Origin of the sequence: Embleya sp. NPDC127516, assembly GCF_044765325.1 — a bacterium.
Lineage (GTDB): Bacteria > Actinomycetota > Actinomycetes > Streptomycetales > Streptomycetaceae > Embleya.
Window position 1 is genome coordinate 1 of record NZ_JBIWJT010000032.1, and the last position, 112,225, is coordinate 112,225.

At 71.2% G+C, this 112,225-nt stretch carries 104 protein-coding genes, 3 tRNA genes and 1 pseudogene; 48 read left to right on the forward strand and 60 right to left on the reverse strand.

Features of this window, described 5'->3' with window-relative positions:
* The coding region (locus tag ACIRL2_RS40620) for a hypothetical protein (RefSeq protein ID WP_402237517.1) at window positions 1–108 on the forward strand (108 nt) is incomplete at its 5' end.
* A gap of 218 nt (window positions 109–326) precedes the next feature.
* A complete protein-coding gene (locus ACIRL2_RS40625) occupies window positions 327–929 on the forward strand; it encodes a hypothetical protein (RefSeq protein WP_395864138.1) in 603 nt (200 codons plus the stop codon).
* 66 nt (window positions 930–995) lie between these two features.
* Here the strand turns inward: ACIRL2_RS40625 and ACIRL2_RS40630 are convergent, their stop codons facing one another.
* Window positions 996–1,367: a hypothetical protein gene (locus ACIRL2_RS40630; protein WP_395864140.1), complete on the reverse strand. Its 372-nt coding sequence runs from the start codon at window positions 1,365–1,367 to the stop codon at window positions 996–998.
* 169 nt (window positions 1,368–1,536) lie between these two features.
* On the opposite strand from ACIRL2_RS40630, the gene ACIRL2_RS40635 reads away from it, so the two are divergent.
* Window positions 1,537–1,770, forward strand: coding sequence for a DUF4287 domain-containing protein (locus ACIRL2_RS40635; RefSeq protein WP_395864142.1), 234 nt, complete (start codon window positions 1,537–1,539; stop codon window positions 1,768–1,770).
* Window positions 1,771–1,971: 201 nt separating this feature from the next.
* On the opposite strand, the gene ACIRL2_RS40640 is transcribed toward ACIRL2_RS40635, so the two are convergent.
* Both ACIRL2_RS40640 and ACIRL2_RS40645 read right to left on the reverse strand, forming a co-directional pair.
* Complete coding sequence (locus tag ACIRL2_RS40640; RefSeq protein ID WP_395864144.1) at window positions 1,972–2,826, reverse strand: Bax inhibitor-1/YccA family protein; 855 nt, start codon at window positions 2,824–2,826, stop codon at window positions 1,972–1,974.
* 323 nt (window positions 2,827–3,149) lie between these two features.
* Window positions 3,150–3,231: transfer RNA gene (locus ACIRL2_RS40645), tRNA-Leu, on the reverse strand.
* Between the two features lie 262 nt (window positions 3,232–3,493).
* On the opposite strand from ACIRL2_RS40645, the gene ACIRL2_RS40650 reads away from it, so the two are divergent.
* Window positions 3,494–4,270, forward strand: a complete 777-nt coding sequence (locus ACIRL2_RS40650; protein WP_395864146.1) for an ABC transporter ATP-binding protein — start codon at window positions 3,494–3,496, stop codon at window positions 4,268–4,270.
* A 270-nt stretch (window positions 4,271–4,540) separates the two neighbouring features.
* Here the strand turns inward: ACIRL2_RS40650 and ACIRL2_RS40655 are convergent, their stop codons facing one another.
* Window positions 4,541–5,887 carry an NAD(P)/FAD-dependent oxidoreductase gene (locus tag ACIRL2_RS40655; protein ID WP_395864147.1) on the reverse strand — a complete coding sequence of 449 codons (1,347 nt, stop codon included), beginning with the start codon at window positions 5,885–5,887 and terminating at the stop codon, window positions 4,541–4,543.
* A 366-nt stretch (window positions 5,888–6,253) separates the two neighbouring features.
* On the opposite strand from ACIRL2_RS40655, the gene ACIRL2_RS40660 reads away from it, so the two are divergent.
* Complete coding sequence (locus tag ACIRL2_RS40660; protein ID WP_402239204.1) at window positions 6,254–6,538, forward strand: type II toxin-antitoxin system prevent-host-death family antitoxin; 285 nt, start codon at window positions 6,254–6,256, stop codon at window positions 6,536–6,538.
* On the forward strand, window positions 6,535–6,804 hold the full coding sequence (locus ACIRL2_RS40665) for a type II toxin-antitoxin system RelE/ParE family toxin (RefSeq protein WP_402239207.1): 270 nt from the start codon (window positions 6,535–6,537) through the stop codon (window positions 6,802–6,804). The genes ACIRL2_RS40660 and ACIRL2_RS40665 overlap by 4 nt, the downstream gene beginning before the upstream one ends.
* Window position 6,805: 1 nt before the next feature.
* Here the strand turns inward: ACIRL2_RS40665 and ACIRL2_RS40670 are convergent, their stop codons facing one another.
* The 4 genes from ACIRL2_RS40670 to eno all read right to left on the reverse strand — a co-directional run bounded on the left by ACIRL2_RS40670 (window position 6,806) and on the right by eno (window position 10,384).
* Entirely contained in the window at window positions 6,806–7,750 is a 945-nt protein-coding gene (locus ACIRL2_RS40670) for an exopolyphosphatase (RefSeq protein ID WP_395864151.1), read from the reverse strand.
* On the reverse strand, window positions 7,747–8,289 hold the full coding sequence (locus ACIRL2_RS40675) for a DUF501 domain-containing protein (RefSeq protein ID WP_395864152.1): 543 nt from the start codon (window positions 8,287–8,289) through the stop codon (window positions 7,747–7,749). Before ACIRL2_RS40675 ends, ACIRL2_RS40670 begins: the two co-directional genes overlap by 4 nt.
* Before the next feature lie 140 nt (window positions 8,290–8,429).
* Entirely contained in the window at window positions 8,430–9,047 is a 618-nt protein-coding gene (locus ACIRL2_RS40680) for a septum formation initiator family protein (protein WP_395864154.1), read from the reverse strand.
* 56 nt (window positions 9,048–9,103) lie between these two features.
* Window positions 9,104–10,384 (reverse strand): phosphopyruvate hydratase, encoded by a 1,281-nt coding sequence (gene eno, locus ACIRL2_RS40685; protein ID WP_395864156.1) that lies wholly within the window; start codon window positions 10,382–10,384, stop codon window positions 9,104–9,106.
* A gap of 434 nt (window positions 10,385–10,818) precedes the next feature.
* Between eno and ACIRL2_RS40690 the strand changes: the two genes are divergently transcribed.
* Window positions 10,819–11,085, forward strand: a complete 267-nt coding sequence (locus ACIRL2_RS40690) for a hypothetical protein (protein WP_402239210.1) — start codon at window positions 10,819–10,821, stop codon at window positions 11,083–11,085.
* Window positions 11,086–11,124: 39 nt separating this feature from the next.
* Here ACIRL2_RS40690 and ACIRL2_RS40695 read toward each other — a convergent pair whose 3' ends face one another.
* From ACIRL2_RS40695 to rsmI, 10 genes are all read right to left on the reverse strand, one after another.
* Window positions 11,125–11,553 (reverse strand): pyridoxamine 5'-phosphate oxidase family protein, encoded by a 429-nt coding sequence (locus tag ACIRL2_RS40695; RefSeq protein WP_395864160.1) that lies wholly within the window; start codon window positions 11,551–11,553, stop codon window positions 11,125–11,127.
* Window positions 11,554–11,707: 154 nt separating this feature from the next.
* Window positions 11,708–13,267 (reverse strand): polysaccharide biosynthesis protein, encoded by a 1,560-nt coding sequence (locus ACIRL2_RS40700; protein ID WP_395864162.1) that lies wholly within the window; start codon window positions 13,265–13,267, stop codon window positions 11,708–11,710.
* A 398-nt stretch (window positions 13,268–13,665) separates the two neighbouring features.
* Window positions 13,666–15,447, reverse strand: a complete 1,782-nt coding sequence (locus ACIRL2_RS40705) for an ABC-F family ATP-binding cassette domain-containing protein (RefSeq protein WP_395864713.1) — start codon at window positions 15,445–15,447, stop codon at window positions 13,666–13,668.
* Window positions 15,448–15,499: 52 nt separating this feature from the next.
* On the reverse strand, window positions 15,500–16,441 hold the full coding sequence (locus tag ACIRL2_RS40710) for a 4-(cytidine 5'-diphospho)-2-C-methyl-D-erythritol kinase (RefSeq protein ID WP_395864164.1): 942 nt from the start codon (window positions 16,439–16,441) through the stop codon (window positions 15,500–15,502).
* Window positions 16,442–16,543: 102 nt separating this feature from the next.
* Window positions 16,544–17,485, reverse strand: a complete 942-nt coding sequence (rsmA, locus tag ACIRL2_RS40715; protein ID WP_395864166.1) for a 16S rRNA (adenine(1518)-N(6)/adenine(1519)-N(6))-dimethyltransferase RsmA — start codon at window positions 17,483–17,485, stop codon at window positions 16,544–16,546.
* Window positions 17,482–18,642, reverse strand: a complete 1,161-nt coding sequence (locus tag ACIRL2_RS40720) for a ubiquitin-like domain-containing protein (protein ID WP_395864168.1) — start codon at window positions 18,640–18,642, stop codon at window positions 17,482–17,484. Before ACIRL2_RS40720 ends, rsmA begins: the two co-directional genes overlap by 4 nt.
* 195 nt (window positions 18,643–18,837) lie before the next feature.
* Complete coding sequence (locus ACIRL2_RS40725; protein ID WP_395864170.1) at window positions 18,838–19,734, reverse strand: TatD family hydrolase; 897 nt, start codon at window positions 19,732–19,734, stop codon at window positions 18,838–18,840.
* Between the two features lie 3 nt (window positions 19,735–19,737).
* Window positions 19,738–21,354: a methionine--tRNA ligase gene (gene metG, locus ACIRL2_RS40730; RefSeq protein ID WP_402239214.1), complete on the reverse strand. Its 1,617-nt coding sequence runs from the start codon at window positions 21,352–21,354 to the stop codon at window positions 19,738–19,740.
* 87 nt (window positions 21,355–21,441) lie between these two features.
* Window positions 21,442–21,810 carry a hypothetical protein gene (locus ACIRL2_RS40735; RefSeq protein ID WP_402239216.1) on the reverse strand — a complete coding sequence of 123 codons (369 nt, stop codon included), beginning with the start codon at window positions 21,808–21,810 and terminating at the stop codon, window positions 21,442–21,444.
* Between the two features lie 335 nt (window positions 21,811–22,145).
* Window positions 22,146–23,012 (reverse strand): 16S rRNA (cytidine(1402)-2'-O)-methyltransferase, encoded by an 867-nt coding sequence (gene rsmI / locus ACIRL2_RS40740; RefSeq protein WP_395864176.1) that lies wholly within the window; start codon window positions 23,010–23,012, stop codon window positions 22,146–22,148.
* Window positions 23,013–23,070: 58 nt separating this feature from the next.
* Between rsmI and ACIRL2_RS40745 the strand changes: the two genes are divergently transcribed.
* Window positions 23,071–24,807 (forward strand): dolichyl-phosphate-mannose--protein mannosyltransferase, encoded by a 1,737-nt coding sequence (locus tag ACIRL2_RS40745; protein WP_395864178.1) that lies wholly within the window; start codon window positions 23,071–23,073, stop codon window positions 24,805–24,807.
* An 85-nt stretch (window positions 24,808–24,892) separates the two neighbouring features.
* Window positions 24,893–25,468: a TetR/AcrR family transcriptional regulator gene (locus ACIRL2_RS40750; RefSeq protein ID WP_395864180.1), complete on the forward strand. Its 576-nt coding sequence runs from the start codon at window positions 24,893–24,895 to the stop codon at window positions 25,466–25,468.
* Window positions 25,469–25,623: 155 nt separating this feature from the next.
* Here ACIRL2_RS40750 and ACIRL2_RS40755 read toward each other — a convergent pair whose 3' ends face one another.
* From ACIRL2_RS40755 to ACIRL2_RS40795, 9 genes are all read right to left on the reverse strand, one after another.
* On the reverse strand, window positions 25,624–26,469 hold the full coding sequence (locus ACIRL2_RS40755; protein WP_395864181.1) for an SGNH/GDSL hydrolase family protein: 846 nt from the start codon (window positions 26,467–26,469) through the stop codon (window positions 25,624–25,626).
* A 296-nt stretch (window positions 26,470–26,765) separates the two neighbouring features.
* Window positions 26,766–26,839, reverse strand: a tRNA-Ala gene (locus tag ACIRL2_RS40760).
* A gap of 49 nt (window positions 26,840–26,888) precedes the next feature.
* Window positions 26,889–28,049, reverse strand: coding sequence for a hypothetical protein (locus ACIRL2_RS40765; RefSeq protein ID WP_402239221.1), 1,161 nt, complete (start codon window positions 28,047–28,049; stop codon window positions 26,889–26,891).
* 496 nt (window positions 28,050–28,545) lie between these two features.
* Window positions 28,546–29,175, reverse strand: a complete 630-nt coding sequence (locus ACIRL2_RS40770; protein ID WP_402239223.1) for a GNAT family N-acetyltransferase — start codon at window positions 29,173–29,175, stop codon at window positions 28,546–28,548.
* Window positions 29,160–29,831 (reverse strand): MogA/MoaB family molybdenum cofactor biosynthesis protein, encoded by a 672-nt coding sequence (locus ACIRL2_RS40775; RefSeq protein WP_402239226.1) that lies wholly within the window; start codon window positions 29,829–29,831, stop codon window positions 29,160–29,162. Before ACIRL2_RS40775 ends, ACIRL2_RS40770 begins: the two co-directional genes overlap by 16 nt.
* A gap of 8 nt (window positions 29,832–29,839) precedes the next feature.
* On the reverse strand, window positions 29,840–30,307 hold the full coding sequence (gene moaC / locus ACIRL2_RS40780; protein WP_395864715.1) for a cyclic pyranopterin monophosphate synthase MoaC: 468 nt from the start codon (window positions 30,305–30,307) through the stop codon (window positions 29,840–29,842).
* A 278-nt stretch (window positions 30,308–30,585) separates the two neighbouring features.
* Window positions 30,586–31,806 (reverse strand): gephyrin-like molybdotransferase Glp, encoded by a 1,221-nt coding sequence (gene glp / locus ACIRL2_RS40785; RefSeq protein WP_402239228.1) that lies wholly within the window; start codon window positions 31,804–31,806, stop codon window positions 30,586–30,588.
* Complete coding sequence (locus tag ACIRL2_RS40790; protein WP_395864191.1) at window positions 31,803–32,729, reverse strand: UTP--glucose-1-phosphate uridylyltransferase; 927 nt, start codon at window positions 32,727–32,729, stop codon at window positions 31,803–31,805. Before ACIRL2_RS40790 ends, glp begins: the two co-directional genes overlap by 4 nt.
* A 10-nt stretch (window positions 32,730–32,739) precedes the next feature.
* Window positions 32,740–33,483 carry a GGDEF domain-containing protein gene (locus ACIRL2_RS40795; protein ID WP_402239231.1) on the reverse strand — a complete coding sequence of 248 codons (744 nt, stop codon included), beginning with the start codon at window positions 33,481–33,483 and terminating at the stop codon, window positions 32,740–32,742.
* A gap of 91 nt (window positions 33,484–33,574) precedes the next feature.
* Here ACIRL2_RS40795 and ACIRL2_RS40800 point away from each other — a divergent pair, with 91 nt between their 5' ends.
* Window positions 33,575–34,159, forward strand: coding sequence for a 5-formyltetrahydrofolate cyclo-ligase (locus ACIRL2_RS40800; RefSeq protein WP_402239233.1), 585 nt, complete (start codon window positions 33,575–33,577; stop codon window positions 34,157–34,159).
* An 18-nt stretch (window positions 34,160–34,177) separates the two neighbouring features.
* Here ACIRL2_RS40800 and ACIRL2_RS40805 read toward each other — a convergent pair whose 3' ends face one another.
* Window positions 34,178–37,408 (reverse strand): penicillin acylase family protein, encoded by a 3,231-nt coding sequence (locus ACIRL2_RS40805; protein WP_402239235.1) that lies wholly within the window; start codon window positions 37,406–37,408, stop codon window positions 34,178–34,180.
* Between the two features lie 297 nt (window positions 37,409–37,705).
* On the opposite strand from ACIRL2_RS40805, the gene ACIRL2_RS40810 reads away from it, so the two are divergent.
* From ACIRL2_RS40810 to mscL, 6 genes are all read left to right on the forward strand, one after another.
* Window positions 37,706–39,208 (forward strand): potassium/proton antiporter, encoded by a 1,503-nt coding sequence (locus ACIRL2_RS40810; protein WP_395864198.1) that lies wholly within the window; start codon window positions 37,706–37,708, stop codon window positions 39,206–39,208.
* Window positions 39,209–39,479: 271 nt separating this feature from the next.
* Window positions 39,480–40,751, forward strand: a complete 1,272-nt coding sequence (locus tag ACIRL2_RS40815; RefSeq protein ID WP_395864200.1) for an MFS transporter — start codon at window positions 39,480–39,482, stop codon at window positions 40,749–40,751.
* 46 nt (window positions 40,752–40,797) lie between these two features.
* A complete protein-coding gene (locus ACIRL2_RS40820) occupies window positions 40,798–41,145 on the forward strand; it encodes an FmdB family zinc ribbon protein (RefSeq protein WP_402239238.1) in 348 nt (115 codons plus the stop codon).
* A 3-nt stretch (window positions 41,146–41,148) separates the two neighbouring features.
* A complete protein-coding gene (locus tag ACIRL2_RS40825) occupies window positions 41,149–41,988 on the forward strand; it encodes an S-methyl-5'-thioadenosine phosphorylase (RefSeq protein ID WP_395864203.1) in 840 nt (279 codons plus the stop codon).
* Window positions 41,989–42,353: 365 nt separating this feature from the next.
* Window positions 42,354–43,064 carry an SAF domain-containing protein gene (locus ACIRL2_RS40830; protein ID WP_395864205.1) on the forward strand — a complete coding sequence of 237 codons (711 nt, stop codon included), beginning with the start codon at window positions 42,354–42,356 and terminating at the stop codon, window positions 43,062–43,064.
* 126 nt (window positions 43,065–43,190) lie between these two features.
* Window positions 43,191–43,673 (forward strand): large conductance mechanosensitive channel protein MscL, encoded by a 483-nt coding sequence (mscL, locus tag ACIRL2_RS40835; RefSeq protein WP_395864207.1) that lies wholly within the window; start codon window positions 43,191–43,193, stop codon window positions 43,671–43,673.
* A 177-nt stretch (window positions 43,674–43,850) separates the two neighbouring features.
* Here the strand turns inward: mscL and ACIRL2_RS40840 are convergent, their stop codons facing one another.
* From ACIRL2_RS40840 to ACIRL2_RS40855, 4 genes are all read right to left on the reverse strand, one after another.
* On the reverse strand, window positions 43,851–44,048 hold the full coding sequence (locus ACIRL2_RS40840) for a hypothetical protein (protein ID WP_395864209.1): 198 nt from the start codon (window positions 44,046–44,048) through the stop codon (window positions 43,851–43,853).
* A 35-nt stretch (window positions 44,049–44,083) separates the two neighbouring features.
* Window positions 44,084–45,061, reverse strand: a complete 978-nt coding sequence (locus tag ACIRL2_RS40845) for an RNA polymerase sigma factor RpoD/SigA (RefSeq protein ID WP_395864211.1) — start codon at window positions 45,059–45,061, stop codon at window positions 44,084–44,086.
* A 354-nt stretch (window positions 45,062–45,415) separates the two neighbouring features.
* The gene (locus tag ACIRL2_RS40850) at window positions 45,416–46,945 is read right to left on the reverse strand and encodes an MFS transporter (RefSeq protein WP_402239242.1); all 1,530 of its coding nucleotides are present in this window, start codon (window positions 46,943–46,945) and stop codon (window positions 45,416–45,418) included.
* Between the two features lie 54 nt (window positions 46,946–46,999).
* Complete coding sequence (locus ACIRL2_RS40855; protein ID WP_395864215.1) at window positions 47,000–47,752, reverse strand: GNAT family N-acetyltransferase; 753 nt, start codon at window positions 47,750–47,752, stop codon at window positions 47,000–47,002.
* Window positions 47,753–47,970: 218 nt separating this feature from the next.
* Between ACIRL2_RS40855 and ACIRL2_RS40860 the strand changes: the two genes are divergently transcribed.
* The gene (locus ACIRL2_RS40860) at window positions 47,971–48,300 is read left to right on the forward strand and encodes a cupin domain-containing protein (protein WP_395864216.1); all 330 of its coding nucleotides are present in this window, start codon (window positions 47,971–47,973) and stop codon (window positions 48,298–48,300) included.
* Between the two features lie 72 nt (window positions 48,301–48,372).
* A tRNA-Arg gene (locus tag ACIRL2_RS40865) sits at window positions 48,373–48,445 on the forward strand.
* A 60-nt stretch (window positions 48,446–48,505) separates the two neighbouring features.
* On the opposite strand, the gene ACIRL2_RS40870 is transcribed toward ACIRL2_RS40865, so the two are convergent.
* On the reverse strand, window positions 48,506–49,492 hold the full coding sequence (locus ACIRL2_RS40870; protein ID WP_402239244.1) for a trypsin-like serine peptidase: 987 nt from the start codon (window positions 49,490–49,492) through the stop codon (window positions 48,506–48,508).
* A 507-nt stretch (window positions 49,493–49,999) separates the two neighbouring features.
* Between ACIRL2_RS40870 and ACIRL2_RS40875 the strand changes: the two genes are divergently transcribed.
* The 4 genes from ACIRL2_RS40875 to ACIRL2_RS40890 all read left to right on the forward strand — a co-directional run bounded on the left by ACIRL2_RS40875 (window position 50,000) and on the right by ACIRL2_RS40890 (window position 54,017).
* A complete protein-coding gene (locus ACIRL2_RS40875; protein WP_402239246.1) occupies window positions 50,000–51,547 on the forward strand; it encodes an ATP-binding protein in 1,548 nt (515 codons plus the stop codon).
* The gene (locus tag ACIRL2_RS40880) at window positions 51,480–51,968 is read left to right on the forward strand and encodes a Rieske (2Fe-2S) protein (protein WP_402239247.1); all 489 of its coding nucleotides are present in this window, start codon (window positions 51,480–51,482) and stop codon (window positions 51,966–51,968) included. Before ACIRL2_RS40875 ends, ACIRL2_RS40880 begins: the two co-directional genes overlap by 68 nt.
* 132 nt (window positions 51,969–52,100) lie before the next feature.
* On the forward strand, window positions 52,101–53,294 hold the full coding sequence (locus ACIRL2_RS40885; protein ID WP_395864224.1) for a cytochrome P450: 1,194 nt from the start codon (window positions 52,101–52,103) through the stop codon (window positions 53,292–53,294).
* 147 nt (window positions 53,295–53,441) lie between these two features.
* Entirely contained in the window at window positions 53,442–54,017 is a 576-nt protein-coding gene (locus tag ACIRL2_RS40890; RefSeq protein ID WP_395864226.1) for a DUF4383 domain-containing protein, read from the forward strand.
* Between the two features lie 75 nt (window positions 54,018–54,092).
* Here the strand turns inward: ACIRL2_RS40890 and ACIRL2_RS40895 are convergent, their stop codons facing one another.
* The gene (locus ACIRL2_RS40895; protein ID WP_402239250.1) at window positions 54,093–55,613 is read right to left on the reverse strand and encodes an MFS transporter; all 1,521 of its coding nucleotides are present in this window, start codon (window positions 55,611–55,613) and stop codon (window positions 54,093–54,095) included.
* A 171-nt stretch (window positions 55,614–55,784) separates the two neighbouring features.
* On the opposite strand from ACIRL2_RS40895, the pseudogene ACIRL2_RS40900 reads away from it, so the two are divergent.
* Window positions 55,785–56,399, forward strand: a pseudogene (locus ACIRL2_RS40900) (TetR/AcrR family transcriptional regulator); the annotation flags it as partial.
* Here the strand turns inward: ACIRL2_RS40900 and ACIRL2_RS40905 are convergent.
* Complete coding sequence (locus ACIRL2_RS40905; protein ID WP_395864230.1) at window positions 56,336–57,631, reverse strand: MFS transporter; 1,296 nt, start codon at window positions 57,629–57,631, stop codon at window positions 56,336–56,338. The pseudogene ACIRL2_RS40900 and the gene ACIRL2_RS40905 sit on opposite strands and share 64 nt — an antisense overlap.
* 141 nt (window positions 57,632–57,772) lie before the next feature.
* Between ACIRL2_RS40905 and ACIRL2_RS40910 the strand changes: the two genes are divergently transcribed.
* Window positions 57,773–58,870 carry a P1 family peptidase gene (locus tag ACIRL2_RS40910; RefSeq protein ID WP_395864231.1) on the forward strand — a complete coding sequence of 366 codons (1,098 nt, stop codon included), beginning with the start codon at window positions 57,773–57,775 and terminating at the stop codon, window positions 58,868–58,870.
* Between the two features lie 133 nt (window positions 58,871–59,003).
* On the forward strand, window positions 59,004–59,882 hold the full coding sequence (locus tag ACIRL2_RS40915; RefSeq protein ID WP_395864233.1) for an MHYT domain-containing protein: 879 nt from the start codon (window positions 59,004–59,006) through the stop codon (window positions 59,880–59,882).
* A 281-nt stretch (window positions 59,883–60,163) separates the two neighbouring features.
* Here ACIRL2_RS40915 and ACIRL2_RS40920 read toward each other — a convergent pair whose 3' ends face one another.
* Entirely contained in the window at window positions 60,164–61,228 is a 1,065-nt protein-coding gene (locus ACIRL2_RS40920) for a tetratricopeptide repeat protein (RefSeq protein ID WP_402239253.1), read from the reverse strand.
* A 505-nt stretch (window positions 61,229–61,733) separates the two neighbouring features.
* Here ACIRL2_RS40920 and ACIRL2_RS40925 point away from each other — a divergent pair.
* Entirely contained in the window at window positions 61,734–62,864 is a 1,131-nt protein-coding gene (locus ACIRL2_RS40925; protein WP_402239256.1) for a hypothetical protein, read from the forward strand.
* A gap of 273 nt (window positions 62,865–63,137) precedes the next feature.
* Here the strand turns inward: ACIRL2_RS40925 and ACIRL2_RS40930 are convergent, their stop codons facing one another.
* From ACIRL2_RS40930 to ACIRL2_RS40945, 4 genes are all read right to left on the reverse strand, one after another.
* On the reverse strand, window positions 63,138–64,262 hold the full coding sequence (locus ACIRL2_RS40930; protein WP_395864238.1) for an NAD(P)H-dependent flavin oxidoreductase: 1,125 nt from the start codon (window positions 64,260–64,262) through the stop codon (window positions 63,138–63,140).
* 153 nt (window positions 64,263–64,415) lie between these two features.
* Window positions 64,416–65,573: a thiolase domain-containing protein gene (locus ACIRL2_RS40935; RefSeq protein WP_395864239.1), complete on the reverse strand. Its 1,158-nt coding sequence runs from the start codon at window positions 65,571–65,573 to the stop codon at window positions 64,416–64,418.
* Window positions 65,570–66,709 (reverse strand): lipid-transfer protein, encoded by a 1,140-nt coding sequence (locus ACIRL2_RS40940; RefSeq protein WP_395864240.1) that lies wholly within the window; start codon window positions 66,707–66,709, stop codon window positions 65,570–65,572. The genes ACIRL2_RS40935 and ACIRL2_RS40940 overlap by 4 nt, the downstream gene beginning before the upstream one ends.
* On the reverse strand, window positions 66,709–67,638 hold the full coding sequence (locus tag ACIRL2_RS40945; RefSeq protein WP_402239259.1) for a Zn-ribbon domain-containing OB-fold protein: 930 nt from the start codon (window positions 67,636–67,638) through the stop codon (window positions 66,709–66,711). The genes ACIRL2_RS40940 and ACIRL2_RS40945 overlap by 1 nt, the downstream gene beginning before the upstream one ends.
* Window positions 67,639–67,869: 231 nt before the next feature.
* On the opposite strand from ACIRL2_RS40945, the gene ACIRL2_RS40950 reads away from it, so the two are divergent.
* On the forward strand, window positions 67,870–69,468 hold the full coding sequence (locus tag ACIRL2_RS40950) for an AMP-binding protein (RefSeq protein WP_395864242.1): 1,599 nt from the start codon (window positions 67,870–67,872) through the stop codon (window positions 69,466–69,468).
* Window positions 69,469–69,606: 138 nt separating this feature from the next.
* Here the strand turns inward: ACIRL2_RS40950 and ACIRL2_RS40955 are convergent, their stop codons facing one another.
* Entirely contained in the window at window positions 69,607–70,383 is a 777-nt protein-coding gene (locus ACIRL2_RS40955) for an SDR family oxidoreductase (RefSeq protein ID WP_395864243.1), read from the reverse strand.
* Window positions 70,384–70,654: 271 nt separating this feature from the next.
* On the opposite strand from ACIRL2_RS40955, the gene ACIRL2_RS40960 reads away from it, so the two are divergent.
* The gene (locus ACIRL2_RS40960) at window positions 70,655–70,915 is read left to right on the forward strand and encodes a hypothetical protein (RefSeq protein WP_395864245.1); all 261 of its coding nucleotides are present in this window, start codon (window positions 70,655–70,657) and stop codon (window positions 70,913–70,915) included.
* A gap of 441 nt (window positions 70,916–71,356) precedes the next feature.
* Here ACIRL2_RS40960 and ACIRL2_RS40965 read toward each other — a convergent pair whose 3' ends face one another.
* Window positions 71,357–72,226, reverse strand: coding sequence for a BTAD domain-containing putative transcriptional regulator (locus ACIRL2_RS40965; RefSeq protein WP_395864246.1), 870 nt, complete (start codon window positions 72,224–72,226; stop codon window positions 71,357–71,359).
* A gap of 454 nt (window positions 72,227–72,680) precedes the next feature.
* Here ACIRL2_RS40965 and ACIRL2_RS40970 point away from each other — a divergent pair, with 454 nt between their 5' ends.
* Window positions 72,681–74,948, forward strand: a complete 2,268-nt coding sequence (locus ACIRL2_RS40970; RefSeq protein WP_402239264.1) for an ATP-binding cassette domain-containing protein — start codon at window positions 72,681–72,683, stop codon at window positions 74,946–74,948.
* Between the two features lie 49 nt (window positions 74,949–74,997).
* On the opposite strand, the gene ACIRL2_RS40975 is transcribed toward ACIRL2_RS40970, so the two are convergent.
* Window positions 74,998–76,053: a cupin gene (locus ACIRL2_RS40975; protein ID WP_402239266.1), complete on the reverse strand. Its 1,056-nt coding sequence runs from the start codon at window positions 76,051–76,053 to the stop codon at window positions 74,998–75,000.
* Between the two features lie 54 nt (window positions 76,054–76,107).
* Here ACIRL2_RS40975 and ACIRL2_RS40980 point away from each other — a divergent pair, with 54 nt between their 5' ends.
* The 5 genes from ACIRL2_RS40980 to ACIRL2_RS41000 all read left to right on the forward strand — a co-directional run bounded on the left by ACIRL2_RS40980 (window position 76,108) and on the right by ACIRL2_RS41000 (window position 80,130).
* Window positions 76,108–76,464: a hypothetical protein gene (locus tag ACIRL2_RS40980; protein WP_402239269.1), complete on the forward strand. Its 357-nt coding sequence runs from the start codon at window positions 76,108–76,110 to the stop codon at window positions 76,462–76,464.
* Window positions 76,465–76,584: 120 nt separating this feature from the next.
* A complete protein-coding gene (locus tag ACIRL2_RS40985; protein WP_402239270.1) occupies window positions 76,585–77,460 on the forward strand; it encodes an ABC transporter ATP-binding protein in 876 nt (291 codons plus the stop codon).
* Between the two features lie 5 nt (window positions 77,461–77,465).
* The gene (locus ACIRL2_RS40990; protein ID WP_395864256.1) at window positions 77,466–78,248 is read left to right on the forward strand and encodes an ABC transporter permease; all 783 of its coding nucleotides are present in this window, start codon (window positions 77,466–77,468) and stop codon (window positions 78,246–78,248) included.
* A gap of 5 nt (window positions 78,249–78,253) precedes the next feature.
* Complete coding sequence (locus ACIRL2_RS40995) at window positions 78,254–79,501, forward strand: sensor histidine kinase (protein ID WP_395864258.1); 1,248 nt, start codon at window positions 78,254–78,256, stop codon at window positions 79,499–79,501.
* Window positions 79,498–80,130 (forward strand): response regulator, encoded by a 633-nt coding sequence (locus ACIRL2_RS41000; protein WP_395864260.1) that lies wholly within the window; start codon window positions 79,498–79,500, stop codon window positions 80,128–80,130. Before ACIRL2_RS40995 ends, ACIRL2_RS41000 begins: the two co-directional genes overlap by 4 nt.
* A 39-nt stretch (window positions 80,131–80,169) precedes the next feature.
* Here the strand turns inward: ACIRL2_RS41000 and ACIRL2_RS41005 are convergent, their stop codons facing one another.
* A complete protein-coding gene (locus ACIRL2_RS41005) occupies window positions 80,170–80,673 on the reverse strand; it encodes a flavin reductase family protein (protein WP_395864262.1) in 504 nt (167 codons plus the stop codon).
* Window positions 80,674–80,913: 240 nt separating this feature from the next.
* Between ACIRL2_RS41005 and ACIRL2_RS41010 the strand changes: the two genes are divergently transcribed.
* Entirely contained in the window at window positions 80,914–81,489 is a 576-nt protein-coding gene (locus tag ACIRL2_RS41010) for a TerD family protein (protein WP_395864264.1), read from the forward strand.
* Window positions 81,490–81,958: 469 nt separating this feature from the next.
* Here ACIRL2_RS41010 and ACIRL2_RS41015 read toward each other — a convergent pair whose 3' ends face one another.
* Window positions 81,959–83,134: a 4-hydroxybenzoate 3-monooxygenase gene (locus ACIRL2_RS41015; RefSeq protein WP_395864266.1), complete on the reverse strand. Its 1,176-nt coding sequence runs from the start codon at window positions 83,132–83,134 to the stop codon at window positions 81,959–81,961.
* Between the two features lie 231 nt (window positions 83,135–83,365).
* Between ACIRL2_RS41015 and ACIRL2_RS41020 the strand changes: the two genes are divergently transcribed.
* Together ACIRL2_RS41020 and ACIRL2_RS41025 are read left to right on the forward strand one after the other, a co-directional pair.
* Window positions 83,366–84,052 carry a hypothetical protein gene (locus tag ACIRL2_RS41020; RefSeq protein WP_395864268.1) on the forward strand — a complete coding sequence of 229 codons (687 nt, stop codon included), beginning with the start codon at window positions 83,366–83,368 and terminating at the stop codon, window positions 84,050–84,052.
* Window positions 84,053–84,183: 131 nt separating this feature from the next.
* On the forward strand, window positions 84,184–84,795 hold the full coding sequence (locus tag ACIRL2_RS41025; protein ID WP_395864269.1) for a hypothetical protein: 612 nt from the start codon (window positions 84,184–84,186) through the stop codon (window positions 84,793–84,795).
* A gap of 47 nt (window positions 84,796–84,842) precedes the next feature.
* Here ACIRL2_RS41025 and ACIRL2_RS41030 read toward each other — a convergent pair whose 3' ends face one another.
* The 7 genes from ACIRL2_RS41030 to ACIRL2_RS41060 form a co-directional block, all read right to left on the reverse strand.
* Entirely contained in the window at window positions 84,843–85,652 is an 810-nt protein-coding gene (locus tag ACIRL2_RS41030) for an IclR family transcriptional regulator (protein ID WP_402239277.1), read from the reverse strand.
* Between the two features lie 158 nt (window positions 85,653–85,810).
* Window positions 85,811–86,179: a 4-carboxymuconolactone decarboxylase gene (gene pcaC, locus ACIRL2_RS41035; protein WP_395864273.1), complete on the reverse strand. Its 369-nt coding sequence runs from the start codon at window positions 86,177–86,179 to the stop codon at window positions 85,811–85,813.
* Window positions 86,176–86,952, reverse strand: a complete 777-nt coding sequence (gene pcaD / locus ACIRL2_RS41040) for a 3-oxoadipate enol-lactonase (protein WP_395864275.1) — start codon at window positions 86,950–86,952, stop codon at window positions 86,176–86,178. The genes pcaC and pcaD overlap by 4 nt, the downstream gene beginning before the upstream one ends.
* Complete coding sequence (gene pcaB / locus ACIRL2_RS41045) at window positions 86,949–88,310, reverse strand: 3-carboxy-cis,cis-muconate cycloisomerase (protein ID WP_395864277.1); 1,362 nt, start codon at window positions 88,308–88,310, stop codon at window positions 86,949–86,951. Before pcaB ends, pcaD begins: the two co-directional genes overlap by 4 nt.
* Entirely contained in the window at window positions 88,300–88,884 is a 585-nt protein-coding gene (gene pcaG / locus ACIRL2_RS41050; protein WP_395864279.1) for a protocatechuate 3,4-dioxygenase subunit alpha, read from the reverse strand. The genes pcaB and pcaG overlap by 11 nt, the downstream gene beginning before the upstream one ends.
* Window positions 88,881–89,627: a protocatechuate 3,4-dioxygenase subunit beta gene (gene pcaH, locus ACIRL2_RS41055; protein WP_402239280.1), complete on the reverse strand. Its 747-nt coding sequence runs from the start codon at window positions 89,625–89,627 to the stop codon at window positions 88,881–88,883. The genes pcaG and pcaH overlap by 4 nt, the downstream gene beginning before the upstream one ends.
* Before the next feature lie 10 nt (window positions 89,628–89,637).
* On the reverse strand, window positions 89,638–90,825 hold the full coding sequence (locus ACIRL2_RS41060) for a thiolase family protein (RefSeq protein WP_402239282.1): 1,188 nt from the start codon (window positions 90,823–90,825) through the stop codon (window positions 89,638–89,640).
* A 279-nt stretch (window positions 90,826–91,104) separates the two neighbouring features.
* On the opposite strand from ACIRL2_RS41060, the gene ACIRL2_RS41065 reads away from it, so the two are divergent.
* A complete protein-coding gene (locus ACIRL2_RS41065; RefSeq protein WP_402239283.1) occupies window positions 91,105–91,734 on the forward strand; it encodes a hypothetical protein in 630 nt (209 codons plus the stop codon).
* A 52-nt stretch (window positions 91,735–91,786) separates the two neighbouring features.
* On the opposite strand, the gene ACIRL2_RS41070 is transcribed toward ACIRL2_RS41065, so the two are convergent.
* The 3 genes from ACIRL2_RS41070 to ACIRL2_RS41080 form a co-directional block, all read right to left on the reverse strand.
* The gene (locus ACIRL2_RS41070; protein WP_395864287.1) at window positions 91,787–92,365 is read right to left on the reverse strand and encodes a pyridoxamine 5'-phosphate oxidase family protein; all 579 of its coding nucleotides are present in this window, start codon (window positions 92,363–92,365) and stop codon (window positions 91,787–91,789) included.
* Between the two features lie 138 nt (window positions 92,366–92,503).
* The gene (locus ACIRL2_RS41075; protein WP_402239285.1) at window positions 92,504–94,033 is read right to left on the reverse strand and encodes a putative PEP-binding protein; all 1,530 of its coding nucleotides are present in this window, start codon (window positions 94,031–94,033) and stop codon (window positions 92,504–92,506) included.
* Between the two features lie 367 nt (window positions 94,034–94,400).
* Entirely contained in the window at window positions 94,401–94,907 is a 507-nt protein-coding gene (locus tag ACIRL2_RS41080) for a MarR family winged helix-turn-helix transcriptional regulator (RefSeq protein WP_395864291.1), read from the reverse strand.
* Between the two features lie 214 nt (window positions 94,908–95,121).
* On the opposite strand from ACIRL2_RS41080, the gene ACIRL2_RS41085 reads away from it, so the two are divergent.
* Together ACIRL2_RS41085 and ACIRL2_RS41090 are read left to right on the forward strand one after the other, a co-directional pair.
* Window positions 95,122–95,883 (forward strand): SDR family NAD(P)-dependent oxidoreductase, encoded by a 762-nt coding sequence (locus ACIRL2_RS41085; RefSeq protein ID WP_395864293.1) that lies wholly within the window; start codon window positions 95,122–95,124, stop codon window positions 95,881–95,883.
* A gap of 79 nt (window positions 95,884–95,962) precedes the next feature.
* Complete coding sequence (locus ACIRL2_RS41090; RefSeq protein ID WP_402239288.1) at window positions 95,963–97,264, forward strand: cytochrome P450; 1,302 nt, start codon at window positions 95,963–95,965, stop codon at window positions 97,262–97,264.
* Here ACIRL2_RS41090 and ACIRL2_RS41095 read toward each other — a convergent pair.
* Both ACIRL2_RS41095 and ACIRL2_RS41100 read right to left on the reverse strand, forming a co-directional pair.
* Window positions 97,242–98,018, reverse strand: coding sequence for a YidB family protein (locus ACIRL2_RS41095; protein ID WP_395864297.1), 777 nt, complete (start codon window positions 98,016–98,018; stop codon window positions 97,242–97,244). The two genes, ACIRL2_RS41090 and ACIRL2_RS41095, sit on opposite strands and share 23 nt — an antisense overlap.
* 167 nt (window positions 98,019–98,185) lie before the next feature.
* Window positions 98,186–99,229: an alcohol dehydrogenase catalytic domain-containing protein gene (locus ACIRL2_RS41100; protein ID WP_395864299.1), complete on the reverse strand. Its 1,044-nt coding sequence runs from the start codon at window positions 99,227–99,229 to the stop codon at window positions 98,186–98,188.
* A gap of 195 nt (window positions 99,230–99,424) precedes the next feature.
* Between ACIRL2_RS41100 and ACIRL2_RS41105 the strand changes: the two genes are divergently transcribed.
* Window positions 99,425–100,156, forward strand: a complete 732-nt coding sequence (locus tag ACIRL2_RS41105) for an acyltransferase (protein ID WP_395864301.1) — start codon at window positions 99,425–99,427, stop codon at window positions 100,154–100,156.
* A 104-nt stretch (window positions 100,157–100,260) separates the two neighbouring features.
* Here ACIRL2_RS41105 and surE read toward each other — a convergent pair whose 3' ends face one another.
* Window positions 100,261–101,214 (reverse strand): 5'/3'-nucleotidase SurE, encoded by a 954-nt coding sequence (gene surE / locus ACIRL2_RS41110; protein WP_402239292.1) that lies wholly within the window; start codon window positions 101,212–101,214, stop codon window positions 100,261–100,263.
* A gap of 414 nt (window positions 101,215–101,628) precedes the next feature.
* On the opposite strand from surE, the gene ACIRL2_RS41115 reads away from it, so the two are divergent.
* The 6 genes from ACIRL2_RS41115 (at window position 101,629) to ACIRL2_RS41140 (ending at window position 107,472) form a co-directional block, all read left to right on the forward strand.
* Window positions 101,629–102,411, forward strand: a complete 783-nt coding sequence (locus ACIRL2_RS41115; RefSeq protein WP_395864305.1) for an SDR family oxidoreductase — start codon at window positions 101,629–101,631, stop codon at window positions 102,409–102,411.
* Between the two features lie 149 nt (window positions 102,412–102,560).
* A complete protein-coding gene (locus tag ACIRL2_RS41120) occupies window positions 102,561–103,340 on the forward strand; it encodes an HAD family hydrolase (protein WP_402239295.1) in 780 nt (259 codons plus the stop codon).
* The gene (locus tag ACIRL2_RS41125; RefSeq protein WP_395864309.1) at window positions 103,337–105,721 is read left to right on the forward strand and encodes a glycoside hydrolase family 65 protein; all 2,385 of its coding nucleotides are present in this window, start codon (window positions 103,337–103,339) and stop codon (window positions 105,719–105,721) included. The genes ACIRL2_RS41120 and ACIRL2_RS41125 overlap by 4 nt, the downstream gene beginning before the upstream one ends.
* A 120-nt stretch (window positions 105,722–105,841) precedes the next feature.
* Complete coding sequence (locus ACIRL2_RS41130) at window positions 105,842–106,345, forward strand: MerR family transcriptional regulator (RefSeq protein ID WP_395864311.1); 504 nt, start codon at window positions 105,842–105,844, stop codon at window positions 106,343–106,345.
* A complete protein-coding gene (gene trxA, locus ACIRL2_RS41135; RefSeq protein ID WP_395864313.1) occupies window positions 106,345–106,692 on the forward strand; it encodes a thioredoxin in 348 nt (115 codons plus the stop codon). The genes ACIRL2_RS41130 and trxA overlap by 1 nt, the downstream gene beginning before the upstream one ends.
* Before the next feature lie 9 nt (window positions 106,693–106,701).
* Window positions 106,702–107,472, forward strand: coding sequence for an S-adenosyl-l-methionine hydroxide adenosyltransferase family protein (locus ACIRL2_RS41140; protein ID WP_395864315.1), 771 nt, complete (start codon window positions 106,702–106,704; stop codon window positions 107,470–107,472).
* On the opposite strand, the gene ACIRL2_RS41145 is transcribed toward ACIRL2_RS41140, so the two are convergent.
* Window positions 107,465–108,214, reverse strand: coding sequence for a CBM35 domain-containing protein (locus ACIRL2_RS41145; protein ID WP_395864317.1), 750 nt, complete (start codon window positions 108,212–108,214; stop codon window positions 107,465–107,467). The two genes, ACIRL2_RS41140 and ACIRL2_RS41145, sit on opposite strands and share 8 nt — an antisense overlap.
* Before the next feature lie 457 nt (window positions 108,215–108,671).
* Window positions 108,672–110,318, reverse strand: a complete 1,647-nt coding sequence (locus tag ACIRL2_RS41150) for a diguanylate cyclase domain-containing protein (protein ID WP_395864319.1) — start codon at window positions 110,316–110,318, stop codon at window positions 108,672–108,674.
* Between the two features lie 468 nt (window positions 110,319–110,786).
* Between ACIRL2_RS41150 and ACIRL2_RS41155 the strand changes: the two genes are divergently transcribed.
* Window positions 110,787–112,181, forward strand: coding sequence for a class I adenylate-forming enzyme family protein (locus ACIRL2_RS41155; protein ID WP_402239299.1), 1,395 nt, complete (start codon window positions 110,787–110,789; stop codon window positions 112,179–112,181).
* The last annotated feature ends 44 nt before the right edge of the window (window positions 112,182–112,225 follow it).

Sequence of the window (112,225 nt, forward strand, 5' to 3'; positions counted from 1 at the left end):
AGCACGTTGATCAACTCGCTGCAGTGGCACGACAAGCAGTGGGGCCTGGAGACCATGTGCGTCGGCGGCGGCATGGGCATGGCGATGGTGCTCGAGCGCCTGAGCTGACCCGGCACGCCGGTCGCGGCCGTCGCGCCCGGCACGTCCGACGCATGCCGTGCGGCCCGTCCGGGACACCCCGGGCGGGCCATGCGGCGCCGTCACCCACTCGGAGCAGCCCAAGGTCCCCTCGGGTAGGGATGTCACGCTCTGGCGACAACCGGCCGGCAGCGCGACCCTGGAAGGGAAGCTGTTCCTCGGGCCGGCCAAGGGTTGCGGATCTTGTCATGTCGAACGCCTACATCGTCCCCGTCCTGATCACCGCCGCGTGCGCCGTCGCGGTGACCACCCTCGTGCGCCGACTGTGCCGGCGACACCGCGCCCGCGCGGCCGCGGAGATCTGGGACCAGGCGTTCGTCGACCATCTCTTCCGCAGCCGGGACGCCGAACGACCACCGCTGACCGTCCCCGGGCCCGGGCGCGACGAGTTCGCGGACGAGAGCGCGTACCGCGACCCACCGGCCGACGACACGAGCGGTCGGCGCCCGCATCCGTCGGAAAACCTGACCCCGCTGCTGCCCACCCACCTCACCGGCGGCTACCTGACCGGCCTGATCGCCGGCGCCACCCCGATCACCCGCGTGCGCACCGGCTCGCCCGGCGGCTCCGGCGGCTTGGACGTGCTCGACTTCGCCGACGGCAGTTCGCTGGTGGTGATGCCCGGCGACCCGGAGGCGGCCTCGCTGATCGACGTCGCGCTCTCGCTCGGTCTACCGGTACGCCTGCTCGGCACCTGCGAGGTCGGCGGCGGCTGGGCACTGACCTTCGGCCTGGACGAGGACACCACGTACGCACTGGCCGACCGCCTGTACGTACGGCCGCCGGCGTAACGGGACCGCCCCCGCCGCGCACGGCCCGCACATCGCACCAACCGCACCCGCGCCCGCCCCGCCCGCTCAGATCGCCGCCGACAACTCCCGAACCATCTCCCGCGCCCGACGCACCACGTCGGCGGCCGTCGTGGCCTCACCGTCCTGCAGGACCAGCGTGTGCTCCTCGGCCAACAGCCCCAGCGCCGAGGCCAGATCGCCGGAGGTGACCGCCACCTGGTCGCCGACCGCGAACACCCCCAGATCCGGAACCTCGCGCAGCGGCTCGCCCTCGACCGCGGCCGCCAGGTCGGCCAGGCACTGGGCCAAGGCGAGCGCCGCGCCGGCTCGGGTCGGCGAGGTCTCCTGACGGGCGGTCAGCGGCGCCTTCAACCGGGCCTCGGACAGGTGCCGCAGCCGGTCGGCGACCGCACCGGACTCCTTCACGAACGGGGCCACGTCAACCGTGAGGGAAGCGGACGGTTTCCCGACCGGCGGGATGGGGATGCGGGACGACATAACCGGAGCGTACCCAGTGCGCACACCGCGTGCGGGTCGGCTTCGACCGCTTGCCAACCGTTCGCCCGTCATGCACGCTCGGGTAACGGAACGCTCACCGGAGGCGCTTATGTCCTTGCACTTCTCCGAAGAGACCCACCGGAACCTCGTGGCCCGGGTGCCCGCCTGCACCGGCCGCGAACTCCCCGACTGGTTCCGGGAAATCGAGGCCGGTCCGGCCTTCTCCCGGTTCGAGGACCGGGTCTCCTGGCTCCAGGGCGAACACAACCTCGGACACGGGCACGCCCTCGCCATCGTCCGCGAGCACGACCGTCGCCGGCACGCGCCGGGCGGGGTCAGCTGATCCCCCGCCCCGAAGCCGCCCCAACGCCGATCCGCCGTCGAAGACCCCTGCCACGCTGACCGCTTCCACCTCCGCACACACGCATTCGCACACGCGAAAGTGGCGGTGCCCCCCGTCGGGGCACCGCCACTGCGCACTTCGGGATCACTCCGCACGTCGGTCCGTCATGAGGGCGTCACGGGACCGTCATGCGACGCCGCGTCAGTCCCGCAGGATCGACAACAGGCGCAGGACCTCCAGGTAGATCCACACGAGGGTCACGGTCAGGCCGAACGCGGCCCGCCAGGCCTCCTTCTCCGGAACGCCCTGAGCGGCCAACTGCTCGATCTCGTTGAAGTCGAGCGAGAGGAAGAAGGCGCCGATGAGGATGCCGAGGATGCCCATCACGATGCCGAGCGGACCGCTGCGCAGGCCGAGGCCGTCGCCGCCGGCGATCAACATCGCGAACAGGTTGACGAAGGTGAGGAGTACGAAGCCGATCGCGATCGCCATGCCGATCCGCGCGTAGCGGCTCGTCACCTTGATCCAACCGGACTTGTACGCGACCAGCACACCGACGAACACCGAGGCCGTGCCGAGCACCGCCTGGATCACGATGCCGCTGTACTGCTCCTCGAACGCGTGGCTGATCGCACCCAGGAACACACCTTCGAGCGCGGCGTAGGCCAGCACCAGGGCCGGGCTGATCTCCCGCTTGAAGGTCACGACCATCGCGACGACGAACGCCGCGAGCGCGGCGCCGACCGCCCAGCCGAAGTTCTCGAACGGCAGGAAGGCCCACGACAGCGCACCGGTGACGACGACCGTCAGCAACGTCATCGCGGTACGCGCGACCACGTCGTCGATGGTCATCCGGCCGGTCTGGAGCGGACCGGCGGACTGCGCCCGGTACATCTCCTGAAGCTGCTCGGGGGTCATCGGCTGTACCGGCGGCTGCTGCGGCCCACCGTACGGGGCGCCCTGCGGCCCGGGCTGCGGCGCTCCGTAACCGGCCTGCTCCTGCCGGCCGGTCTCGAACGCCCCCCGCCGCGTGAGCACCGGGTTGCTGCTCCTCATGTCATCTCCTCCATGCCCCCGGGGTGGGGGTCCTGGCTTTAGAGAGTAATCCCCGAGTAAAGCGCTCGGGGCTTCCATCCTTCCCTTTCAACGTCCCCGGACACGCGATTTGTGCCCGTGGTCACTGTCCGGTCATAAAAAGTCGGATGGAATCCATCGCGAAGCCGATCGCTGTCACCACGGGAACACCCTGCGCTGTTCGCGAGTGAGGGTGGCCCGCGGGCCCGGAAATATGCCCGGTCGGTGGTCCAGACCACCGAGGCCCGCCGCCGCCGATCCGCGGCCGTACGGCATTCTTGCAGGTCAGCGGCATTTTCGAGTTGTCCCCGGAGCGGGACTCGAACCCGCACGGCCTTGCGGCCAAGGAGGTTTAAGCTCCTCGTGTCTGCGTTCCACCATCCGGGGGCGATGCTGAGCGTAGCGGCCCCGGCGCACCGGGTTGGCCTCTTGGATTCGGAGCCCCCTCGGACCCGTTCCGCGGGCCTGTTCGATCGCGGAGAGCGACCGGGGGCGACCCGTCCGGATGCCGTACGGATGGTGCCGAATGAGCGGTTTGGGGCGGCTGAGCAGGGGAGTTCCGCATTCGCCCGGTGCACCTGGGTAGGACCACGGGGTCGAGGGCCGGCCGATGCGGGCCCGATCAGGACCGCAACGAAAGAGGCCCGATGTGACCGCCACCGAACCCATCGCGGGAGTCGGGGCCCACGGCGAACTCGCCGCCGTCGCCACCGGCATCAGCAAGATCTACGGCACGGGCGAGACACGAGTGCTCGCGCTCGACGACGTCTCGGTCGGGTTCCGGCGCGCGGAGTACACCGCGATCATGGGCCCCTCCGGGTCGGGCAAGTCCACGCTGATGCACTGCATGGCGGGCCTGGACTCGATCTCGACCGGCTCGGTCCGGCTGGGCGACGTGGAGTTGTCCTCACTCGACGACAAGAAGCTGACCCGGCTGCGGCGGGAGAAGGTCGGCTTCGTCTTCCAGGCGTTCAACCTGCTCCCGACGCTGACCGCGTTGGAGAACATCACGCTGCCCATGGACATCGCGGGTGTGAAACCGGACCAGGAGTGGTTGGACCATGTGATCGAGACGGTCGACCTGCGCGACCGGCTGAAGCACCGTCCGAGCGAACTGTCCGGCGGTCAGCAGCAACGTGTCGCGTGTGCGCGGGCCCTGGCGAGCAGACCGGAGATCATCTTCGCCGACGAACCGACGGGCAACCTGGACTCCCGCTCGGGCGCCGAGGTCCTGGGCTTCCTGCGCGCCTCGGTACGCGAGAGCGGCCAAACCATCGTCATGGTCACCCACGACCCGAACGCCGCCTCCTACGCGGACCGAGTCCTCTTCCTGGCCGACGGCCGAATCGTCGACGAAATGCTCGATCCCACCTCGGACCTGGTCCTCGAACGCATGAAACGCTTCGACGCCACCCGCACCGCGTAACCCCACCCGGCCGGTCGCAAAGCCCCCGGCCCAGTCCGCACACTTCCCCGGCCGGCCCGGCCCACGAAGCCCCCTCGGTCCCGTCCGCAAAGCCCCTCGGTCCGGTTCGCAACCCCCTTCGGCCCGTCCGGCGTTTGAGGACAACCCACCCAGGCCCCCGAAGCGCAGCCCGGTCCGCAAACCCCCCAGCCCGCCCGGCGCTTGAGGGCAGACGCGAAAGGACCCGGTACGCACGTGGCGTACCGGGCCCATCCCGCAGAACGTGGGCAACTACCCCTTGACCGCGGGCTCGACCCGCGGCACCGGCGGGAGTGCCGCCTCCGCGAACTCGTCCCGCGGGTGCTCCATCGCCCCGAGCGAGACGATCTCGCGCCGGAAGAACGCGGACAGCGTCCAGTCGGCGAACACCCGGAACTTACGGTTGAACGTCGGCACCATCGCACCGTGGTACGTGCGGTGGAACAGCCACGCCGGCAGCCCCTTGAGCTTGAACTTGCCGAACATCACCGCGACGCCCTTGTGCAGACCGAGGCCGGCCACCGCACCGAGGTTCTTGTGCTTGTAGTCGCTCGGCGGGAACCCACGCATCACCGAGACGACGTTGTCGCCCAGGACGCGCGCCTGCCGTACCGCGTGCTGCGCGTTCGGCGGGCACCAGGCACCCTCACCCGCGGCCAGGTCCGGAACCTGCGCGTTGTCGCCGGCGGCGAACACGTTGTCCATGCCGACCACCTGGAGGGTGGTGCGGGTGTCCACGTGGCCGCGCGGGCCGAGCGGCAGACCGTACTCGGACAGCACCGGGTTCGGCTTGACGCCCGCGGTCCACAGGATCGTGGAGGCGTCGAACTCGACGTCGTTGGAGAGCACGCAGTGCTTGTCGACGCAGGACTTGAGCGACGTCTCCAGGTGGAACTCGATGTCCCGGGCCTTGAGGCGCTCCAGCGTCCAGGCGCCGAGCTCCGGACCGACCTCGGGGAGGATGCGGTTGGCCGCCTCCACCATCACGAAGCGCATGTCCTCGCGCTTGAGGTTCTTGTAGTAGCGCACCGCGTCGCGCGCCATGTCCTCGACCTCGGCCAGCGCCTCGATGCCGGCGAAGCCGCCACCGACGAAGCAGAAGGTCAACGCCTTGCGGCGGATCTCCGCGTCGGTGGTGGAGTCGGCCAGGTCGAGCTGCCCGAGCACGTGGTTGCGCAGCGCGATGGCTTCTTCGATGGTCTTGAGACCGATACCGTTCTCGGCCAGGCCGGGAATCGGGAAGGTCCGCGATATCGAGCCGAGCGCGATGACGATGTAGTCGAAGCCGAGCTCGTAGGACTCGCCCGCGAGCGGCTCGACGAGCGCGACCTTGCGGTCGTGGTCGACGGAGGTGACCCGGCCGTTGACGATCTCGGCCTTGGGCAGGACACGGCGCAGCGGCACCACGACATGGCGCGGTGAGATGCTGCCGGCGGCCGCTTCCGGGAGGAAGGGCTGGTAGGTCATGTACGACCGCGGGTCGACGACCGTGACGGTCGCTTCGCCGTAACGCATCTTCTTGAGGATGCGCTGCGCGGCGTACAGACCAACGTAGCCGCCGCCGACGATAAGGATGCGAGGGCGATCCGTGTTGCTCATGTTTGGAAGTATCCACCGATCGAACGCGCCGGTGCTTCGAGGCCGCGCGCAGTACCGAACGGGCCGTCTGGTACCCTTCGTCCTTTTGCTTGTGCATTTGTGCACGGTGTGCGGTCGAGGAAGATCCACTCGACCATAATCGGCCGGCTTGTCCGCCGACTCGGTCCCGATGACCTGCGTCGATCCTGCCCGAGGTACCCCGGGACGGCGCAATGTGATCTCCACCTCGAACCGCCGGCGACCACCGTCTTCGAAGGCGACGGCGGCGTCCGACCGACCCGTCACGAGGAAAACGGCCCCACATGGCCAAGTTTTGCCTCCGGGGGCATGTGAAGGGATTCACAAACTTTTCCCCGAGTCCGAACGATGGACACGGCTCCTTGGTTCCGCCATCGACCCGGCAAACGATCCCGCGCGCACCTGGCGGACCACATCAATCGCGCCGAACACGGCACCACGACGGTGATCACCCGAAACGGGACTCCGGTGGCCGCGCTGGTACCGATCGCGGATTTCGAGGCGCTGGAGGCAGCCACCGACGAAATGCTGGCGCGTGAGGCCGAGGCGGTCTTGGCCGAAGGCGGTCCGACCGTGACGATGGCCGAGTTGCTGGCGGATCTGTTCGCCGAGCACAGCGAAGACACGGCATGAAGTACGCCTTCCGTTTCACCACCGCCGCGCAACGCCAACTGCGAGCGATCGACCGACCCGCGGCCATGCGAATCCTGGCCGCGCTGACCGCGCTGGGCGACGACCCCTATCGCGAGGACGCTGACATCAAGAAGCTCACCGGACCGTCCGGCCTGTATCGGCTTCGGGTAGGCAACTACCGGATCGCCTACGAGGTGCGCGACGGTGAACTCGTCGTCCTCGCGGTCAAGGTCGGCGACCGCCGCGCTGTGTACCGGAATCTCTGACCTACCACTCGGGGTCTTCCGCCACCGACCAGGCGATGCCGTCCAGGATGTCGTGTTCGCTGACGACGACCTCGGTCAGACCGGTGCGTTCCATGATCGTGCGCAGGACCAGTGCGCCCGCGCCGATCACGTCCACGCGGCCCGGGTGCAGGACCGGGATCGCCGCGCGTTCGGCGTGTGTGGCGGCCAGCAGCCGGGTGGTCACCGCGCGGACCTGATCGAGGGTCAGCCGGGCGTGGTGGATGGCGGTGGAGTCGTACTCGGGCAGGTCCAGCGCGATGCCGGCGACCGTGGTGACCGAGCCGGCCAGGCCGACCAGCGTGCGGGCGCGGTCCATCGGGACCACCGCCGCGGCCTGCGCTGTCGCGGCCTCGATGTCGGCGATGGCGGCGGCGATCTGGGCCCGAGTCGGCGGGTCCTCACGCAGGTGCCGCTCGGTCATCCGGACGCAGCCGATGTCCACCGAGCGCGCCGCCTCGGGCCGGTCGGTGCCCAGCACGAACTCGGTGGACCCGCCGCCGATGTCGACCACCAGGTACGGCGTCTCGACCGCGCCGGTGCCGGCCAGTTCGCGGGTGGCCCCGGTGAAGGACAGCGTGGCCTCCTCGTCGCCGGAGACCACCTCGGGCTCGACGCCCAGGATCTCCCGCACGCCGTCCCGGAACACGTCCCGGTTCTCCGCGTCGCGGCTCGCGCTGGTGGCCACGAAGCGCACCCGCTCGGCGCCGAGTTCGCCGATCGTCTTGGCGTAGTCGCGGCACGCGTCGAACGTGCGCTCCAGCGCCTCCGGAGCGAGCCTGCCGGTCCGGTCGACGCCCTGGCCGAGCCGGACGATCCGCATCCGCCGGTCCAGGTCGACCAGCGTCCCGGTGGCCGGGTCCAGGTCGGCGACCAGCAGGCGGATCGAGTTGGTGCCGCAGTCGATCGCGGCGACGCGTCGGGTCATCGGGTCTCGTCCTCCGTGGCTGCGGCCTCGGCCTCGGCGGCCTCTGTCGCCTCGTCCGGCTTGTCCACACACACGCACGGGCCCTTGGCCCACCAGTCCGGCAGCGCGTCCAACGTCTCGTCGCCGAGCGGGTTCACCCCGCGTCCGGCGGCCAGCGCGTGGCCGGCCAGGACGTGCAGGCACTTGACCCGATCCGGCATGCCCCCGGCGGACGGGAAGCCCTCCAGCACCTCGATCGCGTCCCGGCGCGCGATGTAGTCCTCGTGCGCGGCGGCGTATCGAGCCGCGAGGTCCTCGTCCTCGGCCAGGCGCGCGCTCATCTCGCGCATGACGTTGTTCGCCTCGAGCGTGCCGATCGCGGACGCCGCCCGCGGGCAGGTCAGGTAGTACAGCGTCGGGAACGGCGAGCCGTCCTCCAGGCGTGGAGCGGTCTCCACGACGTCCGGAAGCCCGCACGGGCACCGGTGTGCGACGCCGCGCAGACCACGCGGGGTACGGCCGAGCTGCGCCTTGACGGCGTCGATGTCCTGCTGATCCATGTAGGAGAGTATTTCCTGTTTCGCTGAGTGCTTCGGACCGACGTTCGATCCGCGTGCCGCGCCGTACCGGTCCCGCTCGGGTTCGAGCCGGCCGCTCGCCGGTGCCACCGGACAAGGATCGCCGTTCTCGGCGCCCGGTACTAGCCGATCGACGCGGCGGGCGTCGGAGTGGGCGAGGGCGCCGCGCTCGGCGTCGGCGCGCCGGCCCGGTCCGCGTCGCGCGTGGAGTCCCACAGGCTGCGATACCAGGGCGGCGAACCGGCCTGGGCGGGCGTGGGCGGCGCCGGGTTGCCCGGCTCGCCCGGCTGCGGCACCACCAGGTAGGCGGTATCGCCCGGGTAGACGAAGTGCAGCCGCTCGCGCGCCTGTTGCCGTACGTACGCCGGGTCGTTCCAGCGTTCCAGGTCGGACCGCATGCGTTCGGTCTCGGCCTGCTGCCTGCGGGTGCTCTCGCGCAGGTCGTCCACCTCGGCCCGTTGGTCCAGGTACTGGCGCAACGGGTAGACCAGCGCGACGGCCAGGCTCAGCACCACCAGGGTCAGCACGATCCACTTGCCGCCCCCGCGCCGGCGCAGCCGACCCAGGCTCGCCGCCGCGGACGAGTCCTTGATGGACTCGACCGCGGCGACGACCTTCGGTTTGGCCGGTGCCGCCGGACGGCCACCGCGTGCCTGACGCGGCGGCGCGACGGCCCGGGACGCGCGGGCTGCCCCGCTCGGGGCGGCCGTCCTGCGACCGTCCTCGCGCTGCTCGCTCACGCGTCCTCCCGCCGTTGTCCCGATGCGGTGCCGGCGGTGTTCCGCTCGACCCGGTGTCAGCCGTCGAAGCGCGGGAACGCGCCGCGGCCGGCGTACTCCGCCGCGTCGTCGAGGATCTCCTCGATGCGCAGCAACTGGTTGTACTTGGCCACCCGGTCGGAGCGCGCCGGGGCGCCGGTCTTGATCTGGCCGCAGTCCGTGGCCACCGCGAGGTCCGCGATCGTGGTGTCCTCGGTCTCGCCGGACCGGTGACTCATCATGCACCGGTAACCGTTGCGGTGGGCGAGCGACACGGCGTCGAGGGTCTCGGTCAGCGTGCCGATCTGGTTGACCTTCACCAGAAGCGCGTTGCCCGCCTTCTCCTCGATGCCGCGCGCCAGGCGCTCCGGGTTGGTCACGAACAGGTCGTCGCCGACGAGCTGGACCTTGTCGCCGAGCTGCGCGGTGAGCGCGACCCAGCCCTCCCAGTCGCTCTCGTCCAGCGGGTCCTCGATCGACACCAGCGGGTACGCCGCGACCAACTCGGCGTAGTAGGCCGACATCTCGGCGGAGGTCTTCTTGGCGCCCTCGAACACGTACGCGCCGTCGGTGTGGAACTCGGACGCGGCCACGTCGAGCGCGAGCGCGATGTCGGTGCCCGGGGTGTAGCCGGCCATCTCGATCGCCTCGACGATCAGGTCGAGCGCGGCGCGGTTGCTCTCCAGGTTCGGCGCGAAGCCGCCCTCGTCGCCGATGCTGGTGACCAGGCCGCGGGCCTTGAGCACGGACTTGAGGCAGTGGTAGACCTCGGTGCCCCAGCGCACCGCCTCGGCGAAGGTCTCCGCGCCGATCGGCGCGATCATGAACTCCTGGATGTCGACGTTGGTGTCGGCGTGCGCACCACCGTTGAGGATGTTCATCATCGGCACCGGGAGCACGTGCGCGTTCGGGCCGCCGAGGTAGCGGAACAGCGGCAGATTCACCGATTCGGCGGCGGCGTGCGCGACGGCGAGCGAGACGCCCAGGATCGCGTTGGCGCCGAGCTCGGCCTTGTTCTCGGTCCCGTCCAGGTCGATCATCGCCTGGTCGATCAGCCGCTGGTCGTCCGCCTCGGTGCCGGCGATCTCCTCGTAGATGCGCTCGTTGACCGCGTCGACGGCCTTCTGCACACCCTTGCCGCCGTAGCGGCTCTCGTCGCCGTCACGCAGTTCGACGGCCTCGAAGGCGCCGGTGGAAGCGCCGGACGGCACGGCGGCACGGCCCGAGCTGCCGTCGTCGAGGACGACCTCGACCTCCACCGTGGGGTTCCCTCGGGAGTCCAGGATCTCCCGGGCGTGGATGACGTCGATGGACGGCACGAGTTTCTCCTTGATCAAGGGGCACGCTGGTCTGCCGGGCCAGCCTAGTAGCAGCCCGCCGTCGGATTCGCCCGGGAAGAGGTGGCTGTGGGCGACTGTCGGGTGACGGGAACGTGAACGGATTGACCGGGGCGGCCCCCGGTCGACGGGCACGGCACCCACGACCGCGCCGAGCGGCGGGGTACATCGGCGCCGCACGCGGGTGGCCCGTACGCCGACGATCGGGAGTTCGATCGCGTCCGACGGCCCGGCCGGGCCCGGTACGGCGGGCCGATCCGGCGTGCGGGTCGCCGCGACGGACCTGACGGGCGAGGCCGCGGCGCGACCCGCGTCGCGCGGGTTCGGGCGGCTCGATCGGGGGCGGACCCGGGGAACTTCTGGTTTGCTTGGGGGCGTTCGCGTCGATCACCTGCCCGGAAGGCCCTTGTACTGCTGTGGAGTTGCTGGCGATCGGCTTTGTGGCGGTGGCGGGCGGGGCGGTGCTCGCACGAGCCGCACGGGTCGTGCGGATGCGTGAACTGGCGGCCTGGCGGCGGTGGTTGCCGTTGGCGCTGGCGTTGATCGGGGTCGCGACGAGTTTGCTTCGGGCCGAGGATGTCGTGCTCGTCGCCGCGTTGATCGCGTTGCCGTGCTACGTGGCCTCGGTGTTGTTCGCGCAGGCGGAGATCCACCGCGAGGCCGACGAGGCGCTGCACGGCTGACCCGGGGTCACGATCGCCGCGCGCGCTGGTGCGGCGGACTCACGAACCCGGGCCCCGGCCCAGGCCGAAGACCCGCCAGCGCTTCGGGGTGACCACGCCCAGGCTCGTACCCTCGCGGGACAGCGGGCGGCGCTGTTGTGCCAGGCCCTCATCGCCCAGGATGTGCCGCATCGCGAACTCCCAGCGCTCCTGCGCCCACTCGTCCTCGCGCATGGCGACCTCGCCCCACACGATGACGTGCGCGATGTCGCCGTCCCGCGCCATCGACAGACAGACCCGCGGATCGTGTTCCAGGTTGGCCTTCTTGGTGCGGCCGGTGAGGCTGAGGTAGAGGTACTCGTCGTCGTACGCGAGCATCACGGGTGTCACGTGCGGCTCCCCCGTCGGGGTCACCGTGCCCACGTGCACCCAGTGCTCCGGATCGCCGAGCATCGCGTCCAGAGCCGCCCTCAGTTCGGGGTCGATCATCGGAGGATCCGCCTTTCGCAGCACAGGGGCCTCGTGGCCACCGTACTGCGCCCTCCGCCCCACCGGTCACGGGATCGGCGTCCATCAGGTGTACGAGCGTCGTCCGGATCGTGACGAGGGCCGCCCCGATCCCGACGAGCATCGTGCGGATCGTCTAGAAGTCGTCCGGGTACGGCGCCGACAACACCTCGGTCCCGGCCGGCTCCGGCGTGACGTAGCCCGGCAGCAGCTCGCTCAGCAGCGCGCGCACCGCCTTCGTGTCGTTGACCGCCGCCGCGTCGTACAGCTCCGGCAACCGGACCACCGCGTCCAGCGCCTGGCCCGGCGGCACCGTCGCCTGGATCCGGCGGTGTTCGGTGGGCAGGCGCTCCTCGGTGGCCGAGAACAGCGCCTCGTTGAGTTTCTCGCCCGGACGCAGGCCGGTGAAGCGGATCGGCACGTTGGGCAGATTCACCTGTTCGGCGAACTTGTGCACCAGGTCCACGATCCGTACCGGCTCGCCCATGTCCAGGACGAAGATCTCCCCGCCCTGGGCCATCCGACCCGCCTCCAGGACCAGTCCCACGGCCTCCTCGATGGTCATGAAGAACCGGGTGACGTCCGGGTGCGTGACGGTGACCGGGCCGCCCGCGCGCAGTTGCTCGGCCAGTACGGACAACAAAGAGCCCCGGCTGCCCAGCACGTTGCCGAAACGCACGCCCGCGAACACCCCGGGCGCCTGCGTGTTGGCCTGCACGATCAGTTCGGCGAGCCGCTTGGTCGCGCCGAGCACCGAGACCGGGTCGGCCGCCTTGTCCGTGGAGATCAGCACGAACCGCTCGACCCCCACGTCGAGCGCGGCCCGGACCAGGTTCTCCGTGCCCAGCACATTGGACTTGACCGCCTCGCACGGATGCCGCTCCAACAGCGGCAGGTGCTTGTGCGCGGCGGCGTGGAAGACCACCTCCGGCTTGAGATCATGAAAGAGCTGCTCGATCCGCGGCCGATCCCGGATGTCCGCGATCACCAGCGTCTCGTCGTCGAGCAACGCCTCGCCCCACACGTCGAGTTGGAGGCGGTGCAGGTTGGACTCGTCGTGGTCGAGCATGTACATCCGGCTCGGCCCGAAGCCGTACACCTGCCGGCACAACTCGCTGCCGATCGAGCCGCCCGCGCCGGTGATCAGTACCCGGCGGCCCGCGATCACCTCGCGCACGGACGCCGAGACCACATGCAGTTCCTGCCGACCGATCAGTCGGTTGACGTCGAGCATGCGCATGTCGCTGCCGACCACGTCGCGCCGCAACGCGACCAGGAAGGACGGCAGATACCGCACCGCGGCGCCGATCGCGGCGGCCCCGGCGGCCACCTTGCGAAACTCCTCGTGCGGAAGCCCCGGGATGGCCAGCACGACCACCTCGATGCCGTGCTCCAGTGCCACGTCGGTCAGGGTGGCCAGGCCGCCCAGGACCGGAAGTAGATGTTGTGGATTGTCCGCGTCGGCGACGCGTACCCCGTCCTTGTCGGGGTCGTCGTCGAGAAATCCGATCGGACGCAACCCGAAATCGGGTGTCCGCAACAGATCCCGCGCCAATGCGCTGCCCGCCGACCCGGCCCCCACGACCAGGGTCCGCAGACCCGCTCCCGAAATATCCGTCGCTGCCGAACTCCGACCCATCAAGCCCCCCTTGGTCAGGTGCAGCGTGATCGGCATCGGATCGTGCACCGACCACATGCGGCACCGACACGCCGGTGCGGATGGACGTCCCTCCCCATCGCACCACGCCCCACCCCGGCGGTCGTACGCGACTGCCCCAATTGCCCCCACGACCCCGGTGGCCCCACAGTCGCGACGTCACTTGCGGCCCAGGCGCATCGGGTGGACCAACAACCGCGCAGGCAACCACCGGCACTCGGGATTCAGCGTACGGCCCACCCTCGGCCCCCGTCGCGGTTTTGCCCAAACGCCCGCAACTTCGCCTTTTCCGTGTGCGCGAAGCATCACCCCGTGATCATCGGGGTGTTCCCTGCTCGTTTCCGTGCCGTCGTCCCGCCATGCCCGACCACGGCCGACACCGAGGCCGACACGTGTCGCGTCGGCCGGCCGCCCCCCGAGGCGCCCGGCCGCCGGCGTTACTCCGTCTCCTCCGCCAGCTCCAGCCAGCGCATCTCCAACTCGTCGCGCTCGTCCCGGATCGCGCGCAGTTCGGCGTCCAGCGCGGAGACCTTGTCGAAGTCGGTGGCGTGCTCGGCCAAGCCGTCGTGCACCTTCTTCTCCCGGTCGGCCAGCTTGGTCAACTGCCGCTCCACCCGCTGGAGTTCCTTCTTCGCCGCACGGGTGTCACCGGAACCGCGCCGGGTCGGCGCGGCGGTCGCCCCGGCCTCGACCGCGTCCCTACGGCGCTTGAGGTATTCCTCGATGCCGCCCGGCAACATCCGCAGTGTGCGGTCCCCGAGCAGCGCGAGCACGGTGTCCGTGGTGCGCTCGATGAAGTACCGGTCGTGGCTGACGATCACCAGCGATCCCGGCCAGCCGTCCAGCAGGTCCTCCAACTGGGTCAGCGTCTCGATGTCCAGGTCGTTGGTCGGTTCGTCCATGAACAGCACGTTCGGCTCGTCCATCAACAACCGCAGCAGTTGCAGACGGCGGCGCTCGCCACCGGACAGGTCGGAGACCGGCGTCCACTGCTTCTCGCCGGTGAAGCCGAACTGCTCGCAGAGCTGACCGGCCGTCAGTTCCTTGCCCTTGCCGATCTCGACCCGCTCGCGGATCTGCGACACCGCCTCCAGCACCCGCAGCGTGGGCGGGAGTTCGGCGACCTCCTGGGAGAGGTAGGCGAGCTTGACGGTACGGCCGACCACGACCTTGCCGGCGGCCGGCTGCTTCTCCTGGTACGCCGCGTCCTTGAGCGCGCGCAGCAGCGAGGTCTTGCCCGCGCCGTTGACGCCGACCAGACCGATCCGGTCGCCCGGGCCCAGATTCCAGGTCAGGTGCTCCAGCAGCGTCTTGGGGCCCGCCTCGATCCGCACGTCGAGCAGTTCGAACACGGTCTTGCCCAGCCGCGCGTTGGCGAAGCCGCGCAGCGCCAGGGTGTCGCGCGGCGGCGGCTCGTCCGCGATCAGCTCGTTCGCCGCCTCGATCCGGAACTTGGGCTTGGAGGTGCGGGCCGGGGCACCGCGGCGCAGCCAGGCCAGCTCCTTGCGGACCAGGTTCTGCCGCTTGGTCTCCTCGGTGCTCGCGATCCGCGCGCGCTCGGCCCGGGCCAGCACGTACGCCGAGTAGCCGCCCTCGTAGTCGTGCACCTTGCCACCCTGCACGTCCCACGTACGGGTGCAGACCTCGTCCAGGAACCAGCGGTCGTGGGTGACCACGACGAGCGCGGAGCGCCGGGTCTTGAGGTGGCCGGCCAGCCACGCGATGCCCTCGACGTCGAGGTGGTTGGTCGGCTCGTCCAGGATGATCAGGTCGTGCTCTTCGATCAGCAGCTTCGCCAGCGCGATCCGGCGCCGCTCGCCGCCGGACAGCGGGCCGATCACCGAGTCGATGCCGCTCTCGAAGCCGGGCATGGCCAGCCCGCCGAACAGCCCGGTCAGCACGTCGCGGATGCGCGCGTCGCCCGCCCATTCGTGTTCGGGGCGGTCGCCGACGATCTCCTGGCGCACGGTCGCCGCCGGGTCGAGGTCGTCCTGCTGGCTCAGGATGCCCAGGCTGAGGCCGCCCACGTGGGTGACCCGGCCCGAATCGACCGGCTCCCGCTGGGCCATCACCCGGATCAGCGTGGTCTTGCCGTCCCCGTTGCGGCCCACGACCCCGATCCGGTCGCCTTCGGCGACGCCGAGGGACACCTCGTCGAGCAGGGTGCGCATGACATACGCCTTGCCGACTGACTCAAGATTGACCAGGTTCGCCATCAGACCGAACCGCCATACCGCAACGCTCGCATTCGACCAACTCTAACGGTCCGAACTACACGGTGTTCTCGCGCTCCACCGGAACGACCCGACGCGGCAACACCCGGGCCCCGGGCACCGCGCCGAAGGCGACCCGCGCGGCCCGGCAGGTGCCCGATCCGGTGAGCCGCTCGGCCACCACGTGCGCGGTCTCCCGGTCCGGCGCCAGGAACGCGCACGTCGGTCCGGACCCGGACACCAGCGAGCCGACCGCGCCCGCGGCCATGCCCGCGCGCAGCGTCGCGGCCAACGCGGGCCGCAACGACAGCGCAGCCGGTTGCAGGTCGTTGACCAGGTTCGCGCCCAACGCGTGCGCGTCGCCGGCCCGCAGCGCGGCGATCAGTTCCTCGCGCGGCGCGGGCCGCCCGACCGCCTCGCCCGCCACCTCGCGCAACCGGTCGCACTCGCCGTACACGGCCGGCGTCGACAGGCCGCCGTCGGCCAGCGCGAACACCCAGTGGAAACGCGCCGTGGTCGGCACCGAGGCCAACCGCTCGCCCCGCCCGGTGCCGATCGCGGTGCCGCCCAGGTCGGAGAACGGCACGTCGCTGCCCAACTCCGCGCCGAGCCGGCGCAGCATCTCGCGAGGCGTGTCGCCGCGCCAGAGCGTGTCGCAGGCGAGCAGCGTCGCCGCCGCGTCCGCGCTGCCGCCGGCCATGCCGCCGGCGACCGGAATGCCCTTGCGGATGTGGATGCGCACGTTCGGCTCGCGCCCGAGCCGGTCGGCGAGCAGGATCGCCGCGCGCGCGGCCAGGTTGCTGTGGTCCAGCGGGACCTCGGCGATGCCCTCGCCCTCGCAGGCCAGGCTCAGCCGGTCCGCGGGCGTGACGGTGACCTCGTCGTACAACGACACGGCGTGGAAGACGCTGACCAGCTCGTGGAAGCCGTCCGGCCGCACCCCACCGACCGCGAGTTGCAGGTTGACCTTCGCGGGAACACTGACGGTGACGGAAGACACGGCTCGTGGAACTCCTTCGTGGCCCTGTCGGGCCTCTTCGGACGGGGGCCGTGCGAACTCCTCGGCACCGTCGCCGATGGTATCGACGGCGGCACCGCGTCCTCAGGCGCGGGGCTCGTTCGGGTCGGCGTCGGCCGGCACGACCGGCTCCCCCGCATCGCCCGGCACACCCGGCGAGGCCGACCCGGGGCGGTGCTCGGCGATCCGGGCGAACGCCTCGACACCCAGCGCCTCGCCGCGTGTCCGCGGGTCGATTCCGGCCGCGCGCAGTGCCTGCTCGGCGCCGGCGGCGGAACCGGCCCAGCCCGCCAGCGCGGCCCGCAGCGTCTTGCGCCGCTGCGCGAACGCGGCGTCGATCACCGCGAACACCTCCTGACGGGTCGCCGTGGTCTTCGGCGGCTCGCGGCGCACGAACGACACCAGGCCCGAGTCGACGTTGGGCGCCGGCCAGAACACGTTGCGCCCGATCGCGCCCGCGCGCTTGACGTCGGCGTACCACGCGGCCTTGACCGAGGGCACGCCGTACACCTTGCCGCCGGGCGTCGCGGCCAGCCGGTCGGCGACCTCGGACTGCACCATCACCAGCAGCCGCTCCAGCGACGGGAAGGTCTGCAACATGTGCAGCAGCACCGGCACGGACACGTTGTAGGGCAGGTTCGCCACCAGCGCGGTGGGCGCCGGCCCCGGCAGCTCGGTCACCGTCATCGCGTCCGCGTGCACGAGCGCGAAGTCGGCCGCGCGTTCGGGCATCCGGGCCTCGATGGTGGTCGGCAGGTGCCGGGCGAGCACCGGGTCGATCTCGACCGCGACCACCCGCGCGGCGCTCTCCAGGAGCGCCAGCGTCAACGAGCCGAGTCCGGGGCCGATCTCGACCACGACGTCCTCGGCGCGCACGCCGGCGGTGCGCACGATGCGCCGCACCGTGTTGGCGTCGATCACGAAGTTCTGGCCGAGCTGCTTGGTCGGGCGTACACCCAGGGCCTCGGCCAGCGCACGGATGTCCGCGGCACCGAGCAGTCCCGGTCCCGCGGGAAGATCACTCACGAGTAGAGCCTACTGCCGCACAGCGGCCACGGACTCGACCCCCGTTGGACGAACATGAGCTTTGCCCGATATGTCTGCTCCGAGGCCGGTGCCTGACTTGCCACCCCGGTGCCGCCCATCGACTGCCAGGTCTGCGCGTCGAACTGGTAGAGCCCGTGATAGGTCCCGGACGCGTCCACCACGTTCGCCCGGCCACCCGACTCGCACTGCGCGAGCGCGCCCCAGTTGAGCTGGTCGGCCCCGGCCACCGAGTTCGGCATCTCCTTGGTGCCGACCTTGACGATCTGGGTCACCGGCTCCTTGACCACCTTCTCGGAGATCTTGCGCGGCTCCTGCTTGACGCCGTTGATCGTCTCGTACGAGTAGGTGATCTGGCGCAGCCCGACCACGCCCTTGGTGGCGACCTCCTCGGTCCCCTTGTACTGGGTCGGGTCGTCCTGCTTGGTGGTCTTGAACGGGATCTTCTCGTCCTTGGTCACGGTGGCACCGGTGACCCGCAGGATCGAGATGGTCTGCCCCTGCTGGGGATACGCGTCGGTCGGCGTGTCCACCCGGTCCTGTGGCCCTATCGAGATCCCGGCCTGTTCCAGGGCGGCCTGCACGGTCGGCGCGTTGGTCCGCAGCGGCACGGTCTTTCCGTCGACCAGGAAGGTGATCGCCCGCTCGGTGCGCACGTCCAGGTTGAGCCCTTGGCGGCCGATCGGCAGGTCGCGGGACACCGACAGGTAGGCGCCGTCCGCGCGCACGCCGACCTGCTCCAGCGCCTCGGACACCGACTTCGCGGTCACCCAGACCTGCTGGGGCCGCCCGTCGACGGTCAGCGTCAGCAGCCGGCCGTAGCGCACCGCGACGCGGTCGCCGTCCTCGATGCCCGCATTGCGCCCCGGCGCGACGATGTCGTGCTCGCCGACCTTGATCTCCTGGCGCCCGAGCAGCCCGGAGACGTCGGAGGCGAACGTGTGCACGGTGCGTTCCTCGCCGTCCACGACGAGGGTGACCGTCTTGTCGTAGGAGACGAAGGCTGTGGTTCCGCCGACCAGGACGGCGACCACGAGGGCCTGCGGAACGAGAGTGCGCAGAGAGGGTCCGGGGCGGCTGCCGCCCCGACCCGCCCGGGCGGTGTTGCGCCTGCGGGCGGAGCCGGCGGAACGACTCAACGGTGCTCCTGGGGGATTCCGAAGGGGCTGGTCCGGGGGTGTGCTGCGGCCGGTGTGGTCCGAGCCGGGCCGCGGTCGGGGCCGACGACGGCCGGGCCGATGTTCCGCCCGACGAGCATCGGACTGTACACCGGCGCGGGCACACCGCCGCCCGCCACCCGGTCGTCCGGGTGACGGGCGGTGCGGCCGAGGCAACTACGCGGGTGCGAAGGTGCGTTCGGCGTTGGCCGCGAGCGCGGTCGCCAACTCGTCCTCGGTCAGGCCCTTGACCTCGGCCATCGCGCGCACGGTGATCGGCACCAGGTAGGGCGCGTTCGGTCGGCCGCGGTAGGGCACCGGGGTCAGGAACGGCGCGTCCGTCTCGACCAGGATCAGGTCCGTCGGCGCGACCACGAGCGCGTCCCGCAACGGCTGTGCGCTGGGATAGGTCACGTTGCCCGCGAAGGACATCACGTAGCCCAGTTCGGCGCACGTCCTCGCCATCTCCGCGTCACCCGAGAAGCAGTGGAAGACCACCCGTTCCGGTGCGCCCTCCTCGGCCAGGATGCGCAACACGTCCGCGTGCGCCTCGCGGTCGTGGATCACCAGCGGCTTGCGGTGCCGCTTGGCGATCTCGATGTGCCGGCGGAACGACTCCTGCTGGCCGGCCACGCCCTCGTCGCCGGTGCGGAAGTAGTCCAGGCCGGTCTCGCCGATCCCGCGCACGTGCGGCAACGCGGCCAGTCGGTCGATCTCGGCGAGTGCCGCGTCCAGGGCGGCGGCGCCGCCCGGACCGCGGCGCTGCCCGGACCACCCGTCCGGGTCGCCGAGCACGATCCGCGGTGCCTCGTTGGGGTGCAGCGCGACAGTCGCGTGCACCCGCTCGTGCGCGGCGGCCGTCTCGGCCGCCCACACCGACGAGGGCACGTCGATGCCCACCTGGACCAGCGTGTCCACCCCGACCTCGGCGGCGGCCGACAACGCGTCGGCGACCTTCGCCTCCTGCAGGTCCAGGTGCGTGTGGGCATCCCACACGGGCACCGAGAGCGGCTCGGGCGCGGGCGGCGGGGTGGTGTCCCGGGGCCCGCCGTCCCGGCGCTTGCGCTTGCTCAAGGGTCAGGAGTCCTTTTTCTCTTCGAGACGCGGGAACAGGATCGCGCCCTTGGTGATCGTCGCGCCCGCGGGCAACTGCCCCCAGCGGCCCGAGTCCTGCACGTGCTGCTTGTCCAGCGCGCCCAGGTGCGCCTCGGCGCCGAGCGAGTCCCACAACTTCTGCGCGGTCTCCGGCATCACCGGGTTGAGCAGCACGGCGAGCGCGCGCAACGACTCGGCCGAGGTGTACAGGATGGTGGCCAGTCGGGCCCGGCCCTCGGGGCTGTCGTCCTTGGCCACCTTCCACGGCTCCTGCTCCGTGATGTAGCCGTTGACCAGCTTCACGTAGCCGAACACCGCGTCCAGACCGGCCTGGAAGTCCAGCGCGCGGACCCGGTCGTCGGCGACCGACACGGCCTCGATCAGCGCACTGTGCAGCGTGCCCTCGGCGTCCCCGTCCGCGGTGGAGGCGGGCAGCTCGCCGTCGAAGTACTTGCCGACCATGGCCGCCACGCGCGAGGCCAGGTTGCCGAAGTCGTTGGCCAGTTCGGAGGTGTACCGCGCGGAGAAGTCCTCCCACGAGAACGACCCGTCCTGGCCGAACTGGATCGCCCGCAGGAAGTAGTAGCGGTAGGCGTCCACGCCGAAGTGGTCGGTGAGCTGCCGCGGCGAGATGCCGGTCAGGTTCGACTTGCTCATCTTCTCGCCGCCGACCATCAGCCAGCCGTTGGCGAACACCCGGCCGGGCACCGGCAGACTGTTGGCCATCAGCATCGCGGGCCAGATCACCGCGTGGAAGCGCAGGATGTCCTTGCCGACCAGGTGCACGTCCGCCGGGAAGGTGCCCTCGAACTTCGCCTGGTCCGCACCGTAGCCGACCGCCGTGGCGTAGTTGAGCAGCGCGTCGATCCACACGTAGATGACGTGCTTGGGGTCCCACGGGACCGGGATGCCCCAGTCGAACGTGGAGCGCGAGATGGACAGGTCCTGCAGGCCCTGCCGGACGAACTGGAGGACCTCGTTGCGGGCCGAGGCCGGCTGGATGAAGTCCGGGTTGGCCTCGTAGAACTCGAGCAGCCGAGGACCGTACTCGGAGAGCTTGAAGAAGTAGTTCTCCTCCTTGAGCATCTCCACCGGACGCTTGTGGATCGGGCACAACTTCTGCCCGTCCTCGCCGTCGAGCAGGTCGCCGGGCGCCTTGTACTCCTCGCAGGCCACGCAGTACGGGCCCTCGTAACCGCCCTTGTAGATCTCGCCCTTGTCGTACAGGTCCTGGACGAACTCCTGGACCCGGTCGGTGTGCCGCTTCTCGGTGGTGCGAATGAAGTCGTCGTTGGCGATCTCCAAGTGCTCCCAGAGGGGCTTCCACGCCTCCGTGACCAGCTTGTCGCACCACTCCTGGGGAGTGACGCCGTTCGCCTCGGCCGTACGCATGATCTTCTGACCGTGCTCGTCCGTGCCGGTGAGGAACCACACCTTCTCGCCGCGCTGGCGGTGCCAACGGGTGAGCACGTCGCCTGCGACGGTCGTATAGGCGTGGCCCAGGTGCGGGGCGTCATTTACGTAGTAAATGGGCGTTGTGACATAGAACGCCTTCTCGCGCTCGCCCGCAGTGTGTTCAGTGGTTCCAGTGGCCGCCATACCCGGAATCCTACGGCCGACGCGACGGCGCCCGCCCCCGAGTATCCGTGGGAGCGGGCACCGGCGGGCCCGCGGCCCGGATGGGGCTCAGGCGGAGCGGTGCAGGGACGGCAGGTGCCACCGGGAGGCCCCGCGCGCGGCGGGCACCTTGGCCGGCTTGTCGGCCTTCACGGCCGCGACCGGCTCGACCGGCTTCGCGGACTCGACCACGGCCCGGGATCCGGTGACCGACGCCACCCGGCCCGCCGGGAGTATCCGCAGGCGGGTGCCGTCGCAGTGCTCGCAGGCGGGCTTGGTGAACGGGGACGGGACCAGCGCCCCCATCGAGTAGTACCGGCACAGTCGCATTCCGTGCAGATCGGTCACGTGGTGGATCTCGTAGTCGCGCTCCCATCCGCGACCGCAGGACATGCAGACGAAGGCATAGGACTCGTGCACCACCGTCGGGTTCTCCATGACGACCTCCTCGCGCGGGCGAGCCCACCGACTCGTTCAGGGGCTTCCCGTGACCGGTATCCATGGAATGCCCGCGAGGCGCCTTCCGTATCGGTACATACGGTTCCTTGACGTCGGCCAACACGGAATATGGAGAACCCGAGAAACTCATCACCCAATCGAGTGCTGTGCCGTACCTGCCCGTTGCACGCGCTTGACCGACCCGGCCGCGGCCGGAGCGGGCCGTGCGGGCACGCCGCGTCGCGGATGTCGGACGCGGCACACCGGAGGGTCGCGGTCCGTCGTCGAGGCGTCGCCGAGGGTCGCGATCCGTCGTCGACCGGTCCTTTCGGGTGTCACGCCTTCTTGGCCGCGACCACCGCGTCGAAGACCACCCGCTTGGGCACGCCGACCTCGGCCGCCACCGCCGCGATCGCCTCCTTGCGCGGTTGTCCGGCGGCCTCGCGTCCGGCCACCCGCTCGACCAGCTCGGCCGGGCCGATCTTCGAGGGGTCGGCGGGCGGCGCGCCGGCGACCACGACGGTGATCTCGCCGCGCACCCCCGGCTTCGCCCACTCGGCGAGTTCGGCCAGGGTGTCCCGGCGGACCTCCTCGTAGGTCTTGGTGAGCTCGCGACACACCGCGCCGCGACGGTCGGCGCCCAGCGCCTCGGCCATCGCCGCGAGCGACTCGGCGAGCCGGTGCGGCGCCTCGAAGAACACCATCGTGCGCGGCTCCGCGGCCAACTCGGCCAACCGCCGGGCCCGCTCGCCCGCCTTGCGCGGCAGGAATCCCTCGAAGCAGAACCGGTCCACCGGCAGTCCGGACAGCGCGAGCGCGGTGAGCACCGCGGAGGGCCCCGGTACGGCGGTCACCTTGATGTCCTCGGCCACCGCGGCCTCGACCAGCCGGTAGCCCGGATCGGACACCGACGGCATCCCGGCATCGGTGACCAACAACACCCGCTTGCCCTCGCGCAGCGCCTGGACCAGCTCCGGGGTGCGCGCCGCCTCGTTGCCCTCGAAGTAGGACACCACCCGCCCGGGCACCTCCACGCCGAGCGCGCCGGCCAATCTGCGCAGCCTGCGCGTGTCCTCGGCGGCCACCACCGAGGCCGCGCCGAGTTCGACGGCGAGCCGCGCGGGCGCGTCGCTCACGTCACCGATGGGGGTGCCGGCCAGTACGAGTACGCCGCCCTGAGGACTGTGCTGTTCGTGTTCCACTCGGCCATCCTCCCCTTTCGCGCGCCCCGGTTCGCCCGCGCGTCAATACGATGCTCGGGTGACGAGTGACGTGGCTACCGATCAGCCGACCCGAAAGCACCCCCCAAAGGGGGATGCGGAGTCCCCCGGCAGCACCGGGGCCGCACGTCCCGAGCCGCGCGGGTGGGCCTGGTCACTGGCTCGATTCGGATACCGGGACCGGCCGCCGACCTCGCTGCGCGAGCGGCTCGTGCCCTCGTACACCGACAACAGCGCGTACACCGGCGGCGGCTGGTTGCCCTGCATCCTGGTGACCCTGTTGGCCGGCTTCATCCGGTTCTGGAACCTGGGCAGGCCCAGGGCGGTGATATTCGACGAGACGTACTACGCCAAGGACGGCTGGTCGCTGCTCAAGCTCGGCTACGAGGGCACCTGGCCCAAGGAGGCCAACGAACAGATCCTGGCCGGACAACACGACGTCCTGCAGACACAGGGCTCGTACATCGTGCACCCGCCGATCGGGAAGTGGACGATCGCGCTGGGCGAGCAACTCTTCGGACTCACCCCGTTCGGATGGCGGTTCGCACTCGCCGTGCTCGGCACGCTGTCGGTGCTGATGTTGTGCCGGATCGGCCGCCGCCTGTTCCGCTCCACACTCCTGGGCTGCGTCGCCGGACTGCTGATGTCCCTCGACGGACTGCACTTCGTGATGAGCCGCACCTCACTGCTCGACCTGGTCCTGATGTTCTGGATCCTGGCCGCGTTCGGCTGCCTGCTCATCGACCGCGACGACACCAGGGCGATCGCCGCCCGACTCTTCGAAACCGGCCCGGACGCCGCACGCGCCGCCACGACGAAATTCGGCCTGCGCCCCTGGCGGATCATGGCCGGCATCTGCCTCGGCCTGGCCTGCGGCACCAAATGGAGCGGCATCTACGTCCTCGCCGCCTTCGGCGTCATGACCGTGCTGTGGGACGCCGGCACCCGCCGGGCCTGCGGCGCCCGCCGCCCCTACCGCGCCGCACTGCGCCACGACGTGCTCTTCGCGTTCCTGTCCACCGTGCTGGTCGCGCTGATGATCTACATCTGGTCCTGGACCGGCTGGCTGATGACCGACGACGGCTACTTCCGGGACTGGGCCGACCACCGGGCCGGGCTCTCCCCCGGCTCCCTCGACCTCAAGCTCTTCTCCGTCCCGCTGCCGCAATTCGGGATGACGTGGGTGCCGGCGCCGTTGCGCAGCCTGTGGCACTACCACTCGGAGATGTGGAACTTCCATACCGGCCTGGACAGCCCGCACCCGTATCAATCCAACCCGTGGAGCTGGCTGGTCCTGGGCCGACCGGTCGCCTACTACTTCGAGACCGTGCACCGGGGCACGGCCGGCTGCACCGAGCAGGACTGCTACCAGACCGTGCTGGGCATCGGCACGCCGCTGCTGTGGTGGACCGGCGTGATCGCGGTCGGCTACCTGCTCTTCCGCTGGGCCGGCCGCCGGGACTGGCGCGCGGGCGCGATCCTGTGCGGACTCGCCGCCGCGTACCTGCCGTGGATGGCGTACCAGCAGCGCACCATCTTCCTGTTCTACGCCGTCGCGTTCGTCCCGTTCCTGTGCCTGGCGGTGACCATGATGCTCGGCGCGCTGCTCGGCCCACCCGGGGCCGGCGAACGGCGACGGGCCTGGGGTACGGCGGGCGTGGTCGCGATCATCGCGCTGATCGCGTGGAACTTCCTGTACTTCTATCCGATCTTCACCGGTGAGACGATCTCGCGCAGCGGGTGGCTGGACCGTATGTGGTTCAGCACCTGGATCTAGCGTGTCGGCGTCCTGGGCGAAGTCGTCGTCGCCGTCGTCGAAGCCGTTGCCCATGCTGTTGTCGACCCCGAGAGAGGCTGCGCCGGTGTCCGTCGCGCGGGAGCAGGACATACGCAGGCGGGCCATCGACGCGACCCGCGACCTGGCCGCGGCGGGCGGCTACGACAGCGTGCAGATGCGCGACGTGGTCCGCCTGTCCCGGCTCTCCTCGGCGACCATCTACCGGCACTTCTCCTCGAAGGACCACCTGCTCGCGGCAACCCACCTGGAGTGGATCGCCGCACTGGAACGCAGCGACGCGGCCCGGCCGGACGGCACCGACGCCGCCGAGCGAGTGTGCGCGATCCTGCACAACACGTGCCGGACGATGGCCCGCCACCCTCGGCTCACCGCCGCGCTGATCCACGCGCTCGGGTCGTCCGACCCCGGCGTGGGCGACTGTCATCGCGAGATCAACCGGATCATGAACGACATGTTCCGCACCGCGCTGGGCGACGAGATCACCGGCGCCGACGAGTTCGTCCACCTACTCGGCATCGCCTGGGAAGGCGCCCTCTTCAGCTGGGCCTTCGGCCGCATGACGATGGACGACGTCGAACGCACGGTAACCCGCTCCGCCCGCCTCCTCCTCCTGGGCACAGCAGCGGAACCGACCCCATAAACCAAGTCCCGCCGAACACCCGAGGACCAGCCTCCCGCAACCCCACCAGCCCGTCCGGCACTTGAGCACAACCCACCCAGCCGGTCCGGCGCTTGAGGACAACCCGGCACAGGCTGACCATCCAGCCCGTCCGGCGCTTGAGGACCCGCCGGGCCCTACGAGGCTTGACGACTCACGGGTGCGCCAACGGGCGGGATCGCGGCGACATGATCCAGCGGCGCCAACTCCGGCCGCTTCGCGGTGATGTGATCCCCGGACGACTGTCCGCGCAGCCGCCGCCCGATCCACGGCACCAGGTGCTCCCGCGCCCAGTGCACGTTCTCCAGCCGCGCCGCGCCGGCCGTGACCGCGACGGCCTCCGCCGGCCATGGCGCGTCCGGGTCACCCTCGACGGCCAACCCGAGCGCCCGGCCGACCTTGAGCGCCACCCGGTCGTGCCCCTCGGGCGACAGGTGCAGCCGGTCCTCGCTCCAGGCACGCCGATCGTGCAGCGACGTGAGCCCCCACATGTCCGCGACGGGGCAGTCGTACCGATCCGCGACCACCCGCAACAGCTCGTTGTACGTGGCCACCTTGCCGCGGATCAGCTTGAGCACCGGCACCCAGCGCGTGTCGAACCCGGTGAAAACCACGACCCGAGCGCCCGTCGCCGTCAACGCGGCGACCGCCTGCTCGTACTCGGCGGCCAGCTTGTCCGGATCGCTCCCGGGCCGCAGCACGTCGTTGCCACCCGCGCACAACGTCACCAGATCGGGTTGTGCCGCGATGGCCAACGGCACCTGCTCCTCGACGATCTGATGCAGCAGCTTCCCGCGCACGGCCAGATTCGCGTACCGAAGGCCCGGCCGCTCCGTCGAAAGCCGAGCCGCGAACCGATCGGCCCACCCGAGGTAGTTCCCGTCGGGCCCGGGATCGCCGACACCTTCGGTGAAGCTGTCGCCGATTGCCACATAAGAGTCGATTCCGGACAGGTTCCCGTGTGGATTCAATAGCTCGGCCATGTCACCCGATGTTGGCATCGCTCACCTCGCCTACGCGACCGTAATAACCACCCGAACACATTCCGCTACACGCGGCAGCGCCCCCGCACACCTCGCGGCGGGCGCACCCTCTCGGCCAAGCCCGATCAACCGCCGCGCATTCCCGCACCGCCGGAAAAGCGACGCAGTTCACCCACTCCTCATCGACCCGTAACCCGATCCCGTACAACTCACCGAATCCGGACGGGCCTTGCCACGCGTCGGGACTCGGGAACGACGAAAGCCCCGCCGGATCCCGGCGGGGCTTTCGTGCTGTGTGGACCTGTGGGGATTTGAACCCCAGACCCCCTCGATGCGAACGAGGTGCGCTACCAGACTGCGCCACAGGCCCAACGAGGAGAAACATTACCACCTCGACGAGGTGGGTCGCGCACGGGTATTCACTCGTTGACGGCCCGGCGCCACTCGTGCTCGTACAGGGGCAGCGAGTCGACGGAGGAGCCGTAGGCGGTACGGGTGTCCTCGGCGTATTGGTCGAACAACGGGGTGGACGGGCGGGCCGACTCGGTCGGCCGGGGGTCCGGGACGGCGTGGATCTGCGGGCGCTCCGGCTCCTGTTCGGCGTCGCCGCGCGGGACCACCGGAGCGGTCACGTAGGTGGGCAGCGGGACCGGCACCGGGTCCCACGAGTCGCGATCGTGCGGGCCCCCGTCGATGGCCAACTCGGCGATCCACTCGGCCAGGGCGGGTTCCTCCGCCTCGCGGTCGCGCCGACCCCGGGCCGAGGCGGAGGCTCCCGAGGCGCCGCCCGTCCCGGCGGAGCCGGTCGGCCCCGAGCGCGGCGCACGGGGCGCACGCGGGTCGCCGCCGGTCGGCCGATCCGCCGCGCGGGGTTCGGCCGGCGGGCCGTCGGGTGTCTCGCGGGACTTGGCCCGCGAACGCGCTTCGGCGGCCGAGGAGCCGTCGGCGGGTCCGCCGGACTTGCCCGCGGGTCGGCCCAGTCGGCGCAGTCCCGCCTCGTAGCGACGCCGCTCCTGCACACGCAGGTGGACGATGTACGCGGAGAGCAGGACGCCGGGCACGGCGGGCAGCAGCCACAGCCAGGCGATCCCGGCCACCCCGGCCAGGATCGCGCCGGCGGTGAAGGTCGCGAACAGGCTCGCGATCACCCGACGGCGCCGGGTGAGCAGCGCGGCCCGGCCCTCGTCGCGGCGGACCGTCGCGGCGGGACGTTTGGCCGCGGCGGGCTTGCCCTTGGCCGAGGACGCCGACCCGGGGGTCGCGGCCGACTGCGGGGCCGTCTGCGGCGTCGACTGCGCGCCGGACTTGGCCGGGTGTTGCCGAGCGGCGCGCGGCGGTTCGGCCGGAGCGCGCCGGTCGGGTGCGTCCGTGCCCTCCTCCACGGAAGCGGGGGCCTCCGCGAGCGCACGGGCGGAGCGGCGCTCGAAGGCGCCGCGACGGGAGAGGATCCGGATCGCGGTGGTGAATCGCTCGGTCGGCCGGGCCTCGTTGAGCTCGTCCTGTCGGCGAAGCCACATGGGCACCAGATAGGCAGCCCAGGCCCCCACGATCGCTGCGTAGATCAGGCCGCTGCCGTTCACGCTTCACACGCTAAGCCGGATGGGCGCCGCATCGTCGGATTAGGCACGGTGTGTCGCCCGATCCGCGGTGATGCCCATGTGACGAATGTGACTGCCGAGACGCCCGAGGCGACAAAATCCACCGAACCGTCCGGCGCGGCCGAAATCACCGGGAAGCCCGACACCCCCGAATTCGGCGAGAAGCCCGACACGGCCGAAATCACCGGGACACCCGAGATGCCCGGAGCCGGCGTGGCTCCCGAGGCCCCTCGGGCAGCCGTTCTCCCGGGGGCTCCGGGGTCTGCCGAGGTGACACCGCTCATATCTCCGGAAGAGTAGCGAAATCGCAAGATCGATGTGTCGATATGGCGGGATCGACATCGAAGAGATTCACATCGAGGGGTTCCCCACGGAGTTCCGCGCGAAGGGGTTCCCACCGAGTTCCGCCCGAAGGGTTCCTCGCGGCGGTTTCGCCCGAAGGGGTTCCGAACGCACGGATCGCGCTCGACGGGATCCCCTACCAGGTGAAGCCCCGGCTCTCCCGATAGGCGCGCCACCGCATCAGCAGCCCCTCGGGGACCTCCTCGGCGTTCAACGCGTAGGCGAGGTGATCGCGCCAGTCCCCGTCGATGTGCAGGTAGCGCGGGCGCAGGCACTCCTCGCGGAACCCCAGCTTGTCCACCACCCGCCGACTGGCCCGGTTCTCCGGCCGGATGCACACCTCCAGGCGATGCACACCGAGCCGGAAGAAGCAGTGGTCGGCGACGAGCGCGACCGCCGTCGGCATCACGCCGAGCCCGGCGACCTGCTCGTCCACCCAATAGCCCACGTGTGCCGAGCACATCGACCCCCACGTGATGCCGGCGACCGTGACCTGGCCGACCAGTTGCCCGTCGTACAACACCACGAACGGCAACATCCGCCCCGCGCCCGCCTCGGCCCGCAGGAAGCGCACCATCTGCCGGAACGTCGGCCGGCGACCGGCCGCCGATCCCGGCGGCACGGTCGCCTCCCAGCGGCGCAGCCATTCGCGATTGCGGGTGTGCACCTCCTGCCACGCGGCCGCGTCGCGGGCGCGGATCGGGCGCAGGGTCACCCGGCCCTCGGTGAGCTCCACCGGCCACCCGCGGGTCAGCGCGTGCCCCATGGCGGCTGCTGCGCCCCTCCGTAGCCCCCGCCGCCCTGGAACCCACCGCCACCGCCCTGGTAGCCGCCGCCCCCGCCGAAGCCGCCCTGGTAGCCGCCGCCCCCGGGCGCGGGCTGCTGCTGACCGCCGCCGAAGCCACCGCCACCACCGCCGCCGCCGAACCCGCCGCCCTGCTGGTGGTCGCCGCCCTGGAGCTGCGACACCACGTGCGGCAGCACCTTGGACAGCACGTTGATGCCGTCCTGCGCGCCACCGGGCGAGCCGGGCAGGTTGACGATCAGGCTGCGGTAGGTCCAGTGCGAGTCCTGGGTGATCGCGACGCCGGCGATGCCGCGCGACAGGATCGAGGTCGGCACCTTGGCGAAGTTCTCCATCCGGATCGCCTCGGCGATGCCCGGCACCTCGTAGCTGATCACCCGGCTGGTCATCTGCGGGGTCTGGTCGAACGGGTTGAGCCCGGTCCCCCCGGTGGTGACGATCACGTCGTAGTGGCCCGCGACCGCGTCCCGCAGCGCCTGGGCGACCGGCTCGCCGTCGGGTACCACCTGCGGTCCCCGCGTCTCGAAGCCCAGCGCCTGCAGCCCGCGCACGATCACCGGACCGCTCTCGTCCCCGTAGGTACCGGCCGCCGCGCGGGTGGACACGGTGATCACCATGGCTCGCATCAGACTTGCCCTCCGTCCCGTTGTGTGGCCCCTGCCCCGGTGTCCCGTCGCCAGTCCCCGGAGGCGCCGCCCGTCTTCTGCTCGACCCGCACGTCGGTGATGACCGCGCCCGGGTCCACTGCCTTGATCATGTCCACGACCGTGAGCGCCGCGACGGAGACCGCCGTCAGCGCCTCCATCTCGACCCCGGTGCGATCGGCGGTGCGCACGGTCGCGGTGATCGCCACCGCGTCGTCCTGCACCGTCAGGTCCACCGCGACGCCGTGCAGCGCGATCGGGTGGCACAGCGGCACGAGGTCGGGGGTGCGCTTGGCGGCCATGATGCCCGCGATCCGGGCGGTGGCCAGGGCGTCACCCTTGGGCACGCCCTCGCCCCGCAGGAGTTCGACCACGCGGGGCGACACGAGCACCCGGCCCGAGGCCGTGCCCGTGCGGACCGAGATCTGCTTGGCCGTGACGTCCACCATGCGGGCCGCGCCGGCCTCGTCGAGGTGCGTGAGGTTCTTGGCGCCGCGCGTCAACTTTCCACCCCATACGGTGAGCCCCCCGTGCGGTGGGCGTAGAAGTGCCTTGTGTATCGGACTGCCGAGTGCGTCGAACAGTCCGACCGCGTCGATCTGCCGTGTCGAACTGCCGAGTGCGTCGAACTGCCGTGTGTCGTGCTGGGGCAACGTTAGAGGTACAACGGGGCGGCCCGCATGCGCGGGCCGCCCGGGCCGGGGATCTCGGCGCTCGATCGCGGCGCTCAGCCGAGCAGCATCACGGACACCTCGGCGCCCTCGGCGACCTCGGTGACGTCGGTGGGAAGGGTGATCAGCGCGTTCGCCCTGGCCAGGCTGCCGAGCAGGTGGGAGCCGGTGCCGCCGACCGGGTCCACGGTGCCCTCGCCGACTCCCGCCGCGGGCGGGGTGTACCAGGCACGCAGAAACTGGCGCTTGCCCTCGGGGGACTTCAGCGCCGCCGAACAGGTGGCCCGCACGATCGGCCGCTCGGTGACCTCGGCCCCCTGCATGCGCAGCAGCGCCGGACGCACGAACACGTCGAACGACACGAACGCGCTGACCGGATTGCCGGGAAGGGTGAAGATCGGCGTCTCGTCGGGGCCGATCACGCCGAAGCCCTGCGGCATGCCCGGCTGCATCGCGACCTTGCCGAACTCGACCGTGCCCAGCTCGGAGAGCACCTCCTTGACCACGTCGTAGGCGCCCGCGCTCACCCCGCCCGTGGTGACCACCACGTCGGCCCGGATCAACTGGTCCTCGATGGTGTCGATCAGGATCTTGGGGTCGTCGGGCACGTTGCCGACCCGGTACGCGATGGCGCCCGCCTCGCGTGCGGCGGCGGTGAGCATGTAGCTGTTCGAGTCGCGGATCTGGCCGGGGCCGATCGGCCGGCCGGGCTGGGTCAGCTCGCTGCCGGTGGACAGGATCACCACGCGCGGCTTGGGCCGGACCCGGATCCGCTCGCGGCCGATCGCGGCGAGCAGGCCGACCTGCGCCGAGCCCACCGCGGTGCCCGCGTCCAGCACCGTCTGCCCGGCGGTGACGTCGCTGCCGCGGCGCCGGATGTACTGGCCGCTCGACGGCGCCCGGGTGATCCGCACCGTCGGCATGCCCGCGTCGGTCCACTCGACCGGCACGATCGCCTCCGCGCCCTCCGGCAGCGGCGCGCCGGTCATGATCCGCGCGCACGTGCCGGATCCGATCGCGATCTTCGGCGCGTTGCCCGCGGCGATGTCGTCGACGACGTCGAGCACCACCGGGTAGCGCTCACCCGCGTCCGCGACGTCCGCGACCCGTACCGCATAGCCGTCCATCGACGAGTTGTCGAACGGCGGCAGGTCGCCGGTGGCGGCGACCTCGTCGACCAGGAGGCTGCCGTGCGCGTCGAGCAGTTGCAGTTCGAGGGGGGCGAGCGGCGCGATCCGTCCGAGGATCCCGGCAAGGTGGTCCTCGACGCTTTTCATGCCTGCATCTCCTCGTTCACGTACTGCCTCAGCCAGGCCCGAAACGCGGGTCCCAGATCCTCACGCTCGCATGCCAGCTTCACGATGGCACGCAGATAGTCGGCCCGGTCACCCGTGTCGTACCGGCGGCCGGTGAACACCACGCCGTGCACGGTGCCGCCGTCGGCGGCTTCGCGACCCGCGAGCACCCGCAGCGCGTCGGTCAGTTGGATCTCGCCGCCCCGACCGGGCGCAGTGCTCTCCAGCACGTCGAAGATCGCCGGGTCGAGCAGATAGCGGCCGATCACCGCGAAGTTGCTGGGGGCGCCGCCCGCCTCCGGCTTCTCCACGAGGTCGGTGACGCGCACCACGCCGGGCTCGGAGACGCCCGGAGCCAGCGGTTCGACCGCCGCACAGCCGTAGAGGTGGATCTGTGCCGGGTCCACCTCGATCAGCGCCACCACGCTGCCGCCGAGTTCCCGGCGCACCCGCAACATCGTGCTCAGCAGCGGATCGCGCGGGTCGATCAGGTCGTCGCCGAGGAGCACCGCGAACGGCTCGTCCCCCACGTGCGGGCGGGCGCACGACACGGCGTGGCCCAAGCCGCGCGGATCGCCCTGGCGCACGTAGTGGATCGCGGCCAACTCGCTCGACTCGCGGACCAGTTTGAGTCGATCCACGTCGCCCTTGGCCGCCAGCGCGTGTTCCAGTTCGTACGCCCGGTCGAAGTGGTCCTCCAGGGGACGCTTGTTGCGACCGGTGACCATCAGCACGTCGGTGAGCCCGGCCGCGACCGCCTCCTCGACCACGTACTGGATGGCCGGCGTGTCCACGACCGGCAACATCTCCTTCGGCGTGGCCTTCGTCGCCGGCAGGAAGCGGGTACCCAGGCCGGCGGCGGGAACAACGGCCTTGGTGATGTGGAACGAACGACGCGCATGCATGGCTCGCACACTAACGGGTGAGGTCGCCCGGGGTCCCGTTAAGCCCGGCGATCGGACGCTTGTCGCCCGCCGGTCCGCCCTCGACCGGATCCGGGCCGCAGAACCGGTCGCCACCCGCCCGCTTGGCCCGACCCAGTGCCCGATCCGCGGCCCGCAGCAGGGTCGCGGAGTGGGTGCCGTCGCCGGGCAGTACGGCCGTGCCGATCGCCATGGTCAGCCGGACCGGGTCGGTCGCCGCGCCGAACGTGCCGCGCCGCACGGCGTAACACAACCGTTCGGCGACCCTGGCCGCGCCGGCCGCGTCCGTCTCGGGCAGCAGGATCACGAACTCCTCGCCGCCGTACCGGGCGATCGTGTCCACCTGGCGGATCTCCAGGGCGAGCCGCTGGGCCACCTCGCGCAGCACCGCGCTCGCGCCCTGGTGACCGTGCCGTTCGTTGACGTCGCGGAAATGGTCGAGGTCGAGCATGAGCAACCCGAGCGGCCGGCCGAACCGGGTCGCGCGCATCACCTCGCGGTCGAGCACGAGTTGCAGGTAGCGGTAGTTCCACACGCCGGTCAGCGGGTCGGTCACCGACAGCCGTTCCAACTCGGCGCGACTGAGTTCCAGGCGGGTGACCTCGTGCCGCAGTTCGGGCAGTTCGTTCCCGGCGATCGCGCGCAGCCGACGCACGGCGACCGCCAGCGAGCCGACCGCCACCGAGAGCGCGCCGACCAGCAGGATGATCAGGAGGCGTTCGAAAGTCAGGGCCATGCGGGATCCGGGTCCGGTGCGGTGGCGCGAACTGTGTCGATTGCGCGGACTCCTTCGGTAACCCGTCCAAACACGTCATTCAGGGAACAGCATGAAGGACATCCTCAACGACAAGGCCACGCTGAGGTCACAGTTGTTGCACTCACGGTCACTCATGGGGTCGGATCGGCGTGTCGCGGCGTGTCGCGCGCTCCGCGACGCGCTCCTCGCGCTCCCCGAGGTGGCCCGCGCCGAGACCGTCGCCGCCTATGTTCCGGTGGGCTCCGAGCCGGGCGGGCGGGATCTGGCCGAGGACCTCGCCGCCGGATCGACCCGGCGCGTGCTGCTGCCGGTGTTGCTGGCGGACAACGACCTGGATTGGGCCGTGTACGAGGGGCCGGCGTCGCTGGTGCCGGCGGGCCGGGGGCTGCGCGAGCCGATCGGACCGCGGCTGGGCGTCGAGGGCGTGCGCACGGCGGACGTCCTGGTGGTGCCGGGGCTCGCGGTGGACCGCCGGGGTGTTCGGCTCGGCCGTGGCGGCGGGTCCTACGACCGGGCGCTCACCCGGGTGCGGGCGGCGGTGACGGTGGTGTTGTTGTACGACGACGAGGTGCTCGACCGGGTGCCGGCCGAGCCGCACGACGTGCCCGTGGACATCGCGGTGACGCCCGCGGCGGTGTACCGGTTCAGCCGGTAGCACCGCCGCGGGCCGCCGTCACGGCCCGGCTGGGGCCGCCGGAGCGACCGGGTCGCCCGGGACCAGGGCCAGCCGGTGCTTGGCCGCCTTGTCCACCGCGGCGGGCGTGTACGGCCACGCCAGCGTCTTGCCCTTGCGCCACAGGTCGGTCTGGTCGGTGTAGTTGTCGTGCCACACGTGCCCGGAGGCGCCGGTCAGGTTGATCCACCGGGACGCGTCCAGATCGGCCAGGTCCACCACCATCCGCATCGACGGCACGGTGGTCACCTCGTAGCCCTGCGCGACGTTCCACCCGGTCGCGTTGACCAGGCCCTCGCCGCCGGACATCCGGTACGGCCCGCGGTTGAGCATGTACTTGACCACGCCCGGCCCCTCGGTGCCCAGCGTCTGGTTGCGCAGCGTCAGCGTGTGCAGCCGACCCCACGACCAGGTGTCGATGTCCTTGCCGAGCCGGGAGGTGAGGTCCTTCTTCGCCTCGGTCATCGCCTTGTGCAGGAGGCCGTCCCGGGTGGTGATCGCGCCCGGGTTCTTGGAGATGTTCCACCACGGGCTCTCCGGACTGGCCAGCAGCGTGCGCGCGACCTCGTTCCACCGGTCGCCGCCGTCCGGCTGCGCGGTGGAGTCGTCCCGGTCGCCGCACTGCACGTGGTTGGTCGTCGGGTTGCTCGCGCAGTCGTTGTCGGCCCGGACCGAGAACGGCATCTTGTCGCCGAAGGCGAGCATGAGCACCTGGCGCCACACCGCGTTGAAGTACGCCGCGGCCTTGGAGTCCGCGTCGTTGCGCATGTCCCAGTCCTTGAGCAGGTCCTGCGCCTCGCGCACCCACGGATCGTCGATCTTGACGTCGCGCAGGTACGGCACCAGGAACTGCGCGACCGGGTTGACGTCGTCCGCCTGCATCTTCTGCATCGCCGCCGCGTCGATCTTGCCCGGCGCGGTGGTGATCATCTCCTCGATCCGCCGACTGCGGGAGCCGTAGCCCCAGTCGGAGGTCATCAGGTACGGGTACGCCGGCGAGGTGACCGCGTTGTTGGCGGTGACGATGTAACCGTCCTGCGGGTCGTACACGTTCGGCAGCGACTCGAACGGGATGGTGCCCACCCAGTCGTACTTGGGGTCCCACCCGTACACCGGCCAGCGGCCGTCACCACTGCGCCGCACCGGGATCTTGCCGGGCGCCTGGTAGCCGATGTGCCCCTCGACGTCCGCGTAGATCGCGTTCTGCGACGGCACGTCGAAGTTCTTCAGCGCGGCCCGGAAGTCGTTCCAGTTCTGTGCCTTGTCGAGCTGGAAGAGCGCGTCCATCGAGGTGCCCGGGTCCAGCGCGGTCCACCGCAGGGCGACCGCGAAGCCCTCCTCGCGCTGCGGGCTCGGGTCCGGGATCGGCGCGTCCTTGCCGACGTCCTCCAGTTCGTCGGACACGTCGGTCAGGATCGGCCCGTGCCGGGTGGTGCGCACGGTGATCTGCCGATCGGCGCCGCCGGCCACCTTGATCGTCTCCTGGCGCACGTCCACGAACGGCTCGAACTTGCCGCCGTAGAGCACGGTGTCGCCCTGGACCTTCTCCAGGTAGAGGTCGGTCACGTCGGCGCCGAGGTTGGTGAAGCCCCACGAGATCTTCTGGTTGTGGCCGATGATCACGCCCGGCATGCCGGAGAACGTGTAGCCGGAGACGTCGTACTGGCACTTGGGCCCGACCGTGCGGCAGTGCAGGCCCATCTGGTACCAGACCGAGGGCAGGGACGGGGACAGGTGCGGGTCGTTGGCCAGCAGCGGCTTGCCGGTGGTGGTGCGACTGCCCGCCACCACCCACGAGTTGGAGCCGACACCGGAGGACTTCTCGCTGAACAGCGAGGGCAGCTTGGACAACGACTCGGACAGGCCGGTCAGCGCGCTCTGCGCGCTCTTCGAGGGCACCGCGGGCGGAGCCTCCTGGGCGAAGCGCTCGGTCTTGCCGTCCTTGACGATCGCACCGTCGCGCACGATCGGCTTGTTCGCCTCGTACGGGTACGGCGGGTAGAGCTCGTCGATCTGGTTGACCGTCAGCTTGTCGGACAGCAGCGCCCGGTCGATCTCGTCCTGCATGTTGGTCCGCAGGTCCCACGCCATCGCCTTGAGCCACGCCACGGAGTCGATGGGGGTCCACGGCTCGGCCTTGTAGCCGTCGTGCACGAGGCCGAGCAGCGCGTACTCGAACGACGCGTCGGCGCCCTTGTGGTCCTTGAGGTAGGCGTTGACGCCCTCGGAGTAGGCCTGGAGGAACTTCTGCGACTCCGGCGGCATGGCCGCGTACTCCTGCTCGGCCACCTTGCGCCAGCCCAGCGTGCGCAGAAACTTGTCGTTCTCCACCTGACCGGAGCCGAACATCTCGGACAGCCGGCCGGCGGTCATGTGCCGGCGTACGTCCATCTCCCAGAACCGGTCCTGGGCGTGTACGTAGCCCTGCCCCCGGAACAGGTCTTCGGACGTGTCGGCATACACCTGCGGGATGCCCTTGGCGTCGCGGACCACGTCCACCTTGCCGGTCAGCCCCGGAACCCGGACCGTGCCGGAGGCCTGCGGGAACGAGTCGCGCGACAACTGCCAGCCCCACCAGCCGAGTCCACCGATCGCGATGGCCAGCACCACGACCAGGACGATGGCCGTCAACCGGAAGCGGCGCCACGCCTTGGACGGCCCCTTGGGGGTCGTCGATCGTTCCTTGACCTTGGCGGTGGCACCGGGCGCGGGCGCCTCGGCCGGGGCTGCGGGCTCGGGATCGGCGACGGGCGTGGGCTCGGCCGCCGGCGCGGGCACCGGCGCGGACTCGACCCGCGGCGGCTCGCCGGCTCGCGGCGCGGGCGGCCCGGCGGGAGCGGGAACGGCCGCCGGAGCGGGCGGCTCCGCGTACGGCTCGGGCGGTGCGTAGGGCTCCTGGGCGGTGTACGGCTCCTGGGCGGCCGGGTAGGGCTCCTGGGCGTACGGCTGCTCCCGGGCGGCGTAGGACTCCTGTGGTGCGTACGGCTCTTGCGGCTGGTGCGGCGCGTACGGCTCGGGCTCGCCGTACGGTTCCGGTTCGTCGTACGGCTCGGACGCGGCTCGACGTTCACGCTCCGCGCGTTCGTCCGCGCGCCGCTGGGCCGCGACCGGATCCGCCGCGGCCCACTGCGATGTGGGCCACTCGCCCGTGGGCCAGTCGTCCCACCCGGGGGATGAGGCGTCCTGGCCACCGGGGGGCTGCTCCGGGTCGGGCGTCTTCGAGGGAGGCATCAAGGTCCTTATGCGGTCGGTGCGGCAAGGACACCTTAAAAGCCGAGCGTCGCCGGCATCACAGCCACGGGTACGAGACGGGACCCCTGTGGGGTATGGATCCTTCGCTTTGGTAAAATATTCGCCAGGCGTAGGTAATTCATCGCCGGTTCGCCGGCGCGGCAGGGCCCCCCTTCCCATGGCTCGCTGATTGCCTGCGCATCGCGGTGTCGCCGGCTTTGCCCGTCGTCGCCCTGCCTTCTTGTTCCGCACTCCGTGCGGCCGCCTGGGGGGTGGCCGGACCGACGACCGCCGGAGGTGACGCACGTGTCCGTGCCCGAGCTCAACCAGGTCCTGCTCCTGGGTGCCCTCGTCATGTTGTCCGCCGTGATAGCGGTGCGCCTGGCGACCAGGACCGGACTGCCGAGCCTGCTGCTCTACCTCGGACTCGGGACCCTGATCGGGGACGACGGCCTCGGCATAGGTTTCGACAACGCCGAGCTGACCCAGACGCTCGGCTACGCCGCGCTGATAGTAATCCTCGCCGAGGGCGGGATAGCGACCAGTTGGAAGGAGATCAGGCCGTCGGTGCCGGCGGCGGCGGTGTTGTCCACCGTGGGGGTGGGAGTGAGCGTCGCGATCACCGCGTTCGCCACCAGGATCGTGCTGGACGTGGACTGGTCGACCGCGATCCTGATGGGCGCGATCGTCTCCTCCACGGACGCCGCCGCGGTGTTCTCGGTACTGCGCAAGCTGCCGCTGCCGCATCGGCTGACCGGTCTGCTGGAGGCCGAATCCGGGTTCAACGACGCACCGGTGGTGATCCTGGTGGTCACGTTCGCCCACGTGGGTCACGTCGAACCGTGGTACGTGATCCTCGGCGAGATCGGCATGGAGCTGACCATCGGCGCGGTGGTCGGCCTCGCGGTGGGCAGGATCGGCGCGTACGGTCTGCGCCACGTCGCGCTGCCGGCGTCCGGCCTGTACCCGATCGCGGTGATGGCGCTGTGCGTGCTCGCCTACTCCGGCGGCGCGCTGGCCCACGGCAGCGGGTTCCTCGCGGTCTACCTGACCGCGCTGGTGCTGGGCAACTCGCAGCTCCCGCACGGTCCCGCGACGCGCGGCTTCGCCGAGGGGCTCGGCTGGATCGCCCAGATCGGGCTGTTCGTCCTGCTCGGACTCCTGGTCACCCCGCACGAGTTGGCCGGCGCGATCGTCCCGGCGCTGGTGATCGGCACCATCCTGCTGCTGGTCGCCCGACCGCTGTCGGTGATCGTCACCACGACGCCCTTCCGCATACCGTGGCGCGAGCAGTTGATCCTGTCCTGGGCGGGGTTGCGCGGAGCGGTGCCGATCGTGCTCGCGACCATCCCGATCGTCAAGAACGTCCCGGACGCCCAGCGGCTGTTCAACATCACCTTCGTACTGGTGGTCGTGTTCACCCTGGTGCAGGGACCGACGCTGCCGTGGATAGCGCGCAAGGCCGGCTTCGCGGGCGAGCAGGAGCCGACCGACCTGGGCGTGGAGTCCGCGCCGCTGGAGCGGCTCCAGGGTCACCTGTTGTCGGTCAGCGTGCCGCCGGGCTCGCGCATGCACGGCGTGGAGGTCGGCGAGCTGCGACTGCCGCGCGGCGCGGCGGTCACTCTGATCGTCCGCGACGACGAGAGCTTCGTGCCCGAGCAGACCACCGTGCTGCGGCGCGGTGACGACCTGCTCGTGGTGGCCACCGACACGGTGCGCGACGACGCGGAGGACCGACTGCGCGCGGTCAGCCGGGGCGGCAAGCTCGCGGGCTGGTTCGGGGTCAAGGGCGACACGTGAGGTACGATCGGTTGGTTGATTGATTGCCATCGGGGCGCCTCACGGCGCCTCGATCGCCGATCCCCTCCACACACCGACTCTGCCTGACGCAGGGCTGGCGTCAGGACCGCACGGCGGCCGAAGCACAGCTTCGGTATCTACCCCGGTGGACGCTTTCGAGGACAGCTCTCGGCGCACCGGGGTTTCCCATGTGCGTCACCAGGTGGCAGGAAGCGACATCCACGATGCCCACGCATCGGACCGCACGACGCGCCCACGAGGAGTGGTGCGCGTGATATCCACATACTCCTCGCTGCTGCGGACCCCGTCCGCCTGGCGTTTCCTGGTGCCCGCGCTGATCGCGCGGCTGCCCTACGCGATGCTCGGCCTGGGCATCGTGCTGTTGGTCAAGCACACGACCGGTTCGTACGGCACCGCCGGCGCGGTCTCCGCCGCGGCCGCCGTCGCGCTCGCCTTCGTCGGCCCGCAGACGGGTCGGCTCGCCGACCGCTTCGGCCAGGCCGCCGTGGTCGTTCCCGGGGCGGTGCTGCACGGCGCGGCGGTGGCCGCGCTGATCGTCGCCGCGCTCACCGACGCGCCGCTGTGGCTGTTGTTCGTCACCGCCGTGCTCTCCGGCGCGACCGTGCCGCAGATCGGCTCCATGGTGCGGGCCCGCTGGGCCGCGCATCTGGAGCGGTCGCCGCTGCTGCCGACCGCGTTCGCGTTCGAATCGGTCACCGACGAGTTCACCTTCGTGGTGGGCCCGGTGGTGGCCACCTTCCTGGCCACGGGTGTGCACCCGGCCGCCGGGCTGGTCGTCGAGGCCGCGCTGACCCTGATCGGGTCGCTGCTGTTCGCGCTGCAACGCGGCACCGCGCCCCGGCGGGTGGTCCGCACGGCCGACGACGCGCCGCGCGTGTCCGCGCTGCGGATCGGCGGCGTGCGGCTCCTGGTGGTGGCCTTCGTGTGCATCGGCGGGGTCTTCGGGACCGTGCAGGTCTCGGTCACCGCGTTCGCCGAGGAGTCCGGCGTGCCCGGGCTGGCAGGCGCGCTGTACGCGGTCTTCGCGGGCGGAAGTCTGATCGCCGGCGCGGTCTACGGCGCGATCGCCTGGCGACGGGCGGCGCACCGCCGAATGCTGGTGACGTTCGCGCTGCTGGCGCTGGGCACCGCGCCGCTGTGGGCGATCCCCACGGTGGGAATCATGGTGCCCGTCGCGTTGCTGTGTGGACTGGCGATCGCACCCACGCTGATCACCGGCTTCACCCTCGTCGACACGCTGGTCCCGGCCGAGGCCAAGACCGAGGCGTTCACGTGGCTGACCGGCGCGATCGGCCTGGGCCTCGCACTCGGTTCGACGTTCTCCGGAATGCTGACCGACGCGCGCGGCTCGGGCGCCGGATTCGCGCTCACCCTGGCGGCGGCCGGCATCGGCTTCCTGGTGGTGCTCACCGGGCAGCGACTGCTGCGGCCGAGCCCGGATGTGACACCCATTACACCGATGACCGCGACCGTGGTGGACGGATCTCCGGTGAATGCTGCACCATTGGCACTCGACAGGTGAGAGTGCCAGTACCCAGCTGACCTGTCTGTCGAAGGAGGACCAGACCGTGCCGACGTACCAGTACCAGTGCACCGCCTGTGGCGAGGGCCTTGAGGCCGTCCAGAAGTTCACGGACGACGCGCTGACCGAGTGCCCCGCCTGCCAGGGCAGGCTGCGCAAGGTCTTCTCGGCCGTGGGCGTCGTGTTCAAGGGCTCCGGCTTCTACCGCACCGACAGCCGCGGCTCGAGCACGTCCTCGACCCCGGCGGCGACCCCGGCGGCCGCGTCGTCGTCCTCCTCGTCCGACTCGGGCGGTTCCTCGTCCTCGTCCTCGTCTTCGTCCTCGGGTTCGTCGTCGTCCTCTTCGTCGTCGTCCTCGTCCGGCTCGTCCGGTACGACGTCGACGGCGGCCTGACCGATGACGACCGGCGTGCTGCCGGCGGGGGTGGCCCCGGCCGAGATCGGCGTGATCGGCGGCTCCGGGTTCTACGCGTTCCTGGACGACGTGGTCGAGGTGCGCGTGGACACGCCGTACGGCGCGCCCAGTGACGCGCTGTTCCTGGGCGAGGTGGCCGGCCGTCGGGTGGCCTTCCTGCCCCGGCACGGCCGCGACCACGCGATCCCGCCGCATCGGATCAACTACCGCGCCAACCTGTGGGCCCTGCGCGCCGTCGGGGTGACCCAGGTGCTCGCGCCGTGCGCGACCGGCGGCCTGCGCGCCGAGCTGGGCCCGGGCACACTCGTGGTCCCCGACCAGCTGATCGACCGCACCTCCGGTCGCACCCAGACGTTCTTCGACGGGCTCCCGCTCGCCGACGGCAGCCTCCCGCCGGTCGTGCACACCACGTTCGCCGACCCGTACTGCGCGGACGGCCGCGCGGTGGTCGCCGCCCAGGCACGCACGTCGGGCTGGGATCCGGTGGACGGCGGCACGCTCGTGGTGATCGATGGCCCGCGCTTCTCCACCCGCGCCGAATCCAAGTGGTACGCGGCTCAGGGCTGGTCGATCATCGGGATGACCGGACACCCCGAGGCCGTACTCGCCCGCGAACTCGGGTTGTGCTGCACCGCCGTCGCGCTGGTCACCGACCTGGACGCGGGCGTCGAGGCGGGCGAGGGGGTCACCCACGCCGAGGTGATGGAGGTCTTCGCGGCCAACGTCGACCGGTTGCGCACGCTGTTGTTCGACGTGGTCGCGGCGCTGCCGAAGACGCGTTCGTGCGCGTGTGGCACGGCGGAGGTCGAGCGACCCGCCTAGCGTGTCGGCCCGGCGTTTTGCCCTGGGGCGCGGTTGCGCGCGGCCCGCGTGGTGGCAGTGTCGAAACGTACGAAAGGCCGTCTCCCGGTTCGGGGGGCGGCCTTCGTGGTGTGTGGGGTCGCCGTGGCGGGGTGTGTCGCGCGCAGGCCAAGGCGGGTGGGGGTCGGGGCCGGGTCGTCACTCACACGAGTGGACCGGTTGTCCCCAGGGGCGGAGTTGTGCACAGGCGAGGAGACACCTCGGCCGGGGTGCGGCGGCGCGCGGCACGGTGGGAACGCGGCTCGGCCCTCGTTTCCCGCCCCGGTTCCGACGGGGGTCGGGCCGCACCGTCCGTGCCGTTTCGCGCTGCCCGCGCTGGAGGTGTGATGTCCGCTTCGGGATCGTTCGGGTCCTCGCCCGGTTCGACGTTCGGCCCGGCGTTCCGGGCGCCGCCGCCCCCGAGCGCCCGGACGCCGTGGCGGCGCGTGCTGGCCCGCCATCGCCGCGGCCTGGCCGCGCTGTCCGCCGCCGTCGCGGTGCTCGCGGTGATCGTGGCGGTCCGCCCGGCACCCGCGGCCACCACACCGATCGTGGTGGCCGCGCGCGATCTGGCCGCGGGAAGCACCCCCGGACCCGCCGACCTGACCCTGGTCGAGATGCCGACGGCCTTGCGTCCGGCGGGAGTTCTGCACACGGTGGGCCAGGCGGCCGGGGTCGCGCTGACCGGTCCGCTGCGCCGGGGCGAACCGGTGACCGACGTCCGGGTGGCCCGCTCCGGCGCCCCGCGCGACCCGGGCACGGTCGCCCTGCCCGCGCGCTTCGCGGACGCCGACGCGGTGGCCGTACTGCGCCCGGGCGACCGGATCGACGTGTTGGCCGCGCCGCTTGCCGACCACCCGGGACCCGCGCGCCTGATCGTGCCCGGCGCGCTCGTGGTGGCCCGGCCGGCATCGTCCGGCTCCTCGACGGGAGCCCTGCTGATCCTCGAAGTCCCCCGCCCCGTGGCCGCCGAACTCGCGGGCGTGGCGACCGGACCGGCGCTGACCTATACCATCCACAGACTCGCGAACGGCCCTGTTGCGACGGATCGCGAATGACAGCAGACTCGTGCGAGTTGTCCTGCTTCAGGGGGTATTCAGTGGTCACTACTGTTCCCGGTATTGATCATTGATCGGTTCGCCCCTTCGAGGCTTCGACCGATCAAGATCGATGGGAATCAAGCAGTGGGCGGCTTCAAGAAGTTCCTCATGCGCGGAAACGTCGTGGACCTGGCCGTGGCCGTGGTCATCGGCGCCGCGTTCACGGCGGTCGTGACCGCGTTCGTGAAGGGGATGATCAACCCGGTCGTGGGTGCCTTCGGCACCAAGAACCTGGACGGTTACACCACCTGCATCAAGGGCCCGTGCGGAGTCGACGCGAAGGGGCAGGCAACCGGCGTGCAACTGCTCTGGGGCTCGGTCCTCGGCGCGACGCTGACCTTCCTGATCACCGCGGCGGTCGTCTACTTCCTGCTCGTGCTGCCGCTGAACCACATGATGGAAAGGCGCAAGCGGGCCCTGGGCCACGCCGACGAGAAGGAACTCAGCGACACCGAACTCCTGGTCGAGATCCGCGATCTGCTCGCCGCGCGGCTCAACCCCGAGGCGGAAGCGAACCAACCGAACCACGGCGTCCCCGGCTCGCGCTCTTCACGCTCCGACCTCTGATCGGCCGACGGCACACACAGCACACACGCCCCGACTCGCACCCACACACCGGCGCGGGCGTCGGACGGCACCGGGCAGATGTACGTGAGACGGCGGGCCCGCACCTTCCTCGAAAGGTGCGGGCCCGCCGTCTCGTATCGCCGAGTCTCGTGTCGCCCAGTCTCGCGTCGCCTGTCGTCAGAGGTGATGCGGCGGCTTGTCGTCCAGGAATCGGCGCAGGTCCGCCGGGTCGGCGGCCGTGCGCGCGTCGCCCCATCCGGAGTCGGTCTCGTCCGAGCTCACGTCCGGGAGCAGGTCGTCCCAGCCGAACGCGTCCCGCCGCCTCGCTTCGCCCGGCCCACTCGTCGCGCGTACTTCCGCATCCGCATCCGCCATCGCACCAGTGTGCCGGCGCCCCGGCGGCACCCGCGTCACGCGGCTTCCAGCCCCTGGGCGGTGGCCAGCTCGCGCAGTTCGACGAGCGCCTGCTTCTCGATCTGCCGAATCCGCTCGCGGGTGAGGCCGAGCTGCTTGCCGACCTCGGTCAGCGTGTGCTCCTTGCCGTCCGCCATGCCGTAGCGCGCCCGCAGGATCGTGGCCGTACGGCCGTCGAGCCGACCCACCAGGTCCGCTATCTGTTCGCGCCGCAGCGTCGCCAGGGTGATGTCCTCCGGCGTCAACGGGTCGGTCTCCTGGACCAGTTCGCCCAGTTCGGTCTCGCCGTCGTCACCCACGGGGGTGTCCAGGCTGATCGGATCGCGCGCCCAGCCGATGACGTCCACGACACGCTCGGGGGTGGAGCCCACCGCTTCGGCGATCTCCGCCATCTCCGGATCGCGACCGTGGTCACGGGCGAACTCGCGCTGCACCCGCCGAATCTTGCTCAGTTCCTCGACCAGGTGCACGGGCAGCCGCACGGTGCGCGCCTGATCCGCCATCGCGCGGGTGATCGCCTGCCGAATCCACCACGTCGCGTAGGTGGAGAACTTGAAGCCCTTCGCGTAGTCGAACTTCTCGACCGCGCGGACCAGGCCCACATTGCCCTCCTGAACCAGGTCCAGGAACGGCATCCCGCTGCGCGGGTAGCGCCGTGCGACGGACACCACCAGACGCAGGTTGGCCTGGATGAACAGCTCCTTGGCCTGCGCGCCGCGTTCGATCAGGCGGTCCAGCTCGGCCTGCTCGACACCCTCGGGCACCGCGTCCTCGTCGATCAGCTTCTGTGCGTACAGCCCGGCCTCGATGTCCTTGGACATCTCGACCTCGCGCTCCGCGTCGAGCAGCTTCGTGCGGCTGATCTCGTCCAGGTACACACCGACCGTGTCGCGCTCGACGTCGGCAGCCTTCCGCGTGCGGGAAGCCGCCACTCGCTCGGCGCCCTGTCGGGCCACACCACGTGTAGTCGGCATGCTCTAGCCCTCGCTTTCATTCGCGTTCGTCAGTAATTCGAACGAACGAGAAGCCTGTGATATTCCGTCCGCAGATGTACTGTTGAAAGGTTGGCCGATAGCGGCCCCTGCGAGCGCCTGCCCGGCGTCGGGCGGCCCATGCGTACTGTGGGGGTGCCGCTTGGTGCCTACGATCCGCTCAACGGTCGACGAGGCCCGGATGTTCCTAAGGCACGCGCCCGGCCCTGCCCCGGCGATCCCAGGTCGACTCCGCGAGCCGGCATCGATTCGGCGGCGAATATCGGCTTATCCACTGTTATCCGACGCCATCGACGGACGCGCGCCCGTCGTCTACCGATGGGTTTCGGCCGGCCGTCAGTGCGTGTCCGGCGCGGGTTGCAGGTCGCGCGGGATCAGCCGCCAGGCCAGTCCGGCCGCGATCATCGCGACCACGCCGCCGGCCAGGAAGGTCGGCGTCATGGCGGACGTGAACGCCTCGCCGGCCCGGTCCAGGAGGCTTCCGGTGCCGAGCCGAGCCGCGACCACCGACGCCTCGCCGATCGACTCGCGCACCGCCGCCAGATCGGCCGGACCCAGGTCCAGATCGGCCAGGTCGGCCCGGTAGAGCGAGGACGCCAGGCTGCCCAGGATCGCGACGCCCAGCGCGGCGCCGAGTTCGTACGCGGTCTCGTCGATCGCCGCCGCGCCACCGGACTCGGCGGCCGGCGCCGAGGACATCAGCACCACGGACGCGACGGTGGCCAGGGTACCGACGCCGAATCCGACCACCGCGAGCGCGACGCCCACCAGCACGTAGTCCACGTCCCGGAAGTGCTGCCCGATCCACGGCAGCGCGAGCCCGACGCCCATCAGCGCCAGGCCGGACGCGAGCACGTTCCGGGGCGGGAAGCGATGCATCAGCGGGGGCACGAACATCGACGCGAGGATCAGCGCGATCGGCGCGGGCAGCAGGTGCAGCCCCGCGGAGACCGGGCTGTACCCCTGTACGTACTGGAACCACTGGCTGAGCAGGAACAACGCCGCCCCCAGCCCGAGCATGCCCAGGAAGATCGCCGTCGCGGCCATGGTGAACGCGCGATGGGTGAACAACCGGACCTGGAGCAGCGGGTTGGCCAGCCGCAGCTGGCGGCGCACGAACACGGTCAGGGCCACCGCGGCCACCACCATCAGGACCCACGCGACGGGATCGGCGACACCGGCCTTGCCGAGTTGCTTGATGCCGCCCGCGAGGGTGCCCATGCCGACGATCGACAGGCCGACCCCGGGCCAGTCCCACTTACCGGTGCGCGGCGAGCGCGACTCGGGCAGCAGCCACAGTCCGAATGCGATCACCGCGACCGCGATCGGCACGTTCAGCAGGAACGCCGACTGCCAGCCGTGCGACTCCACGAGCAGACCGCCGACGACCGGCCCCAGCGCCATGCCGCCGCCGAAGACCGCCGACCACACGGCGTACGCGAGGGCCCGCTCACGGGCGTCGGTGAACACCTGGCGCAGGATGGTCAGCGTGGACGGCATGATCGCCGCGCCGCCGACGCCGAGCAGCACCCGGGCCGCGATCACGTGCCATGCCTCGGTGGCCGCGACGGCGAGCAGCGAGGCCAGCGCGAAGATCGCGAAGCCGACCAGCAGCAGTCGCTTGCGCCCCCAGCGGTCGCCGAGCGCGCCGGCGGTGACCAGCAGGCCGGACAGCGCGAGCGCGTACGCGTCGATGATCCACAACTGCTCGACCGAATCGGGCCGCAGATCCGCGACCAGCGAGGGGAAGGCGACGTTCAGGATCGTCGCGTCCATCGCGATGATCAGCAGGCTCCCAGACAGGATCGCGAGCACGGCCCAGCGCGTCGGGTCGAGTTCGGGCGAAGGTGTGGTGGAGCCGGCCATGAAACATCCTCAATTCTTATGAGACATTAATGTCTCATCTCGGCGTCATGGTGTCTACCGCTCCCCTCCCGGGAGGACGACCTGGATGAACGACGCGCGATGGCGGAACCCGAGCCGCTCGTACACCTTCCGGGCCGGATTGCCCTCGGTGACCGCGAGCCCGATCGAGGGCAGCCCGTCGGCCGCCGCCAGTCCGAGCGTGTGCCGCAACAACCGGCCGCCCAGCCCGGCGTACCGCGGGTCCGGGTCGCGGAAGACCTCGCTGATCCACGGCCCGAGCAACTCGGCGTCGTTGACCAGGACGGCCGCGACCACCCGCTCCTCGTCGACCGCCACGGTGCTGAACCCGCACAGCGGCCCGAGCGTGCGGCCGTCGTACAGACCGTCCACATCCTGTGGATTCGGGTGCTCGGCGCGATCCGGGTGATCCGGCGGGTAGGCGGCGAGCCAGTTCTCGTACAGCGCCGAGGGCGGCACGGACACCGCCGGGCGCGCCTCGATGCCCGCCTCGGTCCACGCGGTGTCCCCCAGGTCCGGGCCGAGGTCGCGGGTGTACTGGTGCAGATGGCGGAACAGTCGGCCGCCGGCGGCGAGCAGCACCGCACCGATCTCCTCGCCGGTCGACACCACCCACCCGGGCAGCGCGGTCAGGATGGCGGGCGCGGCGAGCTCGGCCGGGAACCGGTGCAGGCGCAGATCCAGCGCGGCCGGGCGACCGGACCGGTTGCCCAGCCGGTAGTCGGCCACCAGCGATCCGTCCCGATCGAACACGGTCCCGCGGGTGCGAACACTCTCGTCTGTGGTCATGAGATTCATTCTTCGATGCGCGAGCAAGTGGATATCTCCTTGTCGGCGGCCTCGAACCCGACCTCGGACACGCGCCCCGACGACGGTCGCGAGCATGCGTCGCGCGCGAGCGCCGTACGCCGTGCCCATCCGCCCAGCATCACCCGACCCGGGAGTCCCCGCACGCCCGGGCACACCAGAACATGCGCGGAGAGTGAGCGCCCCCGAAACTGGCATACATGGACAAAATCTCGCTCCGGACGGCCACCCGGGAGCAACTCGCCTCGGCCCGCGCCACCTCGTCCGGCCGCAGCTCGGTCACCATGCTCGGCGGATCCCGACAACACCTGCGCCAAACCCTGATCGCCCTGACCACCGGCAACTCGCTGGCCCCCCACGAAAGCCCCGGCGAGGCCTCCCTGATCGTCCTCACCGGCCACGTCCGCCTGGCCACCGACGACGAGACCATCGAGGGCACCTCCGGCGACCTCCTCGTCATCCCCCAGGAACCCCACTCCCTCGAGGCCCTCGAGGACTCCGCCGTCGTCCTGACCGTCAACAAACCCTGACCCACGCCAAAGCCGCCGGCCACCCCCTCGACCGTTCCGCTACCCTGTCCTGCGGGACCTCACGGCCCCGAAGCCTCCATAGCTCAGGGGATAGAGCACCGCTCTCCTAAAGCGGGTGTCGCAGGTTCAAATCCTGCTGGGGGCACCTGGTCGAACAGGCGAGAAACCCCGGCTTCGGCCGGGGTTTCGGTGTTTTCCGGGTGGGTCAGGTGGTCGGGGACACCTCGGCGGTGCGGGCTCGGTCGTAGAGGGCGGCTATGTCGGGGCCGAAGTAGCTGCTGTAGGAGGTGAGGTCGTCGCCGCCCTCCTGGTAGCCGCCGATCACGCCGATCACCGTGCCGCGGCCGTTGGCGGGGTCGATCTCGGTGAGCATCGGGCCGCCGCTGGTGCCGTTGGGGAACCCCGCGCAGTCGAAGCGCAGTTGGGTGTCGGAGTAGGCCGACGTGGTGTTCTGGCACCCGATCGGCTGGTCCTCGTCGTCCGGGTAGCCGATCAGGCGGGCCGGGCGGGCGGGAGCGGAATCGAAGTCGACCTGCTCGGCGCCGGTGATCGTCTCGATCCGGTCGTCGGTACCCGGGCGGCGCACCTGGAGGAAGGCCACGTCGTAGTCCGGGTCCCGGTCGGCGACCCAGCGCGGGTCCACGTCGATCCGGGAGAGCACCCACGCGCCGTACGGCATCACGCCGTCGTGATAGCCGGGCGCGAACGCGATGTCGGAGGCGAAGGCGTCGCCGAACACGCAGTGCGCGGCGGTGACCACCAGGTTCCGGTTCGGGGACCGCACCACGCTCGCCGTGCAGAAGTGTTCCGGATCCTCCCCTTCCGCCACGTGCAGCAGCGCGCCGATCGCCGGGGTCGCCGCGATCGGGGCGGCCACCAGCGGATCGGAGGCCGGCAGCGGCTCGACCTGCGACGAGGACTCCGTGGGCACGGGCGACGACGACAGCTCGGAGGACGGACCGGCGGGCGCCGCGCCGAGCAGGCTCGCCGCGATCCGGTCGCCCTCGGCCGGGTCCGGGAGGTGGTACCCGCGGGAGGCGTCGCCGGTACCGCGCGACCTGGGATGGCCCGAGATGCGTCCGGTCGACGCGAGGCCGGCCACCACCAGGACCGCGGCCACGCAGAAGAGCGCGCCGATCACCACTCGACGCCTGTGCGGGGTCGCCTCGACATCCGACGTTCGTCGTGACACTCGACCACCATTTTTCTCAGCGGGATACGGCCTCGGCCTGTGGACGCTACCGGCCGGATGGATACCCCGGTGGGGACGAATCAGGCCGATACCCGCACGGTCACGAAGTCGTGACGAAGGGTTCCTTCGACCGTCGCCCCAACGAGTGGGAGGAGGGCGACGGTCGCAGGAATCCCCCGCTGTGCGTCGGCTCGGCGCCGTCTCTCCAAACGCGCCCGGCCGGCCCTGCGACCGTATCCCGAAGATCCACGGCCTCGGCACCCCGATATGGGTGATTTATGAATGCCTTAAGAATCTGTGCGCGGAAGGTGTGCGCACGCATCGTTCCGGGTCACCGGGTGCGCCCGGAGCACTCGGACGCGGGCGGCCCGATCATGCCCTCGTGCGCCGCGCCCGGCACTGCCACAATTTCCTTGTTCCACGAAAGGTTCCACGAAGGGTTCCACGAGGGGGACCCGCGCGGGGGTTTCGCGCGGGCGACGGCGGGCCGGAGAGGGCGGGGTACCGATGGCGGGTTCCGAGGACTCGTGGTGGACGGTGCGCGCCCGGTTGCGGCTGATCTGGGTGCCGTGCGCGGCAGTGATGCTCGCCACCGTCGCGGCGCTCGTGGTGGGTCTGACGCTGGACGGGGACGCGCGCTCGCGCGGGCTGCTCCTGGTGCTCGGCGGTGATCTGCTGCTCGTGGTCGGGCTGACCGTGCTGATCGAGGCCGCGCTGCGGCGCACCGTCGAGCGGCCGCTCACCCGGCTGGCCGATCCGAACGCGCAGCCGGCGCGCGCCGCGCGCTACGACAGCCGCGAGTTCGATCTGATCGCCGCCACCATGGCGGAGCTGCACGCGCGGGCCCGCACCGCGGAGCAGGAGGCCCGCCGCACGCAGGCCGAGATCGCCCGGCTGACCGAGTCGGTCGCGGAACGGGACCGGGCGCTGGAGACCGAGCGCGAGCAGACCCGGGATCTGGTCCACGCCGGGGAGGAACTGCGGGCCCTGGTCGAGGAGCACGCCCGGCGGGCCCGGCTCGCCCGGGCGGACCTGGATCGGTTCGCGCACGCCGCGACGCACGACATGCAGGATCCGCTGCGCCGGATCGTCTCGTTCGGCCGGATGCTCCAGGAGCGCTATCAGGACGTGCTCGATCGGCGCGGCCGGCAATACATCGACTTCACCATCGACAACGCCCGCCGACTCCAGGTGCTCATCGACGAGATGGTCACCCTCACCGAAGTGGGCCGCTCGCGCGCGGAAAGTGCCCGGGTCGACCTGGGCGACCTGGTCCGGCAGACCTGGCTGGACATGGCGGACCGGGTGGAGGACACCGGCGCCGAGTTGGCGTACGACGAACTGCCGGTGGTGGACGCGGATCCCGCGCTGTTGGCCACGCTGGTCCAGCATCTGCTGGGCAACGCGGTGAAGTTCCAGCGCCCCTACGAGCCGCCACGGGTGCGGATCGCCGCCGAGCCGGTGTCCGACGGATGGCGGATCACCGTGACCGACAACGGGATCGGCATCCCCACCGAGGCGGCGGAACGGGTGTTCGCGGCCTTTCAGCGGCTGCACCCGCGCGAGACGTACACCGGCAGCGGCATCGGACTCGCGATGGCCAAGCGAATCGTCGAACAACACGGCGGCCGGATCGCCGTGGACACCGGGTACACCGACGGGACCCGGATCGAGTTCACCCTGCCGGACCGCGCCGCCGAACCGGACGAGCCGAAAGCGGCAGCGGACACCGAACTCGCCGACGCCGAAAAGCCGGTGGACCCGGCCGGCCCCGCCGACCCGGCCGCCGAGGACCCCTCGGCGGACCTCTCCCGGAACCTCCCGCGGGACCTCCGGCAGGACCTCCCACCGGACCTCCCGGAGGACCTCGAACCGGTTACACCCGTTCGCTTCAGCGATCCGTCGAACCACGAGCCGCTCGCGTACGTTTCCGTTGCATCGGCGCCGCACGATCGGCCGGCGCCGGGACCGACGACGGAGGCACCCCATGCGAACGAGCGACCCGAGCACCGAGCCGGCAAGCGTCGAGCCGACGGGCATCGAGCCGACGAGTAGGGCCGAGCCCACCCGCCGGATCCTGGTCTGCGGCGCCCTCGTCGCCGCCGCCGGAGCGACCCTGGTGGCCTGCGGTGGCGACGACGACGGTGGTGATGACGACACGAAGAACACCGCCCCCGCCGGCGACAAGACGCTCGGTGCGGCCGCCGACGTGCCGGTCGGCGGCGGCAAGATCTACGACGACGCCAAGGTCGTGGTCACCCAGCCCACCGCCGGCGACTTCAAGGCGTTCACCGCGGTGTGTACGCACCAGCAGTGCCTGGTCGCCAACGTCGCGGCCGGCAAGATCAACTGCACGTGCCACGGCAGCAGTTTCGACGCCTCCACGGGCGCGGTCCTCGGCGGCCCGGCCCCTCGCCCGCTCGCCGCGAAGCCGATCGCGGTGAACAACGGCCAGATCGTGCTGAAGCCGGCGTAACGACCCACCACCCGCGCAACAGCCCGGCCCGGCCCCGGCCCGGTCGCCCGCGCGGCTATGGTTTCCGCTCCCGCTTCGTGATTGCGTACCCGAGCCCGCCCCGGCCCAGGACGCGATCCGGAGGATCTGCCCATGACGACGACGCCGACCCCGCGACCGAGGCTCGACCTGCTCGACGGCGACTGGTACGCGAACGGCCCCTACGCGGACTACGCGTGGTTCCGCGAGCACGAACCCGTCGCGTGGGACGCGGGCAACGAATTGTGGGGCGTCTTCCGGCACGCGGATCTCAAGGATGTCGAGGCGCGCAGCGAGCACTTCGTCAACTCCGACCGGAACAAGGGGGGTTACCGCCCGAACCTGCCCGCCGACCCGGCGATCATCGGCCTGGACAACCCGCTGCACAACAAACGGCGCAAGCTGGTGAGCAAGTGGTTCACCCCGCGTGGCGTGCGCGAGTGGGAGGCGCACGTGCGCGAGACGTGCGTGGAGCTGCTGGACGCCGCCGTGGCCAAGGGCACCGTCGAGGTGGTCGGCGACCTGGCGTCCGTACTGCCCGCGAAGATGATCGGGCGGCTGCTCGGGTTTCCCGACCGGGACTGGCCGCTGTTGCGGGACTGGTCCGAGCGCACCATCGCGCTCGGCGGCGGACCGCGCTACCTGACCGAGGACGGCCGGGCCGCGGCGGGCGAGTTCATCCGGTCGGCGCTGGGACTGTACGAGACGAAGAAGACCTGCCCGGCGGACGACGTGATGTCGGTGTGGACCACGGCGCGGATCGACGGCGAGCCGGTGGGCCCGGGCGATGTGGCGAGCGACTGCCTGCTGCTGCTGGACGGCGGCGCGGAGACCACCCGCACGGTGATCGCCCGTACCTTCCTGTACCTGATCGAGCACCCGGAGCAGTGGGACCTGCTGCGCGCGGGCGCGGACCTCGCGGTGGCCACGGAGGAGTTCATCCGGTACACCACTCCGATCCACAACATGTGCCGGGTCGCCGTCGGGGACCAGCGCATCGGTGACACGGTGATCCCGGACGGACACCAGGTGGTGCTCATGTACGGCTCGGCCAATCGCGACCCGGCGGTGTTCGCCGAACCCGAGCGGTTCGACGTGACGCGCACGCCCAACGACCACATCACCTTCGGCTTCGGCACCCACTTCTGCCTGGGCGCGCCGTTGGCCCGGTTGGAGATCCGGGTCTTCTTCGAGGAACTGCTCGCCCGGGTCCGCGAGCTGCGCCCGGTGCCCGGCAGCGCGGTGGTCCAGATGCCGAACGCGTTCGTGTACGGGATCCGCGAGGCACATGTGGAGCTGATCGGCTGAGCCGGACCGGCGGGCGGCTCCCGTCCGGGGCTTCCCGCCGGCGGCGACCGGCGCCTGTCCGGCTGATCTTCGGCCGCGTCGATCCGGTATTTCCGGGAAGAGGGATAAAGAGGAGTTATTCCACAAAACGGATACCGGGAGGCGGCCATGCCAGGCTTGGACGAGGGATTGCCGGTCGATCATCGGCTCGGGCAGGTCTACCGCTACGGCGGCGGGTTCATGGGAATCGTGCTGATCACGTTCGGTGTCCTGGGGTTCACCAACAACGTCGGTTTCTTCTCCACCACCGGGCGCGAGGTCGCTGGCATGTCGACCAACGGTGCGCTGAGCCTGATCTCGGTCGTGGTCGGCGCGATCCTGATCGTCGGCGCGATCATCGGCGGCAACACCGCCTCGACCGTGAACATCGTGGTGGGCGCGCTGTTCGTGATCAGCGGGTTCGTCAATCTGGGCCTGATGGGCACTCCGGACATCAACTACCTGTCCTTCAAGATGCCGAACGTGATCTTCAGCTTCGTGGTCGGTCTGCTGGTGATGACATTCGGCCTGTACGGGCGGGTCAGCGGCCATCTGCCCCACGACAACCCGTACTGGCGCTCGCGGCACCCGCAGGAAGCGGCCCGTGAGGACGCCTTCCGCAGCCGGGCCTCGGTGCTCTCCCGCGACGGGGCATCCTCGCTCGGCGGCGACCCGTCCCGACACGGCATCGCCGGCAGCCACTGACACCGCGAACGCATCGGCGCCGGACCGGCGCAGAAGCCGGTCCGGCGCCGATGCGCGCCGTGCGTCGCCCGGGACTCAGTGCCCCGCGCCGCCCTCCGCGCCCGGCGGCCGTTCCCACCGCGGCATCAGGAACGCGAGCCCCCACCCCGCGGCCAGCGCGAGCGCGCTGCCCACGAGGCCGATCGTGAACGCGTCGTCGAACACCGCGCGCACCGCGTCCGCTCCGTGCGCGGCAGCCACGTTGTCCTCCACGTGGCCGAAGAACAGCGTGCCGAACAGCGCCACCCCCAGCGCGCCCGCGAGTTGCTGGACCGCGTTGAGCACTCCCGACGCCGAGCCGATCTCGTGGTCGCCGACCCCGGCGAGCGCGATCCCGAAGAAGGGCGCCATCAGCAGACCGAAGCCGAAGCCCGTGACCGTGGTCGCCGGCAGCAGGACCCAGGCGTCCACCGGCCCGTCGTGCAGCGCGAGGGTGGCACCGATGCCGATCACCCCGACCAGGCCGACCAGCAGGCCGGCGTGCAGGACCCGGCGGCCGTACTTGGCGGCGAGCACCGCGCCGGCCAGACCTGCGCCGACGGTCGAGCCCAGCGACCACGGGATCAGCGCGAGCGCCGCGTGCGTCGCGCTCCAGCCCAGGCCGACCTGGAGGTAGACGCCGAGCAGGAGCATCAGGCCGATCATCGAGCCGAACATCATCAGGCCGACCGCGAGGGCGCCGGTGAACGCGCGGTTGCGGAACAGGCTGATCTCCACGAGCGCGTCGCGGCCCGCACGACCGGTCCGCACCTCGTACCAGGCGAACAGCGCCAGCACCGGCAGTGAGCCGGCCATGCACACGAACGTCCAGCCGGGCCAGCCCTGTTCGCGGCCCTGGACCAGCGGGTAGACGAGCAGCACCAGTGCGGTGGTGACCAGGACCATGCCGACCACGTCCAGGCCGGGCCGGCGCGTGCCGGCCGCCGGGGTGGTGGGTCGGGGCACCACGGTGGAGCCGGCGAAGAAGGCGAACAGACCCAGCGGCACGTTCAACAGGAAGACCGCGCGCCAGCCCAGGCCGAACAGGTCGGCGTCCATCACCACGCCGCCCAGGATCGGGCCGAGCACCGCGGCCAGGCCCATCGCCGGGCCGAACACCGCGAACGCCGCGCCGATCTCGCGCTCATCGAACATCTCCCGGATCAGTCCGATCGCCTGCGGCACCATCATCGCGGCGGCCAGACCCTGCAAGCCGCGCGCGACGATCAGCATCTCCGGTGATTGAGCCAGGCCGCACAGCGCCGAGGTGACGGTGAAGGCGAGCACCCCGCCGAGGAACATCCGGCGCCGGCCGAGGATGTCGCCGAGTCGGGCGCCGGTGATCAGGAACATCGCGAACGCCAGCGTGTACGCGGCCGAGAACCACTGGAGGTGGGTCGAGGTGCCGCCGAGGGATTCCCGGATGCCGGGCCCCGCCACCTGGACGATGGTGGCGTCCAGCAGGTCCATGATGTCGGCGCCCATGACCACCGCGAGGCCGATCCACCGGAGCGGGTAGGACGGCCGCTCCGCCGGCTCGGCCGCGACCGGCGCCGCCCTGGTGATGTCGGTTTCCATCGTCTCCCCCTCTAAATGCGAACGCCGTTCGTGCTTCGAACGCCGTTATCTCTTCGAACACTGTTTTAGTCACGAACAGCGTTCGCGTCAAGTACAGTGTTCGTAAAGCTGAGCGATCGGTGTGGGGTTGATCGAGGAGGTGGCGCCGTGTCCGAGGTTCCCGAAGTACCCATGCCGCCCTGGCGCACGTCGCCCAGGAGTCGGGCGGCGCGCAAGCCGACCCTGAGCCAGGAGGCGATCGTCACCGCCGCCCTGGAGATCATCGACGCGGAGGGCATGGACGCGTTGAGCATGCGCCGGATCGCCCAACGCTTCGACACCGGCGCGGCGTCGCTGTACGCCTATGTGGCCAACAAGGACGAGCTCGTCGAGCTCGTGGTGGACCGGGTCAACGGGGAGGTCCGGATCCCGGTCGCGGATCCCGAGCGCTGGCGCGAGCAACTGCGCGAGGCGATGTTCGCGATCCGCGACGTGTACGCCTCACACCGAGATCTCGGCCGCGCCCTGATCGGCGCGGTGCCGATGGGACCCAACTCGCTCGACTCCTCCGAGCGCCTGCTGGCCATCCTGCGCGCGGGCGGACTGTCCAAGAAGGTCAGCGCGTTCGCGGCCGACCTGCTGTCGATGTACACCGTGATGTCCGGCCTGGAGATGGGCGGCCAGGGCACCATGCACGGGTCGACCGACGCCGAGCGCGACGCCTACTACCGGCGGATCCACGACTACTTCACGTCGCTCCCGGCCTCGCGCTTCCCCACGCTGATGTCGATGTCCGACGCGTTGACCTCCGGCGACGGCGACGAGCGCTTCGCGTTCGGCATCGACGTGTTGCTGCTCGGCATGGTCGCGTACTCCGAACGGGAGTCCTGACCCGGCGTCAACAGCCCGGCCAGGACCGGGAGCAGCGCGCAGATCGTGTACGCGCCGGCATAGCCGCCCGGGCCGCCGATGATCATCCCGAACAGCGGTGGTCCGGCGGCGGCGGTCAGGTTCTGGCCGGTGTTCTGGATGCCCATCACCCGACCCGCCCACGCGCCGCCCGCGATCTCGGCGACCGCCGTGAACGCCAGCCCGTTCCAGCTCACCGTGGCCACCGAGGCGAGCAGTAGGAAGCCGATCGCGACCGGTCCGCCGATCACCGAGGTCAGCGCGAGCGCGCCCACCACCACGGCGTTGACCGCGCACAACGTCCGCATCGGCCGCAGCCGGGAGCCGACCAGGTCCGACCAGCGGCCGACCGCGATCCGGGTGCCCGCGGCGACCAGTTGCACGGCCGCGAGCAGGCGCCCGGCGGTGGTCGCGGTCCAGCCGTGCTCGGAGACCAGGTAGTCCGACGCGAAGGACACCACCACGAACTGGGGCACCACCAGCAGCGCGCTCGCCGCGTGTATCCGGTACAGGATCGGCGAGTCGTACGGGGAGGCGGGCCTGCTCGCACCGGCCGGCGTCTCGGGTCGGGCCGGGTCGCGCACGATTACCGCGACCAGCGCCGCACCCAGCACACACAACACGGCCGGGAAGACCAGGGCGGCCCGAAAGCCCGCGTGGGTACCGATCGGCGGCAGCACCAGGGCGCCGGCCACCATGCCCAGTGGTTGCGCCATCTGCCGCATGCCCATCGCCAGTCCGCGCTGCTCGGGAGCGAACCAGCCCAGCACGACTCGCCCGCTGGCCGCGTTGACCGCCGCCGAGCACGCGCCGGCGACCGCGAGCCAGCCGGCCAACCACACCGCGCCGTCGCCGGCCAGGGCCACCACGATCGCGACTCCGGCCAGCGCCAGACCCACCGCCATCACCCGGCGCTCGCCCCAGCGATCGGCCGCGGCGCCCCACAGCACCAGGGTCAGCAACAGGCCGAAGGTCGGGCACGCCACGACCGTGCCGGCCTGCGCGAGCGACATGCCCTCGTCCTCGCGGAGCACCGGGACGAGGTAGGCGAGGCCGTACAGGAACACGCAACTCGCCAGTTGTGCGCACATTCCGATGGCCAGCATCAGCCAGCGCCGACTCTCCCCCATCGCGCCACCTCCACGTCGATATCAGTGCACCATACAAGCTTTCTCAGAGCTTGAGACGAGAATCTTGAACTCTGAGACATGCTGGATGGAGCAGCATGGGAACAGGGACCTCAGCACGGTTCATCGCTCTCGGGAGGCCGCATGTTCGACGTCGAGGAATACAAGGTCGGACCGCGCAACGCGATCACCGACGTGGCCGGACTGCGGGTCGGACACGCCGCCTACACCGATGCCGGCGCGATGACCGGCACCACCGTCCTGCTCGGCCCGGTCGGCGGGTTCGTGGCCGGGGTGGACGTCCGCGGCGGCGCGCCGGGCACCCGCGAGTTGGACGCGCTCGACCCGCGCAACCTGGTGCCCCGGATCGAGGCGATCGTGCTCAGCGGCGGCAGCGCGTTCGGCCTGGACGCGGCGGGCGGCGTGGTGGCCTGGCTGGCCGAGCGCGGTCGCGGGTTCCCGGTCGGCACGGAGCCGCATCAGGTGGTGCCGGTGGTGCCGGCCGCGTCGTTGTTCGACCTCGGACGCGGTGGCGACTGGGCCCGGCGGCCGGACGCGGCGCTGGGCCGGGCGGCGATCGCGGCGGCCGACGCCGAGCCGGAGCACGCGCCGGTGCCGATGGGCAGTGTGGGCGCGGGCACCGGCGCGATGGTCGGCGGACTGCGCGGCGGGGTCGGCACCGCAAGCGTGGTGCTGCCCGGCGGGGTCACCGTCGCCGCGCTCGCGGTGGTCAACGCGGCGGGCTCGGCGGTGGACCCGACCGGCGGGCTGCCGTACGCGGTCGGCCTCGGCCTGCCCGGCGAGTTTCCGCTCGCCCCGCCCGAACACGCCGAACACGCCGCCGCGTTGGACCGCGCTGCGGCGTCGGCCAAGTTGCCGCCCTCGCTCAACACCACGATCGGGATCGTGGCCACCGACGCGGTGCTGACCAGGTCGCAGGCGCACAAGGTCGCGGGCGTCGCGCACGACGGGCTGGCCCGGGCGATCCGACCGGTGCACACGCTCTACGACGGCGACACCGTCTTCGCGGTGTCCACGGCCCTGGTGCCGCTGCCCACGCCCGATCCGACCACGCCGTACGGGGTGAACGCGGAGGCCGCCGCGCTGACCGTGATCCACGCGGCGGCGGCGGACGTATTCGCCCGGGCCGTGCTGCACGGCGTACTGGCCGCGAAACGCGGCGGCGAGATCCCGGCTTACCGGGATCTTTATCCGAATTCCAGCTCCGCGTACGGGCGGTGACGTTCTCGATCTTCGTTTCGGAATGTCGCAAACCCGCCTGAGAACCGCCGGCCCGGCTGCCCTATCATCGGCGATTCGACGATGACATTCCCCGCTTCCGAAGGGGCCTGGACTAACGGAGCGGTTTGCCGGCATGGGACACGTAGATCATTTCGCGTACGGAGCTGTGACCCCGGGCATCGCCTATCTCATGTCGTGTGTCGGATCGGCTCTGGGGCTGCTCTGTACGACACGGGCGCGCGCGGTGCGCGGTTGGGTTCGGGCACGTTGGTTGGTACTGGGCGCGGTGTCGATCGGCGGCACCGGAATCTGGGTCATGCATTTCATCGGCATGCTCGGATTCTCCGTGCGCGAGACACCGATTCGATACGACGTGACCAAGACGATGACATCGCTCGTGCTCGCGGTGGTGGTGGTCGGCATCGGCATGGCGGTCGCCGGTCGGCGCGACGCGGGCGCGGTGGGACTGGTCCTCGGCGGGGTGATCACCGGTGGCGGCGTGGCGAGCATGCACTACATGGGCATGGCCGCGATGAGCCTGGACGGTTCGGTCGAATACGACTCGTTCCGGGTCGGCCTGTCGATCGTGATCGCGGTGGTCGCGGCCACCGCCGCGCTGTGGGCCGCGTTGAACGTGAGCGGATTCGCGGCGACCGGGGGCGCCGCGTTGATCATGGGCCTGGCGGTCAGCGGAATGCATTACACGGGCATGTCCGCGATGAGTGTGCGCACCGAGGGCAGGCACGGCATGGCACACGGCGTGGAAGCCTCCCAATTCCTCGCGCCGTTGATCACCGGAATCAGCCTTTTCACGGTGATCACGTTGTTCGTCGTCGCGCTGTCGCCGTCCGCCGACGAGATCAAGGAAGAGGCGGAACTCGACGCCCGATTGGCCCGCCTGGAGGACAACCGGATCGGTGCGACATCGGCCGCGAGTCGGGTCGGCCGACGGGCGTCGCGCCGGCACGGGGCGGAAAGGGATCCGCGGGACTACTTCCACTCCGGACGCTGATCTTCGGACGCGATCCTCGGACGCCGATCCGGAGCGGCCCGTCGGCACGAGGAAACCGGGGACGGGAATCCGGAAGCCGGAATTCCGGAACGGGGAAGTCGAACCCGAACCGGGAAAGCCGAACGAGGAAGCCGGAATATGGAATTCCGGTTTCCTCGTTCGGTGCCGTCCGCGTCTTTGCCTCCGCCCGGGCACCGGCTCGACGACCACGCGGGGACGAGTGCCCGTGACTCGGCGGGAAGCCGTCCTTGCCCCAGAGCATGCGCCGGGGGATCCGTGCGCTATTGCGTCGGTTCGAGGACCGGGCCGAGTGCGGCGATCGCGTCGAACGGTCGTTCCTGTCGCTCCCGACGCCGCGCCGCGAATCTGCCCCACAACCCGGGTCCGCGGTCCTCGTCGTCCCCGCGCGCCCGCTTGCGGGCCGTACCCATCTCGCTCAGCGCCCGGCCCTCGCCGAGGCGGTCGCCGACCTGCCCGAACAGGGTCGCGGCCTGCTCGTGCGCGCCGACCGCCTCGTCGAACCGCCGCAACTGCTGGAGCGCGGCCCCGAAGCTGTTCAGCGCCTGGCCCTCGCGGTGCCGGTCGCCGAGCTTCTCGAACAGGGTCGCGGCCCGCTCGTGCGCGTCGGCCGCCTCGTCGAACCGCCGCACCTGGTGCAACGCGCCTCCGAGGCAGTCCAGTGCCTGGCCTTGTCGGTGCAGGTCGTCGAGTTCGGTGAACAGGGTGGCGGCCTGCCGATGCGCCTCGATGGCGTCCTCGAACCGCCGCACCTCCTGAAGGGCAAACCCGAAGTTGTTCAGGGCCTGGCCCTCACGGTGGTGGTCGTCGAGTTCGGTGAACAGGGCCGCGGCCTGCCGATGCGCCTCGATGGCCTCGTCGAACCGCCGCACCTCCTGAAGGGCGATGCCCAGGTTGTTCAGGGCCTGGGCCTCGCGGTGGTGGTCGTCGAGTTCGGTGAACAGGGCCGCGGCCTGCCGATGCGCCTCGATGGCCTCGTCGAACCGCCGCACCTCCTGGAGAGCGGTGCCGAGGTTGTTGAGGACCTGGGCCTCGCGGTGCCGGTCGTCGAGATCGGCGAACAGGGCCGCGGCCCGTCGATGGGCGTCGATGGCTTCGTCGAACTTCCCCACCTGTTGGAAAGCGGTACCCAGATTGCCCAGCGCCTGGGCTTCGCCGTGGTGGTCGGTTTGCTCACGGCAGTTGACGAGGTCTTCCTGGTGGGCGTCGATGGCCTCGTCGAACCGCCGCACGTGCTGGAGGGCGGTGCCGAGGTTGTTCAACGTCCGCCCCTCGCCGTTGCGGTCGCCGAGTTCGCGGCAGATGACGAGGTCTTGCTGGTGACTCATGATCTCTCCCGACGCGTCGCGGACTTCCATCCCGACCGCCCTTCCCCACGACGGTGGGCGACAGCGTGGTCCGGGCGGTATCCCTACACATGGACACCTTCAGTAACACGTGTCTCACGGAGCGTGGCAACCGCACCGACGGCTGGAGGCCCAACCGAGTGGCGGATTCAACTACATGGCCGATATGTCCGATATGTCCGATTCTTCCCGCCACATACCTCCGATGCCCGACCGGGCCGCCGCCGGACGTCACACCGGCATCGCATCGGCAACGCACTGCCGTGGAGGCACCGCACCGGCAGCGCGTCGAGGTCGCGTCGTGCGACGCCGCACCACGCCGCGCCCGCCGAAGCCGCCCGGTTCGCGACCGCACTCGAGGAGCGATGACCCCGGCCGTGCGCGAGCGAGACGCTTGATTGCGTCAATGATTTGACGCAGACTCGCACGACGTCTCAACCAGCGCCAACGCGTCGGCGCACGTCGGCGCGTGGTCAGGAGGAATCCGATGCCGATCCCCGTGCCCCTGGACGAATATCCGGTCCACCAGGTCCCGCTGTTCCACAGCGAGGTCGGCTCGACCGACCGGAACTTCTACGACCGCTGCATCATGCACGCCTACGACCGCGCGGGCGGCGTCCAGATCGCGACCGGCCTGGGGGTCTATCCGAACCTGGGCGTGATCGACGCGTACGTGGTGATCCGCAAGGACGGCCGCCAGCACGCGGTGCGGATGTCCGGCGCGCTCGGCCCGGATCGGCTCGAGCAGGAGGTCGGGCCGTACCGGATCGAGGTCCTGGAGCCGCTGGCCAGCGTGCGCGTGGTGTGCGACGCGCCGGACCAGGGCATCTCGATCGACCTCACCTTCACCTCACCGTTCGCGCCTCTGCCGGAACCTCGACACGTGCAGCGCAGCGACTTCAAGCCACTCCTGGACGCCTCGCGCTTCGTGCAGATCGGCGACTGGACCGGCACGGTGACCCTGGACGGCGAGGAGATCGCGGTCACCCCGCAGACCTGGTCCGGCTCGCGCGACCGCTCGTGGGGCATCCGCCCGTCGGGCGAGGCGCCGCCGGCCGGGCGGCCCGCGCAGACCGCCGGGTTCTGGTGGAACTGGATCCCCATCCACCTCGGCGACCAGGCGCTCATGATCATCGCGCAGGAGTCGGCCGAGGGGCACCGCTTCCTGACCGAGGCGATCCGGATCTTCCCGATCGCCGACGGGAAGGCGCCCGAGCAACTCGGCTGGCCCGAGTTCGACGTGCGCTACACGTCCGGCACCCGGATACCCGAGGGTGCCGCGATCCACCTGACCGACCGCAAGCGCAACGCGCTCACGCTGCACCTGGACAACCACGGGTACATCGCGCTCAACGTCGGCGCGGGCTACGGCGGCGACCCGGACTGGGGCCACGGCCAGTGGAAGGGCGAGGACTACCTCGACGGCGCGGTGTACGAGCAGCAGGATCCCGAGGTGGCCAAGCGCATCCCGTTCAGCGTGATCGACCACGTCGCCTCCGCCCGACTCACCGGCCCCGACGGGGCGTTGCTCGCCGAGGGTGTGGGCATCTTCGAGCACGGCACCTTCGGTCGGCACGACCCATCGGGCTTCACCGGGTGGGACTCGGTCGCCCCGTAGGCGAACCGCCGGCGTCGGGCACCTCCACACGTGTTGAGACCCGACGCCGGCGAGCCGGCAAATTTTACCGACATCTCGCCGCCGACACACGCAAAACACTCAAGTTGCGGAAATACCGAGACAGTTCGCGATATCCATAGGCGCGGGACCGGTGTCACTCACTCCCGTGACCCGCCGACCGCCGGGCCGTGCACGCGAGTCCTCCCGCGCGCCCGGCCCGGCAGGTCTCGGCCGGATCGAAGTCGCCGCCGGATCCGAGTCGCCGCGGCGGGCTCAGTCGTCGGCGAGGAACGCGGTCAGCCGCTCGGTCGTCTCGATCCACTCCTCGACCAGGGACAGCACGACCTCCTGCGTCGGCCGCACCCGGTCGAGCATGCCCACGACCTGGCCCACCGGCCAGCCGTTGAGCTCCTTGTTCTTGGTCCGGGTGAAGCGCCGGGACGCCGCGTTGAAGATGATGCCCTGGAGCGGCATCGGCAGCGGGTCGGGATTCGCCGGGTCCTCCCACGCCTCGGTCCACGCGCTCTTGAGTTGGCGGGCCGGCTTGCCGGTCATCGCCCGCGAGCGCACGGTGTCGGTGGACTTGGCCTCCAGCAGGTTCTGTACGGCCACCTCGTGGGTGTCCGCCTCGGCGACGGTGAGCCACAGACTCCCCGTCCATACCCCCTGCGCGCCGAGCGCCAGGGCGGCGGCCATCTGCCGACCACCGCCGATGCCACCGGCCGCGAGCACCGGGACGTCCGGGCCGACCGTGTCCACTACCTGCGGGATGAGCACCATCGTGGAGATCTCGCCACAGTGCCCACCGGCCTCGGTGCCCTGCGCGACCACCACGTCCACACCCGCCTCGACCTGCTTTTGGGCATGCCGAGGGCTGCCGCACAGCGCGCCGACCAGAACGCCCGCCGCGTGGCACGCGTCGATGATGTCGGCCGGCGGCGGGCCGAGCGCGTTGACGAACATCTTGACCAGCGGGTGCTTGAGCGACACCTCGATCTGCGCGCGCGACTCCAGGTCCACGTTCAGCCCGGCGGCCTTGACCGGCTTGTCCGTCAACTCGGCGGGCAGCGCCGGGATCCCGTGCCGCTCCAGCAGTTCGTCGACGAACTTCCAGTGCTGCTCCGGGATCAGCTTCTCCAGATTGCTCGGCAGCGCGGCGTCGCCGCCGCCCTTGCCGATGTACGCCATCGGGATCGCCAGGTCGACGCCGTACGGCTTGCCGTCGGTGTGTTCGTCGAGCCAGGCCAGCTCGATCTCCAGTTGCTCGGGATCGAACGCGAGCGCGCCGAGGACGCCGAAGCCGCCGGCTCGGCTGACCGCCGCGACCACGTCACGGCAGTGGGAGAACGCGAAGATCGGGAAGTCGATCCCGAGCCTCGCGCAGATGGGGGGCTTCATCGCCAGAACCTCCGGTCACCGGGTGAAGGCCCCAGAATAGGAAGGCTCCTTGACCAAATCAAGGTCAAGGAGCCTTACCATTTGCCGGTCGACACATCGGCCGTCGCGCCGAGCCGCGTTCCCGCGCGATGTCACGGGAGCGGCGCGGGGCCGCTACGGCTTGTCCGCACCCACCGCCCACATCGCGAAGTACTGCGCCGCGGCGCCGTACGCCTGCGCCAGCGCGACCTTCGCGCCGTCCACCTGGTGTTCTCCGGCCGCGCCCCGCACCTGGAGGGCCGCCTCCAGGAACCGCAGCATGCCGGACGCGCCGATCGGGTTGGAGGAGAGCACGCCGCCCGACGGGTTCACCGGGAAGTCGCCGTCGAACGCGGTCTCACCGCGGTCGACCATCTTCCAGCCCTCCCCCACGGGCGCGATGTCGTGGCCCTCCAGCCACATCGGCTCGTACCAGGAGAACGGCACGTACAACTCGGCCACGTCGATCTGGCGACGCGGGTCGGTGATCCCGGCCTGGCGGTAGACGTCCCACGCGCAGTCGACGCCCGCCTGCGGGCGGATCGGGTCGCGGCCGTTGAACGAGGACGGCTCGGAACGCATCGAGGTGCCCAGGATCCAGGCCGGGGCCCGGCCGTCGGCCGCCGCCGCGTCGCCACCCGCCTCGTCGGTCAGCACGATCGCGCCGGCGCCGTCCGAGGACGGGCACGACTCCAGGAAGTGCAGCGGGTCCCACATCATCGGCGACTCGCGGACCTTGTCGATCGAGATGTCCTTGAGTTGCAGGTGCGCGTACTGGTTGCGCAGCGCGTTCTGCCGGTCCTTGACCGCCACCTGCCAGCCGATGTGCTCGGGCGCCCCGGACTTCTGGATGTAGGCCCGAATCCAGGGCGCGAACGCGCCGCCCGCGCCGATCGACCCGGACTTGCCGCCGCCCAGGCCGAATTGCGCGTTGCCCTCGGACTGCTTCTCCCACGCGACGGCCAACACCCGCTTGTGCACGCGACTGCTGATCAGGTGTGAGGCGACGATCGCGGTCGACCCGCCCACACTGCCCGCGGTGTGCACCCGAAACACCGGCTTCCCGGCCCCGCCGAGCGCGTCCGCGAGGTAGAGCTCGGGCTTCATCACACCCTCGAAGATGTCGGGGGCCTTCCCGATCACCACCGCGTCGATGTCGCTCCAGGTCATCCGCGCGTCGTCGAGCGCGCGCTGGGCGGCCTCGCGGACGAGGCCCGCGATGGACAGGTCGTCCCGCCGCTTCTTGTGCTTGGTCTGGCCGATGCCGACGACGGCAACGCGCTCATGGGTCATCGGTTGTCACCTTCCAGGACACAGACGAGGTTCTGCTGGAGTGCCGGGCCGGACGTGGCGTGCCCGAGCGTGCGCGAGCGGCCGTCGACCAGGATCCGGTCGGCGGCGGCGGCGATCCGGACCAGGCCGGTGGCCATCAGCGGGTTGCCGGTGAGCGCACCGCCGGACGGGTTGATCAACACGTCGTCGGCCAGGCCCAGAGACTGCCGCAGGATCACCTCCTGCGCGGTGAACGGAGCCATCAGCTCGGCCACCTCGACACCCGCCACACCGCCCGCGCGCTCGGCGGCGATCCGGGTCGAGGGCGAGTCGGTCAGGTCACGCAGCGCCGGGTTGTGCACCTCGCTGCGGTGGTCGAGGCCGGTGATCCAGGCCGGGCGCTCGGTCAGTTCGGCCGCGCGCGGACCGCGGACGAGCACCACCGCGCACGCGCCGTCCGAGATCGGCGGCAGGTCGCTCTTGCGCAGCGGGTTGCGCAGGTATGCCTCGGCGAGCAGCTTGTCCACGTCCTGCTCGGCGTTGCGTACCTGCTGCTTGGGATTGCCCGCCGCGTCGCGCCGCGAGCGTGCGGCGATCTCGGCGAGTTCGCGTTCGGTGGTCTTGCCCGACTCGATCAACTGCCGGGCCTGGAGCGCGGCCAGCGAGACCGGGTCCAGGCCGAGCGGCGCGAGGTAGTACGGGTCGAGTTCCTGCGGGTAGATCGCGGCCGGGTCGCCGGTGGAGGACTTGCCCGAGCCCATCGCCACCGCGATGTCGATGTCGCCGTGCTTGAGCCGCACCCAGGCTTCGTACATCGCCCACGCGCCGTCCATCTCCACGTGCGACTCGTGGATCGGCGGCCACGCGCCCATCGCGTCCAGGTTGGGCACGAACGAGAACGTGCCGCCGGAGATGTAGTCGCACGAGCCCTGGCAACTGAAGCCGATGTCGGAGCGCTCGAGGCCGACCTTGCCCAGGGCCTCGTCCACGACCATCAGCAGCATCTCGGTCTCGGTGAGCTCCTGCCGGCGCACCGCCGGGAGCTGCGCGGTCGCGACGATCGCGATGTCGCTGTCCTGCCGCACTGCCGTCTCCCTTGTCTCGCCCGCCTCTTGGCCGGTCCGGCCGGTGCCGTCCGCGTTGTGACGCGCCGTCATCAGAACACCCGGTTCATGTACTGCTCGGCGGGCTCGTCCGGCTCGCCGGTGTGCCGCCAGCCCTTGATGAAGCCGGAGACCGTGCCCCAACCCTTGCTGGTGATCTCCGCCGCGTCCCGCTCGGCTTCGGGCATCCACTCGGCCTGGACCCGCATGCCGACCCGGATCTCGGACACCGGGATGTCCAGGATCTGCTGCTGGGCGATCACCATCTCGTCGCCTTCGAGCACGACGGAGGCCCGCGCGAACGGCTCGGTCTCCTTCTGCCCGGGGTAGGGCGTGGGGGTGATGATCGTGTAGTTGGACACCACGCCCCGGTCCGGCAGCACCTCGTCCAACTCGGGGCCGAGCAGGATGGCGTCCACGGAGCAGTAACCCCGGCCCAGGAACACGCGGTTGCACTGCGGGCAGCGCTGGCCGGTGAGCCGACCCGCCCGCAGGTTGTTCGCGTAGCGGACCAGGGTGGGCGAGAGCACGTCGGTGTAGGTGATCTTGGAGAAGTACTCCATCGTGGTCACCTCCTGCGCCTCGCCGGGCTCACCCGCCGGGGCCTGGGCATTCTCGCCCGGCACGAAGCAGACGATGTCGTCGATCCGGCCGACGGGCTCGTCGCGCCAGCGCGGCGCGACCCGCATGCCGGTGCTCACCGCGTCCTCGCTGCCGGCGTCCAGCACGTGCACCAGGTCGGTGTCCGCGCCGTCCAGCCGCACCAGCACGAAGGCGAACGGCCGGTCCAGCGGGTGCGATTCGATCGGTTCGGCGACCCAGGTCCAGGACCGGACGGTGCCGATCGGACCCACCTCGACGAAGTCGTGCGCGAGTTCGTTCCCGGTCTCCGGGTCGTACTCCATGGGCGGCACGATCACCCGCTCACCGGAGCGGATCCCGACGATGCGACGGGCGGTCAACTCCGAGAAGAAGCGACCCATGACCGGTCCGAGTGTGCGCTTGTAAGGGAACTGGATAGTACTGACGGTCTGTGTCGACACGGTCATCCTCTCGGCCTGGGAACGAGGTCGGCCACCGGCCGAACGATAGGTAAGGTTCCTTGACGAGGTCAATGGATGGCGAAAACATGTTCTCGCACGGCGACGCCTTCGGCCTCCGCCACGGTCCGCCGCCATCCGTCATCGTCCATCGCCTCCGAGGGGAAGCCGCAGATGTCGTACGACCTGCCCGCCGCGCTGCACCGCCCGGTATTCGTCCCCGATCTGCTCCTGCACGCGCTGACCAGGCATGCCGACAAGCCGGCCGTCTACCTGACCGACCGACCGGCGGGCGAGGATGTCTTGACGGCGCGTCAGGTCCGCGACGAGATCAGCCGCTACCAGCAGGCGTACGCGTCGCAGGGTGTGGTCAAGGGCACCATGGTCTCGGTGCTGTCCGCGAACCGGCCCGAGGTGTTGTTCGCGACCGGCTGCAACATGCTGACCGGCTGTCGCGCGACGCCGCTGCACCCGATGGGTTCGCTGGAGGACCACGCGTACGTGCTGGCCGACGCCGGTGTCGAGGCGCTGATCTACGACCCGGGACCGTACGGCGAGCGGGCCGCAGCGCTGAAGCAGCGGCTGCCGCACCTGAAGCTGCTCGCCTTCGGGCCGGCCACGGACGGGCTCGGGGTCGATCTGCTCGCGCTGGCCGCCAAGTTCGAGCCGGGTTCGATCACGCCGCCGCAGGTGAGCGCCGAGGACGTCTCGGGCTACGCGTACACCGGCGGCACGACGGGGCGGCCCAAGGGCGTGATGTCCACGTACCGCTCCGGGGTGACCCTGCCGACCATCCAACTCGCCGAGTGGGACTGGCCGGACGAGGTGCGCTTCCTGGTCGCGACGCCGCTGTCGCACGCGGGCATGTCGGCGTTCATCCCGACGCTGTTGCGCGGCGGCTCGATCGTGGTGTTGCCGCACTTCGATCCCAAGCAGGTGCTCGCGGCGATCGAGAAGTACCGGATCACCGCGACGATGCTGGTGCCGACCATGCTGTATGTGCTGCTGGACCACCCCGACCTGGACAAGCACGACCTGTCCAGCCTGGAGACGGTGTTCTACGGTGCCTCGGCGATGTCGCCGGCGCGGCTCAAGGAGGGCATCGAACGGCTGGGGCCGATCTTCTTCCAGTACTACGGTCAGGCCGAGTGCCCGATGACGATCACCGTGCTGCGCCGGGACGAGCACGACCCGAACGACCCGGCGCGACTCGCCTCGTGCGGTCGGCCGGTCCCGTACCTGACGGTGCGGCTGCTCGACGACGACCTGAACGAGGTGGCCCAGGGCGAGCCGGGCGAGATCTGCGTCCGCGGGCCGCTGGTGATGGCGGGCTACCTGAACAAGCCCGAGCAGACCGAAGAGGCGCTGCGCGGCGGCTGGTTGCACACCGGGGACATCGCGCGGGCGGACGCGGACGGCTTCCTGACCATCGTGGACCGCAAGAAGGACATGATCATCACCGGCGGCTTCAACGTCTTCCCGCGCGAGGTCGAGGACGTGATCTCGGCGCATCCGGCGGTGGCCGCGGTCGCGGTGGTCGGTGTGCCGGACGACAAGTGGGGCGAGGCGGTCAAGGCGGTCGTGGTGCTCCGGCCGGGCGTGGAGGTGGATCCGGCGGAGCTGATCGCGCTGGTGAAGGAACGCAAGGGCGCGGTGCAGGCACCCAAGTCGATCGACTTCACCGATGCGATTCCGCTGTCGCCGCTGGGCAAGCCGGACAAGAAGACGCTGCGGGCGCGGTATTGGGGAGAGGGCGGGCGGCAGGTGAACTGAGTCGGGGCGTGGTCGCGGGGCCTTCCGGAGTGTGGCGCGGGTCGCGTGTGTTGCGCATCTCGCGCGGGTTGCGCGGGTCGCGCGTTCCGGCGGAAGGCCCCGCTGGGCGTCGGGTCCGGTCGTGAGCCCGGCCACGGACTACTTCGCGTTCGCGCTCACGCGCTCGGTGAGGAAGTCCTCCCAGGTGCGGGTGCCGACCGTGCCGCCTTCCAGGGTCAGGTTCTCGCCGGCGCGGTACGCCCGACCGGCCTTTCCCGGGAAGCGCACCGGCATCATCGGCCGACGCCGGCCGCGTGCCTGCAGGTAGCTGCGGCTCAGCTCGCGCATCCCGTACACCTTCGGGCCGGCCAGGTCCCGCACCAGACCTGCCGGCTCGCCGAGCGTCAACTCGACCAGCCGCTGGGCCACGTCGCGCGGGTCGACCGGTTGGAGCCGGACCCCGCCCGGCACCGGCACCACCGGCAGCTTGGTCATCTTGTCCACGGCGGTCAGCATCAGGTCGTGGAACTGGGCGGCGCGCAGCGTGGTCCACGGCAGACCCGACTCGGCCACCGCCTGCTCGGCGCCGAGCTTGGCCTTGAAGTAGCCGAGCGGGACGCGGTCGGCGCCGATCACCGAGATGTAGACGAGGTGCCGTACGTCGGCGTCCTTCGCGGCCCGGACCAGATTGCGGGTGGCCTCGTCGTCACCCTTGGGGCCGCCGGCCAGGTGCAACACGGTGTCCGTGCCGGCCACCGCCGCTTCGACGCCCTTGTTCTCGAGCAGGTCGGCGGTCACGTACTCGACGCCTTCCGCGGCCGGACCACCGCCGGTGCGGCTGAGCACCCGGATCCGGTGGCCCGCGTCCCGCAGCAGCGGGACGACCAGGCGGCCCAGCGTGCCCGTACCACCGGTGACCAGAATCGACTTCGTCATGACAGCTCCCGTTGTGCGGACCGGGCTTCGGTTCCCGGTCTGGGTGGGGCCCCGATGGGCTCCTGCTTCCATGACGGAGGGGGTGGAGAAAGTGTGACGGGGTGATCGGGGTCGGGTTTTACGGTGGGTCTCGGACGGGCGCACGGGCGGGTTCGGCGGAAGACGACGGAGCGGGGCGGCAGTGTTTCCCAGTGGTTTCGAGCCGGAGCGGGTCACCCGTTTGACCAGACTGTTGGACGAGTGTCGGGCGGCGATGGCCGCCGGGACGGGGATGGACGAGGTGCAGCGCGTTCTGGCCGCGCGGGGTCTCGAGCCGATCGACGCGATCTTGCTGACCCGGCTACTGCTCGGGGCCGGGCCGGACGATCTCGGGCGGGCGAAGTGGATCGTCTTGGACAGCGATTCCAGACGGCGCGAACGCGAGATCCATCGGGAGTTCACGGAGTCCGTGTATCAGGCGCTGGAAGCTCTCGCCGAGGGGACGCGGCGGCCGGGTAGACGGGAGACGGGACTGTCCACAGGCTGTGCATGAAACCTGGGGATCAGTGCGCTCGGGTGCGCGGAGGCCGATTCCTCCAACTTGCCGGGATCCAGCCGAGTCCGGGCACAGGGCCAGTGGTGGTCTGTGACGCGGCGTCCGGCGCCACAGTGGCGCTGCTGGACGGGGCGGCGTCTGCTTCGGCGCATGTGGAACCCGGGCCCGGATGGGCTGACCTGTGGATGCCTGGGTGCCTGTCATCGGCCGATGAGCACTGTGATGATCACCGGTGTGGGCGACACGGGGGCGGCGGCCGGCGACGGGCCTCAAAGAGGGGGGTCGGGTTCGGCGGGTTGTCCTTGCCGGGCGGTCGCAGGGCACGGTGGGTGCCGTGGCGGTGGGCATCGGTGATGCGCCGGGAGCGCCATGGACCGAACCACCGCCGTGGGCAGGGCACGGTGTGGCGGGGCGCCGGATCGGCGCCCCGCCCAGCCGCTACCAGCGCCGGTGCGACGAATCCCGGTGTGGGCAAGGGACGCGCAGTCGTCCGACGACGACTCCGCGTCGGCCCCGGCACACCGAGGCCGCCGGTCTCCGCTCGGGTCCGGCCAGCGCCGGATCCTGTCGCAGGATCGCGGCCTGGAGTTCGCGCAGCCGAGGCCCCGGATCCAGGCCCAACTCCTCCGCGCACAACCGCCTACCGGCCTCCAAGACCGCCAGCGCCTCCGCCTGTCGGCCCGATCGGTACAGCGCCAGGGCCAGTTGCGCCCTCGGCCGCTCGCGCAGCGGATACTCCCGGACCAACACCATCAGGTCGCCGATCACCGACGCGTGCGCGCCGAGCGCGAGTCGGCACTCGGCCGCCTCCTCCGACAGGCCCGCGCGCTCCTCGGCCAGCCGCGCCCGTTCGGCCTGGGCCACCTCGTGATCGACCAACTCGGCGAACGGGTCACCCGACCACAACGCCACCGCCGCACCGAAGAGTTCGTCGGCCCGGCCGTACGCCCCCGCCGCACTCGCGGCACGCGCCGCCTCGGCCAGCCGACGCCACCGGCCGGTGTCCAGCCCCCCGACCGGCACCTCCAGGGCGTAGGAGTCATCGCGCGTAGTCAATATCCGAAAGGGCGCCCGCCGCCCCGGTTCCAACACCCGGCGCAGGCCGGAAAGATACGCGTGCAACGTGGATCGCGCGCCGGGCGGCGGGCGCCCGTTCCACAGCTCCTCGGCCAGCCGGTCCATCGGCACCGCCACTCCGGGCCGCAGCAACAACAGGGTCAACAACTCCCGTTGCCGCCTCGGCCCGATGTTCAACTCGCTCCCGTCGGGGCCCAAAACGCGGGTCGGCCCCAACACGTGGAAGGACAAGCCCCCCGATTCATCGTTGCGCGGTGGCTCCCCAACCTGCCCGCGCGACGGAATCCCCCTCGTCATATGGAAAGTGACGAAACCTCAGGACATCGGGTTCCGTTCTCGCGCCGAGACGAGGGACCCTCAGGCTCTTTACGGCCCGCCCGGGTTCGGCGGCCGGCTCGAAGGAACGCGTTGCCCGACCGATCTCGCCACGATCCGGATGAGTCCTCGGGTGGCCGGCCGCCGCCCGGCTCCGCCGCTTCACCCGGCTCTGTCGCCCCACCGAACGCGGTCGCCCCACCGCACGCCGTCAGCCCGCCCCCACCGGTCGGCCACCCGCGTTGTCGGTGCCATCCCGTAGTCTGCCGGACCCGGCCGCGTCCCCTCCCCACCCGCACCTACGCGGTCCGGTCCGATCCGGACACCCGCCGTGGTCCGCCATCGAAGAGCCGAAGAGCTACGGAGCCGCATGATCAACGACATCGTCATCACCGGCGCGCGCGAAAACAACCTCAAGGACGTCTCGCTGCGCATCCCGAAGAACCGGATCGTCGTCTTCACCGGTCCGTCCGGATCCGGCAAGTCCTCGATCGTCTTCGACACCGTCGCCGTCGAGTCGAAGCGGCAACTCAACGAGACCTTCTCGGCGTTCGAGCGCAAGTTCCTGCCCCGCTACGAGCGCCCGCACGCCGACGCGATCGAGAACGTGTCCCCGGCCATCGTGGTGGACCAGAAGCCGATCGGGTCCAACTCGCGCTCGACGGTCGGCACGATGACCGACATCAACCCGCTCCTGCGGGTGCTGTTCTCCCGCGTCGCCGAGCCCTCGGCCGGCACGCCCGGAATGTACTCGTTCAACGACCCCGGCGGCATGTGCACCACATGCGACGGCATCGGTCGGACCGTACGGGCCGACTACACCCGCCTGCTGGATCGGTCCAAGTCGATCAACGACGGCGCGTTCCTGCTCGGCCTGCTGGCCGTCGGGCTCTACCAGGCATCCGGCCTGTTCGACAACGACAAGCCGATCGCCGACTACACCGACGCCGAGTTCGCGCTGCTCACCCGAGGCGACCCGGATCGGGTGATCAAGTTCAAGTGGGTCACCCCGGACGGCACGGCCAACGTGACCTTCGAGGGCCTGTACACCCGCTTCGACCGGCTCTACCTCAACCGCGACACGTCCTCGCTCAGCGCCAAGACCCGTGAGACGGTGGAGACCTACCTGACCGAGGGGCCGTGCCCGGACTGCGCCGGCGCCCGCCTGAACCCGGCCGTACTCGCCGCGCGCATCCACGGACTCAATATCGCCGACTACTGCGCGCTCGAAGTGGGCGAACTGATCGAGGTGTTGGCCCGGATCGAGGACCCGATCGGCGGCCCGGTCGCCGCGGCGGCCTCCGCGGCGCTGCGGCGGATCGTCGACATCGGCCTGTCCTACCTCAGCCTGGACCGGGAGACCTCGACGTTGTCCGGCGGCGAGGGGCAGCGGCTCAAGATGGTCCGCCACCTGGGCTCCAGCCTCACCGGCATGACCTACATCTTCGACGAGCCCAGCGTCGGCCTGCACCCGCGCGACGTGCACCGCCTGAACGAACTCCTGGTCGCACTGCGGGACAAGGGCAACAGCGTGCTGGTCGTCGAGCACGACCCGGACGTGATCGCGGTCGCCGACCATGTGATCGACATGGGCCCGCACGCCGGGTCGCACGGCGGCGAACTGGTCTTCGCGGGCACGGTCAAGGAACTGATCGAGTCGGACACGCTCACCGGCCGCTTCCTGAACCGGGGCACGGTGGTCAAGACCGACTACCGCAGCCCCACCGGGCACATCCCGGTGCGCGGCGCGGATCTGCACAACCTCAAGCACGTCGACGTGGACATCCCCACCGGCGTACTGACCGTGTTCACCGGCGTCGCGGGCTCCGGCAAGAGCACCCTGGTGTCCGAGGTGTTCACCGCCGCGCACCCCGGCACGATCGTCATCGACCAGGCCGCGATCGCGGCCAACTCCCGCTCCACTCCCGCCAGTCACATCGGGATCATGGACCCGATCCGGGCCCTGTTCGCGAAGGCGAGCGGGGAGAAGCCGGGCCTGTTCAGCTTCAATTCGGCGGGCGCCTGCCAGGCCTGCCAGGGACGCGGGTCGGTCACCGTGGAGATGGCTTTCATGGACCCGGTGACCACGATCTGCGAGCGCTGCGAAGGCCGCCGCTTCGACGACAAGGTGCTGGAGTACCCGCTGCGCGGCAAGTCGATCATCGACGTGCTGGCGCTCACCGTCGAGGACGCGCACGAGTTCTTCACCGAGAAGCGGATCCGGCCCCACCTGGCCGCGCTCGTCGAGGTCGGCCTGGGCTACGTCACGCTGGGCCAGCCGCTCAGCACGCTCTCCGGCGGCGAGCGGCAACGGCTCAAGCTGGCAGGCGAGTTGCACAAGACCGGCAGTGTCTATGTGCTGGACGAGCCGACCACGGGCCTGCACATGTCCGACGTGGACACCGTGATCGCGCTGTTGGACCGGCTGGTGGACGGCGGCAACACGCTCCTGGTGATCGAGCACAACCTGGACGTGGTCGGCCGCGCGGACTGGGTGATCGACCTGGGCCCGGACGGCGGCAAGCACGGCGGCACGGTGGTCTTCGAGGGCACCCCCGAACAACTCCTGCTCGCCGAACACTCGTTGACCGGCGAATTCCTCCGCCGCAACCTCGACCGGAACGCAACCGACCGGTAGCCGGAAGCCGTACCCTCCGGCCCCGGCCCCGGTCGCCTGCCCGCCCGCCCTACCGTCGGTCGCTGAAGCGGATGTCCAGGCTGCGCAGGTAGGTCTGCAGCCCCGCGTCCTGGATCGGGATCAGGTGCGCGGGGCTGCCGGACTCGTTGTGGTGGGCGTGCCACTTGCCGGGCGGCGTGACGAACGCGCCGCCCGGCTCCCAGTCCACCCGCTGCGGGTCGAGGATCTCGCCGCGCTCGTCCAACCGGTCGCCGAGCAGCGTGAAGCAGCCCGGCTCGCAGTCCAGAATCAGGTCCAGGGCAACCGACTGGTGCCGGTGCGGGCGCTGGATCTGGTCCACCGGGAGCAGGCCGAACATCGCCCACAGGGTGTGCGTGACGGTCAGCGTCTGGTCCTGGTCGATCGTGTTCAGGAGCACGCTGACCCGGTTCTTGGCGTTGGCACCGGGCGCCTCGGCGATCCGGGTGAGTTCCTCGACCGCGCGATGCCGGGAGAACTTGGTCGGCCGGAACCGGGCCCGGTTCGGGGTGACGCCGAGATAGCGCAGCAATGGCTCGTCGTGCACCCAATAGAGCACCGCGTCCTGTGCGGCGTGATGGGTGATCTCGCCCAGGTCCGGCAGGACCAGGAAGTCGCCCTTCTCCCACTCCACCGCCTGCCCGCCGACCAGCGACATGCCCCGGCCGTACATCACGTAGTAGAGCTGCGACGTCGCGTTCGGCCGCACCGCGAGTCGGTCGCCCGCGTTGATCCGGACGAAGTTGGCCAGCAGCGCCGGGCTGGTCGCCGGACCGCCCGCGATCCGCATCGGCTCGGCCAAGTCGAGCGGGACCACCCGGGTCTCGCCGCCGGTGTGCAACTCGGCCGGAAAGCGCTCCACCGGAACGGGCGTCGTGTAGCCGGCGCCGATCGGATTGGCCGCCTTCGTGTACTCCCAGTAGACCGCGTCCTCGGACCACGCGGCGGCGGTCGCGGCAAGCGGTCCCTCGAAGCCGAAGCGGGCCACGTCGACCAGGGGCGGCGCGGCCGCGGTGGGATCGAAGAGCGCGGCCGCCGGCCCTCCGGTCGGGTTTCGATCCGCCGCCGCCTGCGACTGCACAGTCATCCGAAATCCCTTCACGAGCGACTCCCCCGGTCCTGCCATGGTGCCACCGGCCGATTGCCGTGGACTGCGGCAGGAATCACATCCGCAGCGCGGCACGATGAACACCCGCCCGCGCGGTACGGCTCCCGCCTGCCCGGACAAAAGCCCGCCGGCCCGTCGGCCGACTGCGCGAAGGCCTGCTCCGCCTCGGCCACCGCCGTTTCCGCGATCGCGCACCTGGCGCCGGCCGAGCAGGTGGACGCGGTACGTGCGTTCGTCACCGGCGGGGATGTCGTGTTCGCCGGCGCCGCGGGGTTGATGGTGCTCGCGTTGTTGTGCGCGCTGCGCATGCCGGATCCACGACCGGCGGTCGAGGACGCTTCGCCGGCGCCGGCGAATTCCGGCCGGGTCGAGCCCGCCCGGGTCGGTTGAAGCTTGTCCCGCGAGACCGTACCCGCCCGATCGCGCGCCGCCTGTCCACCGTTCGATGGACAGGCCGCGTCCGTCGTTCGTACGTCCCGGCGCCCACCCCGCACCCGAGATCGTCGAGCCATGACGATTCAGCGAACGGACCCGGCCCGAGGGCGCGGCGAAGCGGCGATCACGGTGCGGGGGTTGCGCCGGAGCTATCGCGGGCGACCGGCGGTGGACGGGCTCGATCTGGACGTGCGCACAGGCGAGATCCTCGCGCTGCTCGGCCCGAACGGCGCGGGCAAGACCACCACGACCGAGATCCTGGAGGGCCACCGCGCGCGCGACGCGGGCGAGGTCGACGTCCTGGGCTGTGATCCGGCGAGCGCGGGCGTGCGCTGGCGGGCCCGGATCGGCATCGTGCTCCAGGAGTCGGCGGACGTCTCCGGGCTGACCGTGCGGGAGAGCGTGCGGCACTTCGCGTGCTACTACCCGAGGCCGCGCGATGTCGACGAGCTGATCGAGGCGGTCGGGCTGACCGACCGGCGGGACACCCGCGCGGGTGCCCTCTCCGGCGGTCAACGACGCCGGCTCGACGTCGCGCTGGGCATCGTGGGCCGACCCGAGCTGCTGTTCCTGGACGAGCCGACCACCGGGTTCGATCCGCAGGCGCGTCGCCGGTTCTGGTCGCTGATCGCGAGCCTGCGCGACGCCGGCACGACGATCCTGCTGACCACGCACTACCTGGACGAGGCGGAGCACCTCGCGGACCGGGTCGCGGTGATCCGGGACGGCCGGATCGTGGATGTGGACTCGCCCGAGCGGCTCGGCGGCCGGCATCTGGCCCGCGCGGTGCTGCGCTGGCGCGACGCGGAGGGCACGCACACGGTGGAAAGCGCCGAACCGACCGCCGACGTGGCCCGGCTGGCCGCGCGCTACGGCGGCGAGGTACCGGAGCTGACCGTCACCCGCCCCTCGCTCGAGGACGTCTACCTCGACCTGATCGGAGCCGCGTGATGTCGATGTCGGCGATCGTTGTGGAGCGCTCCCGTCTGGAGCTCAGGCAGTTCGCCCGGCAGCGCGAACAGATGGCGGTGACCTTCGGGATGCCGGTCCTGCTACTGGTGCTGCTGGGCGTCATCGGCGGCGGCACCGTGGAGGGCACGAACGTATCCGAGAGCCGACTGCACGCGGCCGGGATGATCGCGGTCGGCATCGTCTCGGCCGGCTTCCAGGGGCTGGCGCTCTCGGTCGCCGCCGAGCGACACGACGGCACGCTCAAGCGCTTGCGCGGGACGCCTATGCCGCCGGCGGCCTATCTGCTCGGCAAGATCGTCCAGGTGTTCCTGGTCAGCCTGACCCAGGTCGCGGTGCTGCTCGTGGTCGGCGTCTCGTGGCTGGATCTGACCCTTCCGCACGACCCCTCGCGGTGGCTGACCTTCGCGTGGGTGTTCGTCCTGGGGGTGACCGTGGCCACGCTGCTCGGGCTCGCGGCGAGCGGGCTGATGCGAAAGGGGGCCAACGGCGCGCTGATCATCCTGCCCTTCACCGCGCTCCAGTTCGTCTCCGGAGTCTTCGTGCCCTTCGACGAGCTGCCCGACGGTGTCCAGCGGTTCGCCGCGCTGTTCCCGCTCAAGTGGCTCACCCAGGGAATGCGCTCGGTGTTCCTGCCCGACGACTTCCGGGCGGTCGAACCGGCCGGCACCTGGGAACCCGGTCGGGTGGCGCTGGTCCTGGCCGCGTGGGGTGTGATCGCCTTGGTCGTGTGGATCCGGACCTTCGAGTGGAGCGGGAACGAACGGTGAACACGGTGAACCCCACGGATGCGACCGGCGGGGCGGGTGCGATCGGTGCGGCGGGCGCGTCGGACAAGCCCGCCTCCGTCCTGCCCGACGAGGAGGAGGCCCTCTTCGGCGGCAAGCTGCTCACCGCCTATCGCTACGCGTACATCGCGCTCGCCGCGATCACCGCCGCCGAGTTCGGCGCGGAGCGCCCGCCGTGGTGCATCGCGGTGCTCGTGGTGCTGCCGGTGTCGTTCTGGGTGATGCTCCCGCCCGGCATCGATCCGACCGGCTGGGACCGGCGCGGCCGGGCCCACCTGGTGCTCGCCTACGCCGGGGTGACCGCGCTCAGCCTGGTCGATCCCGACGGCATCGGGCTGATGTACGTGCTCGTGCCGCTGACCTTCACGTTCATCGACAAAATGCTCCCGGCCATGCTGGCGAGCGTCTACCTCTTCGGGATGAACGGCGCGCTCCAGGCCCGGCAGGCGCACTGGGAGCACGGCAGGGTGGTCGGCATCCTGGTCGAGATGGCGATCGTGCTCGCGTTCAGCTATCTGATGGCCCGGCTGATCAACTGGCTCGCCGACAAGGTGCAGGAGCGCGGCCGGTTGTTGCGCGAGTTGGAGGCGACCCGGGCCGAACTGGCCGAGACGCACCACGAGGCGGGCGTGCGGGTCGAGCGCGAGCGCATGGCGCGCGAGATCCACGACACCCTCGCGCAGGGCTTCACCAGCATCCTGATGTTGCTGCAGGCCGCCGGGATCACCGTGGACTCGGACGCCGCCGCCACCCGCAAGCGGTTGGAACTGGCCGAGCGGGTGGCCCGGGACAACCTGGCCGAGGCACGCGCGCTGGTCGCCGCCCAGGGGCCGGCGCAGGGCACGGACCGGGCCGAGCCGATCGCCGACGTGCTCGGTCGTACGGTCGCCGGACTCGGCGAGGAGTTGGACGTGGCCGCGACGTTCACCGTCACCGGCGCCGAGCACGAGCTGTCCTCCACGGTCCAGGTGGTGCTGGTCCGGGTGCTTCAGGAGTCCCTGGCCAACGTCCGCAAGCACGCCGAGGCCGCTTCCGTGGCGGTGGAACTGGCCTATCGTCCGTTCGCCACCCGGCTGACCGTGGTGGACGACGGGCGGGGCTTCGACCCCGGACCGGGAAAGGGGGGATACGGTCTTCCCGGAATGCGGGCGCGGCTCGCACAGGTCGGCGGCGAGGTCGAGGTGGTCTCGGCGCCCGGCCGGGGCACGACCGTACGGGTGGAGGTACCTCGGTGATCCGGCTGCTCATCGCCGACGACCATCCGGTGGTCCGGGAGGGTCTGGCGGGCATGCTCGCGGCCGAGTCCGACTTCGAGGTGGTCGGTTCCGTCGAGGACGGCGCCCAGGCCGTGGACCGGGCCGCCGAACTGCGACCCGACGTGGTGCTGATGGACCTGCGGATGCCCGGCACCGACGGGGTCGCCGCGACCCGGCGTATCGTCCGCGAGTTGCCCGGGGTCCACGTGTTGGTCCTGACCACGTACGACACCGACGCCGACATCGTGCGCGCGGTCGAGGCGGGCGCGACCGGCTATCTACTCAAGGACACCCCTCGGGTGGAGTTGGCCGCCGCCGTCCGGGCCGCCGCGCGGGGTGAGACCGTGCTCGCGCCGCCCGTGGCCGCCAAGCTGGTCACCCGGCTGAAGACGCCGGTCCGCGACCCGCTGAGCCCGCGCGAGACGCAGGTGCTCGGGCTGGTCGCGCGCGGGATGACCAATGCCGAGATCGGGCGGCAGTTGTACATCGGCGAAGCCACGGTCAAGACGCACCTGCTGCGCACGTTCAACAAGCTCGGCGTCGACGACCGCACCGCCGCCGTCACGGTGGCCATGGCGGACGGGCTGCTGCCCGACGCCGGCCGGTGAGCGCGGCCGGCCGAGCGGTCGACTGTCCGGCGGGTACGGCTAGCCGGCGATCAGGCGCGCGTACCGACCCTTGTGGAACATCAGCGGGGCGGTGTCGCGCGGCAGGTCCAGGGTGGTGACCGCGCCGATCACGATCACGTGGTCGCCCCCGGGGAGTTCGTGCGCGATGTCGCACTCGATCCAGGCGACCGCGCCGGCCAGGCGGGGCGCGCCGTTGCCGGCGGGCGTCCAGTCGACGCCCGCGAACTTGTCGCCGCCGCTGCGACCCATCGCGCGGCACACGTCCTGCTGGTCCTCGGCCAGGATGTTGACCACGAACCGGCCGGCCGCGCGGATCCGGGGATAGGTGGTCGAGGTGAGCGCGGGGGCGATCGAGATGTACGCCGGTTCCAGCGACAACGACGTGAACGACTGGCAGGCCATGCCCACGGGGACGTCGTCGTCGATCGCCGTGACCACCGTGACGCCGGTGGCGAAGTGGCCCATGACCTGGCGCATCCGCGCCTGATCGATCCCGGCCGACGGCGTCGTTGCGCTGGACATGGCAGCCCCCAGAGGTCGAAAGCTGGATATGACTAATAGTCATATCCCTGTTTGTGTTCGCCATTGAACGGCGGAACTGACGAACCGTCAATAACCTCGTGCCGACTTCCGCCCCGTGATCACCGCCACCTTGACGGCCCCTTTCGGCGTGTTCGGGAACTTAGGCGTGCCTGCTGCACGTCCGGATCAGTAGCAGTAGCGTCGTCCGCGACGTCATACATCCTCTGGAAGGAAACACCCATGGCCGTGAGCCTGAGCAAGGGCGGAAACGTCTCCCTGACCAAGGAGGCCCCTGGCCTGACCGCGGTCGTCGTCGGCCTCGGCTGGGACCTGCGCACGACCACGGGCGAGGACTTCGACCTCGACGCGAGCGCGATCGTGGTCAACGCGGCCGGCAAGGTCTACTCCGACCAGCACTTCGTGTTCTTCAACAACATGAAGACCCCGGACGGCACCGTCGAGCACACCGGCGACAACCGCACCGGCGAGGGCGAGGGCGACGACGAGCAGATCAAGGTCAACCTCGCGCAACTGCCCGCGGACGTCGACAAGGTCGTCTTCCCGGTCTCGGTCTACGACGCGGACAACCGCAAGCAGTCGTTCGGCCAGGTCCGGAACGCGTTCATCCGCGTGCTGAACGCCGCCGACAACGTCGAACTCGCGCGCTACGACCTTTCCGAGGACGCCTCCACCGAGACCGCGATGCTCTTCGGCGAGCTCTACCGCGCGGGCACCGACTGGAAGTTCCGCGCCCTCGGCCAGGGCTACGCCTCCGGCCTCGCCGGCATCGCCAAGGACTTCGGCGTAAGCGTCTGACCCCACACCCCCGAACGCCGGCCGGCCACCCCGGCCGGCGTTCGCACACCCACCCACCACCACTCAAACCCCAGGCCCGGCCGGCACATGAGGCGAACCAGCCCGGCCGGCGCTTGAGGCCAATCAGCCCCGCCGGCGCTTGAGGCGAACCAGCCCGGCCGGCGCTTGAGGCCAAATAGCCCCGCTGGCGCTTGAGGCCAACTCAGCCCGGCCGGCGCATGAGGCCAACTCAGCCCGGCCAGCGCATGAGGCCAATCAGCCCCGCCGGCGCTTGAGGCGAACCAGCCCGGCCGGCGCTTGAGGCCAAATAGCCCCGCTGGCGCTTGAGGCGAACCAGCCCGGCCGGCGCTTGAGGCCAAGTAGCCGGGCCGACGCATGAGGCCAACTCAGCCCGGCCGGCGCATGAGGCAACCAGCCCCGCCGGCGCTTGAGGCCAAATAGCCCCGCCGGCGCATGAGGCGAACCCGGCTCACTGGGCCCACGTGTACCCGACATAGTTCTCCGCCAGCGAGTCCATCGCCGCCGACGAATCCGCCACATACCGAAGGTGCGCAACCTGCGCCCGCCGATCAAACGCGCTCGCGCCCGAATCGTGGTGCAACAACGTGGTCATCCAGTAGGAGAAGTGCTCCGCCCGCCACACCCGCCGCAGACACGTCTCGCTGTACGCGTCCAACCCCTCCCGCGCCCCGCTCTCGAACCACCGCCCGAACGCGTCCGCCAGCACCCGTACATCCGCCATCGCCAGGTTCAACCCCTTGGCCCCCGTGGGCGGCACGATGTGCGCCGCGTCGCCCGCCAGGAACAGCCGCCCGAAACTCATCGGCTCGGCCACGAAGCTCCGCATCGGCGTGATGCCCCGATCGCTGATCGGCCCCTCGTCGAGCTTCCACCCCGGCAGCGCCAACCGCTCCCGCAGCTCCGCCCAGATCCGCTCGTCCGGCCAGTCGGCGAGGTCCGCGTCCGGGTCCACCTGGAGGTAGAGCCGGCTCACCCGCGCCGACCGCATGCTGTGCAGCGCGAAGCCGCGCTCGCTGTACGCGTAGATCAGGTCGTCGGTGGACGGCGCGACGTCCGCCAGCACACCGAGCCACGCGAACGGGTAGGTCCGCTCGTAGGTCCTGAGCACGTCGGCCGGTATCGCCGGCCGCGAGACCCCGTGGAACCCGTCGCAACCCGCGACGAAGTCGCAGTCGAGGGTCTCCTCGACCCCGTCCCGGACGAACCGGATCCGCGGCGCGTCGCCGTCGATGCCCTCGATCGCGGTCACCGGCGCGTCGAAGTACAGCCGCGCGCCCTCGTCCAACCGCTTGGCGATCAGGTCCTTGACGATCTCGGTCTGCCCGTAGACCGTCACCGACCTGCCACCGGTCCGACTCGGGAAGTCGATGTGCCGGTTCTCGCCGGCGAAGCGCAGGTGTATCCCGTGATGCACGAGCCCCTCGCGCTCCAGCCGATCCGCCGCGCCGGCCTCGCGCAACACGTCGACCGTGGCCTGCTCCAGCATGCCCGCGCGCTGGCGCTGCTCGCAGTACTCCCGATCGCGCGCCTCCAGCAGCACCGAGTCGATCCCGCGGTTGTGCAGCAGTTGCGACAGGAGCAGTCCCGCCGGCCCCGCACCGATGATCGCGACCCGTGTCCGCATCCGCCCGCTCCTCACGCCGCCGTACCGATTCGCCCAGGGTCGCCCATCGCGGACACGCCGGGCGTCCTCGCCTTCCGGTGACCGGAAACCCGCTCCCCCACCGGAGTTTGGTCCCGCCGGACCCGGCAAGGCATGAGATGCCGAGCACGAGCGGAAACCTCCGAAAGATGGAGTTCGTCCGCTGTTCGACCGAAAGGCACGATCCGAGACCCGACCCATCTGGGAGTCCCCGTGAACACGACAGCGACCGTCATCCTGATCGTGGTGATCGTCGTCGTCCTCGCCGCTGCGGCCGTCTTCGCGGGCCGTCCGATGTTGCGGCGCAGGCACCTCAAGGAGCGCTTCGGCCCCGAATACGACCGGGCCGTGGAGCAGTACGGCGACCGGCGCGAGGCCGAGCGCAACCTGGCCGAGCGCGAGCGCCGGCACAGCGAACTCACCCTCAAGCCGTTGGAGCCGGCCGCGCGCGAGCGCTACGCCATCGAATGGACCGCGGTCCAGGAGCGATTCGTCGATACCCCGGACGACGCGGTCCAGGAAGCGGACGAGCTGATCACCCGCCTGATGCGCGATCGGGGCTACCCCACCGGCGCACACGACAAGCGGATGGAACTGCTGTCCGTCGAGCACGGGCACACGCTGGACCACTACCGCAAGGCACACGAGATCGCCCGGCGCAGTGAGGCCGGCGAGGCCCAGACCGAGGATCTGCGACAGGCGATGATCCACCACCGCGCCCTGTTCGACGACCTGCTCGGGCAGGCCTATCAGCCGCGTCACGCCGGCACCACCCCGACCTCGGCCGCGCCCACCGACACGCGCGACGGCGCGCACGACGGGCGCACCGATCAATGGCAGGCCGCTCCGGGTGAGGCGAACGCGCCGCGTCTGGACGTCTCGAAGCCCGACCAGCGCTGATCATCCCGATCTTCGGCTCGGCCGACGCCACGTCGGCCGAGCCGCCCCGAAGGATCCACCCGGGGCGTCCCGATCGGGACGCCCCGAGTAGCGGCGCGACATCCGTCGTACCGGACGAGAGGACCACACCGATGCGCAAGCAGAACTTCCCGAATGGGCCGGGCGCTGCCGGTCCCGGCCGGGACGACGCACCCGTCGTCGAGCGCGACGAACGAGACCGCGCCGCCCGCCAGGCCCGGGTCACCGACGGCCCCGGCCCAAGCGTGGACAGTCCCTCCGAACCACCCGCCCGCGTCCTGCCGCACCAGCAGCACGACCAGGCGGAGCCCTACGGCACCACGGTGCACCCGACGCCTCGTACCGGCCGGGACACCCCGCCCGTGCCGACGAGCCCGCCCGCGTCCGCCGGCTCGCGGACCGCGTCCGACGCCGACCCCGCCAAGCGCCGCACCCGGGGCGATGCGCACGACGACGCCGACGCGGCCATGTTCGACCGGGCCGCCGCCGAGGACCTCAACCACCGGTTCCGCGAGGCGCTCGCCGGGTTCGTGGACAGCCCCTCGGACGCGGTCTCGGACGCGGACGACATCGCGGAGCAGGTCACCAAGCTGGTGACCGACTCGATCCGGACCAGGCGCGCCGAGTTGGAAGAGGCCAAGCGCACGGCCGGTGGGGACACCGAGCAGTTGCGGCTCGCGCTGCACAAGTACCGGACTTTCCTACAGAGCATGTTGAAGCTCTGACCACGTCCACGCGGATCACACCGAGCGGGCTGAGCGGGCGGGGAGTGTCACCCACGGGGGTGGCCATCCCCGCCCGCCCCCATGTCCGCGTCCCCGCCGATGTCCCCGCTCCCGGTCCAGTGTTGCGCCACATCCCGCGACAGCGCCCGCGCCGCGGTCGTCACGCTGGGGATCAGCCGCCGCAGGTCGGCCGTACGGCGTCCGGTCACCAGGGACAGCGCCGCGACCACCGTGTCGTGCCGATCCCGGATCGGCGCCGCCACCGAGTGCGCGCCCACGGTCATCTCGCCCGACGTGGTGGCCACGCCGGTACGCCGGACCTCGGCGAGGCACTCGCGCAGCCGAACCGGATCGGTGATGGTCCGCGCCGTGTGCGCGGCGAGCGGCTCGGCCAATACCCGTTCGCGCAGCCGCCGCGGCCCGTACGCGAGCAGCACCTTGCCGACCCCGGTGGCGTGCAGCGGCAGTTCGGTGCCCACCCGGGTGACGATCGGCATCGACCGGGTGCCGCGCAGCCGTTCCAGGTACAGCGCCTTGCCGTCGCGCAGCACCGCGAGCTGCACGTTCTCGTGCGTGGCCTCGTACAGGTCCTCCATGTGCGGCAACGCGAGATCCCGCAGGTCGGTCGCGGCATGGGCCTGCGTACCGATGTGCCACAGCTTGACCCCGACCCGGTACGTCCCGTCGTCCAGCCGCTCCAGAAACCCCCCGCCGACCAACTCGGCCACCAGCCGATGCCCGGTCGCCAAGGCCAGATCGGCCCGCCGGCACACCTCGGTCAGCGTCAACCGCCCGTCCCCCGCCGCGAACGCCCCGAGAATGGCCATCACCTTGCCGGCCACGGTGACGGGCGTCATCGGCACACCTCCGGGGTCGAGGACTTCTCGTTCGGTCGGGGACTTCCATTCAGTGGAACCCACATCCCCCGACCGCACCAAATCCCGACCCGCCCGAAAGACGAGATCCGGCCGCGCGACGGGATCCGGCCGGCAGCGGGTTCCGCCGCCCCGCCCGTCTACTCGCCGAGTTCGGTCCGCACCCGTTGGGCCACCGCGAACGCGCTGTTGGCGGCCGGCACTCCGCAGTAGATCGCCGTCTGCAGCAGCACCTCCTTGATCTCGTCCCAGCTCAACCCGTTCGTCCGCGCCGCGCGAAGGTGCATCGCGAGCTCGTCCATGTGGTTGTGCGCGACCAGGGCCGTGAGCGTGACGCAGCTGCGGGTGCGCCGGTCCAGGCCGGGTCGGGTCCAGATCTCGCCCCACGCGTAGCGGGTGATCAGATCCTGGTAGTCGGCGGTCAGCTCGGTGGTCCCCGCGACCGCCCGATCCACGTGCGCGTCGCCCAGCACCTCGCGGCGCACCCGCATACCCTCCGCGTGGCTCACGCGCGCACCGCCGTCAGGTGCGCGAGCATCGCCGACACGACCACGTCGGCCTGCTGGATGTTCGCCAGATGCGCCGCGTCGGCGACCTCGACCAACCTCGCGTGCGGGATCCCGGCGGCGAGTTCACGAGCGTGCTCCAGCGGCGTCGACGGGTCCCGCTCCGCGCCGATCACCAGCGTGGGCACGGTGATCCGGCCCAGCTCCGCCCGCAGGTCGTAGTGCGCCAGCGCGTCACAGCAGCCCGCGTAGCCCTCCGGCGGGCACCGGTACAGCATGTCCAGGATCCGCTGTACGGCGGCCGGCTCGCGCTCGACGTACTCCGGCGTGAACCAGCGTTGGATCACGGTGTCCGCGAGTTGCCGCATGCCCTGCGCCCGCACCGTCGCGGCCCGGTCCAGCCACGCCTGCGGCTCGCCGAAGCGCGCCGACGTGCAGCACGCGATCAGCGCGCTCAGCCGCTCGGGATGACGCGCGCCCATCCACAGGCCGACCGCGCCGCCGAGCGAGACGCCGGCGTACGCGAACTGCTTGACGCCGTAGGAGTCGGCCAGCGTGAGGACGTCGCCGACCAGGTCGCCGACCGAGGCCGTGCCCGGTACCGGGTGGGATGTGCCGTGCCCGCGCAGGTCGTAGCGCAGCACCCGGTGGTGCCGGGACAACTCCGGGATCTGCGCGTCCCACATGCCCAGTTCGGTGCCGAGCGAGGGGCCGAGGATCAACACCGGGGCGTCGGCGGGGCCGTCGAAGCGGTGGTTGAGCGTGGCGATCGTCATTGGTCCTTCTCTTGGAACACGGTGCGATGGTGCGCGAGCGCCCGGTCGATCAGGGCCGGGGCCGAGCCGAGGTAGGCGGCCGGGTCGAAAACCGCCTCGTCCAACGGGCCCAGCAGATCACGAAGGTCTCGGCCGGTCCGCGCCGAGGTCCGGGACGCGTCGGTGAGCAGGCGCCGGGCCTCCTCCTTGCCGAGTTCGGCGGCCAACTCGACGGCCAGCCGTTCGGAGACGATCTGCCCGCGGGTCAGCTCCAGGTCGGCCCGCATCCGGTCCGGGAACACTTCCAGCCCCTCGGCCAGTTCGGCCGCGGTCTCGGCCGCGCCGCCCGCCAGCCGCAGCGCGGCGCGCAGCGGTTGCCACTCGGCGTGCCACGCGCCGGCCGGGCGCTCGTGTTCGGCGCCGGCCATCGACGCGATCAGCGTCGACACGTACCCGGGCAGTTGCCGGGCGGCCGAGACGATCAGCACCGAGAGCACCGGATTGCGCTTGTGCGGCATCGCGGACGAGCCGCCCCGGCCCGCGCCGGCCGGTTCGGCCACCTCGTCCACCTCGGTCTGCCCGAGCAGCACGACGTCCCCGGCGAACTTGCCCAGCGCGCCGGTGACCTGCGCGAGCGCGCCGGCCAGGTCCAGGATCGGAGTGCGCAGCGTATGCCAGGGCAGCACCGGTTCGGCCAGCGCGAGCTCGGCGGCGAACGGCGCGAGCAGCGCGATCCCGTGCCCGCCGAACGCGGCCAGCGTGCCCGCCGCGCCACCGAGCTGCGCGGGCAGCGCGGCGCGCACCGCGCGGGTGCGCGTGTAGGCGTCGGTCGCCAGAACACACCACCCGGCGGCCTTGAGCCCGAAGGTGGTCGGTACCGCGTGCCGGCCCAGCGTGCGCCCCGCCAGCACCGTGTCCCGGTGCCGCTCGGCGAGGTCGGCCAGCGCGGCGGCGGTCCGGGCCAGGTCGGGCAGGGTCGCCTCCAGGGCGCGGGCGGCCACCAGCATCGCGGCACTGTCCACGATGTCCTGGCTGGTCGCGCCCAGGTGCACGTGCTCGGCGGCGACCGGGTCGATCGCCCGGACGGCCGCGGTCAGGTCGTGCACCAGCGGGACGACCGGGTTGCCCGCGCCACGCGCCCGGCGGGCCAGGTCGACCGGGTCGAACCCGGCTCGGGAGCCCGCCTCGATCGCCGCGACGGAGCCGGCCGGGATCAGCCCGATCCGGGCCTGCGCCCGGGCCAGCGCGACCTCGACGTCGAGCAGGGCCCGCAGGTGCGCCGCGTCGCTCGTGACCGCCTCGACCGCGGTCCCGGCCCGGACCGGCTCCAGCAGTCCGGCGTCGAACGAAGGGGCGTCGAACTCAGCGTCAAACAGCAAGGAAAACGGTCTCCTGCTCGCCCTGGATGTGCACGTCGAAGCGGTAGGAACCGGATTCCTCCCGCACGGCGATCAGCGTCTCATGCCGCGTCGCCGGAACCACCGAGAAGAGCGGGTCCGCGTGGCGGTCGTCCTCGGGGAAGTACACGCGGGTGACCGCCCGGCGCAGCATGCCGCGCGCGAACACCGACATCGCCAGGTACGGATTCGCGTCGGCGCTCGGCGCGCCGGGCCGCACCGTGGTGAACGCGTACCTCCCGAGCCGGTCCACCGCCGCGCGCCCCCACCCGGTGAACGTGGCGCCGTCGCGCGCGAACGAGCCCGGCGCGCGCGGCAGCCGGCCCGCCGGGTCGGCCTGCCAGATCTCCAGGACGGCGTCCGGGACGGGTACGCCCGCGCCGTCGTACACACTCCCGTGCACCCGGATCGCGCCCGGGGTGTGCGCCGGGACCAGGTCCGGGCCACCCGCGTAGGGCAGCGCGTAGCCGAAGAACGGCCCGACGGTCTGCGACGGGGTGAGCCCGCCGTCCCGATTCGGCGTGCCGCCGTTCGCGTCGGTCGGCCAGGTGTTCATCGATCCTCCGTCGGGGTGGCGCTCGCGCCGCCGAGCACGATGTCCCACCGATAGCCGAGCGCCCATTCGTTCTCGGTGGTGTCCATGTCGAACGCGGCGATCATCCGGCGCCGCGCCTTGTCGTCGCGGACCGAGTTGAAGATCGGGTCGTACTCGAACAGCGGGTCGCCGGGGAAGTACATCTGGGTGACCAGGCGCTGGGTGAAGGCGGTGCCGAACAGCGAGAAGTGGATGTGCGCGGGACGCCAGGCGTTGTGGTGGTTGCGCCAGGGGTACGCACCGGGCTTGACCGTGACGAAGCGGTAGTTGCCCTCGGCGTCGGTGAGGCAGCGCCCGGCGCCGGTGAAGTTCGGGTCCTGCGGCGCCGGGTGCCGGTCGCCTCGATGTCGGTAGCGGCCCGCCGCGTTCGCCTGCCACACCTCGACGAGTTGGTCGCGCAGCGGGCGGCCGGACTCGTCGAGGACCCGGCCGGTGACGACGATCCGCTCGCCGAGCGGTTCGCCGACGTGTTGCCGGGTGAGGTCGAAGTCGAGCGGGTGTACGTCGGCGACGCCGAACACCGGTCCGGTGAGCTCGGTGTCGCCACTCGGCGGGAGCACCAACGGCTTTCGGGGGCTGCGCAGTTCGGTGCTCTTGTAGGCGGCGAAGTCGAACTCCGGCAGTCGGAGCGGAGGTTGCCGACGGGAGGATCCGCCGACGGGATGGTGCGGGGCGGCGAGGGGCCGCGGTTGTGGGCTTTTCATGGGCGGGTCCTCACTTCTCCAGCGTGACGGCGAGGCCCTGGCCGACGCCGATGCACAGCGCGGCCATCCCGAAGCCGGCGCCGCGCCGGTGCAGTTGGTGGGCGAGCGTGCCCAGCACCCTGGCACCGGACGCGCCGAGTGGGTGGCCGAGGGCGAGCGCGCCGCCGAGCGGGTTGATCGAGGCCGGGTCCAGGTCGGCCCATTCGCCCAGGCAGGCCAGCGCCTGGGCGGCGAACGCCTCGTTGAGTTCGAGCACGTCCAGGTCGGCGAAGCCGCGACCGACCTTGGCCAGCGCGCGGCGGCCGGCCTCGACCGGGCCGATGCCGAAGTACTGCGGTTCGACGGCGTGCACACCGCTCGCGGTGATCCGGGCCAGCGGTTCGCGGCCGAGTTCGCGCAGACCCGCCGCGTCGGTGACCAGGACCGCGGCGGCGCCGTCGTTGAGCGGTGAGGCGTTGCCGGCGGTGATCGTGCCGTCCGGTCGGAACGACGGCTTCAACGTCGCCAGCACCTCGGGCGTGCTGCCGGGCCTGATCGACTCGTCCCGGGAGAGTTCGACGCCGGCAACCGGCACCACCTCGTCGGCGAACGCGCCGGCCGTCCACGCGGCGTCGGCCCGGGCGTGCGACGCGGCCGCGTAGGCGTCCTGCGCCTGTCGGGTCACCCCGTACTTCGCGGCGAGTCCCTCGGTGGCCTCGCCGAGGCCGACGGTCCACTCGGCGGGCATCCTCGGGTTGACCAGCCGCCAGCCGAGCGTGGTCGAGTGCAGCGTCTCGTGGCCGGCCGGATAGCCCTTGCCCGGCTTGGCCAGCACCCACGGCGCGCGCGACATCGACTCGACCCCGCCCGCGAGCACGATGGACGCGTCGCCGACCGCGACGGCGCGCGCGGCCTGGATCACCGCCTCCAGGCCGGATCCGCACAGCCGGTTGACCGTCACGCCGGGCACCGAGGTGGGCAGCCCGGCCAGCAGCACAGCCATCCGCGCCACGTCCCGGTTGTCCTCGCCGGCCCCGTTGGCGGCGCCGAACACGACGTCGTCGATCCGCGCGGGGTCCAGTCCGGGCGAGCGGTCGACCAGTGCGCGCAGCACGGTCGCGGCCAGGTCGTCCGGCCGCACCCCGGCGAGCGCGCCGCCGTAGCGCCCGATCGGCGTTCGTACGGCGTCCACGAGATAGACGTCCCTGAGCCCGTTCATCCGGTCTCCCCTGTGGCGGCGGCTGCGATGTCCTACCGCACAAGGTGCCCGGTCGGGCCGGGTCGGACGCCGGTCGTCTTCCGCTCACCGGAAGCCGGCGGTCCGGATCGCGCCCGGTCTCCCCCGGTCTCGGCCCAGCCCGCTCTCGTGTCGGATTCCGCGCCGGCCCGGGTGCGGGATTCTTTGCCCGCCCGCGACCACCGTGCCGGGGCCGCGCCGCTAACCTCTGATCGCCCCGTCGCGTCGGCGGCGGCGGCCCTACGGGGAGAGGTAACGCGCATGGCGGTCCGCAAGGCGACGATGCAGGGACAGATCGCGGAAGCGGTGGCCGCGGCCAATCCGGGCGACCAACCACTCTCCACGATGTTCGTGGTGCGCGGCCCGAACCCGATGTTGTTCGCGCTCTTCGGTGCGATCGGCGCGCTGATCGGGGCGTCGATGTCCGACTACTACTTCCTCACCGTCACCCGGCAGGGCGTGATGTTCCACCGCGCGAGCGCGCTGTCCAGCCGCCCCAAGGAACTCGCCTACGCACTGACCCACGCGCAGGCCGGCGCGCTGCTCTCCGACCTGAAGATCAACACGACCTGGAGCCGGATGTTCTTCCTGTTTCCCGGCAAGGACAAGCCCGCCAAGCTCAACTTCCCGCGTCCGTGGCGCACCGAGGGCGAGTGGATCTTCCGCTTCCTCACCGACGCGTACGCGGCCTCCGGGGCGCCCCAGCAGGCGTACGGCGCCCAGGTGCCCCCGCAGTACGCGCCGCAGCAGCACCAGTACCCGGGGCAGGCGCCGCAGGCCCCCATGGCCCCGAACCACCCCCCGGCCCCGCCGGTCGGGTACCCGGGCCAGGCACCGAACCCGTACCCGGCCGGCCCGCCGCCGCAGCCGGGCGGCCCCTACCCCGGCTGAACCCGGCCGGGCGCGACCGCCGCGGCGCGACCGCCGGCCGCGGCCGATCGCCCTAGCCGCGCAGTGGCATCGGAAGCGGTACGGCGGGCAGGCCGTCGATGCTCGCCACGTTGTACGGCTTGCCGGCGGTGTACTCGACGAACTCCTCGTCGGTCTTGCGGGACATGAACTCGTCGTGCAGCGTCCGCTCCTCGCGGTAGTCCATGAACGGGACGGCGTAGCCGCAGGTGTCGCTGACCAGATTCGCCCGCACGACCACCACCGCGCGCAGTCCGGCCGCGTCCGCGTCGCCGAACCGGGCCACCAGATCGGCGAAGCGCGGGTCGTCGCGGAAGACCGCCTCGCCCACCCCGTGCACCCGGACGATCTTCGGCGGTCCCTCGAACGCACACCACATCAGCGTGATCCGGCCGTTCTCCCGCAGGTGCGCGATGGTCTCCGCATGGCTGCCGCCGAAGTCCAGATAGGCCACGGTGCGTTCGTCGAGCACGGCGAGCGTGCCGGCGCGGCCCTTGGGTGACACGTTCACGTGCCCGTCCTCGGCGAGTGGCGCGCTCGCCACGAAGAAGACCGGCTGCGCCTCGATGAACTTCCGCAGGCGGTCTTCTATCCGCGTATATGTCTTTCCCATGTCCGCATTATCCGAGCCGACCCCGATCGACCCCATCGCGTCATCCGATCGTCTCGGTCCGTGGACGATCGGATCCCACTCCTCGGATAACATCGGCCGCCTCCCGCCCGCCGGCCCGCACGTCGGTGCGTCGGCGCGTCAGCACGCCCGCACCGCCGCCCGCACCCGCGCCAGCGCGGTCGGTGCCACCGAGACCGCGTCGCAACCGAGCCGGACCAGATGCGGCAGCACCGCCGGATCCGCCGCCGCGTCCCCACACAGCGAGACCGCGCGACCGCGCGCGTGCCCCGCCCGGATGGTCTGCGCGATCGCGTCCAGCACCGTCGGATCGGCCGCCGAGGCCGGCGTCAGGCGCGGGTCGTCCCGGCTCAGCCCGAGCAGCCGCGAGGTCAGGTCGTTGGTGCCCAGGGCCAGGAAGTCGGCGTGCTCGGCGAGATCGTCCACTTGGGCGAGCACCTGCGGCAGTTCCACCATCGCGCCCAGCGGCGGCGGCGCGAGGCCCAGGTACGCGCACGCGTCGGCGAGCAGACCCCGGACGTGCTTGATCCGCCGCGGGTGATCGACCATCGGCAACAGCAGCGCGACCTCGACACCGGTATCCGCCGCCGCGCGCATGATCCCGCGCAACTGCGCGGTCAGCGCGTCCGGTCCGGGCAGGGTGATCCGCCGGTCGTGCAGGAACGGCGGCCGCTTGTCGCCGGTGAAGTCGAGGGTGCGCACCACCACCGGCCCCGGCGGCACCGAGGCCAGCACCGGCGTCAACATCGCCACGTGCCGCTCCTCGTCGGGCCAGCCGGACTCCTCGGCCAGGAAAGGGAGTTCGGTACGCAGCAGGCCCACCCCCTCGGAGCCCGCCTCGACCGCCGCGATCGCGTCGGTAACGGTCGCGACGTTCGCCCGCACCCGGATCCGCCGCCCGTCCCGGGTCATCGCCTGGCCGGCACCGCCCCCGGGCACCCGCCGTTGTGCCGGGATCGTCCGCACCCGCGCACCGGCGTTGGCCTCGACCGTGCCCGCCTCACCGTCCACCAGGATCAGGTCCTCGGCGAGCTCGGCCAGCGCCGCGATCGGGATGCCGAGCACCAGCGGAATCCCCAACGAGCGGGCCACGATGGCCAGATGCCCGGTCTGCCCGCCACGCTCGGAGATTGCCGCGGCCGGTCGGGCGCCGCGCAGCAGGTCCAACGCGGCCAGTTCCGCGCCGACCAGCACCGCCGGTGCCCCGCCCGGGAGTTGCCCGCTCGTGGGGTCCTCGCCACGCAGTAGCGCCTCGGCCTGACGACCCACGTCGCGCACGTCCACCGCGCGCTCGGCGAGCAGTTCGTCGTCGAAGCCGGCCACCAGGTCCGCGAACTCGCGCACGGCCTCGGCCAGCGCGTCGATCGGCGCCAGGCCCGCCGCGAGGTGTCGGGCAGCGCCGTCGCGCAGTTCCCGGTCGCGCGCGATCAACGCGGCGAACTCGACGATGTCGGCCTCCGCCGACCGCCCTCGGGTCCGCAACGCCCCGGCCAGGTCGTCCATGTGCCGGGCCACGGTGTCCAGCGCCTCCGGGATGCCGGTCGGCGCGGCGGGGGCGACCGCGCCGCCCGATCCCGCGACACGTGCCGGCACGAGGCGGCCGACCGCCGAACCGGGCGCGGCTCCCGTGCCGCGAAGTACCACGCTCACGCGACGCCCGCGCGGTCGTGGCCGGCCCAGTGCAGCTCTCCCACGGTGCGTCCCCTTCTTCCCTCTTCGTCCAACCCGCCGCACGTCGGCACGCGCGCTTGTGGGCACGCGAGTTCGACCCGACGAAAGACAACCGCCCGGTCTCCCGTCACAGTCTGCTGGACGCGCGGACCGTGTCCAGCCGAGTCGCGCACAAAGGGGGCGGATGGGGACGGTGGGACATGCGGCAGGGGAAGTGGGGAAAGCGCTCCGGGAGTCGGCTCGCGGCTCGGTCGACACGGCCCGACCCGGGCTCGTGCACCGAGCTCGTCCGCCCGGTCGAGCCCGGCCGGGAGTCGGCTCGCGGCTCGGTCGGGTTCGGCCGACCTCAGCCGGGCTCGTCCGCCTCGCGGAAGCGAACGGCGGAGAGGTCGTCGACGAAGCGGCCCATCAGCGTACCGAGCGTGGCGAGATCCTCGTCCGTCCAGCCGGACAGCGCCTCCTCGAAGTGCCGGTCGCGCACCCGACGGAGCCGACGCACCACACCGCGCCCCTTGGGGGTGAGCCCGACCCGGGTGATCCGACCGTCGCGCGCGTCGGTGGTACGGGTAACCAGCTCGTCCGCCTCCAGCTTGCGCAGCTCCCGGCTGACCAAGGACATGTCCATCCGGGCCAGTTTGGCCAGGTCGCCGATCGCCAGCCCGCCGCCGCCCGCCTGCAACCGGGTCAACAACACCACCGCGGGCTGGGAGACCTGCGCGCGCGAGGCACTGGTCAGTTCGCCGTGCACGCGGCGGCTCTGCTGGAGCCGGATCAGGCGTTCCAGCGCGGTCTGGACGTGGTGCCGCGACTCGTGTCGTTCCGGAGGAGTGGGCGACTCGGCTGACGGGGGCACTGGACGAGTCCTCCAGGAGGGGAACAACGCCATACGGTTTCGTATGGCGGAGGCGGGCGTTCCACAGTCTAGGTGCGCACCCCGACCTCACAGAAGGTAATTGATGGAGTCCAGCATTGACACGTGTAGGGGCCGGTGGTTGGCTGCGCGCGGCAAGATCGACGCCGCGAGCACCCGCCGCCGTCGAGCCCATCGACCACCCCGGGGGACCAGCGTGTTCGCACTCGACGGCAGGACGGCACTGGTCACCGGCGCGGGCCAAGGCGTCGGCGCGGGCATCGCCCGTCTGCTCGCCGCACAGGGTGCGATCGTCGCGGTGAACGACCTGGACGCCGAGCGCGCCGAGCACACCGCGGAGACGATCCGGGCCGCCGACGGTCGCGCCTTCGCCGCGGTGTTCGACGTGACCGACGCCCGGGCCGCGCTCGCCGCCGTGCGGGCCTTCGAGCGGGCGGTCGCGCCGATCGACATCCTGGTCAACAACGCGGGCAACGGCGGCGCCGAGGGCTTCCGCCCGACCGTGTTCCGCCGAAGCGTGCCCGAGGACTGGCAACGCTTCGCCGACGTCAACCTGTTCGGCGTGATGGCCTGCACCAAGGCGGTACTGGACGGGATGTGCGCACGCCGCTTCGGCCGGGTGATCACCATCGCCTCCGCCGCCGGCGTGAGCGGGCAGAAATTCGGCATCTCGCTGTACGGGGCCGCGAAGGGCGGCGCCATCGCGTTCATGCGTCACCTCGCGATGGAGAGCGCGCGCGACGGCGTCACCGCCAACACCATCGCGCTGGGCCTGATGGACCCCCGCCCCAGCGGCCGCGAACTCGCGCACACCGCCGACCAGGCCGCACACATCCCGGTGGGCCGGCTGGGCACCCCCGAGGACGCGGGCGCGGCCTGCGTCTTCCTCGCCTCGGACGAGGCCGCGTGGATCACCGGCCAGACGATCCAGGTGAACGGCGGCGCGATCACCACCTGAGAGCCCTGGATCGGCGGACGCATGTGTGCTGCACTGATATCCGAACCCGCGAGTAACAACGCGTGATCGGAGTGACGGCATGGCAGCCGAGGCGGCTGGACCGAGCACGACCGACCCCAACCCCAGGACCTGGCCCACCGAGGTCCCGCTCGCCGATCTGGACTTCTGGTCGGGCCCGTTGGCGGACCGCGAGGCGGGCTTCGCGCGGCTGCGCGACTCGTGGCCGATGCCGTACTACCCGGAACCGGAGAGCCCGCTGGAGCCCGGCCCCGGCTTCTGGGCACTGACCCGACACGCGGACGTCGCGGAGGCGACCCGCCGCCCGGAGGACTTCTGCTCGAGCCGCGGCGCGACCCACATCCCCGACTTCCCACCGGGGTTCGGCGAGTTCTTCGGATCGATGATCGAGATGGACGATCCCCGGCACCAGCGACTGCGCCGGATCGTCGCGCGCACGTTCACGCCCAGGATGATCAAGAAGTTCGCGGACGACGTGGACCGCACCGCCCGCACCATCGTCGACGAGGTGGCCGAACGCGGCTCGTGCGACTTCGTCACCGACGTCGCGGCCCGACTGCCGCTGCGGGTCATCTGCGACATGATGGGCGTGCCGGAGCGGGACCACCGGTTCGTCTTCGACCGCTCCAACGTGATCCTGGGCGTCGCGGACCCGGAGTACGTCCCACAGGAGGGCGGCGGCCACATCGAGGCGCTGCTCACCGCGGGCGCCCAACTCGCCGAACTGATGAAGGACCTGGCCGAGTTCCGGCGCGGCACACCCACCGAGGACGTCACCTCGGCGCTGGTGAACGCGGAGATCGACGGGGAGAGTCTGACCGGGGACGAACTCGCCTCCTTCTTCATCCTGTTGCTCACCGCCGGCAACGAGACCACCCGCAACGCGATCTCGCACGGGTTGTCGCTGCTGACCCGGAATCCGGACCAACAACGGCTCTGGCTCAGCGACTTCGAGCGGTGCGCGCCGACCGCCGTGGAGGAGATCGTCCGGCTCGCCTCGCCCGTGGTGTGGATGCGGCGAACGGCCACCAGGGACACCGAACTCAACGGCAAACGGGTGCGCGACGGCGACAAGTTGCTGCTGTACTACTGGTCGGCGAACCGCGACGAGGCCGTGTTCGCCGACCCGGGTCGGTTCGACGTCACCCGCGACCCGAATCCGCACGTCGGCTTCGGCGCCCGCGGGCCGCACTTCTGCCTGGGCGCGCACCTGGCCCGCCGGGAGATCACGCTGCTGTTCCGGGAGTTGCTGACCCGGCTGCCGGACATCCGAGTGGTCGGCGAGCCGCTGCGGTTGCGCTCCAGCTTCATCAACGGCATCAAACACATGGACTGCGAGTTCACACCGGCTTCTCGGGCTTGACCGCCGACCCGGGCTCGGCGCCCGAGCCGGGCTCCTCGCCTGCCCCGGAGCCCGCCCCGGAGCCTGAGCCGGACTCCGCACCCGACTCCGACTCGGCGTCGGGTGCGGCATCCACCTCGGCATCCGACGCGGTCCCGGCCTCGGCCGACCCGGGCTCGGCATCCGACTTCGACGCGGCCTCCGCCTCGGACTCGCTCTCCACCCCGGGCCCGTCCCCCGACTCCGGCTCTCCCGCCGACTCGTCTTCGGAGCCGGCGGTCTCACCCGAGACCGACACCGGTGCCGAAGCCGAGCCCCGCGCCGGAGCCGGAGGCACCGACCCCGAACCCGCCGCGGCAGCCGTCGGATCGATCAACGCGTCGATCTGCTCGGCGGCCGGCAACTCGCCCTCCGGCGTCACCGCGTCCACCACCCCGGGCAACGTCGCGGCGAGCGCCGCCGCGGTCTCCTCCTTGGTCATCCCCGCCTCGCCGGCCAGCCGGACCATCTCGTCCTCGCCGAGCGCGTCGGTGATCTCCTTGCCGCTCACCGGCTGGTTGCGTCCGGTCTCCACCCAGGACTTGGCCTGGTCGCCCAGGCCGCCGGCCTGAAGGCGCTGCATCAGCGCGCCGAGGCCGCCCGAGTCGCCCTGCTTGGTCAGCATGCCCAACACGACCCGTACGAGTCCCTGGTGGCCGCTGCCGCCCCGTCCACCGAGGAGCCCGCCCAGCAGGCCGTCGAGTCCACCGGGAACGTCCATTCCGCCGCCGCTCATCCGTCCACTCCCTGCGCAGGTCGCCATATCCGGCTCTCATAGTGGGGTAAATAGGACACTACTTCGCGGTGGGCACGTCGGCGGTACACCCATCGGGGGCACGAAGGCACCCTCTCCGGCGGACCGGGGCTCCCCACCCGGCCCACCGGCGAGGCCGGGGGCGCACGTCAGCGGGTCGGGTCGAACAACACCTTGAGGCAGCCGTCCGTGCGGTCGGCGAAGGTGCGATATCCACTCGCCGCCTCGGTCAGCGGCAGCCGGTGGGTGAACACGTCCACCGGCACCAGCCGCCCGTGCCGGATCAGCGGGATCAGCGTGGGCCAGGTGGCGGCGACCGGCGCCGTACTGAAGCGCAGCGTGACGTTGCGGATGATCAGCAGCGGAACCGCGAGCGGGAACGCGAAGTTGGCGTCCACGCCGACCACCGAGACCGTGCGCGAGGTACGCACCGAGGAGATCGCGGCGGCCAGCGTCGCGTCCTGACCGACCGCCTCGATCACCGCATCCGCACCCCGCCCGCCGGTCGCCGCCATCACCTGCTCGACCAGGTCGCCCCGGGTCCCGTCGATCGGCTCCGCGCCCAGCCGCTCGGCCATCGCCAGCCGCTCGGGCACCCGGTCCGCGGCCAGGATCCGTCCCGCGCCGAGCACCTGCGCGGCCTGGAGGGCGTACAGCCCGACCGGCCCGAGCCCGATCACCAACACCGTCGCCCCCGGCGTGATGTCGGCCCGGGTCGCCGCCGTCCAGCCGGTCGGCAGCGCGTCGGTGAGCAGCACCGCGTGGTCCGCGGCGAGATCCCGCGGCACCGGCAACAACCACGCGTCGGCGGCCGGGATCGCCACCGCCTCGGCGTGTCCGCCGGGCAGACCGAGGTCACCACCGAGCACCCGCACTCCCCCGCCGACGCAGTCGATCGGGTTGCCCACCGCACAGCCCGCGCACCGTCCGCAGCCCAGCACCGGCGAGACCAGGACCCGATCGCCCACCGCGATCCGGCTCACGTCGGCGCCGGTCTCGATCACCGTGCCCACCACCTCGTGTCCCGGCCGCAGCCCGGCGGCTGGGAACTCGCCCTCGTAGAAGTGCAGGTCCGAGCCGCACACCGCGCTCGCCTCGACCCGCACGACGGCCCCGTCCGGACCGGTGAGCACCGGATCCGGGACCGTCTCCACACTCACGTCCCGGGTTCCGTTGATGACGACGGCGCGCATGTCCACTCCCTGACTGGTTCGCCCACCCGACGCCGGGAAGCACCGGCGCGGTTTGCCGGCGACACGGCCACCGGCGTCGGTAACACTGTTACAGAAGCCGTCGGAAGCCAACCCCCGAGCGGCCTTGATGGGCCCGGCGTGACGTTCGTCCCACGCCCGGCCGACGTCCGCGCACGCGTCGGTAACGTGATCTCCATGTCGCTGTCGCAAGCCCTGCGCGGGCACGCCCGGGGCGCCGTGTCGCGCGCCGCGCACCGAGGCTGGCGCGCGCTGCAACGCGCGGCCTCGATCACCGCGGAGCAGCCCGGCCCGTACCGCTTCCGACGGTTGGGCGCGCGCAGCAAGCTCGCCTTCCCGGTCGGCTCGGTGTTCGGCGAGCAGTGGATCACGGTGGGCGCGGGCTGCATCATCGGCGAGCACGTCACGCTGTCCGCCGGGCTGGCCCCGGGGCACGACCTGGGCACGGCGGCGGTGGTGACCATCGGCGACCGGTGCACGATCGGTCGCGGCAGCCACATCGTCGGACACCGCTCGATCACCATCGCCGACGATGTGTGGACCGGGCCGTACATCTACATCACCGACCAGAACCACAGCTACGCCGACCCGGATCGGCCGATCGGCACCCAGTGGCCGATCAACGACACCGTGGAGATCGGCCCGGGAAGCTGGATCGGCGCGGGCGCGATCATCCTGCCCGGCGCCAAGCTCGGCCGGAACGTGGTGGTCGCCGCGGGCTCCGTGGTCCGCGGCACCGTCCCCGACCACAGTGTGGTCGCGGGCGTACCCGCGAAGGTGGTCCGCCGGCGCACCGAGTCCGGCTGGGACCCGCCGCTGCGACACACTCCCACGCCGCTCCCGGACGGGATCACCCACGACGAACTGGTGGCCCTGCTCACCGAGTACGACGCCTCCGGCGGCCAGTAGCCCCCGGGTTCCACGTGAAACCCCGGGCCGGCGCCCGATCGGCGCCGGCCGTACGGGGGTGGGGTCGCCCGGAGCCGACCCCACCCACCGGGATCAGCGCGACCTCACGCCTTCAGGCCGGACAGGCGCAGTTGCACGCCGACCGCGTCCAACACGCGCGTCTGCTGTCCCCACTGCCAGCCCGGCACCGTCCAGTCCGCGTCCAGCATCGAGATCGACACCGACCCCCTGCCGAGCGCGGTGGTGTCCGCGTTGCGCACCGGCTCGGTCGCGCCGGGCGCCAGGCCCAGGTTCAGCTTGTAGCACGTGTCGCAGGACGGGTCCTTGACGTAGCTCACGGACAACGCGTCGGCCTCGCCCACGTTCGTCATCTCCACCCGGCCGGTCGGCTTCGCCGGATAGTTCACGTTGAGCGTGGTGTGCGCGGGCAGCACCGGCCCGTTCCGCTTGGTCGTGGCCGCGAGCCGGTCCACCAGCCGGGTCGCGAACGTGATCGCCTGCGCCATCTGCGGGAACGGGTTGCGCGGATCGGCGGTGCTGTACTCGGCGCTGAACGCCACCGCCGGGATGCCCTTCTCCGCGGCCGTGATCGAGGCGCCGACGGTGCCCGAGTGGTTGGTGGTCACGCCGATGTTCTGGCCCGGGTTGACGCCGGTGACCACCAGGTCGGGCTTGCGGTCCCGGTACACGTTCGCCAGCGCGAAGGAGATCGCGTCGGCGGGGGTGCCCTCGACCGACCAGATGCCGGGCTCGACCTCACCCGCCTTGACGATCGAACCGGGCGTCGCGTTGATGCCGGTGCCCTTGCCGGACTGGTCGGTGGCGGGCGCGACGATCACCGCGTCGTGCCCGGCCGCCTTGAGCGCCCGCTGGAGGGCGCGGATGAACGGGCCCTGATGTCCGTCGTCGTTGCCCATCAGGATGCTGAGCTTGCGCGGCGCCTGGGTGCCTCGCGCGTCGTCGCTCGCCGCAGCGACGGGCGCGCTCGCCGCGAGCAGTGCGGCGGCGGTGGCGCCGGCCGCGAGGGTGAACACGTGTTTCCTGCCGAACATGGCCATTCTCGTCCTCCGTAGGCAAGAAGGTCCGCACGCCGAGGAGCGTCGAACCACGCGGGTTCGACACCTCGGGTCTCGTGCGTGAAGCGGAACCGACCGCGCGGAACCCGTTATCGACCCAACCGGGCGGCGGGTGAAATTCGGGTCGAACAACGTGTACGGAGGGGTGAATCGGACGGAATGCACCCTGCGATTCGACACGTGTCAGCCGGCGGATAGCGAAAATAGGGTCATCGGTCGGACATTGCAATGGGCGGAGCCGGGTGGTTTCGTCCGGATGCGCGATCCGGGACACGCCCCGGCCCCGTTTGCCCGCCCCGCCGCCCGGGTCTGGCCAAGGCCCGTGCACCGAACGTAATCTGACGAAGCATCAGCCAAGCCGTCCGGCTCGGCCGGGTCGAGTGGGCGGAGCTCCGGATGATCCTGGACGGCAAAACGGTGATCGTCTCGGGCGTGGGGCCGGGACTGGGCCGCCGGGTGGCCCTGGCCGCCGCGCGGGACGGCGCCAACGTGGTGCTCGGCTCGCGCACCGAGGCCAACCTGGTCAAGACCGCCGAGGAGGTCGACCCCACCGGCGAGCGGGTCGCGTGGGCGGTGACCGACATCACCGAGCACGAGACCTGTCACGCGCTGGTCGAGCTCGCGGTGCGGCGGTTCGGCGCGGTGGACGGATTGGTCAACTGCGCCGCCCTGGACACCGTGTTCGGCGGTCTGGAGGCGACCGACTTCGCCGAGTTGCGCCACGTGGTCGAGGTCAACCTGGTCGGCAGCCTGGCGATGACCAAGGCCGCGCTGCCCGCGCTCAAGGCCGCCGGCGGCGCGGTGGTCTTCATCGCCACCCAGTCCCAACTGGTCCCACCACCGCAGGCCCCGCAGATGGCGTACGCCGCGTCCAAGGGCGGGCTCACCTCGGCCACGTACGCTCTCGCCCACGAACTCGGTCCGTACCGGATCCGGGTCAACTCGGTGGCCCCGGGCTGGATGTGGGGACCGCCGGTGGAGAACTTCGTGAACTACCGGGCGCAGGCGTCGGGTGTCCCGGCCGCCGACGTCCTCGCCGGCCTGGTGGCGCCGATGGCCCTGCCCGAAATGGCCACCGACGCCGACGTGGCCGAGGCCGTCGTCTTCTTCCTGTCGGACCGCGCCAAGGCCATCACCGGCCAGATGCTTCTGGTCAATGCGGGCCATGTGGTCCGGTAGCCGCCCCACGCGTGCCACGTGTGGAATTCAACATCATTTCGGTCAAAACGTGCTCAAGCACCACACGTGACACGCCATCTCGTCCCGGGTGTCATCCGAAAAGATCACCGCACGGATAACCACCCCACATCGGGGGCAGGAGATCCGCCATGTTGGGGCTGCCGAACACCATCCACGCGCTTCTCTTCGACCTCGACGGGGTCTTGACCCAGACCGCCAAGGTGCACGGCGTCGCCTGGAAGGAGATGTTCGACCACTTCCTGCGCGAACGCGAAGGCGCCGGCTTCACCCCGTTCGACCCCAGACGGGACTACGACACGTTCGTGGACGGCAAGCCGCGGCTGGACGGCACCCGTTCCTTCCTGGAGTCGCGCGGCATCGAACTGCCCGAGGGCGACGAGGGCGATCCGCCCGGGTCGTTCACCCTGCACGGGCTGAGCAACGCCAAGAACGATCTGGTGCTGCGGCTGATCCACGACCGGGGCGTCGAGGTCTACCCCGGCTCGGTGCGCTACGTGCACGCCGCGCGCGCGGCGGGACTCCCGTGCGCCGTGGTGTCCTCCAGCGCGAACTGTGAGGACGTGCTGCGTGCGGCCGACATCCACGACCTGTTCGACGCGATCGTGGACGGCGTGGTGGCCAAACGCGACCACCTGAAGGGCAAGCCCGCGCCGGACACCTTCCTGGCAGGCGCCCGGGCCCTGGGCGCGGACCCGGCGCACGCGGCCGTGTTCGAGGACGCGTTGGCCGGCGTCGCGGCCGGTCGGGCGGGCGACTTCGGCCACGTGATCGGCGTGGACCGGGTCGGTCAGGCCGAGGAACTGCGCAGGCACGGCGCGGACGTGGTCGTATCGGATCTCGACGAACTGCTCGACGGCGCGACCGGCGACCCGTCGAGCACGCGGACCACGGCGGAAGGCACGGCATGACGACCGGACACCCCTACACGATCGAGCCGTGGGGGATCACCGAACAGACCCTCGACCTGGACCACCTGCCCCAGTCCGAGTCGGTGTTCGCCCTCTCCAACGGCCACATCGGGCTGCGCGCCAACCTCGACGAGGGCGAGCCGCACGGCCTGCCCGGCACCTACCTCAACGGTGTCTTCGAACTGCGCCCACTGCCCTACGCGGAGGCCGGGTACGGCTACCCCGAATCCGGCCAGAGCGTCATCAACATCACCAACGGCAAGATCATCCGACTCCTGGTCGACGACGAGCCGTTCGACCTGCGCTACGGCCAGACCCAGGACCACGAGCGCTCGATCGACTTCCGCGAAGGCGTCCTGCACCGCCGCGCGTTGTGGACCTCGCCGGCCGGCCGCACCGTCCGGGTCACCTCCAAGCGGCTGGTCTCGCTCACCCAGCGCTCGATCGCCGCGATCGAGTACGAGATCGAGCCGATAGACGGCCCGGCCCGGATCGTGCTCCAGTCGGAGCTGGTCACCAACGAGGAACTGCCGCTGCCCAACGCCGATCCGCGCGCGGCCGCCGTGCTGGAGGCACCGCTGCGCCCCGAGGAGCACACGCACAACGGCAGCAAGGCGATCCTGGTACACCGCACCGAACACAGCGGCCTGCGGGTCGCGGTCGGCATGGACCACGAGATCGACGGTCCCGAGAGCATGTACGTGGAGACCGAGAGCTCCGCCGACCTGGCCCGGTTCAGCGTGACCACGGTGCTCGACCGCGGACAGAAGCTGCGGATCGTCAAGTACATCGCGTACGGCTGGTCCTCCACCCGCTCGCTGCCCGCGCTGCGCGACCAGGTCGCCGCCGCGCTGACCGCCGCGCGATACACCGGGTGGCACGGTCTGGTCGACGAGCAGCGCGGCTGGCTCAAGCGATTCTGGGACAACTCGGACATCGAGGTCGAGGGCGACGTCGAGCTGCAACAGGCCGTGCGGTTCGCGATGTTCCACGTGCTCCAGGCCGGCGCCCGGGCCGAGGAGCGGGCGATCCCGGCGAAGGGACTGACCGGGCCCGGGTACGACGGGCACTGCTTCTGGGACACCGAGGTGTTCGTCCTGCCGGTGCTCACCTACGGGCTGCCGCACGCGGTCGCCCAGGCGCTGCGCTGGCGGCACTCGACGCTGCCGCTGGCCCGCGAGCGCGCGGCGCAACTGGGGCTCAAGGGCGCGCTGTTCCCGTGGCGGACCATCCGCGGCGAGGAATGCTCCGGCTACTGGCCCGCGGGCACCGCCGCGTTCCACATCGGCGCGGACATCGCGGTCGCCGTCGCGCGCTACGTGCGCGCCACCGGAGACCGGGATTTCGAGCGCGACTTCGGCCTGGAGATCCTGGTCGAGACGGCGCGCATGTGGCGCTCGCTCGGCCACCACGACGCGGCCGGCCTGTTCCGGATCAACGGGGTGACCGGCCCGGACGAGTACAGCGCGCTCGCCGACAACAACGTGTTCACGAACCTGATGGCGCAGTCCAACCTGCTCGCCGCGGCCGACGCGGTCGCGCGCCACCCGCACGAGGCCCGCGCGCTGGGGGTGAACACCGAGGAGACCGCGAGCTGGCGCGACGCGGCGCACGCGATGTACATCCCCTACGACGAGGACCTGGGTGTGCACCCGCAGGCCGACGGGTTCACCAAGCACCGGATCTGGGACTTCGAGAACACCCCGCCCGACCACTATCCGCTGATGCTGCACTACCCGTACTTCGACATCTACCGCAAGCAGGTGGTCAAGCAGGCCGACCTGGTGCTGGCGATGCAGGTGCGCGGCGACGCGTTCACCGACGAGCAGAAGCGCCGCAACTTCGACTACTACGAGGCGCTGACCGTGCGCGACTCGTCCCTGTCGGCCTGCACCCAGGCGGTCATGGCGGCCGAGGTCGGCCATCTCGAACTGGCTCTGGACTACACCGCCGAAGCCGCCCTGATGGACCTGCACGACCTGGCCAAGAACACCAAGGACGGCCTGCACATGGCTTCCCTGGCGGGCACCTGCACGGCGCTGGTCGCGGGCTTCGGCGGGCTGCGCGACCACGGCGAGTGCATGTCCTTCAAGCCGCGCCTTCCGGTCGGCCTGACCGGCCTGGCCTTCTCCCTGTCGGTGCGCGGCGCCCGGCTGCGGGTGGAGACCACCCACGATCACACCACGTACACGCTGCGCGAGGGCGACGAACTGGCGATACTGCACCACGGCGAGAAGCACCTGCTGGTCCCGGGCAAGCCGATAACGCTCGACATCCCCCAGCTCGCCCGCGACGTGCCGCCCGGCCAGCCCATGGGCCGCGTCCCGGTGCACCGCCAGACCGCCCCCGACACCCACCCCACGGGCCCCAGCCCGAGCTGACCGATCCCCCGGCACACGCCGGGCCGGCCCCGACGCCGGCCCGGCGTCCGTCGTTCCCGGCTTGGCCGGCGCCGAACACCCCTGGCCTTGACGTCCACGTCAAGGTCTACCGTTTCGGACATGCGCATCGGAGAACTGGCGGAGCGCGCGGGGACCAGCACCCGAACCCTGCGCTACTACGAGCAACGCGGCCTGCTGTCGGCTCGGCGCAACAGCAGCGGGTACCGCGACTACGACGAGGACGACGCCCGACTGGTGCGCGAGATCCGCGCGCTCCTGCGCATCGGCTTCGACCTGGAGGAGACCCGTCCGTTCGTCGAGTGCCTGCGCGCCGGGCACGACGCGGGCGACGAGTGCCCCGCGTCGGTGGCGGTCTACCGCCGCAAACTCGCCGAACTCGACGCGTGCATCGACCGCATGCGGGGCATCCGGGCCCATCTGGCCGCCCAACTCGACCAGACCGAGCGCGCGCACGGCGCGATGGACGACGCCACGAACCCGTATGCCGCGAGCCGGTATGCCGACCGGGCACCGACGCCGGCCGCCTCGGCCGCCGCCGGCCTGCCCGACCCGCCGGAGCCCCGCTGCGCGCTGACCGCCGGCCCGCTCACCAAGGAGTCCTGATGACCACGAACGTGCACGACGCCACCGACGCCGACTTCGACACCGCCGTACTGGGCGCCGACCGCCCGACCCTGGTCGAGTTCACCGCCGACTGGTGCGGCCCGTGCCGGCAGATGGCCCCGGTGCTGGAGGAGATCGCGATCGAGGAACCGGGCCTGGCCGTGGCCAAGCTCGACGTCGACCGCAACCCGGGCACCGCGGCCCGCTACGGAGTGTTGTCCATGCCGACCTTCATGGTCTTCAGCGGCGGCGAACCGGTGCGGCAGTTCGTCGGCGCCCGGCCCAAGCGCCGGATCCTGGCCGAACTCGCCGACGTGCTCGGGCAGAACCCCGCCGCCGCTCGATAGATTCCGGGGATGGCCATCCCCCGCCGGATCACCTTCACCACCGACTACGGGCTCGCCGACGGCTTCGTGGCCGCCTGCCACGGCGTGATCGCCGGCATCGCGCCGGACGTACCCGTCGTGGACGTGAGCCACCTGGTGCCGCCCGGCGACGTGCGGCGCGGCGCGCTCGTGCTGGCGCAGACCCTGCCGTGGTTCCCGGCGGGCACCGTGCACATCGCGGTGGTCGACCCCGGCGTGGGCACCGCCCGCCGGGCGATCGTGCTGCGCGCCGGCGGGCACCTGCTGGTGGGACCGGACAACGGCCTGCTCCTGTGGGCCGCGCGCGAGCTGGGCGGTGTGCGGGAGATCCGCGAGATCGCCGATCCCGCGCTCACCCTGGCGAAGGTCTCCCGCACCTTCCACGGTCGCGATGTGTTCGCGCCGGTGGCCGCCCACCTCGCGCTGGGCACGCCGGTCGCCGAGGTGGGCCCGGTCGTGACCGACCCGGTCCGGCTGCCCGAGCCGATGCCCGGCGAGGTGCTCGCGGTGGACCACTTCGGCAATGTGCAACTCGCGTACGCGGTCTCCGACTTCGCCGGCGCCGACGCGCTGCGGATCGAGGTGGGCGGGCACACGTACCGGGTCCCGTTGCGGAGCACTTTCGGCGATGTGCCCTCGGGGGAACTCGTCGGCTACCAGGACTCCGCCGAACTGCTGGCGATCTCGGTCAACGGCGGCGACGCGGCCCGGCTGCTGGGCCTGCGGGCCGGCGACCGGGTCGGCGTTTCGCCCGCTACTTGAGGTTCGGCTGCTGGTTCTCGAACCAGACCTGGTCCAGCGCCGCCTTGCAACTGTCCGCGGGCGCGCACGCGAGGGAGACGTCGTTCGAGCCCTCGTTGAGCTGCACCATGTTCCAGGTGCCGGTGACGCTGGTCGACGTGCCGTAGTTCTTGAGCTTCACCTTGTTCGTGGTGTCCTTGCCGTTCACCAGGATCGACAGATTCTGTTCCTTGGAGCCCGCGTTGAGGAACTTCACGGCCAGGTAGTACGTGCCCTTCTTGGGCACCTCCACCTTCCAGGTGATGCTCGACCCCGAGGCCGACATGTCCAGCATGCCCTTGCCCGAGGAGTTGGCCACGCCGGGAACCTGGACCGCGCCACCGCCGGGCGAAGCCTCCTCCGCCTCCAGCACGGCGAACTTGCCGCCGGGTGCCGTCGACGGCGCGCTGGAGGGCGACGCGGTCTGCGACGGGGCCGCACTGCTCTGGCCGCCGCTGGGCGTGGTCGGCGACTTCGCCTTGTCGTCCTTGTCGTCGCCGCGGGTCATCAGCACGGCCGCGACCACCGCGACCACGAGCACGATCGCCACCGCCGCGCCGATCACCGCGCCGCGTCCGCCGCCCCCACTGCCGCCGCGCGGCGGCGGGGACTGCGGCGGGGGCTGCGCGCCGCCGTGTTCGTGCTGCGCCGGGATCGCCGCCTGGGGCTGCGTGTGTGCGGGCGGCGGGTAGCTCATCTGCCCGACCTGCACGTATTGCGGCATCATCCGATTGGCGGAAGAACCGTACGCACCGGTTGTCCCTGTCCCCTCGGCTGCTTCCTCACCCGGCGCCGGCCGATAGAGGTACCCGTACGGGTCTTCAGGTTCACCGTTGGTACCCGCCGTCATCGGGTAGTCCTCCCTACGTTCGCCAGGCCAAGCTTTGTCAATACCAGGCATCACACTAACGGGCGATGGGCGGGACAAGTGGCGTTGTCCGAGTGACGGGACTGTCACGAAAAGGCCCTACTGATGCGTATGGCGACCGGTCGCAGACCCGTTTCCGGTCCGTTCACGCCCGTGTCACCCGACCCGAGCCACCCATCGATTCGGTGACCGAATTCACCCGTGACGCCCAATACGTCCACCGCCATGGCGGTGGCCCGCGCCAGGGCCGGACCGCCGACCGCCGCCCACCCGAGCCGAGCCGGCCCGCACGGTGCCCGCGGCGACCCTGGGCCTAGCCCGCCCGGCGCTGGGCCCGGTCGCGACGGCGCTTGTTCGCGTACATGTGCTCGTCCGCGATCCGCAGCAGATCCTCGGGCTCGGCGGCCTCCTCCGCCCAGCCGATCCCGAAGCTCGCACCCTCCAGCGGCACCGCCAGGCCCTCGGCCGGGATCGGCACGGACAGCGCGCGACGCAGCCGCACCGCCATCTCCTCGGCCTCCTCGCGCCCGATTCCGTCCGCGAGAACCACGAACTCGTCGCCGCCGAGCCGGGCCACCGTGTCGCCCTCGCGCACGGCGGCGGTGAGCCGCTCGGCGACCGCCTTGAGCACCACGTCGCCGATGTGGTGGCCGAAATTGTCGTTGATGTGCTTGAACCCGTCCAGGTCGCAGAACAGCAGCGCGACGCCCCGGCGCTCGGCGGCGGGCGGTTCGTCCACGACCACCACCGCGCCCTCCGGAACGCTCAGGATCGCGCCGGCGGGCACCGCCCACTCGTCCGCGTACGGCTCGCGCACCTCGCCGACCGAGCCGACCGCCGCGACCGCCTCGTCCGGGTCGGCGGCGGGCATCCCGGGGTCGAGGCCGAACCGCGCGGCCAGCCTGGCGCGCAACTCGCGCCCGTTCGGCAGCCCGGTGAGCGGGTCGTGGCTGGCCTCGTGCACGAGCGCCTGTTCGCGCTGCTTGCGGTCCTCGATGTCCTCCACGTGGGTCAACCCGAACCGCAGGTCGCCGAGTCCGTCCGCGACCTGCGAGGTCCGCAACGAGACCCAGCGGTACGTACCGTCGCTGCGTGCCAGACGCAGCTCGGTACAACCCGCCACCGGGACCGTGCCCCCCAGGTGTCCGCCGAGCAGCGGGCGGTCCTCCGGATGCGCCAGGGCGCCGAGCCCGAGCCGCTTGAGCACCGGCGCCGGGTAGCCCAGCATCCGACACAACGCGTCGTTGGCGCGCAGCAGTTGGCCCTGCTCGTGCCCGCGCACCCCGGTCATCACCATGCCGCTGGGCGCGTACTCGAAGGCCTGCCGAAAGCTCTCCTCACTGGCCCGCAGCGCCAACTGCTCGCGCTCCAGTCGGGCCACCGCGCGCTGCATGTCGCTGCGCAGCCGCGCGTTGTCCACCGCGATCGCCGCCTGCGCGGCGAACATGCCGAGCACCTCGCGCCGCCACGGCGCGGGCCGCAGGCCGTCCACCGGCAGGTCCACCGACAACACGCCGACCAGGTCGCCCTCGGGCGTGTGCAGCGGCGCGAGCAACGCGTCTCGCGGATGCCAGGCCTCGGGGTGATCGCCGATCGGCAGGTCGGGTATCCAACTCGGGACGTCCCCCACGTCGGCCAGCCCCGAGCGGTGCCCGAGGAAGCGCAGCGGACCCCACGGCTCGGCGGCGGCCAGAATGCGATCCCAACCCTCGCGCGAGCCGATCTGGCCGGCCATCGCCTTGCGCAATTCGTCGTTGCCGGCCACCGCCGCGACCTCCAGGTCGCCGTCGGCGCGGACGAGATTGACCGCAGCGACCCCGAACCCGAGGCCCGAAACCACTCCGTCGACGACGGCTTGGAGGGTGTCCTTGAGGTCGCGCGTGGCGTTCAGGTCGGCGACGACGCGGTTCAAAAGGCGCAAAGTCGCCAACCGGACGTGGGTCTCCGTCTCGGCTGTCATGGGTCTCCCCCAGGGGTCGACGCCGGTGTCTTCTGAACAGATATCGTCCGTTTACCAGAGAAACTGAATCACAGCGGGCTTCGCATTGGCGACGTTCCGTCATCGATCCGACTGTCACTGTGAGCCACCTCACGCTTCATACCGTATCGAGTCGGACCGCCGAGCCGCCCCGGAATCGCGTCCTCCGCCGGCATCCACCGCGCATCGTACGAGGCGGGAGCCCATTTTCGGGAACCAACCCAGGGTTCGCCACGTCGACCTGACGACCAATCAGATTCCGTACGGGCCGTTCGCTATGCGTCAGCGAGCTGAGGCACAGTCGATCCGGAGCATGATCGCCAACCTCTCTTCCCAGCGGACGACGGAATCCCTACCGTACGTCCGTCAGGTCTTCGTACGATCTTGCGCGCGCGTCGCGGAGGCCGATACGGCGAACACATCGCGCGTCGAGCGACAGGGGTTGGGCCCATGACCGGTCTGGTCGTCGGGGAGGTCTTCGCCAACGCGGCCCGTGCCGCCGCGGACCGGGTCGCGATCGTGCTCGGCGAACGCTCGCTGAGCTTCGCCGAAGTCGACGCGGCGGCGGAACTCGGACTGCGCCGCCTGCTCGCGCTCGGCGTCGAGGCCGGCGACCGGGTCGGCTGCGGGCCGGTATCGACCGGACCGGGCATCGCGGCCGTACCGCTGTTCGCGGCGCTCGCCCGACTGGGCGCGGTGCTCGTACCCGCCGACCCCGCCCACCCGGACGCGTACGCGCCCGCCCTGGTCCTGGACTCGGCCGCGATGGCCGACGCGCTGATCGCCGACCTCGACGACGAGGACCCCGAGGACCTCCCGGAGCCGTCGGACATCGAGCCCGCCGAGACCGACCCGTGCCTGATCGCGCCGGCCGGACGCCGCGGCGCGCTGCTGTCGCACCGCGTCCTGGTGCTGCGCTCGCACCCGGGCGCGCTCGCCGAGTCGCGCGGGGCGCACGTGCTCGCGGCCGACCTCGACGACGCCCGGACCTGGACACTCGCACTCGCCCAGTGGCACGCCCGGGACACCCTGGTCCTGGTGCCCGGCGGCGATCCGACCGCGCTGCGCGCCGCGGTGCGTGAACACGCCGCGACCCGGCTCACCGCCGCGCCCGCCGTGTGGCGCGCGCTGGCCGAGACTGCGCCCGAGCGGCCCGCCGACGATGAGGCCCTGGCCACACTGCGGTTCGCCGACACCGAACCCACCGAGACCGCCGTGTTCGCGGAGATCGCCCGGATCGCGCCGAACGCGACCGTACGGGTGGTGCTCGACACGCCGGAGACCGGCCCGCTCACCGCGCTGTCCGGCCCGGACCTGTTCGCCCACCCGGGCGCCTGCGGGATCCCCGGCCCGCTGCAGTACGTCGCGCTCGACCCGGACGGCGAGATGTGCGTACGCGGCCCGCTGCTGTTCGACGGGTACGCCGACGACCCGGCGGCCACGGCCGAGATGCTCGCCGACGGCTGGTACCGCACCGGCGACCTGGCCGTGCTCGACGAGGCCGACGGCGTGCTGACGGTGACCGGCCGCGCCGCCGAGTTGATCCGGATCGACGGCAAGGCGGTGGGCCCGGGCGAGGTGGAACGAGTCCTGAAGGACCACCCGGACGTCCGCGACATCGCGGTCATCGGCCTGCCGCACCCCACCGACGGCCGACTGCTGGGTGCCGTGGTGGTCGCCGAGGATCCCGCCCGGGTGCCGGGGCCCGCCACGCTGCGTGACGCCTGCGCCAAGGCCGGCCTGGCAGCGCACAAACATCCCGTCCGGTTCTTCCACGCCGACGAACTCCCGTCCGGACCCACCCGGCGCGAGGACCTGACCCGGGAGATCACCGCCAACCGGTGACCGGGGCGAGCCGTTGGGTCAAGCCGGGCCGGGCCGGATCGGAC

What these genes read in the sequence shown, in the direction of transcription:
- ACIRL2_RS40800 (WP_402239233.1), top strand. Translation starts at nt 33,575, where the DNA reads ATGAAGGACATCCTCAACGACAAGGCCACGCTGAGGTCACAGTTGTTG.
- ACIRL2_RS40805 (WP_402239235.1), bottom strand. Translation starts at nt 37,408, where the DNA reads ATGCCTCCCTCGAAGACGCCCGACCCGGAGCAGCCCCCCGGTGGCCAG.
- ACIRL2_RS40930 (WP_395864238.1), bottom strand. Translation starts at nt 64,262, where the DNA reads ATGAAGCCCCCCATCTGCGCGAGGCTCGGGATCGACTTCCCGATCTTC.
- ACIRL2_RS40635 (WP_395864142.1), top strand. Translation starts at nt 1,537, where the DNA reads ATGTCCTTGCACTTCTCCGAAGAGACCCACCGGAACCTCGTGGCCCGG.
- ACIRL2_RS40660 (WP_402239204.1), top strand. Translation starts at nt 6,254, where the DNA reads ATGGACACGGCTCCTTGGTTCCGCCATCGACCCGGCAAACGATCCCGC.
- ACIRL2_RS40825 (WP_395864203.1), top strand. Translation starts at nt 41,149, where the DNA reads ATGACGACCGGCGTGCTGCCGGCGGGGGTGGCCCCGGCCGAGATCGGC.
- glp (WP_402239228.1), bottom strand. Translation starts at nt 31,806, where the DNA reads ATGAAAAGCGTCGAGGACCACCTTGCCGGGATCCTCGGACGGATCGCG.
- pcaD (WP_395864275.1), bottom strand. Translation starts at nt 86,952, where the DNA reads ATGACGATCGCCACGCTCAACCACCGCTTCGACGGCCCCGCCGACGCC.
- ACIRL2_RS41150 (WP_395864319.1), bottom strand. Translation starts at nt 110,318, where the DNA reads ATGACAGCCGAGACGGAGACCCACGTCCGGTTGGCGACTTTGCGCCTT.
- ACIRL2_RS40885 (WP_395864224.1), top strand. Translation starts at nt 52,101, where the DNA reads ATGACGACGACGCCGACCCCGCGACCGAGGCTCGACCTGCTCGACGGC.
- ACIRL2_RS40795 (WP_402239231.1), bottom strand. Translation starts at nt 33,483, where the DNA reads ATGGCCCTGACTTTCGAACGCCTCCTGATCATCCTGCTGGTCGGCGCG.
- ACIRL2_RS40675 (WP_395864152.1), bottom strand. Translation starts at nt 8,289, where the DNA reads ATGGATCAGCAGGACATCGACGCCGTCAAGGCGCAGCTCGGCCGTACC.
- ACIRL2_RS40830 (WP_395864205.1), top strand. Translation starts at nt 42,354, where the DNA reads ATGTCCGCTTCGGGATCGTTCGGGTCCTCGCCCGGTTCGACGTTCGGC.
- ACIRL2_RS40670 (WP_395864151.1), bottom strand. Translation starts at nt 7,750, where the DNA reads ATGACCCGACGCGTCGCCGCGATCGACTGCGGCACCAACTCGATCCGC.
- ACIRL2_RS41025 (WP_395864269.1), top strand. Translation starts at nt 84,184, where the DNA reads ATGCGCAAGCAGAACTTCCCGAATGGGCCGGGCGCTGCCGGTCCCGGC.
- ACIRL2_RS40970 (WP_402239264.1), top strand. Translation starts at nt 72,681, where the DNA reads ATGATCAACGACATCGTCATCACCGGCGCGCGCGAAAACAACCTCAAG.
- ACIRL2_RS40945 (WP_402239259.1), bottom strand. Translation starts at nt 67,638, where the DNA reads ATGGGTCGCTTCTTCTCGGAGTTGACCGCCCGTCGCATCGTCGGGATC.
- ACIRL2_RS40840 (WP_395864209.1), bottom strand. Translation starts at nt 44,048, where the DNA reads ATGGCGGATGCGGATGCGGAAGTACGCGCGACGAGTGGGCCGGGCGAA.
- ACIRL2_RS41015 (WP_395864266.1), bottom strand. Translation starts at nt 83,134, where the DNA reads ATGCGGACACGGGTCGCGATCATCGGTGCGGGGCCGGCGGGACTGCTC.
- ACIRL2_RS40935 (WP_395864239.1), bottom strand. Translation starts at nt 65,573, where the DNA reads ATGACCCATGAGCGCGTTGCCGTCGTCGGCATCGGCCAGACCAAGCAC.
- ACIRL2_RS40665 (WP_402239207.1), top strand. Translation starts at nt 6,535, where the DNA reads ATGAAGTACGCCTTCCGTTTCACCACCGCCGCGCAACGCCAACTGCGA.
- ACIRL2_RS41145 (WP_395864317.1), bottom strand. Translation starts at nt 108,214, where the DNA reads ATGCCGCAATACGTGCAGGTCGGGCAGATGAGCTACCCGCCGCCCGCA.
- ACIRL2_RS41120 (WP_402239295.1), top strand. Translation starts at nt 102,561, where the DNA reads ATGTTGGGGCTGCCGAACACCATCCACGCGCTTCTCTTCGACCTCGAC.
- ACIRL2_RS40990 (WP_395864256.1), top strand. Translation starts at nt 77,466, where the DNA reads ATGTCGGCGATCGTTGTGGAGCGCTCCCGTCTGGAGCTCAGGCAGTTC.
- pcaH (WP_402239280.1), bottom strand. Translation starts at nt 89,627, where the DNA reads ATGAAAAGCCCACAACCGCGGCCCCTCGCCGCCCCGCACCATCCCGTC.
- ACIRL2_RS41140 (WP_395864315.1), top strand. Translation starts at nt 106,702, where the DNA reads ATGGCCATCCCCCGCCGGATCACCTTCACCACCGACTACGGGCTCGCC.
- ACIRL2_RS40790 (WP_395864191.1), bottom strand. Translation starts at nt 32,729, where the DNA reads ATGCATGCGCGTCGTTCGTTCCACATCACCAAGGCCGTTGTTCCCGCC.
- ACIRL2_RS40955 (WP_395864243.1), bottom strand. Translation starts at nt 70,383, where the DNA reads ATGACGAAGTCGATTCTGGTCACCGGTGGTACGGGCACGCTGGGCCGC.
- ACIRL2_RS40940 (WP_395864240.1), bottom strand. Translation starts at nt 66,709, where the DNA reads ATGACGGCGCGTCACAACGCGGACGGCACCGGCCGGACCGGCCAAGAG.
- ACIRL2_RS41030 (WP_402239277.1), bottom strand. Translation starts at nt 85,652, where the DNA reads ATGACGCCCGTCACCGTGGCCGGCAAGGTGATGGCCATTCTCGGGGCG.
- ACIRL2_RS40625 (WP_395864138.1), top strand. Translation starts at nt 327, where the DNA reads ATGTCGAACGCCTACATCGTCCCCGTCCTGATCACCGCCGCGTGCGCC.
- trxA (WP_395864313.1), top strand. Translation starts at nt 106,345, where the DNA reads ATGACCACGAACGTGCACGACGCCACCGACGCCGACTTCGACACCGCC.
- ACIRL2_RS40890 (WP_395864226.1), top strand. Translation starts at nt 53,442, where the DNA reads ATGCCAGGCTTGGACGAGGGATTGCCGGTCGATCATCGGCTCGGGCAG.
- ACIRL2_RS40855 (WP_395864215.1), bottom strand. Translation starts at nt 47,752, where the DNA reads ATGACCACAGACGAGAGTGTTCGCACCCGCGGGACCGTGTTCGATCGG.
- ACIRL2_RS41095 (WP_395864297.1), bottom strand. Translation starts at nt 98,018, where the DNA reads ATGAGCGGCGGCGGAATGGACGTTCCCGGTGGACTCGACGGCCTGCTG.
- ACIRL2_RS40950 (WP_395864242.1), top strand. Translation starts at nt 67,870, where the DNA reads ATGTCGTACGACCTGCCCGCCGCGCTGCACCGCCCGGTATTCGTCCCC.
- ACIRL2_RS41070 (WP_395864287.1), bottom strand. Translation starts at nt 92,365, where the DNA reads ATGGGAAAGACATATACGCGGATAGAAGACCGCCTGCGGAAGTTCATC.
- ACIRL2_RS40925 (WP_402239256.1), top strand. Translation starts at nt 61,734, where the DNA reads ATGCCGATCCCCGTGCCCCTGGACGAATATCCGGTCCACCAGGTCCCG.
- surE (WP_402239292.1), bottom strand. Translation starts at nt 101,214, where the DNA reads ATGGCCATGTTCGGCAGGAAACACGTGTTCACCCTCGCGGCCGGCGCC.
- ACIRL2_RS40850 (WP_402239242.1), bottom strand. Translation starts at nt 46,945, where the DNA reads ATGGCCGGCTCCACCACACCTTCGCCCGAACTCGACCCGACGCGCTGG.
- ACIRL2_RS40640 (WP_395864144.1), bottom strand. Translation starts at nt 2,826, where the DNA reads ATGAGGAGCAGCAACCCGGTGCTCACGCGGCGGGGGGCGTTCGAGACC.
- ACIRL2_RS40755 (WP_395864181.1), bottom strand. Translation starts at nt 26,469, where the DNA reads ATGGCCGAGCTATTGAATCCACACGGGAACCTGTCCGGAATCGACTCT.
- ACIRL2_RS40985 (WP_402239270.1), top strand. Translation starts at nt 76,585, where the DNA reads ATGACGATTCAGCGAACGGACCCGGCCCGAGGGCGCGGCGAAGCGGCG.
- metG (WP_402239214.1), bottom strand. Translation starts at nt 21,354, where the DNA reads ATGGCGGCCACTGGAACCACTGAACACACTGCGGGCGAGCGCGAGAAG.
- ACIRL2_RS40880 (WP_402239247.1), top strand. Translation starts at nt 51,480, where the DNA reads ATGCGAACGAGCGACCCGAGCACCGAGCCGGCAAGCGTCGAGCCGACG.
- ACIRL2_RS40655 (WP_395864147.1), bottom strand. Translation starts at nt 5,887, where the DNA reads ATGAGCAACACGGATCGCCCTCGCATCCTTATCGTCGGCGGCGGCTAC.
- ACIRL2_RS40895 (WP_402239250.1), bottom strand. Translation starts at nt 55,613, where the DNA reads ATGGAAACCGACATCACCAGGGCGGCGCCGGTCGCGGCCGAGCCGGCG.
- ACIRL2_RS40960 (WP_395864245.1), top strand. Translation starts at nt 70,655, where the DNA reads ATGGACGAGGTGCAGCGCGTTCTGGCCGCGCGGGGTCTCGAGCCGATC.
- ACIRL2_RS40770 (WP_402239223.1), bottom strand. Translation starts at nt 29,175, where the DNA reads ATGGGGCACGCGCTGACCCGCGGGTGGCCGGTGGAGCTCACCGAGGGC.
- ACIRL2_RS40700 (WP_395864162.1), bottom strand. Translation starts at nt 13,267, where the DNA reads ATGTGGTCGGTGCACGATCCGATGCCGATCACGCTGCACCTGACCAAG.
- ACIRL2_RS41105 (WP_395864301.1), top strand. Translation starts at nt 99,425, where the DNA reads ATGTCGCTGTCGCAAGCCCTGCGCGGGCACGCCCGGGGCGCCGTGTCG.
- ACIRL2_RS40910 (WP_395864231.1), top strand. Translation starts at nt 57,773, where the DNA reads ATGTTCGACGTCGAGGAATACAAGGTCGGACCGCGCAACGCGATCACC.
- ACIRL2_RS40695 (WP_395864160.1), bottom strand. Translation starts at nt 11,553, where the DNA reads ATGATCGACCCCGAACTGAGGGCGGCTCTGGACGCGATGCTCGGCGAT.
- ACIRL2_RS40735 (WP_402239216.1), bottom strand. Translation starts at nt 21,810, where the DNA reads ATGGAGAACCCGACGGTGGTGCACGAGTCCTATGCCTTCGTCTGCATG.
- pcaG (WP_395864279.1), bottom strand. Translation starts at nt 88,884, where the DNA reads ATGAACACCTGGCCGACCGACGCGAACGGCGGCACGCCGAATCGGGAC.
- ACIRL2_RS41125 (WP_395864309.1), top strand. Translation starts at nt 103,337, where the DNA reads ATGACGACCGGACACCCCTACACGATCGAGCCGTGGGGGATCACCGAA.
- ACIRL2_RS40875 (WP_402239246.1), top strand. Translation starts at nt 50,000, where the DNA reads ATGGCGGGTTCCGAGGACTCGTGGTGGACGGTGCGCGCCCGGTTGCGG.
- ACIRL2_RS41115 (WP_395864305.1), top strand. Translation starts at nt 101,629, where the DNA reads ATGATCCTGGACGGCAAAACGGTGATCGTCTCGGGCGTGGGGCCGGGA.
- moaC (WP_395864715.1), bottom strand. Translation starts at nt 30,307, where the DNA reads ATGGTGGACGTCACGGCCAAGCAGATCTCGGTCCGCACGGGCACGGCC.
- ACIRL2_RS41065 (WP_402239283.1), top strand. Translation starts at nt 91,105, where the DNA reads ATGGCGGTCCGCAAGGCGACGATGCAGGGACAGATCGCGGAAGCGGTG.
- ACIRL2_RS40975 (WP_402239266.1), bottom strand. Translation starts at nt 76,053, where the DNA reads ATGACTGTGCAGTCGCAGGCGGCGGCGGATCGAAACCCGACCGGAGGG.
- ACIRL2_RS41060 (WP_402239282.1), bottom strand. Translation starts at nt 90,825, where the DNA reads ATGAACGGGCTCAGGGACGTCTATCTCGTGGACGCCGTACGAACGCCG.
- ACIRL2_RS41100 (WP_395864299.1), bottom strand. Translation starts at nt 99,229, where the DNA reads ATGCGCGCCGTCGTCATCAACGGAACCCGGGACGTGAGTGTGGAGACG.
- ACIRL2_RS41005 (WP_395864262.1), bottom strand. Translation starts at nt 80,673, where the DNA reads ATGTCCAGCGCAACGACGCCGTCGGCCGGGATCGATCAGGCGCGGATG.
- ACIRL2_RS41130 (WP_395864311.1), top strand. Translation starts at nt 105,842, where the DNA reads ATGCGCATCGGAGAACTGGCGGAGCGCGCGGGGACCAGCACCCGAACC.
- ACIRL2_RS41155 (WP_402239299.1), top strand. Translation starts at nt 110,787, where the DNA reads ATGACCGGTCTGGTCGTCGGGGAGGTCTTCGCCAACGCGGCCCGTGCC.
- ACIRL2_RS40860 (WP_395864216.1), top strand. Translation starts at nt 47,971, where the DNA reads ATGGACAAAATCTCGCTCCGGACGGCCACCCGGGAGCAACTCGCCTCG.
- ACIRL2_RS41010 (WP_395864264.1), top strand. Translation starts at nt 80,914, where the DNA reads ATGGCCGTGAGCCTGAGCAAGGGCGGAAACGTCTCCCTGACCAAGGAG.
- ACIRL2_RS40905 (WP_395864230.1), bottom strand. Translation starts at nt 57,631, where the DNA reads ATGGGGGAGAGTCGGCGCTGGCTGATGCTGGCCATCGGAATGTGCGCA.
- ACIRL2_RS40775 (WP_402239226.1), bottom strand. Translation starts at nt 29,831, where the DNA reads ATGGTGATCACCGTGTCCACCCGCGCGGCGGCCGGTACCTACGGGGAC.
- ACIRL2_RS41090 (WP_402239288.1), top strand. Translation starts at nt 95,963, where the DNA reads ATGGCAGCCGAGGCGGCTGGACCGAGCACGACCGACCCCAACCCCAGG.
- ACIRL2_RS40845 (WP_395864211.1), bottom strand. Translation starts at nt 45,061, where the DNA reads ATGCCGACTACACGTGGTGTGGCCCGACAGGGCGCCGAGCGAGTGGCG.
- ACIRL2_RS40915 (WP_395864233.1), top strand. Translation starts at nt 59,004, where the DNA reads ATGGGACACGTAGATCATTTCGCGTACGGAGCTGTGACCCCGGGCATC.
- ACIRL2_RS40920 (WP_402239253.1), bottom strand. Translation starts at nt 61,228, where the DNA reads ATGAGTCACCAGCAAGACCTCGTCATCTGCCGCGAACTCGGCGACCGC.